106 protein-coding genes, 1 other RNA gene and 2 pseudogenes (2 of these 109 cut by a window edge) are annotated in these 115,343 nt (G+C 40.6%); 73 read left to right on the top strand and 36 right to left on the bottom strand.

Going from position 1 to position 115,343, the window contains the following annotated elements; all coding sequences use genetic code 11:
* The 3 genes from L4F93_RS02910 to L4F93_RS02900 form a co-directional block, all read right to left on the bottom strand.
* Nucleotides 1-791, bottom strand: partial view of a beta-ketoacyl-ACP synthase III gene (locus tag L4F93_RS02910; protein ID WP_250351609.1) — the 5' portion only. It extends 373 nt beyond the left edge of the window; the window shows 791 of its 1,164 coding nt (coding positions 1-791); its start codon is at nucleotides 789-791; its stop codon lies off the left edge, out of view.
* 2 nt (nucleotides 792-793) lie between these two features.
* Nucleotides 794-1,720: a dialkylrecorsinol condensing enzyme gene (locus L4F93_RS02905; RefSeq protein WP_250351048.1), complete on the bottom strand. Its 927-nt coding sequence runs from the start codon at nucleotides 1,718-1,720 to the stop codon at nucleotides 794-796.
* Between the two features lie 137 nt (nucleotides 1,721-1,857).
* Entirely contained in the window at nucleotides 1,858-2,283 is a 426-nt protein-coding gene (locus L4F93_RS02900) for an excinuclease ABC subunit A (RefSeq protein WP_250351047.1), read from the bottom strand.
* Between the two features lie 140 nt (nucleotides 2,284-2,423).
* Here L4F93_RS02900 and L4F93_RS02895 point away from each other — a divergent pair, with 140 nt between their 5' ends.
* The 26 genes and pseudogenes from L4F93_RS02895 to L4F93_RS02770 all read left to right on the top strand — a co-directional run bounded on the left by L4F93_RS02895 (nucleotide 2,424) and on the right by L4F93_RS02770 (nucleotide 29,441).
* Nucleotides 2,424-2,837 carry a hypothetical protein gene (locus tag L4F93_RS02895; RefSeq protein WP_250351046.1) on the top strand — a complete coding sequence of 138 codons (414 nt, stop codon included), beginning with the start codon at nucleotides 2,424-2,426 and terminating at the stop codon, nucleotides 2,835-2,837.
* 6 nt (nucleotides 2,838-2,843) lie between these two features.
* On the top strand, nucleotides 2,844-3,596 hold the full coding sequence (locus L4F93_RS02890; protein ID WP_250351045.1) for a beta-ketoacyl synthase chain length factor: 753 nt from the start codon (nucleotides 2,844-2,846) through the stop codon (nucleotides 3,594-3,596).
* A complete protein-coding gene (locus L4F93_RS02885; RefSeq protein WP_250351044.1) occupies nucleotides 3,581-4,333 on the top strand; it encodes a lysophospholipid acyltransferase family protein in 753 nt (250 codons plus the stop codon). The genes L4F93_RS02890 and L4F93_RS02885 overlap by 16 nt, the downstream gene beginning before the upstream one ends.
* 13 nt (nucleotides 4,334-4,346) lie before the next feature.
* On the top strand, nucleotides 4,347-4,604 hold the full coding sequence (locus tag L4F93_RS02880; protein ID WP_250351043.1) for a phosphopantetheine-binding protein: 258 nt from the start codon (nucleotides 4,347-4,349) through the stop codon (nucleotides 4,602-4,604).
* 8 nt (nucleotides 4,605-4,612) lie between these two features.
* Nucleotides 4,613-4,891 carry an acyl carrier protein gene (locus L4F93_RS02875; protein WP_250351608.1) on the top strand — a complete coding sequence of 93 codons (279 nt, stop codon included), beginning with the start codon at nucleotides 4,613-4,615 and terminating at the stop codon, nucleotides 4,889-4,891.
* Nucleotides 4,884-6,545, top strand: a complete 1,662-nt coding sequence (locus L4F93_RS02870; RefSeq protein WP_250351042.1) for an AMP-binding protein — start codon at nucleotides 4,884-4,886, stop codon at nucleotides 6,543-6,545. The genes L4F93_RS02875 and L4F93_RS02870 overlap by 8 nt, the downstream gene beginning before the upstream one ends.
* Nucleotides 6,546-6,549: 4 nt before the next feature.
* Nucleotides 6,550-7,113 (top strand): hypothetical protein, encoded by a 564-nt coding sequence (locus tag L4F93_RS02865; RefSeq protein WP_250351041.1) that lies wholly within the window; start codon nucleotides 6,550-6,552, stop codon nucleotides 7,111-7,113.
* Nucleotides 7,103-8,428, top strand: a complete 1,326-nt coding sequence (locus L4F93_RS02860) for an AMP-binding protein (protein WP_250351040.1) — start codon at nucleotides 7,103-7,105, stop codon at nucleotides 8,426-8,428. Before L4F93_RS02865 ends, L4F93_RS02860 begins: the two co-directional genes overlap by 11 nt.
* Entirely contained in the window at nucleotides 8,421-9,146 is a 726-nt protein-coding gene (locus L4F93_RS02855) for a glycosyltransferase family 2 protein (RefSeq protein ID WP_250351039.1), read from the top strand. Before L4F93_RS02860 ends, L4F93_RS02855 begins: the two co-directional genes overlap by 8 nt.
* Nucleotides 9,143-10,075 (top strand): LpxL/LpxP family acyltransferase, encoded by a 933-nt coding sequence (locus L4F93_RS02850; RefSeq protein ID WP_250351038.1) that lies wholly within the window; start codon nucleotides 9,143-9,145, stop codon nucleotides 10,073-10,075. The genes L4F93_RS02855 and L4F93_RS02850 overlap by 4 nt, the downstream gene beginning before the upstream one ends.
* Nucleotides 10,072-10,518 (top strand): acyl-CoA thioesterase, encoded by a 447-nt coding sequence (locus L4F93_RS02845; RefSeq protein WP_250351037.1) that lies wholly within the window; start codon nucleotides 10,072-10,074, stop codon nucleotides 10,516-10,518. Before L4F93_RS02850 ends, L4F93_RS02845 begins: the two co-directional genes overlap by 4 nt.
* Before the next feature lie 14 nt (nucleotides 10,519-10,532).
* Entirely contained in the window at nucleotides 10,533-11,117 is a 585-nt protein-coding gene (locus tag L4F93_RS02840) for a LolA family protein (RefSeq protein ID WP_250351036.1), read from the top strand.
* A gap of 18 nt (nucleotides 11,118-11,135) precedes the next feature.
* A complete protein-coding gene (locus L4F93_RS02835) occupies nucleotides 11,136-13,463 on the top strand; it encodes an MMPL family transporter (RefSeq protein WP_250351035.1) in 2,328 nt (775 codons plus the stop codon).
* A gap of 27 nt (nucleotides 13,464-13,490) precedes the next feature.
* Nucleotides 13,491-14,729, top strand: coding sequence for an NAD(P)/FAD-dependent oxidoreductase (locus L4F93_RS02830; RefSeq protein ID WP_250351034.1), 1,239 nt, complete (start codon nucleotides 13,491-13,493; stop codon nucleotides 14,727-14,729).
* Nucleotides 14,730-14,836: 107 nt separating this feature from the next.
* On the top strand, nucleotides 14,837-15,343 hold the full coding sequence (locus L4F93_RS02825) for a DUF3261 domain-containing protein (RefSeq protein ID WP_250351033.1): 507 nt from the start codon (nucleotides 14,837-14,839) through the stop codon (nucleotides 15,341-15,343).
* 8 nt (nucleotides 15,344-15,351) lie between these two features.
* A complete protein-coding gene (locus L4F93_RS02820) occupies nucleotides 15,352-16,572 on the top strand; it encodes a beta-ketoacyl-ACP synthase (protein ID WP_250351032.1) in 1,221 nt (406 codons plus the stop codon).
* Nucleotides 16,565-17,020, top strand: coding sequence for an ApeP family dehydratase (locus L4F93_RS02815; protein WP_250351031.1), 456 nt, complete (start codon nucleotides 16,565-16,567; stop codon nucleotides 17,018-17,020). The genes L4F93_RS02820 and L4F93_RS02815 overlap by 8 nt, the downstream gene beginning before the upstream one ends.
* Nucleotides 17,017-17,745 (top strand): 3-oxoacyl-ACP reductase FabG, encoded by a 729-nt coding sequence (fabG, locus tag L4F93_RS02810; protein WP_250351030.1) that lies wholly within the window; start codon nucleotides 17,017-17,019, stop codon nucleotides 17,743-17,745. Before L4F93_RS02815 ends, fabG begins: the two co-directional genes overlap by 4 nt.
* A 10-nt stretch (nucleotides 17,746-17,755) precedes the next feature.
* Nucleotides 17,756-18,994 carry a beta-ketoacyl-ACP synthase gene (locus L4F93_RS02805; RefSeq protein ID WP_250351029.1) on the top strand — a complete coding sequence of 413 codons (1,239 nt, stop codon included), beginning with the start codon at nucleotides 17,756-17,758 and terminating at the stop codon, nucleotides 18,992-18,994.
* Nucleotides 18,995-19,907: 913 nt separating this feature from the next.
* On the top strand, nucleotides 19,908-20,843 hold the full coding sequence (locus tag L4F93_RS02800) for a substrate-binding domain-containing protein (protein ID WP_250351028.1): 936 nt from the start codon (nucleotides 19,908-19,910) through the stop codon (nucleotides 20,841-20,843).
* A 223-nt stretch (nucleotides 20,844-21,066) separates the two neighbouring features.
* Nucleotides 21,067-21,159 (top strand): annotated as a pseudogene (locus L4F93_RS12425) (ATPase); the annotation flags it as partial.
* A gap of 33 nt (nucleotides 21,160-21,192) precedes the next feature.
* A complete protein-coding gene (locus tag L4F93_RS02790; RefSeq protein WP_250351026.1) occupies nucleotides 21,193-22,701 on the top strand; it encodes a sugar ABC transporter ATP-binding protein in 1,509 nt (502 codons plus the stop codon).
* 69 nt (nucleotides 22,702-22,770) lie between these two features.
* Nucleotides 22,771-23,727, top strand: coding sequence for an ABC transporter permease (locus tag L4F93_RS02785; RefSeq protein WP_250351025.1), 957 nt, complete (start codon nucleotides 22,771-22,773; stop codon nucleotides 23,725-23,727).
* 205 nt (nucleotides 23,728-23,932) lie between these two features.
* Nucleotides 23,933-27,826 (top strand): phosphoribosylformylglycinamidine synthase, encoded by a 3,894-nt coding sequence (gene purL, locus L4F93_RS02780; RefSeq protein WP_250351024.1) that lies wholly within the window; start codon nucleotides 23,933-23,935, stop codon nucleotides 27,824-27,826.
* Nucleotides 27,827-27,975: 149 nt separating this feature from the next.
* A complete protein-coding gene (locus L4F93_RS02775) occupies nucleotides 27,976-28,512 on the top strand; it encodes an NADPH-dependent FMN reductase (protein ID WP_250351023.1) in 537 nt (178 codons plus the stop codon).
* Nucleotides 28,513-28,541: 29 nt separating this feature from the next.
* Nucleotides 28,542-29,441: a pirin family protein gene (locus L4F93_RS02770; protein ID WP_250351022.1), complete on the top strand. Its 900-nt coding sequence runs from the start codon at nucleotides 28,542-28,544 to the stop codon at nucleotides 29,439-29,441.
* Between the two features lie 99 nt (nucleotides 29,442-29,540).
* Here the strand turns inward: L4F93_RS02770 and dusA are convergent, their stop codons facing one another.
* The 5 genes from dusA to L4F93_RS02745 form a co-directional block, all read right to left on the bottom strand.
* Nucleotides 29,541-30,539, bottom strand: coding sequence for a tRNA dihydrouridine(20/20a) synthase DusA (gene dusA, locus L4F93_RS02765; RefSeq protein WP_250351021.1), 999 nt, complete (start codon nucleotides 30,537-30,539; stop codon nucleotides 29,541-29,543).
* Nucleotides 30,539-31,945 (bottom strand): chloride channel protein, encoded by a 1,407-nt coding sequence (locus L4F93_RS02760; protein WP_442778825.1) that lies wholly within the window; start codon nucleotides 31,943-31,945, stop codon nucleotides 30,539-30,541. The genes dusA and L4F93_RS02760 overlap by 1 nt, the downstream gene beginning before the upstream one ends.
* Nucleotides 31,946-32,086: 141 nt before the next feature.
* Nucleotides 32,087-32,803, bottom strand: coding sequence for a purine-nucleoside phosphorylase (gene deoD / locus L4F93_RS02755; protein ID WP_250351019.1), 717 nt, complete (start codon nucleotides 32,801-32,803; stop codon nucleotides 32,087-32,089).
* Between the two features lie 21 nt (nucleotides 32,804-32,824).
* Nucleotides 32,825-34,063 (bottom strand): phosphopentomutase, encoded by a 1,239-nt coding sequence (gene deoB / locus L4F93_RS02750; protein WP_250351018.1) that lies wholly within the window; start codon nucleotides 34,061-34,063, stop codon nucleotides 32,825-32,827.
* Between the two features lie 208 nt (nucleotides 34,064-34,271).
* Nucleotides 34,272-35,534, bottom strand: a complete 1,263-nt coding sequence (locus L4F93_RS02745; protein WP_250351017.1) for a NupC/NupG family nucleoside CNT transporter — start codon at nucleotides 35,532-35,534, stop codon at nucleotides 34,272-34,274.
* Between the two features lie 241 nt (nucleotides 35,535-35,775).
* Here L4F93_RS02745 and yczE point away from each other — a divergent pair, with 241 nt between their 5' ends.
* The 7 genes from yczE (at nucleotide 35,776) to rplS (ending at nucleotide 40,527) form a co-directional block, all read left to right on the top strand.
* On the top strand, nucleotides 35,776-36,426 hold the full coding sequence (gene yczE, locus L4F93_RS02740) for a membrane protein YczE (RefSeq protein WP_250351016.1): 651 nt from the start codon (nucleotides 35,776-35,778) through the stop codon (nucleotides 36,424-36,426).
* An 81-nt stretch (nucleotides 36,427-36,507) separates the two neighbouring features.
* Entirely contained in the window at nucleotides 36,508-37,281 is a 774-nt protein-coding gene (locus L4F93_RS02735; protein ID WP_250351015.1) for a glycosyltransferase family 2 protein, read from the top strand.
* 10 nt (nucleotides 37,282-37,291) lie between these two features.
* Nucleotides 37,292-38,320 (top strand): glycosyltransferase family 4 protein, encoded by a 1,029-nt coding sequence (locus L4F93_RS02730; protein ID WP_250351014.1) that lies wholly within the window; start codon nucleotides 37,292-37,294, stop codon nucleotides 38,318-38,320.
* Nucleotides 38,321-38,476: 156 nt separating this feature from the next.
* Nucleotides 38,477-38,725: a 30S ribosomal protein S16 gene (gene rpsP, locus L4F93_RS02725; protein WP_250351013.1), complete on the top strand. Its 249-nt coding sequence runs from the start codon at nucleotides 38,477-38,479 to the stop codon at nucleotides 38,723-38,725.
* Between the two features lie 36 nt (nucleotides 38,726-38,761).
* Nucleotides 38,762-39,289, top strand: a complete 528-nt coding sequence (rimM, locus tag L4F93_RS02720) for a ribosome maturation factor RimM (protein WP_250351012.1) — start codon at nucleotides 38,762-38,764, stop codon at nucleotides 39,287-39,289.
* Nucleotides 39,290-39,351: 62 nt separating this feature from the next.
* Complete coding sequence (trmD, locus tag L4F93_RS02715) at nucleotides 39,352-40,104, top strand: tRNA (guanosine(37)-N1)-methyltransferase TrmD (RefSeq protein WP_250351011.1); 753 nt, start codon at nucleotides 39,352-39,354, stop codon at nucleotides 40,102-40,104.
* 72 nt (nucleotides 40,105-40,176) lie between these two features.
* On the top strand, nucleotides 40,177-40,527 hold the full coding sequence (gene rplS / locus L4F93_RS02710) for a 50S ribosomal protein L19 (protein WP_250351010.1): 351 nt from the start codon (nucleotides 40,177-40,179) through the stop codon (nucleotides 40,525-40,527).
* A 65-nt stretch (nucleotides 40,528-40,592) separates the two neighbouring features.
* Here the strand turns inward: rplS and L4F93_RS02705 are convergent, their stop codons facing one another.
* Nucleotides 40,593-41,426: a MurR/RpiR family transcriptional regulator gene (locus L4F93_RS02705; RefSeq protein WP_250351009.1), complete on the bottom strand. Its 834-nt coding sequence runs from the start codon at nucleotides 41,424-41,426 to the stop codon at nucleotides 40,593-40,595.
* A gap of 250 nt (nucleotides 41,427-41,676) precedes the next feature.
* Here L4F93_RS02705 and L4F93_RS02700 point away from each other — a divergent pair, with 250 nt between their 5' ends.
* From L4F93_RS02700 to rsmB, 3 genes are all read left to right on the top strand, one after another.
* Nucleotides 41,677-43,590 (top strand): bifunctional 5-dehydro-2-deoxygluconokinase/5-dehydro-2-deoxyphosphogluconate aldolase, encoded by a 1,914-nt coding sequence (locus tag L4F93_RS02700; RefSeq protein ID WP_250351008.1) that lies wholly within the window; start codon nucleotides 41,677-41,679, stop codon nucleotides 43,588-43,590.
* Nucleotides 43,591-43,824: 234 nt separating this feature from the next.
* The gene (fmt, locus tag L4F93_RS02695; RefSeq protein WP_250351007.1) at nucleotides 43,825-44,784 is read left to right on the top strand and encodes a methionyl-tRNA formyltransferase; all 960 of its coding nucleotides are present in this window, start codon (nucleotides 43,825-43,827) and stop codon (nucleotides 44,782-44,784) included.
* Between the two features lie 26 nt (nucleotides 44,785-44,810).
* Nucleotides 44,811-46,154, top strand: coding sequence for a 16S rRNA (cytosine(967)-C(5))-methyltransferase RsmB (rsmB, locus tag L4F93_RS02690; protein WP_250351607.1), 1,344 nt, complete (start codon nucleotides 44,811-44,813; stop codon nucleotides 46,152-46,154).
* 152 nt (nucleotides 46,155-46,306) lie between these two features.
* Here rsmB and L4F93_RS02685 read toward each other — a convergent pair whose 3' ends face one another.
* The 8 genes from L4F93_RS02685 to rapA all read right to left on the bottom strand — a co-directional run bounded on the left by L4F93_RS02685 (nucleotide 46,307) and on the right by rapA (nucleotide 54,764).
* Complete coding sequence (locus tag L4F93_RS02685) at nucleotides 46,307-47,056, bottom strand: amino acid ABC transporter ATP-binding protein (protein ID WP_250351006.1); 750 nt, start codon at nucleotides 47,054-47,056, stop codon at nucleotides 46,307-46,309.
* Between the two features lie 9 nt (nucleotides 47,057-47,065).
* Nucleotides 47,066-47,749: an amino acid ABC transporter permease gene (locus L4F93_RS02680; RefSeq protein ID WP_268738993.1), complete on the bottom strand. Its 684-nt coding sequence runs from the start codon at nucleotides 47,747-47,749 to the stop codon at nucleotides 47,066-47,068.
* Nucleotides 47,750-47,771: 22 nt separating this feature from the next.
* Nucleotides 47,772-48,554, bottom strand: a complete 783-nt coding sequence (locus L4F93_RS02675; RefSeq protein ID WP_250351004.1) for an amino acid ABC transporter substrate-binding protein — start codon at nucleotides 48,552-48,554, stop codon at nucleotides 47,772-47,774.
* A 185-nt stretch (nucleotides 48,555-48,739) separates the two neighbouring features.
* Nucleotides 48,740-50,107 carry an oxygen-independent coproporphyrinogen III oxidase gene (gene hemN / locus L4F93_RS02670; protein ID WP_250351003.1) on the bottom strand — a complete coding sequence of 456 codons (1,368 nt, stop codon included), beginning with the start codon at nucleotides 50,105-50,107 and terminating at the stop codon, nucleotides 48,740-48,742.
* A gap of 10 nt (nucleotides 50,108-50,117) precedes the next feature.
* On the bottom strand, nucleotides 50,118-50,552 hold the full coding sequence (locus tag L4F93_RS02665) for a DUF2489 domain-containing protein (protein WP_250351002.1): 435 nt from the start codon (nucleotides 50,550-50,552) through the stop codon (nucleotides 50,118-50,120).
* Nucleotides 50,553-50,555: 3 nt separating this feature from the next.
* Nucleotides 50,556-51,122, bottom strand: coding sequence for a Der GTPase-activating protein YihI (gene yihI, locus L4F93_RS02660; protein WP_250351001.1), 567 nt, complete (start codon nucleotides 51,120-51,122; stop codon nucleotides 50,556-50,558).
* 88 nt (nucleotides 51,123-51,210) lie between these two features.
* Complete coding sequence (gene rluA / locus L4F93_RS02655) at nucleotides 51,211-51,870, bottom strand: bifunctional tRNA pseudouridine(32) synthase/23S rRNA pseudouridine(746) synthase RluA (protein ID WP_250351000.1); 660 nt, start codon at nucleotides 51,868-51,870, stop codon at nucleotides 51,211-51,213.
* Nucleotides 51,870-54,764: an RNA polymerase-associated protein RapA gene (gene rapA / locus L4F93_RS02650; protein WP_250350999.1), complete on the bottom strand. Its 2,895-nt coding sequence runs from the start codon at nucleotides 54,762-54,764 to the stop codon at nucleotides 51,870-51,872. Before rapA ends, rluA begins: the two co-directional genes overlap by 1 nt.
* Before the next feature lie 248 nt (nucleotides 54,765-55,012).
* Between rapA and pnuC the strand changes: the two genes are divergently transcribed.
* Nucleotides 55,013-55,693: a nicotinamide riboside transporter PnuC gene (pnuC, locus tag L4F93_RS02645; protein WP_250350998.1), complete on the top strand. Its 681-nt coding sequence runs from the start codon at nucleotides 55,013-55,015 to the stop codon at nucleotides 55,691-55,693.
* A gap of 71 nt (nucleotides 55,694-55,764) precedes the next feature.
* Here the strand turns inward: pnuC and L4F93_RS02640 are convergent, their stop codons facing one another.
* Both L4F93_RS02640 and L4F93_RS02635 read right to left on the bottom strand, forming a co-directional pair.
* Nucleotides 55,765-56,901, bottom strand: a complete 1,137-nt coding sequence (locus tag L4F93_RS02640; protein WP_250350997.1) for a Gfo/Idh/MocA family protein — start codon at nucleotides 56,899-56,901, stop codon at nucleotides 55,765-55,767.
* A gap of 62 nt (nucleotides 56,902-56,963) precedes the next feature.
* Nucleotides 56,964-58,472 (bottom strand): CoA-acylating methylmalonate-semialdehyde dehydrogenase, encoded by a 1,509-nt coding sequence (locus tag L4F93_RS02635; protein ID WP_250350996.1) that lies wholly within the window; start codon nucleotides 58,470-58,472, stop codon nucleotides 56,964-56,966.
* 242 nt (nucleotides 58,473-58,714) lie between these two features.
* Between L4F93_RS02635 and iolB the strand changes: the two genes are divergently transcribed.
* Together iolB and L4F93_RS02625 are read left to right on the top strand one after the other, a co-directional pair.
* Complete coding sequence (iolB, locus tag L4F93_RS02630; RefSeq protein ID WP_250350995.1) at nucleotides 58,715-59,548, top strand: 5-deoxy-glucuronate isomerase; 834 nt, start codon at nucleotides 58,715-58,717, stop codon at nucleotides 59,546-59,548.
* Between the two features lie 208 nt (nucleotides 59,549-59,756).
* Complete coding sequence (locus L4F93_RS02625; protein ID WP_250350994.1) at nucleotides 59,757-61,220, top strand: catalase; 1,464 nt, start codon at nucleotides 59,757-59,759, stop codon at nucleotides 61,218-61,220.
* A 335-nt stretch (nucleotides 61,221-61,555) separates the two neighbouring features.
* Here L4F93_RS02625 and L4F93_RS02620 read toward each other — a convergent pair whose 3' ends face one another.
* The 4 genes from L4F93_RS02620 to L4F93_RS02605 are packed head-to-tail and all read right to left on the bottom strand — an operon-like array spanning nucleotide 61,556 to nucleotide 65,822.
* The gene (locus L4F93_RS02620; protein WP_250350993.1) at nucleotides 61,556-62,725 is read right to left on the bottom strand and encodes an FAD-dependent monooxygenase; all 1,170 of its coding nucleotides are present in this window, start codon (nucleotides 62,723-62,725) and stop codon (nucleotides 61,556-61,558) included.
* The gene (ubiH, locus tag L4F93_RS02615) at nucleotides 62,722-63,933 is read right to left on the bottom strand and encodes a 2-octaprenyl-6-methoxyphenyl hydroxylase (RefSeq protein ID WP_250350992.1); all 1,212 of its coding nucleotides are present in this window, start codon (nucleotides 63,931-63,933) and stop codon (nucleotides 62,722-62,724) included. Before ubiH ends, L4F93_RS02620 begins: the two co-directional genes overlap by 4 nt.
* An 18-nt stretch (nucleotides 63,934-63,951) precedes the next feature.
* A complete protein-coding gene (pepP, locus tag L4F93_RS02610; RefSeq protein WP_250350991.1) occupies nucleotides 63,952-65,265 on the bottom strand; it encodes a Xaa-Pro aminopeptidase in 1,314 nt (437 codons plus the stop codon).
* 11 nt (nucleotides 65,266-65,276) lie between these two features.
* Nucleotides 65,277-65,822, bottom strand: a complete 546-nt coding sequence (locus L4F93_RS02605; protein ID WP_250351606.1) for a UPF0149 family protein — start codon at nucleotides 65,820-65,822, stop codon at nucleotides 65,277-65,279.
* Between the two features lie 144 nt (nucleotides 65,823-65,966).
* On the opposite strand from L4F93_RS02605, the gene L4F93_RS02600 reads away from it, so the two are divergent.
* The 3 genes from L4F93_RS02600 to L4F93_RS02590 all read left to right on the top strand — a co-directional run bounded on the left by L4F93_RS02600 (nucleotide 65,967) and on the right by L4F93_RS02590 (nucleotide 67,137).
* Nucleotides 65,967-66,269: a cell division protein ZapA gene (locus L4F93_RS02600; protein ID WP_250350990.1), complete on the top strand. Its 303-nt coding sequence runs from the start codon at nucleotides 65,967-65,969 to the stop codon at nucleotides 66,267-66,269.
* 85 nt (nucleotides 66,270-66,354) lie between these two features.
* Nucleotides 66,355-66,551: non-coding RNA, 6S RNA (ssrS, locus tag L4F93_RS02595), on the top strand.
* Between the two features lie 10 nt (nucleotides 66,552-66,561).
* Nucleotides 66,562-67,137 (top strand): 5-formyltetrahydrofolate cyclo-ligase, encoded by a 576-nt coding sequence (locus L4F93_RS02590; RefSeq protein WP_250350989.1) that lies wholly within the window; start codon nucleotides 66,562-66,564, stop codon nucleotides 67,135-67,137.
* A gap of 37 nt (nucleotides 67,138-67,174) precedes the next feature.
* Here the strand turns inward: L4F93_RS02590 and xerC are convergent, their stop codons facing one another.
* On the bottom strand, nucleotides 67,175-68,065 hold the full coding sequence (xerC, locus tag L4F93_RS02585; RefSeq protein WP_250350988.1) for a tyrosine recombinase XerC: 891 nt from the start codon (nucleotides 68,063-68,065) through the stop codon (nucleotides 67,175-67,177).
* 43 nt (nucleotides 68,066-68,108) lie between these two features.
* Nucleotides 68,109-68,933, bottom strand: a complete 825-nt coding sequence (gene dapF / locus L4F93_RS02580; RefSeq protein ID WP_250350987.1) for a diaminopimelate epimerase — start codon at nucleotides 68,931-68,933, stop codon at nucleotides 68,109-68,111.
* A 283-nt stretch (nucleotides 68,934-69,216) separates the two neighbouring features.
* Here dapF and clpB point away from each other — a divergent pair, with 283 nt between their 5' ends.
* From clpB to prmA, 10 genes are all read left to right on the top strand, one after another.
* Nucleotides 69,217-71,790, top strand: a complete 2,574-nt coding sequence (gene clpB / locus L4F93_RS02575; RefSeq protein ID WP_250350986.1) for an ATP-dependent chaperone ClpB — start codon at nucleotides 69,217-69,219, stop codon at nucleotides 71,788-71,790.
* A 139-nt stretch (nucleotides 71,791-71,929) separates the two neighbouring features.
* Entirely contained in the window at nucleotides 71,930-72,787 is an 858-nt protein-coding gene (menB, locus tag L4F93_RS02570) for a 1,4-dihydroxy-2-naphthoyl-CoA synthase (RefSeq protein ID WP_250350985.1), read from the top strand.
* 64 nt (nucleotides 72,788-72,851) lie between these two features.
* Nucleotides 72,852-73,310, top strand: a complete 459-nt coding sequence (locus L4F93_RS02565) for a hypothetical protein (RefSeq protein ID WP_250350984.1) — start codon at nucleotides 72,852-72,854, stop codon at nucleotides 73,308-73,310.
* Nucleotides 73,311-73,321: 11 nt separating this feature from the next.
* Nucleotides 73,322-74,314: an o-succinylbenzoate synthase gene (menC, locus tag L4F93_RS02560; protein WP_250350983.1), complete on the top strand. Its 993-nt coding sequence runs from the start codon at nucleotides 73,322-73,324 to the stop codon at nucleotides 74,312-74,314.
* Nucleotides 74,315-74,402: 88 nt separating this feature from the next.
* On the top strand, nucleotides 74,403-74,855 hold the full coding sequence (gene aroQ / locus L4F93_RS02555) for a type II 3-dehydroquinate dehydratase (RefSeq protein WP_250350982.1): 453 nt from the start codon (nucleotides 74,403-74,405) through the stop codon (nucleotides 74,853-74,855).
* A gap of 159 nt (nucleotides 74,856-75,014) precedes the next feature.
* Nucleotides 75,015-75,476 carry an acetyl-CoA carboxylase biotin carboxyl carrier protein gene (gene accB / locus L4F93_RS02550; RefSeq protein WP_250350981.1) on the top strand — a complete coding sequence of 154 codons (462 nt, stop codon included), beginning with the start codon at nucleotides 75,015-75,017 and terminating at the stop codon, nucleotides 75,474-75,476.
* A gap of 57 nt (nucleotides 75,477-75,533) precedes the next feature.
* Nucleotides 75,534-76,880 carry an acetyl-CoA carboxylase biotin carboxylase subunit gene (gene accC / locus L4F93_RS02545; protein ID WP_250350980.1) on the top strand — a complete coding sequence of 449 codons (1,347 nt, stop codon included), beginning with the start codon at nucleotides 75,534-75,536 and terminating at the stop codon, nucleotides 76,878-76,880.
* 332 nt (nucleotides 76,881-77,212) lie between these two features.
* A complete protein-coding gene (locus L4F93_RS02540) occupies nucleotides 77,213-77,476 on the top strand; it encodes a YhdT family protein (RefSeq protein ID WP_250350979.1) in 264 nt (87 codons plus the stop codon).
* Nucleotides 77,476-78,900, top strand: coding sequence for a sodium/pantothenate symporter (gene panF, locus L4F93_RS02535; RefSeq protein WP_250350978.1), 1,425 nt, complete (start codon nucleotides 77,476-77,478; stop codon nucleotides 78,898-78,900). Before L4F93_RS02540 ends, panF begins: the two co-directional genes overlap by 1 nt.
* 138 nt (nucleotides 78,901-79,038) lie before the next feature.
* The gene (prmA, locus tag L4F93_RS02530; RefSeq protein WP_250350977.1) at nucleotides 79,039-79,923 is read left to right on the top strand and encodes a 50S ribosomal protein L11 methyltransferase; all 885 of its coding nucleotides are present in this window, start codon (nucleotides 79,039-79,041) and stop codon (nucleotides 79,921-79,923) included.
* A 37-nt stretch (nucleotides 79,924-79,960) separates the two neighbouring features.
* On the opposite strand, the gene L4F93_RS02525 is transcribed toward prmA, so the two are convergent.
* The 3 genes from L4F93_RS02525 to L4F93_RS02515 all read right to left on the bottom strand — a co-directional run bounded on the left by L4F93_RS02525 (nucleotide 79,961) and on the right by L4F93_RS02515 (nucleotide 85,453).
* Nucleotides 79,961-81,418: a surface lipoprotein assembly modifier gene (locus L4F93_RS02525; RefSeq protein WP_250350976.1), complete on the bottom strand. Its 1,458-nt coding sequence runs from the start codon at nucleotides 81,416-81,418 to the stop codon at nucleotides 79,961-79,963.
* Between the two features lie 53 nt (nucleotides 81,419-81,471).
* Nucleotides 81,472-82,266, bottom strand: coding sequence for a Slam-dependent surface lipoprotein (locus L4F93_RS02520; protein WP_250350975.1), 795 nt, complete (start codon nucleotides 82,264-82,266; stop codon nucleotides 81,472-81,474).
* Nucleotides 82,267-82,396: 130 nt separating this feature from the next.
* The gene (locus tag L4F93_RS02515) at nucleotides 82,397-85,453 is read right to left on the bottom strand and encodes a TonB-dependent receptor domain-containing protein (protein WP_250350974.1); all 3,057 of its coding nucleotides are present in this window, start codon (nucleotides 85,451-85,453) and stop codon (nucleotides 82,397-82,399) included.
* Nucleotides 85,454-85,766: 313 nt separating this feature from the next.
* On the opposite strand from L4F93_RS02515, the gene dusB reads away from it, so the two are divergent.
* The 8 genes from dusB to slyD all read left to right on the top strand — a co-directional run bounded on the left by dusB (nucleotide 85,767) and on the right by slyD (nucleotide 91,791).
* On the top strand, nucleotides 85,767-86,765 hold the full coding sequence (dusB, locus tag L4F93_RS02510) for a tRNA dihydrouridine synthase DusB (RefSeq protein WP_250350973.1): 999 nt from the start codon (nucleotides 85,767-85,769) through the stop codon (nucleotides 86,763-86,765).
* Nucleotides 86,746-87,045 carry a DNA-binding transcriptional regulator Fis gene (fis, locus tag L4F93_RS02505; RefSeq protein WP_103855173.1) on the top strand — a complete coding sequence of 100 codons (300 nt, stop codon included), beginning with the start codon at nucleotides 86,746-86,748 and terminating at the stop codon, nucleotides 87,043-87,045. The genes dusB and fis overlap by 20 nt, the downstream gene beginning before the upstream one ends.
* Nucleotides 87,046-87,736: 691 nt before the next feature.
* Nucleotides 87,737-87,952 carry an IS3 family transposase gene (locus L4F93_RS12435; RefSeq protein ID WP_395896871.1) on the top strand — a complete coding sequence of 72 codons (216 nt, stop codon included), beginning with the start codon at nucleotides 87,737-87,739 and terminating at the stop codon, nucleotides 87,950-87,952.
* The gene (trkA, locus tag L4F93_RS02500) at nucleotides 87,888-89,264 is read left to right on the top strand and encodes a Trk system potassium transporter TrkA (RefSeq protein ID WP_250350972.1); all 1,377 of its coding nucleotides are present in this window, start codon (nucleotides 87,888-87,890) and stop codon (nucleotides 89,262-89,264) included. The genes L4F93_RS12435 and trkA overlap by 65 nt, the downstream gene beginning before the upstream one ends.
* An 89-nt stretch (nucleotides 89,265-89,353) precedes the next feature.
* On the top strand, nucleotides 89,354-89,755 hold the full coding sequence (gene mscL, locus L4F93_RS02495) for a large-conductance mechanosensitive channel protein MscL (RefSeq protein ID WP_250350971.1): 402 nt from the start codon (nucleotides 89,354-89,356) through the stop codon (nucleotides 89,753-89,755).
* Between the two features lie 105 nt (nucleotides 89,756-89,860).
* Nucleotides 89,861-90,274 (top strand): ribonuclease E inhibitor RraB, encoded by a 414-nt coding sequence (gene rraB, locus L4F93_RS02490; protein ID WP_250350970.1) that lies wholly within the window; start codon nucleotides 89,861-89,863, stop codon nucleotides 90,272-90,274.
* A 149-nt stretch (nucleotides 90,275-90,423) separates the two neighbouring features.
* Nucleotides 90,424-91,122 (top strand): SIMPL domain-containing protein, encoded by a 699-nt coding sequence (locus tag L4F93_RS02485; protein WP_250350969.1) that lies wholly within the window; start codon nucleotides 90,424-90,426, stop codon nucleotides 91,120-91,122.
* Between the two features lie 60 nt (nucleotides 91,123-91,182).
* Complete coding sequence (slyD, locus tag L4F93_RS02480; RefSeq protein WP_250350968.1) at nucleotides 91,183-91,791, top strand: peptidylprolyl isomerase; 609 nt, start codon at nucleotides 91,183-91,185, stop codon at nucleotides 91,789-91,791.
* A gap of 265 nt (nucleotides 91,792-92,056) precedes the next feature.
* Here slyD and L4F93_RS02475 read toward each other — a convergent pair whose 3' ends face one another.
* From L4F93_RS02475 to L4F93_RS02465, 3 genes are all read right to left on the bottom strand, one after another.
* Complete coding sequence (locus tag L4F93_RS02475) at nucleotides 92,057-92,986, bottom strand: IS256 family transposase, variant Zn-binding type (RefSeq protein ID WP_250350967.1); 930 nt, start codon at nucleotides 92,984-92,986, stop codon at nucleotides 92,057-92,059.
* Nucleotides 92,987-93,187: 201 nt separating this feature from the next.
* Entirely contained in the window at nucleotides 93,188-94,180 is a 993-nt protein-coding gene (locus L4F93_RS02470; RefSeq protein WP_250350966.1) for a DUF4435 domain-containing protein, read from the bottom strand.
* Entirely contained in the window at nucleotides 94,173-95,534 is a 1,362-nt protein-coding gene (locus tag L4F93_RS02465; protein ID WP_250350965.1) for an AAA family ATPase, read from the bottom strand. Before L4F93_RS02465 ends, L4F93_RS02470 begins: the two co-directional genes overlap by 8 nt.
* Nucleotides 95,535-95,790: 256 nt before the next feature.
* Here L4F93_RS02465 and pepE point away from each other — a divergent pair, with 256 nt between their 5' ends.
* The 4 genes and pseudogenes from pepE (at nucleotide 95,791) to L4F93_RS02445 (ending at nucleotide 99,806) form a co-directional block, all read left to right on the top strand.
* On the top strand, nucleotides 95,791-96,510 hold the full coding sequence (pepE, locus tag L4F93_RS02460) for a dipeptidase PepE (RefSeq protein WP_250350964.1): 720 nt from the start codon (nucleotides 95,791-95,793) through the stop codon (nucleotides 96,508-96,510).
* Between the two features lie 10 nt (nucleotides 96,511-96,520).
* Nucleotides 96,521-97,812 (top strand): annotated as a pseudogene (gene dcuC / locus L4F93_RS02455) (C4-dicarboxylate transporter DcuC).
* 186 nt (nucleotides 97,813-97,998) lie between these two features.
* A complete protein-coding gene (gene rimO, locus L4F93_RS02450) occupies nucleotides 97,999-99,330 on the top strand; it encodes a 30S ribosomal protein S12 methylthiotransferase RimO (RefSeq protein WP_250350963.1) in 1,332 nt (443 codons plus the stop codon).
* Between the two features lie 5 nt (nucleotides 99,331-99,335).
* Nucleotides 99,336-99,806, top strand: coding sequence for a low molecular weight protein-tyrosine-phosphatase (locus tag L4F93_RS02445; RefSeq protein WP_250351605.1), 471 nt, complete (start codon nucleotides 99,336-99,338; stop codon nucleotides 99,804-99,806).
* A 56-nt stretch (nucleotides 99,807-99,862) separates the two neighbouring features.
* Here L4F93_RS02445 and L4F93_RS02440 read toward each other — a convergent pair whose 3' ends face one another.
* The 5 genes from L4F93_RS02440 to dnaA all read right to left on the bottom strand — a co-directional run bounded on the left by L4F93_RS02440 (nucleotide 99,863) and on the right by dnaA (nucleotide 105,766).
* Complete coding sequence (locus tag L4F93_RS02440) at nucleotides 99,863-101,167, bottom strand: MFS transporter (RefSeq protein ID WP_250350962.1); 1,305 nt, start codon at nucleotides 101,165-101,167, stop codon at nucleotides 99,863-99,865.
* 36 nt (nucleotides 101,168-101,203) lie between these two features.
* Nucleotides 101,204-101,896, bottom strand: coding sequence for a 7-cyano-7-deazaguanine/7-aminomethyl-7-deazaguanine transporter (locus tag L4F93_RS02435; protein ID WP_250350961.1), 693 nt, complete (start codon nucleotides 101,894-101,896; stop codon nucleotides 101,204-101,206).
* Nucleotides 101,897-102,199: 303 nt separating this feature from the next.
* Entirely contained in the window at nucleotides 102,200-103,291 is a 1,092-nt protein-coding gene (gene recF, locus L4F93_RS02430) for a DNA replication/repair protein RecF (RefSeq protein ID WP_250350960.1), read from the bottom strand.
* 5 nt (nucleotides 103,292-103,296) lie between these two features.
* Entirely contained in the window at nucleotides 103,297-104,397 is a 1,101-nt protein-coding gene (gene dnaN, locus L4F93_RS02425) for a DNA polymerase III subunit beta (protein ID WP_250350959.1), read from the bottom strand.
* Between the two features lie 10 nt (nucleotides 104,398-104,407).
* On the bottom strand, nucleotides 104,408-105,766 hold the full coding sequence (gene dnaA / locus L4F93_RS02420; RefSeq protein ID WP_250350958.1) for a chromosomal replication initiator protein DnaA: 1,359 nt from the start codon (nucleotides 105,764-105,766) through the stop codon (nucleotides 104,408-104,410).
* 355 nt (nucleotides 105,767-106,121) lie between these two features.
* Here dnaA and rpmH point away from each other — a divergent pair, with 355 nt between their 5' ends.
* The 9 genes from rpmH to ispH all read left to right on the top strand — a co-directional run.
* A complete protein-coding gene (rpmH, locus tag L4F93_RS02415) occupies nucleotides 106,122-106,256 on the top strand; it encodes a 50S ribosomal protein L34 (RefSeq protein WP_005539760.1) in 135 nt (44 codons plus the stop codon).
* A 14-nt stretch (nucleotides 106,257-106,270) separates the two neighbouring features.
* Nucleotides 106,271-106,630 (top strand): ribonuclease P protein component, encoded by a 360-nt coding sequence (gene rnpA, locus L4F93_RS02410; RefSeq protein ID WP_250350957.1) that lies wholly within the window; start codon nucleotides 106,271-106,273, stop codon nucleotides 106,628-106,630.
* Complete coding sequence (gene yidD / locus L4F93_RS02405; RefSeq protein WP_250350956.1) at nucleotides 106,594-106,854, top strand: membrane protein insertion efficiency factor YidD; 261 nt, start codon at nucleotides 106,594-106,596, stop codon at nucleotides 106,852-106,854. Before rnpA ends, yidD begins: the two co-directional genes overlap by 37 nt.
* On the top strand, nucleotides 106,854-108,467 hold the full coding sequence (gene yidC, locus L4F93_RS02400) for a membrane protein insertase YidC (RefSeq protein ID WP_250350955.1): 1,614 nt from the start codon (nucleotides 106,854-106,856) through the stop codon (nucleotides 108,465-108,467). Before yidD ends, yidC begins: the two co-directional genes overlap by 1 nt.
* Before the next feature lie 93 nt (nucleotides 108,468-108,560).
* Nucleotides 108,561-109,919, top strand: coding sequence for a tRNA uridine-5-carboxymethylaminomethyl(34) synthesis GTPase MnmE (gene mnmE, locus L4F93_RS02395; RefSeq protein ID WP_250350954.1), 1,359 nt, complete (start codon nucleotides 108,561-108,563; stop codon nucleotides 109,917-109,919).
* A 180-nt stretch (nucleotides 109,920-110,099) separates the two neighbouring features.
* Entirely contained in the window at nucleotides 110,100-111,047 is a 948-nt protein-coding gene (gene ribF, locus L4F93_RS02390; RefSeq protein WP_250350953.1) for a bifunctional riboflavin kinase/FAD synthetase, read from the top strand.
* 172 nt (nucleotides 111,048-111,219) lie between these two features.
* Complete coding sequence (gene ileS / locus L4F93_RS02385; protein WP_250350952.1) at nucleotides 111,220-114,039, top strand: isoleucine--tRNA ligase; 2,820 nt, start codon at nucleotides 111,220-111,222, stop codon at nucleotides 114,037-114,039.
* A 583-nt stretch (nucleotides 114,040-114,622) separates the two neighbouring features.
* Complete coding sequence (gene lspA, locus L4F93_RS02380; RefSeq protein ID WP_250350951.1) at nucleotides 114,623-115,120, top strand: signal peptidase II; 498 nt, start codon at nucleotides 114,623-114,625, stop codon at nucleotides 115,118-115,120.
* Nucleotides 115,117-115,343, top strand: partial view of a 4-hydroxy-3-methylbut-2-enyl diphosphate reductase gene (gene ispH, locus L4F93_RS02375; protein WP_250350950.1) — the 5' end (the start) only. It continues 718 nt past the right edge of the window; 227 of the gene's 945 nt are visible here — the first part of the coding sequence; it begins with the start codon at nucleotides 115,117-115,119; its stop codon lies off the right edge, out of view. Before lspA ends, ispH begins: the two co-directional genes overlap by 4 nt.

Genomic DNA, 115,343 nt, shown 5'->3' with positions numbered 1-115,343 from the left:
TTAATTGCCATTAGGCTGTGTTTGTCGCGATATTGGCTATCTACCGTCTTCCAGCTAACAAACTTGCCATTGTCGATTTCTGCGCCTGCGTACATACACACAGGCATTTCATTGGCGTAAGAGACGAGATCAATCCAATGAATTTTAAAACTAATGCCTGTTGGATTTGGGCGATGGCTTAATTGTGCTGCTCCTGCGCCGTCTGAAAGCATCCAGCGTAAAAAATCTTTTTCAAAACCAATTTCAGGTTTTGCATTATCAAGTTGTTTTTGATTAATCTCAGGACGGAAATTTTCGCTGCGCATTACTGCTGAGGCGGCTTCAGATGCCACCGCAATCGCATTTTGATGTTCCCCTGTGCGAATCCCATTATAGGCGTGTTTCATCGCTGCCATTCCCGCCACGCAAACGCCTGCGGTAGTTAGCACTTCGCAAGCTGGCGCATTGGGAATTAAGCCGTGAACCATTACCCCTTGTCCCGGCATAATTTGATCAGGATAAGAGGTGCCACAGGCTAAACAGTCAAGCTGATTTATATCCACGCCTTGCGCCACTAATTTTTCAATAGCACAGACTGCAAGTTCTGTGCTGCTGTGCGTGGCTTGCCGTGTTTGTGGGTCAATGGCGTAATAACGCGTGCGAATCGCATTTGAGCGTAAAATCATATTGCGAACACGGGAAGGAACATCACCGACCATTCCCAATACGGCTTCCATTTGATGATTGGTAACAGGATTATTTGGCAAAAAACTTGCCACTGAATTAATATAAACCTCAGAAAGTTGCGACATCATTATTCTCCAGATGGGGCAGCAAAATAGCGTTTTTGGCGCTCAAGTTTTTCTTTTAATAAAGGTTTTAGCAAACGCTTAATGAGAGCGGAAATTGGCACGACGGTAATAATTAATAAGACTAAAAAAGCAATATAAACATATAACACAGCTTGGCGCAAACGTGGTGAAATTTGACCGCACTTAAGTAATAGCTTACCCCATAAATAAAAGCTACGGTGTCCGACTTTTTCACTCATCATCAGTTTCTCATCAATTTGCACTGCGCCCATATGTTGAAATAGGGGTTGATTGAGCGAGGCATTTTCCGCTAATTTTTCTGCAAGTTTGCCACCAAATCGCTGCATATCGGCAATATTTTCTTCACTAATGCCTGCGCTAGGTAACCACTCATAAGGACGCTTTTTACCTGTAAACAGCCATAATGGCGTGGTGATAAAACTTGCCCACGCGTTAGATTGATCCGTTTTAACGATATTACCAACCAGTATTGCGCCAGCTTGATTTAATAATGCTTTGACTTTTTCTTGCGCCATTAACCACATATTACGGCAGCCGATTAAGGTAACGACAGGCGTGTTATTCAAGACGTCTCTAGCTTGTTCACTTTGTAAGAACGCGGTAATCGGTTGAGATGGAGAAAGAAACCAAACACTATATGCAATAATGATTAAATCATATTGCCTACGTTGCAGTGCTGGTGTTTCAATGGGCGCAGGTTGTAAGTGAACACTTTCAGGAAAGGTATTAAAAAATGGGGTAAATTTCCACGGAAAAATATAATCCTGTTGCGGTTTCACCTGATATTCTTCAATTGAAATGTCTTGTTGAGTGCGTAGTGGTTGTAGAAAACTTTCCACTAAGTGAGAAAGTTGCCCTGTTTGCGAATAAGAAACGACAAGAATATGTTTAGATGAATGCGTGACCATAAAGTTAAGTACTACAAAGCGTACACCGATAAAATTCGGCGCAAAATTATAAATTTGATAATGTGCTTGTCAAGCCAGATAAAATATCAAGTGCGGTGTAAAATTTCCCAATTTTTGACCGCACTTAATGAAATGAATTAGCGAACAATATCGCCTTTCAAGGCAACACCGCTCATTAGATTTCCTGCGTGACATTCATATTGTGTTGTACTGCGATAAGGGTTTTTCTTATAGAAGCTGATGATATTGCCCACTTTCGTGGCACGATGTTTTTTCGCCGTATCTTGGAATTGTTTCACGACTGTGAGGAACGCCCATTGGCAAGATTTCTCATCACTTTTATTTGCTGCATTTGTTTTACGATTACTGACCATACCTGCTTTTACGGTCGAACCCGGTGCTGGTCTGCCGAAATAGAGTTTAATTTTGGGATCTAATACCTCTTTCGCTTCAGGGGAATTCAACGCTTCCTGAATGGAGTAATAATGGGTGGTATCTCTTGGTGCGCAAGCAGCAAGTAAGAGTGTGGTGAAAGCAATAGCAAATTTTACTGAATGTTTCATAATTTTTCCTTGTTTTTATTAGATAGATTAAATACCTTAATTTGATCTTATGTAAACGGTTGCTTTGTGTTTGGTAATTTAGCGTAAATTAAGGTAAACTTCCACAATATTTTTTATTAATAAATGGTTAGGTTTTTATAATGAAAAAATTATTCTCAATTTGTTTCTGTGCCGTCACTTTAGTAGGGTGTGCAGCAGGGATTAAGGATTCGCAACCTGTGCAATTAGCGAGTCTTAAACAGCCATTATGCGTTACCGCAGATTTGCGAAAAGCACCTGAAGATTTTTCTGACGCAATTTTAGCGAGCTTAAAAAAACGTGGTATTAAAGCACGCTTTGTTAAATTCAATGAGTTAGCAAGTTGTGAATCTATTTTAAAAGCGAATGTTCGTGGTAACCGTGCCATTATTGCCCGTGGGAGTTTAAAAGTTCAACAAGATAAGCAAGTGCTTGGCTTTGTTACTTATAGAAGAGGCGGTGATGAAGCGGAGCGTGTAAAAGAAGTGGGTTTACAAGGTCAAACCGATTTAATGATTAACGAATTATTTCAATAATAATCAATGAACACCGCAATTTGTCAGTTTAATTTTTCGCTAAGAGGATGGAAAGTGGTGACTAACCGTGAGCTTTCCCCCCAAGATTGGCAATTAGGCGAACAACATTGGAGGCAAAATAGCCACTTATGGCAACCTTTTGCTCCTAAGTTAGCCTTTTTACCCCCATTAAAACGGCGACGTTTAAGTGAATTGGCGCGCTTATTTTTTGAAGCAGCGTGGGATCTTATGGAAGAACAGCCTAATATCCCCGTGGTTTATGCTTCTGCGAATAGTGAAATCAATCGCAATTTTGCTCTCTGGCATAGTCTTTTAAGCGAAGGTGATATTTCACCCACATCCTTTAATTTATCTGTGCATAATGCGTTGGTTGGGCAATGGTCAGAAATGCGCCAAGTAAAAGCAGAAACCACGGCAATTATGGCACAACAAGATAATTTAGAAGTCGCATTACTTGAAGCTTACTTATTGTTGCAAGAAGGACAACAACGAGTGCTTGTCGTCGTCGCAGAATCGCCATTGGCGGAACAATATAATGCACAACCTGTGGTTCGTCAGCCTTTTGGTTATGCGTTAGCCTTAGTCGTAGAAAAAGGCGATCAATACCAACTTAGCTTACATCGTGCTGAGGAAGGCGTTGAACCCGCACAAAAGTGTGGTGACAATGCGTTATTTTGGGGGCAGCAACAATATTTAGACCAATCTCAGTGGCAAACGTTAAGCTCCCGTGGAGAGGTTTGGTTATGGCAGAAAAAGTAGATTGGTTACGCCGTTTTCTTGCTACCGCCATAGGTTTCGCTTTTTGGGGCATAGCAGGAACATTATTGCAGTTGATTCTATACCCTTATGCACGTCGCCCACAAAATTTAGCCACACAATTAAAAGTGCGTCGTTTTGTTGGGAAAATTTGGTATTATTTTGTTCGCTTTTGCGTTTGGAGTGGTGTGCTAGAAGTAACCTATCAGGGGTTTGAAAAATTAGGACGCGCGGGACAATTAGTGATCGCTAATCATCCTTCTTTACTTGATGTCGTGCTTACTTTAGCGAAAACGCCGGAGTTAAATTGCATTGTAAAACAAGATTTATTACACAACCCCACAATGCGAAATCAAATTCTGGCTTGTGGATTTTTGCCGAATACGGAATCTCTTGAGCTGTTAGAACAATGTGATAACGTGCTGAAAGAACAAGCAATTTTGCTTTTCCCTGAAGGAACAAGAACCGGTTGGGATGGCGTGGTAAAACTGAACCGAGGTGCGGTATCGATTGGTTTACGCAGTGCGAAAATTATTACGCCGGTGGTGATAAAAATGCGTCCACTGAATTTCAAGAAAGGGCAACCTTGGTATCAACTTCCTAAAACGCGCATTACTTATACGCTTTCTGTGGGCGATGATATCGATCCACAAATTTGGCTTGCTGAAAAGCCTTTACCTTTGGCGGCACGTCGCCTAACACAATATTTAAACGATTATTTTAATTCTCAAACTCAATAAAAGGATAAATAAAATGGAATTAGAGCAACAACTTAAAAATATCATTATCGAAAGTTTAGCATTAGAAGACATCAGCCCAGAAGATATTGAAAATGAAACATTGCTTTTCAGTGATGAGGGCTTAGGTTTAGATTCCGTTGATGCACTTGAACTCGGTTTAGCTGTACAAAAAGCCTTTAATTTACAATTAGATAGTGAACAGCACGCGTTACGCGATCACTTCACGAATGTTAATACTTTAGCCGCCTTTATTCGTTCACAACAAGGTTAATAACGATGATGACAGAACAACAAATTCAGGGCTTACTCTCTGAGGCTTTGGTTTCTCTCTTTGAAATTGATCCAAATAAGATCACACCAGAAACTCATCTTTATGAAGATCTGGAAATTGATAGCATTGATGCCATTGATTTAATTGATTACATCAAACGTAACACGGGATACAAAGTGAAACCTGAAGATTTTCGCAATGTGCGTACCGTAAATGATGTGGTGCAAGCCGTGTTAAAAATGAGCCAACAAACCCAACAAGCCACTGACGATTCACAGAATGCCTAATTATACGGAACACAGCCTTATCGCTACACAACCTGATTGGCGTTATGGCGACTTTGCTTATAAAGCGTTACAAATGGCACAAGCTTTCAAACAGCAAAAAGTGAAATCTATCGCTGTTTGGCTAGAAGACGGTGCCAATCTTGCCTGTACCTTACTTGCCGCGTGGCAGGCTGATGTACGCGTACTTTTTCCGCCTAATTTAACTGAAGAAAGCCTTGAATGGGTTGCTCAGCACGCGCAGTTTTGGTTATGTGATAACGAGGCAACACTGCCTTCAAAAGTATCCTTTGATGCGTTTGGTCAGGATAGGGTTATTCCAAAAGAAGAAAAATTTGCACCGCACTTTGATCGTAATGCACAAACGGAAATTTGGCTGAAAACCTCTGGCAGTACAGGAGAAGCAAAGACCATTGTCAAAACGGCTCAACAAATGTGGCGAAGTGCGCAAGTGTTAGCCGATGCTTTACCGTTTCCTGCAGATAATCAGTGGTGTGCAATTAGCACCGTAAGCATTCAGCACGTTTATGGGTTAACCGTGCATATTATGATGGCTTTAGTGTTAGGGTGGCAAATAGGGCGTAAGCAACTGTTTTATCCTGAATGTATTAAGTCGGCACTTAACCAATCAGAAAATGCGGTGTTAGTGAGCAGTCCTGCGATGTTATCAAGTATTGCTTGGGATAAAATGGCTATGCCAGCAAGTTTGCAAGGTGTGGTTTCTTCAGGCGGTGCATTGGCTGATGACGTATCAACGCAAATTCGTACGGCAATTCACGCCCCTGTGGTGGAAATTTATGGTAGTACGGAAACAGGGCCTATTGCTATCCGTGATGATATTCATCTTTGGCAACGGTTGCCAAAGAGCCAGCTCGGACAAGATGAACAAGATGCCTTGTGGATTGAAGCCGATTGGATTTCTGGGCGTGAGCAAACGGCAGATGTCGTAGAATTTGATGGCTCGGGTTTTCGTTTACTCGGACGCTGTGATCGCATTGTAAAAATCGGCGATAAACGCACATCTTTAGTGAGTATTGAACGTCAGTTATTGCAGCATCCTTTTGTAGAGGATTGTTATATTGCACGTCATCCAGAACAAAATCGTTTAGCCGCTTGGGTAGGATTGACGGAAGTGGGTATTAACGCCTTTCGTGAACAAGGTCGTCGTGCAGTCATTGCACAACTGAAACAAGCCGTAGCAGCAAATCAAGATAAGTCAGCTATTCCACGTTTTTGGCGTTTTACTGATAAATTACCCCGCAATAGTCAATCGAAAATTAATAAATTAGCGTTTAATCAGGTTTGTGTGGAAACTGTGCTTGATCCCATTTGGTCAGCGCCAGCGTGTGATCAGAATCAATATGTAATAAAAGGCAAAGTGCCGTTGGAATTGCGTTTCTTAAAAGATCATTTTGCTGAATTTCCCTTAGTGCCGGGGGTGATCGAATTACAATGGATCAGCGAAAAAATGCAGGATTTTTTAGGGTATTCCCCAACGTTTTCGAGCATTGATCGTTTGAAGTTCCAGCATTTTTTACGTCCAAATGATGAGTTTGAACTTTCGCTTACTTGGCAACCTGAAAAGCGACGAATGGCTTTCCAACTCAAGGTAGCAGAAGAAACTTGCTGTAGTGGTGTAGCAATTTTAACGGAATAATATAATGAAAGCTTTCACTTCCGTTCTTATCACCTTATTCCTTGCAATAAGTGCGGTGGCTTTTCCCATTTTTTTTTGGTGGCAAGGGGCAGATAGCCCCATTTTATATTATCTACCGTGGGTAATGGCACTCTTATGGGCGGTGAAAGGATGGCAACAACCCCCATCAACGCAGCGTTATTTTTCCTTTTGCTTAGCGTTAATTTTAGCAGTGATTGCTGGCACGCGTGCTTTAGTGGGAATGTTTTGGTATCCAGTGATTATTAATGGATTAATGTTGCTATTGTTTGCAAGCAGTTTATGGCAATCGCAGACTTTTGTAGAACGTTTAGCGCGCTTACAAGAGCCAAATTTAACCGATAAAGGTGTGCGTTACACCCGAACCGTAACCCAAGTGTGGTGCATTGTTTTTATTATTAATATTGTGGTGACGACTGCACTCATATTGGGACAATATTATGATTATTGGGCATTATATTCAGGGGTGATTTCCTATGTGTTCATTGGCTTGATTATGGGCATTGAATGGATCATTCGACAACGAGTAAAAAAATATCATGCAAATTAATTTTTCAGCAATCAAGGATATTACCTTAAATCCGCCTTGGTCAAAGCAAGAGTTTACCTTACGAGCTTGGCAAATTAGTCAGCAATTACAACAGCAACAGGTGCATAGCTTAGGCTTATGGCTTGATGATGCCGCACAGATGGCGTGCGTGTTGTTGGCGTGTTTTCAGGCAAAAGTGCGCGTGTTATTGCCACCTAATTTATTAGCAGAAAACCAACAATGGCTTGCACAAGAAAATGCAATGCTGATGGATAATGAGCGTGTTGCGACCTTCGGTTTAGAACAACAGGTAGAAGCAGAAACCCTCGCGCAACCGTTAATTGATCCTGATTGTCAAAGCGAAATTTGGCTTAAAACCTCAGGCAGTAGTGGCGAACCAAAAGTTTTGATCAAAACAGCAAAAAAAATGTGGCAGGAAGCACAAGCTATTGCTGACACTATCAAGTTTTCAGCGGATAGGCCACTTTATGTGGTATCAAGTGTCTCCGCGCAACATCATTATGGTTTATCCTACCGTATTTTCTTACCGCTCTATCTTGGTTGGTCTATCGCTCGTTTGCAATACCATTATCCCGAATATTTGATGAGCGAAAGTTTACAAGCAGAGAATGTATTGTGGGTGAGTAGCCCAGCATTGCTTACTCACCTTAATTTAAAAGATTCCAAACTGGCTCGTTGCGGTATTCGTGCTGTCATTTCAGCAGGTTCTCCTTTGCCTTCAGAGACCGCACAACGTATCCACGATATGCTAGGTTGCCGAATGATCGAATGTTACGGTAGTACTGAAACTGGTGCAATCGCGTTTCGAGAACAAGAGACGTTATGGACACCGACAGTGGTAACAGAGGTGGGATTAACAGAAAATGAAACGCTTTGGGTTAATTCACCTTGGCTTGATGAACCAGAAATTATGGCAGATATGGTACAAATGCACGGCGAGCGCTTTTTACTGTTAGGACGCGCGGACCGCATTGTAAAACTGGGGGACAAACGTATTTCTCTGGTCAATATAGAACAAGCCTTGCAGCAGCATTCTTGGGTCATTGATTGCTTTGTGGCAAAGCACCCAAATCAGGCTCGTCCTGCGGCTTGGGTCGCGTTAACGGAAGAAGGATTGAAAGTTTACCGCACTCAAGGGCGTAACGCGGTGATTCATTCACTGCGCCAACACCTGAGCCAAAATCAAGAAGCGGCAGGCTTACCCCGTTTTTGGCGTTTTATCGACAAATTGCCACGCAATAGTCAATCAAAAATTTTAAACGCTGATTTCGAGCAAGTTTTTCTTAGCCAGCAAGAGGAATTCGCTAATGAATAAACAGGTAATTGTGCTTATCCCTCATTACAATCATTCAACCACGGTTAGCGCTGTTGCAAATCAGCTACGCCAACTTGATTTGCCCGTGTTGATTATTGACGATGGCTCAACCGATTCTCATAAAACCGTACTGCATACGCTTGCTCAGCAAGAGGGTATTCAAGTCCATTTTTGCCCACAAAATGGGGGAAAAGGGGCGGCAATGAAAGTGGGATTTCAATTGGCGTGGGAACAGGGTTTTGCCTATGCCGTACAAGTCGATGCAGACGGACAGCATCAGCTTTCTGATGTGGCAATCTTTTTGCAAAAAAGTGCTGAAAATCCCACCGCACTTATTTGTGGGCGTCCAATCTATGGTGAGGATGCACCTAAGGCTCGTTTATATGGTAGGAAAATTACTGATTTTTGGAATGCTATCCACACCCATTCACGCGATATTTTAGATGGAATGTGTGGTTTTCGGCTCTATCCTGTGGAAGCAATGAGCAATTTATTGAAGCACGAAAAAATTGGCGATCGTATGGATTTCGATATTGAAATTATTGTCAAAGCGCACTGGTATCAAATCCCAATGGTATGGGTGGATACCCCCGTTCGTTATGATAAGAATGGCACATCTCATTTTCGGGCTTTTGCGGATAATTGGAAAATCAGCAAAATGCACACCAAACTTTTTTGGCAGATGGTATGGCGAATGATACAAGGCAAGCCGTTATGAGCCAACCAGATAAACATTGGGCAAAACAGCAGGAGCGTGGAACGCGTTTCTTTCTCAACTTAACACGCTTGATTGTGGCATATCTGCCTTTGTGGGCGATCCGCATTGCTACCTTTGTCGTGGTGAGCTATTTTTTTGTTACATCAAAGAAAGCTCGCCAATATATTGCGGAATATCAGCAACGTTTGTGCCAAACTTTTCCTGACACGAGGTTACCTCGTTGGGCGGTTTTTCGCCAGTTTTTAACCTTTGGTGTCGCGATTACCGATCGCTTTGCGGTGTGGCAAAATAAAATGCATTATCGTGATTTACACATTGATGATGCGGACAATCTTTATCACGATATTGATCATCAAAACCGCGGGCAAATTTTATTGTGTTCCCATTTTGGTAATATTGAAATTTGTCGCGCGTTAGTAGATAGTGGACATCACCCTAATTTTGTGCTGAATGTATTAGTGCATAGTCATCACGCTGAGGCATTCAATCAAGCTTTAGAAAAAGCCGGCGCTAAAGCCCTTCCCGTTATTCAGGTAATGGATTTAGATGCACAAAAAATGTTTGAATTGCACCAACGGTTAGAGCGAGGTGAATGGATTGCCATTGCCGCTGATCGGATTCCGGTGCGTGGTGATAAAACCGAAAAAGTCAATTTTCTTGGTAAGTCAGCCGATTTTCCGCAGGGGGCTTGGTTGCTTTCGGCATTGCTCAAAGCACCACTGAATACGGTGTTTTGTGTGAAGTCGCAAGGGCGTTATCAATTAAAACTTCGCCGATTCAGCTCAGCTATTTCAGGACGAGGTATTGCCCGTCAGCAACACATTCAGCAGGCAATGCAACAATATGCTGATGTCTTGGCGCAAGCGTGCCGAGAACAGCCATTGCAATGGTTCAATTTTTACGATTTTTGGAATGACGAACAAAAATGAAAACAAAAAAACATATTTATTGCCAACATCAATCTGATTACGAGATCCCATTTTTTGATGTGGATTCCGCACATATTATGTGGCACGGGCATTACATCAAATATTTTGAAATGGCACGCTGTGCATTGTTAGAAGAGATTGGTTACACTTACGATCATATTCGTGCTGACGGCTATGGTTGGCCCATTGTGCAACTGAATGTGAAATACGTTCGTCCGGCACTTTTTCGCCAAAAAATTCGTGTTACCCTTTCGGTATTGGAATACGATACTTGCCTACGCATCGATTATGTAATTAGCGATTTACAAACAGGCAAAAAACTCACCGTAGCCAGTACGACACAAGTGGTGGTGGACGCTAAAACGGGCGAGATGCAATTAGAAGCAACGGAAAATTGGCGAAAGGCGTTTGAGGCATATAAAGGCTTTCAACCTCTCGCTTAATTGGAATAGGAAAGATGAAAAAATATTTTGCGTTATTATTATGGATAGTCAGTTTACCTCTTTGGGCGTTTTCTGAGCAAGATCTTATCGCTCAACTTCAGCAAAGTCATACCGTACAAGGAGATTTTGTACAGCAGCGTTTTCTTAAAGCATTGCCGCAACCTATTGAAACGAAAGGAAACTTTACATTAGTAGCAGAAAAAGGCTTGCTGTGGCAAATGACACAGCCTTTTCACACAGAATTACGGATTACCCCACAGGGTATTGCACAATGGAATGGGCAAGGTTGGGTTGCTAACGGAAATATGGCACAATCGCAACAAATTCGTCTGTTTTTAGGCTTGTTATCGGGGGATTTGTCGGGGCTAAAAAGCCATTTTGATTTTGCATTAAGTGGTAATGCCAAACAATGGACATTGCAACTTACGCCAAATTCGCTCTTAATGAAACAGATCTTTATTTCAATTATTGTACAGGGAAATCAGAGCGTAACGGCAATGCAACTGAATGAAGTACAAGGTGATAGCACAAAAATTTACTTTCAGCATATTCAGCTTAATCAGCCATTATCATCCGCGGTGAAACAAGCACTAGAATAGAAAAATGAGTACCTAAAAATGTCGCAGCCAGTCAAAACATCAAAATTTTCCACCGCACTTTTTTCTATGGCAATGCGTATTGCGTATGTAATGAGCTTGGTGTTTTGCACAATTACACTGGTGATGTTTATTTTGCGTGGTAATTGGCTACAAACTGATTTACAAGCATTATTGCCAGAAGATCAGCAATGGCAAACCATACAACAGCAAGTTGATAAACAGCAAGAACAGCGGTTAAATGGGAAAATCATTGCACTGATTGGTGCAAGCTCGCTTGATAATGGGATTCAACTTTCACGGGAAATTGCTCAACGTTGGCGTCAGAGTGGTTTATTTCGTCAGGTGAACAGTGAGTTCCAGCCTGATCTTAATACACTTCGCCAAGCAGTGAAAACCCTCGCTTTTGCCACTTTACCCGCCCATATTCGCACTCAATTAATTCAGCAACCCCATCAATATTTCCAGCAATATGCGCAGCAAATGAGCAATCCTTTTACAGCACAAAGTATATTGCCGTTGGATCAAGATTGGCTCGGTTTTGGACGATTTACGCTTGCACAAGCACAGCCACAGAGTAATGTACAATGGCAATCAGAAAGTGGTGTGCTTAGCGTGAATGGGCAGGGAAAAAGCTGGATATTATTACAAGGGGAATTAACCCCTCAAAACTGGCTTACTCCCCCTTTAGCATTGCTACAACTGATTGAACAAAATCAGCAACTTGCGCACTCACAAGGGGCAGAAATGAATATCACAGGCGCAAGCCTATTTGCCTTGCAAGCCAAGCAAAGTGCAGAGCGAGAAAGCCAATTAATGAGTGGCTTTGGGGTGGGATTAACCTTAACGCTGTTGCTGGTGGTATTTCGCTCGCTACAAGTGTTATGGTTATTTTTACCTATTGTGGCAGGTGTGTTAGTGGGCGTGGTCGCAACCCTTGCTTGGTTTGGGCAAGTGCATATTTTAACCCTCGTCATTGGCACAAGTTTAATTGGCGTATTGATTGACTTTCCATTGCATTGGCTTTCTGGCTCATTGCTTTCTCACCGTTGGCAAGCAAAGCGAGCAATGCAAAAACTACACCTCACCTTTAGTGTGAGTTTATTGGTCACGTTGCTAGGTTATGCGTTGCTTGGTTTTACTTCATTGCCTATATTACAGCAAACCGCCTTATTTTCAGCGGCAGCGTTACTGGCAGCGGTGCTGTTTACGCAACTTTTGTTACCCGATTTTTTTCGCCATTATCAGAATAAACGCCCAACAAGGTTGTTATATGCGTTTTATCAAGTGCGGCGCTTTTTTCAAATGTTTTTGGTTTATCGAAAAGCCTTGATAGGCATATTCGCCCTCTTTGTTGCGGGAGGAATTGTCCAATCTAAGTGGCAAGATGATATTCGTCAGTGGGTGGCATTATCACCGAATTTAGTTAGCCAAGCACAAAAAATTGGTGAATTAACAAGAATGCAATTAAGTGGGCAATATTTTTTAGTTTTAGCGGAAAATGACGAAAAATTACTCGAAAAAATCACCGCACTTGATCGTCAATTAGAACAAGCCAAGCAGCAACAGCAGCTAGAAAGTTATCAATCTTTAAGCCAATGGCTAATGAGTGAAAAACAACAACGTATTTTCGCACAACAATTGCAACACTTATCATCACAGGATTATGCACCACTCAGTGCAATGGGTATTCCTGCTGAAATTGTGCAACAACAACTGAAAGGATTAGTTCATCAGCCAGCACTTTCTTTGCAAGCGGCATTGAATACGCCATTAGGACAGGGGTGGCAAAGTTTGTATTTAGGGCAGATAGCTGGACAAAAAGCCGCGATTATCCCTGTTAATAAAGGCGACCACCAAGCCTTATCACAACTTGCCAATCATCACGATATTTTCTGGCAAGACAAGCGTAGCCACTTAAACCAAGCTTTCCAGCAAACTCGTAATCAAGCCGTGTGGCTAAAATTACTTTCTTTTGTCTTAGCAGGTTTATTGTTGTTGCGTTATTTCGGTGCCAAAGCGAGTGGAAAAATGTTATTTGTCCCCGTTTTTGCGGTGCTTACCACCTTGGGGATTTTCGGTTGGCTTGGTTTACCCATCAGCTTGTTTGCAATGTTTGGAATGTTGTTGGTTTCTGCTATTGCTGTGGATTATGTTGCATATTTGCAAAGTGTTTCTGGGTTAAATGCCCATAAGCAATTTGCGATTGTACTTGCTGCAAGTACGACGCTAATTTCTTTCGGCTTGCTCACCCTAAGCCATACGCCCGCTGTGGCATTGTTTGGGTTGAGCGTGAGTATTGGCGTGATCTGTGCGGTGAGTATAGCATTTATGATGTATCGTAAATAATAACAATGACTTTTTAGGGAGCAAAAAATGAGTCAATATGATGTTGCGATTATTGGTGCAGGCCCTTCAGGTTCCGTGGCGGCTGCATTATTAGCAAAACAAGGGGTATCGGTATGTGTATTAGAGAAGCAATATTTTCCCCGTTTTGTCATTGGTGAAAGCTTACTACCTTATTGTATGGAAATTTTGCGTGAAGCTGAATTGCTTGAGGCAGTAAATCGCGAACCGAGTTTCCAATTTAAAAACGGCGCTGCTTTCACTTGGGGCAATCGTTATACTTATTTTGATTTTACCGATAAATTTACCGCTGGGGCTGGTACAACTTTCCAAGTCAGACGGGGGATTTTTGATAAAATTTTAATTGATGAAGTGGCAACACGTGGCGTTGATGTCCGTTTTGGCAATGAAGTATTAGCTTTTGAAACACAAAATGATGGCGTGCAATTACAGGTGCGTAACGATAAAGGCGAAAGCTACAATTTGAACGCGAAATTTGTTCTTGATGCAAGTGGTTACGGGCGCGTATTACCACGCTTATTAGATTTGGAGTTACCTTCACACTTGCCAGCCCGAGTGGCGCGTTTCACCCATATTGATGACAATATTGATGATCCTGAGTTTGATCGAAACAAAATTCTTATTACGACTCATCCAGAACACCGAGATGTATGGTTATGGCTTATTCCTTTTGCCGATAATCGTTGTTCTATTGGTGTTGTTGGTTTGCCTGAGACCCTTGAGGGCGATGACGAACAGGTGTTAAAAAAATTTGCATTAGAATGCCCAATGCTAAAACGCATATTAAAAAATGCCGTGTGGGACAATGATTTCCCTTATCGTCATATTCAAGGTTATTCTGCGAATGTAAAAGCCTTGCACGGAGAACGCTTTGCTTTATTAGGGAATGCGGCGGAATTTTTAGATCCTGTTTTTTCATCGGGGGTGACGATAGCATTGCATTCCGCACATCTTGCTGTTCCTTTGATCGTGCGACAACTCAACGGTGATATTGTGGACTGGCAAAAAGAATTTGCCGATCCGCTAATGCTTGGTGTAGATGCATTTCGCACTTATGTGAATGGTTGGTATGACGGCTCATTTCAAGATGTGGTGTATGCGAAAGATCCACAGCCCGAAATTCGTCGTATGATTTCTTCCATTTTAGCTGGGTATGCGTGGGATAGTGCGAATCCATTTGTGGCAAAATCTACACAACGTCTTGCCGCGTTGGCTGAGTTTTGTGGCACAGCAAGCCAAGATAAATAAAAAAGAGGAAATAAAGTGCGGTGCGATTTTTGAGAATTTTATCCCTGTTCATTGATCTAAAAAGAAATGCTACAATCGAAAAAAGTAAAAAAACAACCGCACTTAATATGATGATAAAAAGAATAAGTCAATGGCGAGCTTGGTTTATTGCTGTTGTATTCTGTGGCGTGATGGGCTGCCAAAGTTTACCACAAGCGCAAAATTTCCCAACCAATACGCCAAGTAGCCAATTATTTAAGATTGAACGGCAAGACGAGCAACATCGCTCTCAGCAACAAAGTTTACTTGCTTTGCAATATCAACCTAGACAATGGCGTTGGGTGCAAACCGATCCCCTTGGTGCGCCTTTGGCAAGGGTGATTTTAACGCCACAAGGTTGGCAAAATGATGGCTTTGTTATGCCAAACCCGCAGGCAAAATGGTTGTTTTCTGCAATAGCAACGGCGTTATATCCAGATTTCCCGCTTTTTCCATTTAGCAAGGTGGAAATGCAAGGCAAGCGACAAGTTTATTTTGTTAATCACAAGCCTGTTTGGTCGATTGAAGGGCAATCTCCCGTGTGGAAAATTGATTTAACCGACAATAGCCATTGGCGTGTAACTTTACTAAATTAAGGAATAATGTGAGTAAATTGTATTTATCGCAACCTGCGGTGGTCAGTAGTTTAGGTGAAGGGCTGGCTGCCCATATTTCAACGTTATTATCTGCTGCACCTTCTACATTAAGTTTGTGTGATACGCCATTTAGTGAAAATGGATTGCTAGATAATGCACGAATGTATGGCGCGGTGAATGTGCCACTTCGCCCGTTCCCAAAGACTGTTCCAGCAGCGCATCGTAGCCGTAATAATCAATTGTTGTGGCATTGTTTGGCACAGCTAGAAACGCAGATTGAGCAAGCTATTCAGACGTTCGGTAAACATCGTATTGCAGTCGTGGTTGGTACCTCTACCACAGGAGTAGATGAAAATATTGAGCTGTTTAAGCAAGCGGCGGAACATCAAGATTGGTCTCGTATGCTTTTCAAACAGCAGCAACAATATTTCTCTGCTCCCGCAGATTTTGTGGCGTGGCAATATGGTTTGAGTGGATTATGTTATGGCATTTCTACTGCTTGTACTTCCGGTGCGAGAGCCTTGATGAGTGCGGCACGATTATTGAAAAATAATCTGTGTGATGCGGTGATTTGTGGCGGCGTGGATACGTTATCCCCTTTAACGATCAAAGGCTTTCAATCCTTATCGGTATTATCCGATAGCCAGACGAATCCACTTTCTGCAAACCGTAAAGGCATTAATATTGGTGAAGGAGCGGCAATGTTTGTGCTATCTAAACAGCCTTTCGGACAATCAGTAGAATTACTTGGCTATGGGGCAAGCAGTGATGCTTATCATATGTCTTCACCACATCCAGAAGGCGAAGGCGCAATTGCCGCATTTCGTGCGGCTTTAGCAAATAGTCAGCTTGCGGCAGATGAAATCGGTTGGATCAATTTGCACGGTACAGGCACTATTCATAATGATCAAATGGAAATTCTCGCTGTGTATAATGTGTTTGGTGAACATACCCCTTGCACTACAACAAAACCATACACAGGACATACATTAGGCGCAGCAGGTGCTGTGGAGGCAGCCATTTTATGGGGAATGATTCATCCTGATTTCAATCCAGAAGGGAAATTGCCACCCCAATTATGGGACGGTGAGCCAGATCCTACTTTACCTAAGGTTGCAATTACCGACACAAATAGTCGTTGGCAACAGGCAAAACGGATTGGGGCAAGTAGTTCGTTTGCTTTTGGCGGTAATAATACTGTACTCATTTTAGGAGAATGCGATGTTTGATTTAACCTGCCCAATTACCAATATTGCGCCACTGTTACCACATAGTGGCGAAATGGTGCTATTACAACAACTTGATGAAGTTGGGGAAGATTTTCTGGTTGCACAAGCACAAGTGAGTGCGGATCATATTTTGCTAAAAAACGGCAAGTTAGCCAGTTTTGTCGGGGCGGAAATTATGGCGCAGGGCATTGCTGCTTGGGCGGGGTGTAAATGCGTTCGAGCAGGGCAACCTATTGGCTTAGGTTATTGGCTTGGAACAAGAAAATTGCACATTTATCAACAGGCTATTCCTGTTGGTAGTACATTAGAAATTCGTGTTCATCGCTCCCTTGAAGATGATACCGGTTTTGGCGTGTTTGACTGCCAACTGCGAAATAAAAATACAAATGAACTGATTATTGAAGGAACGCTGAATGTATTGCGTCCACCAAAAGAGAGAAAAGTATGACAGATAGCGTATTAATTACAGGTTCTAGTCGTGGTATTGGCAAAGCCATTGCATTACAACTGGCGCAATCGGGGTTTGATATTGTGTTGCATTGCCGTAGCCGACTTACGGAAGCGGAAACCGTTGCCGAACAAATTCGTGCGATGGGACGAAATGCCCGTATTTTGCAATTTGATGTGAGTGATCGTGATAATACCGCACGAAAATTACTGGCAGATGTAGAACAATTTGGTGCTTACTACGGGGTGGTACTGAATGCGGGATTAACCCGAGATAATGCTTTTCCTGCTTTAACGGATGAAGATTGGGATACGGTATTACGCACCAATTTAGATGGCTTTTACAATGTTCTTCACCCTATTATGATGCCAATGATTCGCCGTCGAAAAGCTGGGCGAATTGTATGTATCACGTCTGTTTCTGGTTTAATAGGAAATCGTGGGCAAGTCAATTATAGTGCCTCAAAAGCAGGTATTATTGGTGCGGCAAAAGCGCTTGCGGTGGAATTAGCAAAACGTAAAATCACGGTAAATTGTGTGGCTCCCGGATTAATCAATACAGAAATTTTAGATGAAAATGTGCCTGTTGAAGAGATTCTCAAAGCGATTCCCGCAGCAAGAATGGGGGAACCAGAAGAGGTGGCACACGCCGTTGATTTCTTAATGAACGAAAAAGCAGGCTATATTACTCGTCAAGTTATCGCCGTGAATGGCGGATTATGCTAAGGAAAAAATAATGAAACGCGTTGTGGTAACAGGTATCGGCGGTATTACCGCATTTGGACGTGATTGGGCAAGCATTAAACAGGCTTTTGTGAAACAAAAAAATGCAGTTCAAACAATGGATTGGGGCAAGCTAGATGGGGAAATAGAATCTCGTCTTGGTGCGCCTATTAACCACTATACCCCACCTGAGCATTGGAATCGTAAGCAATTACGCAGTATGGGCAGAGTGGCGCAGCTTTGTGTTGATGCTGCTGAAATGGCGCTAACAAATGCGGGGTTATTGCAAAATGGTGAACTTGATCCTTGCGTCCTCAATGGCAATATGGGTGTGGCAAGTGGCTCATCATCAGGCAGTACCAAAGACATACAAGATCTCGGTTTAATGATGGCAGGTTATCCCAACACCAGTAATGCCAATACTTATGTACGAATGATGCCTCATACTACCGCGGCAAATATCGGTATTTTCTTTGGCTTAAGTGGACGTATTATCCCGACATCAAGCGCCTGTTCATCAGGCAGTCAAGGCATTGGTTATGCGTATGAGGCGATCAAATATGGAATGATCCCAATGATGTTAGCTGGTGGCGGTGAAGAGTTTTGCCCTTCACAAGTCTATGTGTTTGACTCTCTTTATGCCGCAAGTCGCCGGAATAACCAACCACAGCAAACACCACGTCCTTATGATCAAGAGCGCGATGGTTTAGTCATTGGCGAAGGCGCAGGGATCTTAGTATTAGAGGAACTTGAACACGCCAAAGCACGCAACGCAACGATTTTAGCGGAAGTAGTTGGGTATGGCGCAAACAGCGATGGCAGCCATATTACACGTCCACAAAAAGAAACAATGCAACGCTGTATGGAATTAGCTTTACAAGATGCGGGATTACGCCCTGAGCAAATTGGTTATGTGAATGGACACGGCACAGCCACAGAGCAAGGTGATATTGCAGAAACCCTTGCCACCGCCGCATTATTTGGCAATGTTCCCCTCAGTTCACAAAAAAGCTATCTCGGACACACGCTCGGCGCGTGCGGTGCATTAGAATCTTGGTTTTCCATTGAAATGATGCGCGATAATTGGTTTGCACCAACGCTCAACCTAGATAATATCGATCCACGTTGTGGCAAGCTCGATTACATTCGTCAAGCCCCAAGAGAAATTCACACAGATTATGTAATGAATAACAACTTCGCCTTTGGTGGGGTAAATACATCGCTCATTTTTAGGCGCTGGACGGAAGACTAAGTATATAGTGGATATTTAGAAATAGAATTTTCTGTAGCACAACAAAAAATTCAATGATTTTCAACCGCACTTTATTTTTATACAAAAGAATAAGTGCGGTTGAATTTTTGCGAATTTTTTTCTCTATGAATAAAAGATTAAGCAACGGTTTAACGCTTTTTATGCTTAGGAAAAACCTGCGTTTCTCATCGTGGTTATTAGTCAAACATTACCATTTTGCCAGCAATAGTCGTTAAATTTCCTGCTTTTACTCATTGAAGAAAACTCACACTATATTGCGAGAGGGAATAGCCATTATGTTCATTAGAACGATGATTCAACATCATTGAATCAGAGATGAACGCGTTGGTTAATCAAGTCCTGAAAAATAATAATCTTCGAGTTACCCAGACCATCTTCTTTAGTGTGGTATCGAACTAACATAGCAACTAATGCTATAAAAATCGTATAGAGGACATAAATACTCACATCATTCTTTTTCATTTCTTTTTAAATAAGTTGATGGCATCTAAACAACGCTTTCATTGAAAATTAAATTTCAAAAAATTCTATTTTAGTTTGTGAAATTTCATTTTATTGCGAAGATCAAATTTTAGGTTAGAAACCAGATTTTGGCGATTAAAATTATGTAAATAACAGAAAAATGCTTAGATTTCTATTTTTTATAAGTAAGGCAGAAAAAAATGTGAGTTTTTATGCATTTTCTTTATTTCTAAATACGAAAATACGATCTAATTCACAATTTTTTAACTTGATGATTGCGACATTTTTCCCTTAATGCTATATATAAAAATAGATGATTTATTTCATAATTGTCTAAATTTGAAATTTATATTCACAAAATGGAACCTTGTGCAATATAGTGGTATTTCAGCTTTGTGATCAATCTAACCTTTAAAATAGGAGTAGAAGAATGAAAAAAACACTATTAGCAATGCTGTGCGGCGGATTGTTATTGACATCTCAAGTTGTAATGAGTAAGCAGCTTATGATTGGTGCCCCAATGAATTCTTTCGCGGATAAATGGCAGACATATTTACAAGATTCAATTCGTGATTTTGATGCGAAACACGATGATGTGGAAATTAAATTATCCGATGCAAATGGCGATCCAGCTCGTTTGCTAAATGATGTGGAAACGTTTATCGATCAAAATGTTGATGCTTTGCTTGTTGTACCAACAGATCCAAATATTGTTAAGGTCATTGGACGTAAAGCACAAAAAGCAAAAATTCCACTCATTATTGTTAATCGTAAACCTAATGATGAAGATATGAAATATGTTACAAGTTACGTCGGTTCTGATGAGATTGAGGGGGGACGTATCCAAGCAGATTTTATTGTGAATACGTTAGGTGGCAAATCAGGCAATGCATTAATTTTATTAGGGCCTTTAGGGCAAGATGCAGTAACTAAGCGAACTCAAGGTAATAAAGATATTTTTGCACAACATAAAAATATTAACATCGCGACAGAGCAAGAAGGAAAGTGGGAACGTGATAGAGGTTTGAGCATTGCTGAAAACGTATTGGCAGCAAATAAAGATATTAATGTTGTGGTGAGCAACAATGATGAAATGGCAATCGGTGCATTACTTGCTGCGCGTAAACTGGGGCTAAAAGATGAAGATATTCTTATTGTGGGTTTGGATGCCACGCCTGATGCATTGGAATATTTAGGTAAAGGGCTAGATGCTACGGTTTATCAATCAGCTAAAGGGCAAGGGGCAGCTGGAGCAGAAGTTGCGTATTTAGCAGCAAAAGGCGAAAAAGTCCCTGCAATAAAATGGATTCCATTTGAATTAGTTACCCCTGATAAAAAAGAGGAATATCAAGCCAAATATAAATAACACTCATACAGAAGGGCAGAGCTTTGGCTTTGTCCTTCGACTAATAAATGAGATAACTCAAAGTGCGGTTCATTTTTTCGTTATTTTTGGAGTATAAGTGATGTTCAAAAAACTATTCTTCCTATTTATTGGCCTTTTCTTTATTCCGACATTATTTGCCAAATCCTTCACTATCGGCGTTTCGATGTATAGCTTGTCTGATACCCCACTTATTAAAGTGACCAAAGGAGAAAAAGTTCCCGCGATAAAATGGATTCCATTTGAATTAGTTACACCTGATAAAAAAACACAATATCTCAATAAATATAAAGAATAGCTCTGATAAATAGTTGATATGAAGGAGTAAAGTATGAGTACAGCAACAAAATCTCCCTATATTTTAGAAATGCGTAACGTTTCTAAAACATTTCCTGGGGTAAAAGCGTTAGATGGAATTAATTTAAAAGTAAAAAGAGGATCTATTCACGCCTTAATGGGGGAAAATGGCGCTGGTAAATCGACATTGATGAAAGTGCTTTATGGCATTTACACCCCCGATGTGGGCAGCGAGTTAATTTTTGATGATAAACCCTTTAAACCTACCCGACCGATTGATGCGATTAGACGTGGTTTAACAATGGTGCCGCAAGAAATTTCACCTGCTGCGAATTTGACCATTGCCGATAACTTCTATCTTGGGCGAGAAATTACGAAAGGGCGTTTTTTGCTTAATCAAAAAGAGATGAATGCAAGAGCGGTAGAAATTCTTAATAATCTTGGTGTCCCGATGGATGTTACAGTCAAAATGTCTGAAGTTTCTGTTGCGAAAGCACAACTTGTTGCAATTGCAACAGCCGTATCTAATGATGCCAAAGTCATTATTATGGATGAACCCACAACAGCATTAACTGAAACTGAGGTAGAACAACTTTATCGTATTATTGATATTGTAAAAAAACGTGGTATCGCCATTATTTTTATTTCACATAAATTAGACGAAGTATTTAAAGTTTCTGACGAAATCACCGTAATTCGCGACGGGCAATACGTTGGTACAAAAGCGACTTCAGAGATCACTAAAGATCAACTTATCTCAATGATGGTCGGACGAGATATGTCTGAAATGTTCCAACGTGAACGTTTTGAGATTTCAGATGAAATTGTTGTTGAGGTGAAACACTTTACTCGTGTAGGAAAATATCAAGATATTAATTTCAAAGTGCGTAAAGGGGAAATTTTTGGTATTGCTGGTTTAGTGGGGGCTGGTCGTTCTGAAATAGTCGAGGGGTTGTTTGGTTATAAACCTGCGGATAGCGGCGAAATTTATATTCATGGTGAAAAAGCTGAAATTCATAATCCCTTAGATGCGATGAAATACAAAATTGGTTTTGTAACAGAAGATCGTAAATTGACAGGATTATTTCTTAATTTAAGCATAACTGACAATATGATTATGCCGAAAATGTCCCCTTATTTGGAAAATTTTTTGGTATCAGTAACGCGAGCGCAAAAGACGGCGTATGAACAAAAAGATAAGCTCAAAATTAAGGCACCAAATGTCGAAGTCATTACTAATAATCTATCAGGAGGAAACCAGCAAAAAGTGTTACTTGCCCGTTGGCTTTTACTTGAGCCTGATATTTTAATCCTTGATGAACCAACAAAAGGTATTGATGTGGGGGCTAAAGCAGAACTCTATAAATTAATGGTTGAGTTATCCAAACAAGGAAAAACAATCATTATGATTACATCAGATATGCTAGAGCTACTTTCAATGAGCGATCGTGTTATGGTAATGCACGAAGGACATCAAGTTGGGATTATCCCACATCAAGAACTAACGCAAGAACGGGTTTTAGAATTAGCATCTGGTGCATAACAACATTTATAAACCAGACTAACATTCATTCAAACTAGTAAAATGGTAAACACAGATGAGGTATATATTATGTCAAATGTGACTTTCAAAAAAATCATAAATGCTTATGGAATGGTTTTTATCTTAATTGGACTATTTTTAGCCCTTTCTCTCTCAATTGATGGTTTTTTCTCTGCTCGTACGGTTTGGAGTATTATCGAACAGGTTTCAATGTTTGGAATCATTGCTATTGGAGTAACTTTTGCAATTATCACAACAGGGATTGATTTATCCTCTGGTTCTGTCGTAGCGCTTACCGCAGTGGTTTCAGCTTCAGTAGTGACTGGCGGTGATTCTGTAAGTGCTGCAATGCTCGCTTTCGCTATTTCATTAGCATTAGGCGCATTCCTCGGAGCAATTAATGGAACATTAACCGCAGTAGGCGCAATTCCTCCCTTCATCGCCACCTTAGGTATGATGATTATTGCTCGTGGTGCGGCACAATTATATTCAGATGGACGCCCAATTGATGCCTCTTCTGAAGCCTTTACTTGGATTGCTGATGTAAATGTATTTGGCTTACCTGGGTTAGTTATTTTATATATTTTGATTGTAATTGGATCACATATTTTACTCAGTCGTTCTACTTTTGGACGCCACGTTTATGCTGTGGGCGGAAATCTTAATGCGGCAAAAATTTGTGGAATCAACACCACTAAAACCTTAATTTGGGTTTATACCTTAGCGGGCGCATTATCTGGTTTAGCGGGGGCATTACTCGCAGCACGAACCTATGCGGGTAACCCTTCTTACGGATTAGCTTGGGAACTTGATGCAATCGCCGCAGCAGTGATTGGCGGCGTATCATTAAGTGGTGGCTTTGGCAGCATTCCAATGTGTGTAATTGGAGCATTGATTATTGGTACAACCAACAAAGGTTTAAATATGCTGGGAGTCGATCCTTACTGGCAACAAATTGTAAAAGGATTAATCATTGTTTTTGCTGTATTACTCGATACTTTAAAACGTCGCAAAAAAGCGAGCTAAATTTCTCGCTTGCCTTAGCTAATTAACAACCGCCTTTTGCCTAAATCAAAAGTGCGGTCGTTTTTTTCTCTTTTTTTATCCATAACACCACGTTTTTAATGAATTCGTCTTTTATCCATTACCATACTTACGCAAACGTTTTCGTTTTGCTAAAAATTCCTCTATAATAGCCAAGTTTTTCATTAATCTAACCAATGGTAAGTCTATGTTGCAGATTTTTCGTGGCTCTCCAGCCCTTTCGCCTTTCCGTTTAAATCAACTCGTCCAACGCTTTCAACAAGCACAACTTCCAGTGAAATCTTGCTATGCAGAATATCAACATTTTGCAGAACTCAGTGAAGCATTGAATACGCTTGAAGAGCAAGAATTAACCCAATTATTACATTATGGTCCAAACTTGGCACAGCACGAACCACAAGGGGAATGTTTTATTGTTATCCCTCGTGTTGGCACGATTTCTTCTTGGTCGTCAAAGGCCACTGATATTGCACACAACTGCGGTTTAAATAAAGTAGTGCGTTTAGAGCGTGGGTTGGCGTTTTATTTTGAGTTAGAACGTGCATTAAATGAGCAAGAACAGGCTGAACTCATTAGCCATATTTACGATCGAATGATGGAAACAGTGATCCGCACACCACAAGAAGCGGAAGTGCTATTCCAACAACAGCCGCCAAAAGCCTTTACCCGAGTGGATATTTTAAACGGCGGTCGCCAAGCCCTAGAACAAGCCAATGTGGAATTGGGCTTAGCATTGGCAGAAGATGAAATTGATTATTTAGTGGAAAATTTCACCGCACTTGGACGCAATCCAACAGATGTGGAACTTTATATGTTCGCACAAGCCAATTCAGAGCATTGCCGCCACAAAATTTTTAATGCAGATTGGATCATTGACGGCGAAAAACAAGAAAAATCCCTGTTCAAAATGATCAAAAATACCTTTGAGAAAACCCCAGATTATGTGCTTTCTGCTTATAAAGATAACGCGGCGGTAATGGAAGGCTCGAAAGTTGGACGCTTTTTCCCTGATCAAGATAGACAATATCGCTATCATAACGAAGATGCGCATATTCTAATGAAAGTGGAAACTCACAACCACCCAACGGCAATTTCCCCGTTCCCAGGTGCGGCAACAGGATCGGGCGGTGAGATTCGTGATGAAGGGGCGACAGGTCGCGGCGCAAAACCCAAAGCAGGATTGGTGGGCTTTTCCGTGTCTAACTTGCTGATTCCTGATTTTGAGCAACCTTGGGAAAATCCATTATCTAAGCCGAACCGTATCGCTTCCGCCCTAGATATTATGCTGGAAGGGCCTTTAGGCGGTGCGGCATTTAACAATGAATTTGGTCGTCCTGCTTTGCTTGGTTATTTCCGTACTTATGAAGAAAAAGTAAACAGCTTTAACGGCGAAGAAGTGCGCGGCTATCACAAGCCAATTATGCTCGCAGGCGGTATCGGGAATATCCGTGCAGAACACGTGCAAAAAGGTGAAATCCCTGTGGGGGCGAAATTGATCGTGCTTGGCGGCCCTGCGATGAATATCGGCTTAGGCGGTGGTGCGGCTTCTTCAATGGCATCAGGCAAATCGAAAGAAGATTTGGATTTTGCTTCTGTACAGCGTGATAACCCTGAGATGGAACGCCGTTGTCAAGAAGTGATCGACCGCTGTTGGCAAATGGGCGAGGACAATCCAATTCTGTTTATCCACGATGTGGGCGCAGGTGGTTTGTCTAATGCAATGCCAGAGTTAGTTCACGATGGCGGACGTGGCGGACGCTTTGAATTGCGTGATATTTTATGTGATGAAAAAGGAATGTCGCCGTTAGAAATTTGGTGTAACGAATCGCAAGAACGCTATGTGCTGGCTGTTGCACCAGATAAATTAGCCTTATTTGAGCAACTTTGTCAGCGTGAACGTGCGCCATTTGCCGTAATCGGTGAAGCCACAGAACAAGAACATCTCACCTTGCACGATGATCATTTCCATAATGATCCCATTGATTTACCAATGAACGTGTTGCTCGGCAAAACGCCAAAAATGACGCGCGATGTGGTGTCTAAACAAGTGCATAATCCACCGCTTGATCAATCAACTATTGAATTAAAAGAAGCGCTACACCGCGTATTACGTTTGCCGGTGGTGGCAGAGAAAACGTTCCTGATTACCATTGGTGATCGCTCCGTAACAGGTATGGTGGCACGGGATCAAATGGTCGGCCCGTGGCAAATCCCTGTAGCGGATTGTGCGGTTACCACCACCTCTTTAGACAGCTATCACGGCGAAGCAATGGCAATGGGCGAACGCGCCCCTGTGGCATTGTTAGATTTCGCTGCTTCTGCCCGTTTAGCCGTGGCAGAAAGCTTAACCAATATTGCCGCAACAGATATTGGAGATATTAAACGTATTAAACTTTCTGCTAACTGGATGTCTGCCGCAGGGCATACGGGCGAAGATGCTGGGCTTTATGAAGCCGTGAAAGCCGTGGGGGAAGAACTTTGCCCGCAATTAGGCTTAACCATTCCAGTGGGGAAAGACTCAATGTCTATGAAAACCACTTGGCAGGAAAATGGCGAACAAAAATCCGTTACCGCACCGCTTTCCTTAGTTATCAGTGCCTTTGCGCGCGTGGAAGATGTGCGCAAAACCGTTACGCCACAATTACGCACAGATAAAGGCAGCAGCCGTTTATTATTGATTGATTTAGGTGAGGGCAAAAATCGCTTAGGTGCAACGGCATTGGCGCAGGTTTATAAACAATTAGGTGATAAACCTGCAGATGTGGTGAATGTGGAAAGCCTGAAAGGCTTCTTCAATGCAATGCAACAACTTGTGAATGAACAAAAATTGCTGGCTTACCACGATCGTTCAGACGGCGGCTTGATCATCACCCTTGCTGAAATGGCCTTTGCAGGGCATTGTGGTGTTTCTGTGGATATTAGTGCGTTGGGCGATAATGATCTAGCAGTGCTGTTTAATGAAGAATTGGGTGCGGTAATCCAAGTGAAAGATAGTGTTCTGACCGCTGTTCGTCAGGCTTTCGAGCAAAATGGCGTACTGCATTTACTGAAAGAACTTGGCACGGTAACCACAGACAATCAAGTTGAAATTACGCGTGGCACGAAAGTGCTATTGAAAGAAACTCGTTCTGAATTGCGTGGTATTTGGGCGGAATTGACCCACAAAATGCAGGCATTGCGCGATAATCCAGAATGTGCCGATCAAGAATTTGCCGCGAAGAAAAATCCGAATGATAAAGGCTTCTCCGTGTCTTTAACTTATGATGTCAATGAAGACATTGCCGCCCCTTATATTGCTACAGGTGTGCGTCCACGCATTGCCATTTTACGCGAGCAAGGGGTGAACAGCCATTATGAAATGGCAGCGGCGTTCGACCGTGCAGGCTTTGATGCCATTGATGTGCATATGAGCGATTTACAACAGCAACGTCATCACTTAACAGACTTCCAAGCCCTTGTTGCTTGTGGTGGTTTCTCTTATGGTGATGTGCTAGGTGCTGGTGGCGGTTGGGCAAAATCTATCCTATTTAACACCGCACTTCGCGATCAATTTGCCACTTTCTTTGAGCGTGAAAACACCCTTGCTTTAGGGGTATGTAATGGTTGTCAAATGTTAGCGAATTTGGCTGAAATTATCCCGGGAACAGAAGCCTGGCCACGTTTTGTGCGTAACCAATCGGAACGTTTTGAAGCGCGCGTCGCAATGGTTCGCATCAATGAGACGGCTTCACTGTGGTTTAACGGAATGGCTGGCTCTCATATGCCAATCGCGGTTTCTCACGGTGAAGGACGTGTAGAGTTCAAAAATGATCAGCAACTTGCTATGTTGCGTGAACAAAATTTGATTATTGCACAATATATTGATAATGATCTCAACCCAACCACCCAATACCCCGCCAACCCAAATGGTTCCGTGGATGGTATTACCGCACTCACCAACTGCAATGGACGTGTCGCCATTATGATGCCACACCCAGAACGGGTTTACCGCGCTGTTTCCAATTCGTGGTATCCTGAAGATTGGACAGAAGACGGCGCGTGGATGCGATTATTCAGAAACGCAAGAGCCGCGTTAAAATAAGAAAGCATAGGAAAAAACAAAGTGCGGTGATTTTTCACCGCACTTTTTCTTATCAGGAAAAAGATCATTTCTAAAATGCCGATTGTTTGGGAGGAGGGGGGAGATTTATAATTGGCGAAAATTTCCCCTAATGTATTGAGGTTATAATAATGAACATTTCGCTGATTATTGGCAGTTTAAGCAAACAATCTATTAATCGAAGTATTGCAAATTACATCGTTGCTCAGTTTCCTGCTGAGGTAAAGGTGCAGGAAGTACGCATTGATGATTTGCCTCTTTACACACAAGATCGCGATAAGGAAAGCGTGGCAGAATATGATCGCGTGCGTGAGCAAATTAAAATGGCTGATGCAGTACTCATTGTTAGCCCTGAACATAATCGCGCAATACCTGCAGCCACGAAAAATATCATTGATATTGCTTCTCGACCTTATGGACAAAATTTATGGCAAGGTAAGAAAGTGGCTATTGTTACTGCCTCACCGGGCGCTTATGGCGGGATTAATGCGGGTCTGCAAATTCGTCAAAGTTTACAAAGTATTGGTGCGAACGTGCTGATTTCTCCAGAAGTTTTTCTTAGCCGTGTGACGCAAGCGCTTAATGAACAAGGGGAAGTAGCAGATGAACGCACCGCGGTTTTTTTAAGTAAGTTTGCACAAACTTTTATTCAATGGGCGAAAGCATAAGGCAATAAACTAAAGCATAAGGAACGAAAATGAGCGTAGATAAATTAAATGCAATAACCAAAGATGTCGGTGGCATTCCTGTAGCGCGTTTGTTACCACAAGCGGGTAAGCGTACCATTGGGGCGTGGTGTTTTCTTGATCACGCAGGGCCATCAGAATTTACCGATGATAATGCGGGCTTGCAAGTCGGTGCGCATCCACATACCAATTTACAGACGTTTACGTGGATGCTTGAAGGGGAAGTTTGGCATCAAGATAGCCTTGGTTATCGTCAATTAATTAAGCCCAAACAAGTGAATTTAATGACTGCTGGCACTGGTAGCCAGCGTGGCATTAGCCATACGGAACAAACCCCTGAAGGCGTGCATCAGCTTCACGCGGTACAGCTTTGGATTGCGCTCCCAATGGATCAAGAGATTGAGCCAAATTTTCAACATTATCCTCAATTGCCTGAATGGCAGGAAAATGGCGTAAATTATATTTTAACCACCGGTAGCTATCAAGGCAGAACCGCACCAACACAGCAATATAGCCCATTAGTTGGCGTAGATATTCAATTTCAACAGTCCCAAACACTGCGTATAGAACAGCAACCAAACTTTGAATATGGCGTACTGGTACTGAAAGGCAACGTAGAGATTGAGGGGCATATTTACCAACAAGATCAACTGGTTAGTTTAACGGATTGCCAAACCCACGAATTTAACATCAAAGGGGAAGCGGGCAGCCATATTATGTTGCTCGGGGGAGAACCGCTCACACATAAAACCTTAGTGTGGTGGAATTTTGTCGCAGATAGTCAAGCGGCTTTGCGTCAAGCTGTGGAGGATTGGAATAATGGGCATTCGCGTTTTGGACATATTGATCTAGAAGGTACGCGCTTACGTCGCTTAATTGCACCTGAAATGCCTGCCAAATTAGTGGAATAAATGAACGTTACGCTTAAGCCCTTTGTAAAAAGGGCTTTCTTTTACAATAAAAAGTTGTGAAAAAAACACCGCACTTTTCTATTTTAGTTTCTCCCACAATTAGGCTTCCACAAAAGCCAAAGCCTGTTCCACGATTTCAATGCCTGCCCCCGTTTTATGGGCGTTTTCGCTGAGATGTCTGCGCCATTGACGAGCGCCTTTGCAATGTTGGAATGCGCCAAGCATATGGCGGGTGATGTGATTAAGATGAACGCCTTGCGCAAGTTGTTGTTCGATATAGGGGAACATTTTTTCCACTGCCTCTTTTGGATGAACAATAGGGCATTGTGGATCAAACAAGGCGTGGTCAATATAGCCTAATAAACTCGGGTTTTGATAAGCTTCACGCCCAACCATTACGCCATCCACATAACGCAGATGTTGTTGCATTTCTTCAATGGTTTTAATCCCGCCGTTAATGCTGATTAAAAGTTGTGGAAAATCCCGTTTTAGCTGATAAACACGCTCATAATCAAGGGGGGGAATTTCACGATTTTCCTTCGGGCTTAATCCACTGAGCCACGCTTTGCGTGCGTGGACGATCAATTCTTGACAGCTTGCTTGTGTCACTTTCTGCACGAAATCACAGAGAAATTCATAGCTATCAAGATCATCAATGCCAATACGGGTTTTTACCGTGACAGGAATATCCACCACAGACTGCATACGCTGCACACAATCTGCAACTAAATTCGCTTTCGCCATCAGGCAAGCACCAAACATTCCGTTTTGCACGCGATCAGACGGGCAACCCACGTTTAAATTAATTTCTTGATAACCACGCTCTGCGGCAAGTTTTGCACAATGTTGTAATTGTTCGGGATCACTCCCGCCAAGTTGAAGTGCCACAGGGTTTTCTGCCAGATCAAATTCCAAATGATCGTACTTGGCGTGAATAATTGCACCTGTGGTGATCATTTCCGTATAAAGCAATGCGTGCTGACTGAATTGGCGATGGAAATAACGGCAATGGCGCGTTGTCCAATCAAGCATTGGAGCAACAGAAAATCGCCCACGATAAAAGTGCGGTGTGTTTTTTGTTGATTTTTGTTGGGTCATTATTTGTTTTCTTCTTGTACGGCTTTTGGCTGTTCTTGTTGCTTTAACTCAGCTTGTTTTGCCTGCTCTTGAATACGCTGGCGGAAACGCCCTGCGGCAAAATGATAGAACGGTTTCGCATTAAACTGGCGTGAAATGATAGAAGCGATAAGACTACAAATCAAGAGCCAAAATAGCACGGGTTCACTGGATGTCATTTCCATTACTACCACGCTTGCTGTAACAGGGGATTGTGTTGCTCCAGCTAAGAACGCCGCCATACATAATAAAACCAGTAAACGTTGATCTACAATGCCCCCTGTAAGCGACCAGATTTGTACACCAATGCCCGCTCCCGTGGTTAATGATGGGGTGAAAATCCCCCCAGCCGTGCCTGTCCAATAAGTTGCAACGGTGGCGAATAGTTTACTTATGCCTACTTCACTCCCTATTTCGACACCACTCAATGCTTGGGTAACCACTTCATAGCCTGTGCCATAAGTTTGTCCGTGGGTGAACGTGCCAAGCCCCGCAAGGATTAAGCCTAAAATAAAGGCGGTATAAATAGGGTGACGGCGAATCCACCCGCGAATTTTAGCCGGTGCAGTGCCAGCCACCCCTTTAGCTAATAAGCGAGCAAAAATACCGCCTAAAATGCCACTTACTATGCCACATAATGCAGCCCATAAGAACATATAAGGCACGGAAGTTTCCCCTTGATAATTCGGAAAATAGGGGTTATTGCCCTCAATGGCGACCAAAATAAACCCTGCGGTGAGTACCCCGAGTAGCACACGGCGTTCCCAACGGAGCAAAATGCCACGCCCTAATTCTTCAATCGCAAAAATCACCCCAGCCAGAGGGGCATTAAATGCTGCTGCCAGTCCACCTGCTGCACCCGTTGCCATTAATTCATTGGCATTTAAGCCTTTAAATGCCAAACCGTGGCGACGACACACGTTGCCCCACGCATACATTACCGCTGCACCCACTTGTACAGAAGGCCCTTCGCGCCCCACTGATGCACCAAATAACATCGCTAAAAAGGTGAGTGGGATTTTCCACAGCGTTTGTCCAAAGGCAATGAGCTTACTTTTATTGGCGCTATACGGCATATCAATTGAGGCGATAACTTGTGGAATGCCACTGCCCGAAACATAAGGGGTGTATTTAGCGGTAAACCACGCCAAAAAAGCCAGTCCTAAAGGCAGCACAATCCATACTGCATAAGGATATTTGGCACTCCAATGGGCATTCCAATGTAAGGCTAAATCGGCAAATTTGGCAAAGCCAAGGGAGAATAAGGATACTAACGCTGCACCGATTAACAGACAGGAAAATTCAATGGTTTTACGCGAAATGCGATAGCTTTGGCGTAATTTTCGATGAATAAAATGACGAATTTTTTGGGTAAATCGCATTAACATTTTAGCTAGCAGAGATGAAAATGAATTGAGGGAAATTATAGCAATATTTTCTTATGCAAAATATGCCAAGGATCAATAAGATGAAAAATTGCTAAAAAAACACCGCACTTAGTTTCCCGTACGGTGTGATTTCATTAGGGATTAAGCCTGATCACCAAGCAATACACTTTCTAACGCAATTTCAATCATTTCATTGAAAGTCAGTTGGCGTTCTTCCGCGCTCGTTTGCTCGTGGGTACGGATATGGTCTGATACCGTACAAATGGTTAAGGCTTTTGCGCCAAATTCTGCTGCAACACCGTAGATGCCCGCTGCTTCCATTTCTACGCCTAAAATGCCGTATTTTTCCATCACATCAAACATTTCAACATCAGGGGTATAGAAAAGATCGGCTGAATAAAGGTTACCCACACGCACGTTGATGCCTTTATTTTTTGCTGCTTGTACGGCAGCTTGAGTCATTTCAAAGTCGGCAATGGCAGCAAAGTCATTATCTTTAAAACGAATACGATTGACTTTTGAATCGGTACAAGCACCTAATCCAATAATCACATCGCGTAGTTTCACATCAGCACGTACTGCACCGCACGACCCGACGCGGATAATTTTTTTCACACCATAATCGGTAATTAATTCTTTGGCGTAAATGGAGCAAGAGGGAATCCCCATTCCGTGTCCCATTACCGAAATTTTTCGCCCTTTGTAAGTGCCTGTGTAGCCTAACATATTACGCACATTGGTAACTTCTTTGGCATCTTCCAAGAAGGTTTCCGCAATGTATTTGGCACGCAATGGATCGCCGGGCATTAATACTACATCAGCAAAAGCACCTGCTGGGGCGTTGATATGTGGAGTCATAATAAAGTCCTCTTCTATTGATTAATCTTGGTTGTTGAAATTAAGGATTGATTTACCGTAATCCATTGGAGATAAGCCAAAATAGTCGGCAATAGTTTGCCCTACATCAGCAAAGGTTTCACGTTTGCCTAAAAAGGCTTTTGGTACTTGTGAGCCATAAAGCAATACGGGAATATGCTCACGAGTATGATCCGTGCCGTGCCAAGTTGGATCGCAACCGTGGTCGGCAGTGAAAATAAGCAAATCACCTTCATTCATTAAGGCTAATAGTTCTGGGATACGGCTGTCGAAATATTCTAATGCAGCGGCATAACCTGCGACATCACGGCGGTGGCCAAAATCAGAATCAAAGTTTACAAAGTTAGTGAAAACGATGGCATTTTCGCCCGCTCTTTTGACTTCTACAAGGGTTTTATCAAATAATTCTGCCAAGCCTGTGGCTTTGACTTTTTCGGTAATGCCCGTATGAGCGTAAATATCAGCGATTTTGCCGATAGAAATCACATCCCCTTGTTTTTCTTCGACTAATTTCTGTAATACGGTTTTGGCGGGTGGCTCAATGGCGTAGTCTTTACGGTTACCAGTACGAGAAAATTCGCCGGCTTTGTTGCCAACAAACGGACGAGCAATGACACGCCCAATGTTGTAATCGGCTAATTCTTCACGCACAATTTCGCATAATTCGTACAGCTTGTCTAAGCCGTAGGTTTCTTCGTGGCAGGCAATTTGGAAGACGGAATCTGCCGAGGTGTAGAAAATAGGTTTACCTGTTTTCATATGTTCTTCGCCCAGTTGATCTAAAATCACGGTACCGGATGAATGGCAGTTGCCAAGGTAACCTTCTAAGCCCGCACGTTCGACAATACGATCTAATAAAACCTGTGGAAAGCTGTTTTCGTGATCGGGGAAATAGCCCCAATCGAATAATACTGGCACACCTGCGATTTCCCAATGCCCTGACGGGGTGTCTTTACCTGATGAAATTTCTTTCGCATAAGCATACCCGCCAATCAATGCGGGGCTTGGATTAAAACCGGCTGGCAATTCGCCGCAAGATTCTTTGGCGGCTAAGCCTAAGCCCAGTTTTTCAAAATTAGGCAAATGAAGTGAACCTTTTCGCCCGTTTTTGTCTTCCAGCCCTTCGGCGCAGCGTTGTGCAATATGACCTAAGGTATTTGCGCTTTTATCGCCAAATTTTTCCGCATCTTCACTTGAACCGATACCGAAAGAGTCTAACATCATTATAAATACGCGTTTCATTTTAAGCTCCTTAATTATTGAACTCTGTGTTTGGGCTACAGAATGTTTGCTTTATTTGGAAGTGGAAAATGCTCATTGCTTCCTTATTGGAGAAATCCTAATCTCCTTGTAACATAATGATAGCAAACGTTTTCTTTGCCTTAATATGACAACACCACGAACAATGTCGTGGCGTTATCGAAAAAATGTGATGAAATTTTACCGCACTTTACAGCGCCGCACCACTTAAACCGATAAATAAACCGGCTATGGTTGCACTCATCAGATTAGCTAATGAACCTGCAATTACCGCTTTAATACCAAGACGTGCAATATCACCACGGCGACTTGGTGCCATTCCACCTAAGCCTCCAATTAAGATCGCGATAGAACTGAAATTTGCAAAACCACAAAGGGCGAAGGTAATAATTGCTTTTGTTTTATCGCTTAATTGTACCGCTGCATCCGCTGCAAGGTAAGGGGCAAATTCTAAGTAGCCAACAAATTCGTTCACCGCTAATTTAATCCCGATCATTTGACCTGCAATGCCCGCTTCGTTCCAAGGTACACCGATCACCCAAGCTAATGGGCGGAAAATCCAACCTAAAATTAAGCCAAGAGAAAGTTCTGGCATACCGAACCATCCGCCAATGCCACCTAATAAGCCATTTACTAAGGCAATTAATGCAACGAATGCAATTAACATCGCGCCCACATTCATTGCTAATTGCATACCAGATGACGCCCCTGCTGCGGCAGCATCAAGGATATTTGATGGCTGTTCTAAATCAACTTTTTCAATGTCATCATTGAATTTTTCTGTTTGAGGCACGATTAATTTTGCAAACAATAAGCCAGCAGGTGCTGCCATAAAGGATGCAGCAATTAAGTATGGCAATGGCACGCCTAAGCCAGCATAACCAGCTAATACTGAACCTGCGATAGAAGCCAATCCACCACACATCACGGCAAATAATTCTGATTCAGTCATTTTACTGACATAAGGTTTGACGACGAGTGGCGCTTCCGTTTGTCCAACAAAGATGTTTGCGGCAGCAGACATTGATTCCGCTTTGGAAGTGCCTAATGCTTTTTGTAAGCCACCACCAATAATTTTAATAATCCACTGCATTACGCCAATGTAATAAAGTAAGGAAATCAACGCAGAGAAGAACACAATAATCGGTAACACACGAATAGCAAAAATAAATCCGTCATTACCAAAAGCTTTAAATGACGCATCAGTTGCTAAACCACCGAAGACAAATTTAACCCCTTCATTCCCGTAATTTATCACTTTGCTTACGCCATTGGATAAGGCAAGCAAAATATCACGTCCAACTGGCACATAAAGAATAAATGCACCAATCAGAATTTGAATTAACAACGCCCCACCGACAGTACGCAAACTAATTGCACGGCGATTACTTGATAACAGAACGGCAATAGCAAGAAGTACAACAATGCCCAGCACACTTATTAAGCTACTCATATTAGAATTTCCTTAAATGTAAAATTGAGATAAAAACGCAAACGCATTTTACTGTTTTTTGTAACGAAATGCTTGCAAAAATGTACAAAAATGTGAAGGCAAGCGATTGCTTTGCGGTAAAAATGCACAATTTCTTAAACGTTTTAGCTATATGTTATAGAGATTAAGCAGTTGGGATTTAGGTAAATTTCCTTTATCATCATATCTCAAAGTGCGGTGCAAATTTACGATCAATTTATCTATGAAAAATCAATTTAACGTGCTTCCTCACACACCTTGGACAGCAAAAAAACATTGGTCAATTGAGTATCATTCCCTAGTAATGTTGATTATTTCTTTAACCATTTTAGGTATGGGGGAAGGCTTACTTTTACTGGCAAATTTAGGTTCAGCTCCTTGGACTGTGCTTTCGCAAGGGGTGGCATTACAAGCGGGCTTTAATGTTGGTTGGGCATCACTTATTATCAGTGCCATTGTTATGCTAATGTGGTTTCCACTTAAACTTCGCGCAGGTTTAGGAACGGTGTTAAATACCTTATTGGTTGCCTTGTCTTTAGGTATCACGGTAGACTTTATTTCCGTTCCTCATTCTATGCTGCTTCGCTTTACTTATGCCTTACTAGGTATTTTCTTATTTGGCGTAGCTTCCGCATTTTATCTCACTTGTCATCAAGGGGCAGGCCCTCGTGATGGGCTAATGGTTGGCTTATGTCAGCGATGGCATTGCAAAGTAGGTATAGTAAGAACCCTAATAGAGATTACTGTTTGTGCTATCGGCTTTTGTCTTGGGGGAACGGTGGGAATTGGAACGTTACTCTTTGCATTTAGTATTGGCTGGATTGTGCAATTAACATTAAATACCATTGGTTATTGTCTTAGGTTAAAAAAATAGTGCGGTACTTTTTGAATACTTTTTCTTTTGTGAGAAGATCTATTACACTTAGCAAAAAAGTAATTGAATAAGGATGAAATTATGCCAACAATCAGCGTTGCAATGATTATAAAAAATGAACAGCAAGATCTTGCACAATGTTTAGAAAGCGTGAAAGATTGGGTGGATGAGATTGTCATTTTAGACTCAGGTAGTACCGATAAGAGCAAAGAAATCGCGCTACAATATGGGGCTAAATTCTATGAGAATCGCGATTGGCAAGGCTTCGGCAAACAACGCCAACTGGCACAGCAATACGTAACCTCTGATTATGTGTTATGGTTAGATGCTGATGAGCGTGTTACAGATGAGCTGAAACAACAAATTCAGCAAGCTGTGGCGAAAAATTTGCCTAATGTGGTGTACGATATTCCACGTATCAGCGAAGTTTTCGGGCGTTTAATTCGTCATTCAGGCTGGTATCCCGATTATGTTGTGCGATTGTATCAAACCCAGTATGCTGGTTATAACGATGCCTTGGTTCATGAAAAAGTGATCTACCCAGAAAATACGATAGTGCAAAAACTAACGGGAAATTTGTTTCATTATCCTTATAAAAATTTACATCATTATCTGGTTAAATCAGCCAATTATGCCAGCGCGTGGGCAGAACAACGGGCAAAACAAGGAAAAAAAGCCACATTATTTCAAGGTATTACCCACGCAATCGGGTGTTTTGTCAAAATGTATTTCGTAAAAGCCGGTTTTTTAGACGGCAAACAGGGATTTTTATTGGCAGTGCTTTCTGCATTTTCTGTTTTTTCCAAATATGCTCAACTATGGTCAAAAAATATCTCTTCCCTAAATAATGATTAAAGGTGATTATATGAATAATGTTAAACCGGCGATTTTATTTATTAATATGGCAAAAGGCTTTGGCGGCGGGGAATTCCAAACCGAGCAATTAATGTTAATGTTACCTGACTATCAAGTTTACTTTTTTGGAAAAAAGAAGGGTAAATTTATCCAGAAATTAAAAGCATACAAAAATATTACTATTTTGAATTTTTTTCAGCTTATTAAACTTGTACTTAGTAAAAAAGCACTGATTATTCATGCTCAAGATGGTAGAGGTGCGCACATTGCAGGTTTCCTTAAATTGATTTCAGGTAAGCCTGTTGTAATAACAAGACATGTTGCATTTCCATTTAAACATAAATCGTCCACAAGATCTTATAAAAATGCTGATGTTTTAGTCGGTGTTAGCGAACAAGTCAGCCATAACTTAAAGGCGTTGAACAGTAATGTTAAAACAATTTATGGCTGTATAAAGCCTTTATTAGAGAATAATGAATTTGAGCAAACGTTTTTTTCAGAGAAAAAAGGGAAATTATCTATCGCTCATATTGGTAATTTACAAAAAGTGAAAAATTTTGAATTAACGATTGAGCTAGCAAAAAGCTTGCCTGAAATATTATTTTATATCGTTGGTTCAGGTGAATTAGAACAAGCCTTAAAAGAACAAGCAAAAGATTCAAATAACATTATTTTTATCCCTTTTACACCTTATATTGGTTCTGTATTTAAGCATATCAATTTGCAAATTATTCCTTCTCATTCTGAAGGTTTGGGGGCAGTAATATTAGAAGGGTACCAATATGGCGTTCCTGCACTAGCAAATTCTGTTGGTGGCATACCTGATATCATTGCAAATAACAAGACAGGCTATTTAATCAAACATAATACAATAGAATCTTATCAGTACGTTTTAACAGAATTACTTAATGCTCCAGAAAAACTTATTGAGCTAAAAGAGAATATCAAGATGTATATGCAACATAATGATTTTTCAGCACAAAATATGGCAAGACAGTATGTTGAAATTTATCGCGTTCTCTTAAAAGAGAAATCCTAGTCATTGCCGGTTATACAACAGCGAATATTTGTTGCCTTTTTAGCGAGAAAGAGTATAATCCACAGGCTTTTTGTCTATATATACAGAGAAAAAAGTAAGCATTCCCACTCCTTCGATGTGGGTTTTCTTTTTGTTTATTAAAATTAGAGGAAGGTTATGGTAACCATTCGTTTATCTCGTGGCGGAGCTAAAAAACGCCCATTTTATCAAATTGTTGTCGCTGACAGCCGTTGCCCTCGTGATGGTCGTTTTATTGAGCGTGTTGGCTTTTTTAACCCATTAGCAGCAGGTAAAGCTGAACGTTTACGCATTAATTTAGAGCGCGTAAATGCTTGGGTTGAAAAAGGGGCGACATTATCTGATCGCGTTAGCTCTTTAGTAAAAGAAGCGCAAAAAGCTGCTTAATTGCAGATTTTTCAGATTAATTAATAGGTGAATAAAATGACACAACAAAGAATCGAAGTAGTTGGGAAATTAGGTTCAACATACGGAATTCGTGGTTGGTTACGTATTTATTCATCAACAGAACAAGCTGAAAGCATTTTTGATTATCAGCCTTGGTTTTTAAAAATTAAAGGTCAATGGCAAGCAACAGAATTAGAGAGCTGGAAACATCATAATCACGAGCTTATTGTTAAATTAAAAGGTATCAATGATCGTGAAATGGCGCAAACCCTCGCAAATATTGAAATCGGTGTTGATTTAAGTGTATTCCCTCAGTTAGAAGAAGGGGATTATTATTGGCACGATTTAATTGGCTGTGATGTTGTAAATTTACAAGGTTACAAAATGGGTAAAGTGGCAGAAATGATGGAAACTGGCTCAAATGATGTCTTAGTTGTGCGAGCAAATAGCAAAGATGCTTTTGGTAAACAAGAACGGTTAATTCCGTTTTTGTATGGACAAGTAGTTAAAAGAGTAGATCTCACTACCAAGACTATTGACGTGGAGTGGGACGCTGGTTTCTAAACTCAGGCATACAGTGAGCTTTAGGTTGTAGCATTTCGAGCCTACAAATTAGGAAAATAACAATGTGGATTGGTCTTGTATCATTGTTCCCCGAAATGTTTAAAGCGATTACTGAGTATGGGGTAACGGGACGAGCCGTAAAACAAAATCTCTTGCAAGTACAGTGTTGGAATCCACGGGATTTTACCACGGATAAACATCAAACCGTTGATGACCGCCCTTACGGCGGTGGGCCTGGAATGTTGATGATGGTGCAACCATTACGAGATGCAATCCACGCCGCTAAAACGGTCGCAGGAGAGGGGGTAAAGGTAATTTATCTTTCACCACAAGGTCGTAAGCTCGATCAAAATGGTGTAACAGAATTGGCGCAAAATCAAAAATTGATTTTAGTCTGTGGTCGTTACGAAGGCATTGATGAACGAGTGATTGAAACTGAGATTGACGAAGAATGGTCAATCGGTGATTACGTTTTAACGGGTGGTGAATTACCCGCAATGACATTAATTGATGCCGTTGCACGCTTTATTCCCGGTGTATTAGGCAAACAAGCCTCCGCACAAGAAGATTCTTTTGCGGAAGGATTGCTTGACTGTCCCCACTATACTCGCCCAGAGGTACTCGATGGAATGTCAGTACCTACGGTGTTGATGTCAGGTAACCACGCAGAAATTCGCAAATGGCGATTAAAACAATCGTTATTACGAACGTGGTTAAGACGCCCTGAGCTATTGGAAAGCCTAGCTCTGACTGACGAACAACGGAAATTGCTGGCGCAAGTAAAACTTGAACAGCAAGCAAATAAAGTTGATTAGTTGAGCGCGAAATGGCTTTGTCCAGTTTCGTGAAATCATCAGTTAATACTAGGATCTTAGAAGGATTACACAATGAGTAACATCATTAAACAAATTGAACAAGAACAATTAAAACAAAACGTACCTAGCTTTCGTCCGGGTGATACTTTAGAAGTTAAAGTATGGGTTGTTGAAGGGAGCAAACGTCGTCTGCAAGCATTCGAAGGCGTGGTTATTGCAATTCGTAACCGTGGCTTGCACAGCGCATTCACTTTACGTAAAGTGTCTAACGGTGTAGGTGTTGAGCGTGTATTCCAAACTCACTCACCTGTTGTAGAAAGCATCGCCGTTAAACGTAAAGGTGCGGTTCGTAAAGCGAAACTTTACTACTTACGTGAGCGTTCAGGTAAATCTGCACGTATTAAAGAGCGTCTTGGCGATTAATTTTCCAAGCAGAAATAAGAAAGGCTTGAGAGGCATTCTCAAGCCTTTTTGTTTATTATTTGTTTTTAAAGAGGTAATTCTTTCTTCAATGCCAGTGTAATTGCTAAGGTTTGCACTAAAGTCATTGTTGCACATTGTGAGCGAAAGCCACGCACTTGGGCTTCTTTAATTACAAAAGAGACATCACTAAAAGCGATTAGAGGACTAATTTGGCTATCCGTGATTGCGATCTGCTTTACACCTTTATTTGCTGTGGTATGCATAATATCTACGGTTTCTTTCGCGTAAGGAGAGAAACTGATTGCAATGACAACATCACCCTCTTTAACTAAATTCAGTTGTTCATCAAACATTCCCCCTAAGCCATTAATTAAAAATGAACGGCAATCTAAGTGATGTAGGGCATAATCGAAATAGCTTGCTATGCTAAAGGAGCGTTTTAAGCCAATAATGAAAATATTATTCGCATTGTTTAGAATTTCCACTGCGCGTTGTATTTCTTGTTCAGAAGTTTGGTTAGCTAGTTGCTGTAAAGCTTGATGATTTGCTTGAGTAAAAATATTTAAAATATCCACCCCACTTTCCCGATTGGCCTGTTCTGGTTCAAGCTGACGAAAAAGTTGTAAGCGCTCAGTGTAATTTGCTGTTTCTTCCATTAGGTTTTCACGGAAGATTTGTTTCATTTCATTAAACCCACTGAATCCAAAAGCATTAGCAAAGCGAATTAGAGTGGAAGGCGGTACATTGGCTCGTTCAGAAATGGTGGCTACTGTATCAAAGACCACACTATTACTATTGTCTAGTACATATTGTGCCACTTGCTTTAAGCGCTTACTTAAGTTGTCATAACGCGCACGGATTTCATTTTGTAATTGGACTAATTGAGAGTTATTTTGCATTCTACTTTCCTAACGAAATAAACATTTTATAACTTAATTAATGATAGCAAAAATTTCATCTGAACAGAAAATGTTCTTTGATAAATTTTAAGGTTTTGTTGCAGTTTTATCATAAATAGAGAAAATCTTTGTGATCTACTTCTCAAATATTAATTTCATAAAATGACATTTTTGAAATATATGTTTTAATTTGACTATGATTTTATGAGTTAAGTATTTTGTGATTTCATCATCACTAAGGAAAAGCACAATGAAAACGACTGAAAAAACCTTAGATCTTATTTGTCTTGGACGTGTGGCAGTAGATTTGTATGCTCAACAAATTGGCTGTCGTTTGGAAGACGTTACTTCTTTTGCGAAATATTTAGGCGGATCGTCAGGAAATGTTGCTTATGGTACAGCGGTACAAGGTATTAAATCCTCAATGCTGGCTCGTGTAGGTGATGAACATATGGGACGTTTCTTACGTGAAGAATTACAACGAGTTGGGGTAGATACGAGTCATCTTATTACTGACAAAGCACGCTTAACTGCCTTAGTCATTTTAGGTATCAAAGATCAAGATACTTTCCCACTTATTTTTTATCGCGATAATTGTGCGGATATGGCAATTGATGCGAAGGATTTTGATGAAGCTTATATTGCTTCAGCAAAAGCGCTTGCGATTACAGGAACACATTTATCTCATCCTAACACACGCCAAGCAGTATTGACTGCCTTAGAGTATGCTGGGCGTAACGGCACAAAACGCTTGCTTGATATTGATTATCGTCCTGTTTTGTGGGGATTAACCTCTCTTGGTGATGGTGAAACTCGCTTTATTGATTCTGAAGCCGTGACTAAATCCCTGCAAGAAGTGTTACACCATTTTGACGTGTTAGTTGGCACTGAAGAAGAATTCCATATTGCCGGCGGCTCAACAGATACACTGACTGCATTAAAAAATGTGCGTAAGGTGAGTGATGCTACTCTTGTATGTAAACGTGGTGCATTAGGTTGCTCCGTGTTTGAAGGTGATATTCCTAATGATTTAGATGGGGGTATTAATGTTTACGGGGTTCGGGTTGAGGTATTGAATGTTTTAGGTGCAGGTGATGCCTTTATGTCAGGCTTATTACGTGGTTATATCAATGGAGAAAGCTGGGAGCAATGCTGCCGTTATGCTAATGCTTGCGGTGCATTAGTGGTTTCACGTCATGGCTGTGCGCCAGCAATGCCAACTAAAACAGAACTTGATGATTATCTTGCTCGAGCAGAAAGCGTGCCACGTCCTGACCTAGATTTACAACTAAATCATTTACATCGTGTCACCTCACGTAAAAAACAATGGAATGATCTCTGCATTTTTGCTTTTGATCATCGCAAACAACTTGTTGATATGGCACAAAAGTGTGGGGCTAATTTAGATAAAATTCCTGTTCTAAAAAAACTTCTCGTGCAAGCTGCTGAACAAACAGCTCAACAAGAAGGTATTTCCAACGGATATGCAGGGGTCCTCGCAGACACAACCTTTGGGCAAGCTGCACTCAATGAAATCACAGGGAAAGGCTGGTGGATAGGGCGACCAATTGAATTACCCTCTTCTCGCCCGCTACGTTTAGAGTACGGTGATCTCGGTAGCCAACTAATCAATTGGCCAGCGGAACACGTTGTTAAATGTCTTGTTTTCTATCATCCCGCAGATAATGCAGATTTACGCATAGAGCAAGACGAAATGCTCAAACAAGTTTATCAAACTTGTTGCCGTACAGGGCATGAGTTGTTGTTAGAAATTATTTTGCCTGTAGATATGGAACAAAACGAACATTATTATGCAGAAATGATTAAGCACTTCTATGCCATTGGCATTAAGCCAGATTGGTGGAAATTACCCGGTGTATCCTCACTGGCTTGGCAAGAGATCAGCAATATCATTGAACAAAGTGATCCTTATTGCCGTGGTATTCTTATTTTAGGATTGGATGCACCAGAAGAAACATTTGGACAGGTCTTTAAAGCCTCTGCTAATACACCATTAGTCAAAGGTTTTGCTGTGGGGCGTACGATTTTTGGTCAGCCATCTTACCAATGGCTATCAGGAGAGCTTTCGGATGCGCAATTGGTTGAAGCTGTATCTGAACGTTATAGACGATTAATTCGATTATGGAAAAATCGTAAAAATTAACGACACTAGGTTTGCTTTCATAAACATTGTGAGCAAGTCAAACGGCTTGCTCATTTGTTTTAGACATTGGCTAAGTGCGGTTGTTTTTTACAAATTTTCCACCGCACTTTATTTTTAGTTTCTTTAATAGACCTTTCTTTCAGCATTTTTTTCACCCCAAGTTAAAAATACATTATACTTAACGCTAAGAATTACCTTGCATCTATAACTATTTGCATAATGAAGAGAAATGCGATGACAAAACCTTTAAATATCATTTTTGCAGGTACGCCAGAATTTGCGGCACAACATTTGGCGGCCTTGTTGAATTCAGAACATAATGTAATTGCGGTTTACACCCAGCCAGATAAGCCCGCAGGACGTGGTAAGAAACTACAAGCCAGTGCGGTGAAACAGTTAGCAGAGCAGCATCAGATTCCTGTTTATCAACCTAAATCCTTACGCAAAGAAGAGGCGCAACACGCGCTCGCTGCGTTAAATGCCGATGTGATGGTCGTGGTGGCGTATGGGTTAATTTTGCCAAAAGCGGTTTTGGACGCACCAAGATTAGGCTGTTTGAATGTACACGGTTCCATTTTACCTCGTTGGCGTGGCGCTGCCCCCATTCAACGTGCCATTTGGGCAGGCGATGCTCAGACTGGGATCACCATTATGCAAATGAACGAAGGCTTGGATACGGGGGATATGCTGCATAAAGTGTATTGCGATATCAGCGCTGAAGAAACCTCTTTGAGCCTTTATCATAAGCTGGAAAAAATTGCCCCAAATGCGTTGCTTGAGGTATTAAATGGTTTAGAGGCGGGACAATTTCAGCCGGAAGTGCAAGATGATGCCTTGGCTAACTACGCCGATAAACTGTCTAAACAAGAGGCTAAATTAGATTGGCAATGTTCCGCAGTACAGCTTGAGCGTTGTATTCGAGCCTTTAATCCTTGGCCGATCAGTTATTTTGTTACGACCGATAGTGATGGCAATGAACAGGCCTTAAAGGTCTATCAAGCAACGGTGTTACCTCATCAGGATCAACTTGCGGGGACGATTTTACAGGCAGATAAAAATGGCATTCAAATTGCCACAGTCGATGGCGTGTTAAATCTTACTCAGCTTCAACCAGCGGGTAAAAAGCCAATGTCGGCACAAGATTTACTTAATGGCAGAGCAGATTGGTTCCCCATAGGTAAGGTATTAGCATAATGAAGCAAACAAAACCTCAAGCAAAAATGCCTAAAAAAAGTACCGCACTTGCTGCGAAATCCCTTTCTGTGCGAGCCGTGTCGGCACAATATCTTTTGCAAGTGTTAGATAAAGGACAATCGCTTTCTACCTTACTTGCTGAAAAAAATCCTGCGCTGAAAGAACAGGATCTTCCCTTATTACAAGAAATTTGCTTTGGTGTATGCCGTGTGTTGCCCCGTCTAACGCAAATTATTCAGCAATTAGTGGATAAGCCGTTGAAAGGCAAAACTCGCCTTGTGCATTGTTTATTGCTAGTGGGCTTGTATCAACTTTTATATTTACGCACTCCCGATCACGCGGTAGTTGATGAAATGGTAAAGGCGACGCAAAGCCTGAAATTAGACAGTTTCAAAGGCTTGGTGAATGGCGTGCTACGCCGTTTCTTACGCGAACAGGCGAATATTCTAGAGAAAGTAGATAAACATTGGCAAACCTTGCACCCAGAATGGTTAGTGAATAAGCTGAAAAAAGCCTATCCAAATTGGCGAGAAATTATTGAAGCGAATAATCAAAAACCGCCAATGTGGTTAAGAGTGAATGTGCAACATAGCAATGTTGATGATTATCTCGCTTTATTACAAAAAGTAGGCATTGACGCAGTGGCGGGAGAGCATCCACAGTCCATTCGTTTAATACAGGCAAAAAATGTGGCGCAATTACCACACTTTATGGAAGGTTGGCTCACTGTGCAAGATTTGCACGCTCAATGGTCAGCGCGATTACTTGCCCCACAAAATGAGGAAGTGATTTTAGATGCGTGTGCCGCACCGGGAGGAAAAACCACCCACATTTTAGAACTTGCCCCGCAAGCCAATGTGATCGCATTAGATGTAGAACGGCATCGCTTACAACGGGTGGAAGAAAATTTAGCACGAATGGGACAAAAAGCGTTAGTGATTTGCGGTGATGCAAGCCAGCCAGAACAGTGGCTCAGTCAGATTCAGCAACAATTCGGAGAAAGTTCGGTGCAATTTGACCGGATTTTGCTTGATGCCCCTTGCTCTGCAACAGGGGTTATTCGCCGCCACCCTGATATAAAATGGTTACGTAAAGAAAGTGATATCGCCCCTTTGGTCGCCTTACAAAAAGCCATTTTAACTGCCTTATGGCAACGTTTGAAACCTAACGGTGTGTTGCTTTATGCCACTTGTTCATTATTGCCAGAGGAAAACGGCGCGCAAATTACTGACTTTTTACAACAGCACCCTGAGGCGGAATTAATGCCACTGCCATTCCCTGAGCAAACACAAGCTGGTCATCAATTTTTTCCACAAGAAAATGGTGGTGATGGCTTTTATTACGCAAAATTAGTGAAAAAAGCGGATTAAATTTTACAATGTGGTTATGATACGAAAATAAGAAGTGCGGTGTTTTTTACGCCATTTTTTCTCCTCACAGCGCCGACTTTTAGCTGATAAAACGGTAAGAAAAAACCGATGATTTCTCATCGGTTTCGTTTTTTTATCACGCTTTATTGTTGTCATTCTGCCTTTAAACGATGTAAAAAGGCTTTTGTGCGTTCGTGTTTTGGATTGGCAAATAATGCTTGTGGCGAACCTTGTTCAACAATGACGCCACCGTCCATTACCACAACCACATCCGCCACATCTAGGGCAAATTTGATTTCGTGCGTTACCACAACCATTGTCCAACCTTCGTTAGCGAGTGCTTTCATTGTGTTTAGCACATCTTGTACTAATTCCGGATCGAGTGCGGAAGTGGGTTCATCAAAGAGCATTAATTCAGGTTGAATCGCCAGTGCGCGAGCAATCCCAACACGTTGTTGCTGACCGCCTGAAAGTTGGTAAGGATAAAGATCTTTTTTGTCTAATAATCCCACTTTTTCCAATAAGGTTTCAGCTTCTTGACGGACGATTTTGGCATCGCGTTTTTGCACTTGCACAGGGCCTTCCATAATGTTTTCCAAGGCGGTTTTGTGCGGAAATAGGTTATATTGTTGGAACACCATTCCTGATTTACGGCGCAAAGGTAAAATCTGCTTATTGATATTGTTACTTGCAAAATCGACGGTGAGTGGATTTTCTTGGGTAAATTCAATCGTGCCTTGCTCTGGTAATTCTAAGGCATTCAAACAACGTAAGAAAGTCGTTTTGCCTGAACCTGAAGGCCCAAGAATAACCACCACTTCGCCTTTGTGAATATCAAGATCAATCCCTTTTAGTACAGGATTATGACCAAAGGTTTTATGAATATTGCGTACTTTAATCATTGCCTTCCCCTATCTTGCCACATAGCGATCTAAACGTTTTTCTACCCGCGCTTGAATGATGAACAGCACAAAACAGAAACACCAATATACCAACCCTGCCTCAATATACACCGGTAAGAAATCGTAAGAGGAATTAGCGATTTGCTGAGCTACACGGAACATTTCTGTTACAGTAACAACCGAAGCAAGCGATGTATCTTTAAACAAGCCAATAAAACTGTTACTCAACGGCGGAACGGCAACACGAAACGCTTGTGGTGCAATAATTCGACGGAAAGTCTGCATATAGGTCATACCAATAGTATAGCCTGCTTCCCATTGTCCTTTCGGCACGGATTGAATTGCTGCACGCACAGTTTCTGAACCATAAGCGCCCACATTAAGGGAAAACCCAATAATTGCCGCGGGAATCGGATCGATAAACACTCCCAATGCAGGTAAGCCATAAAATACGACTGAAATTTGCACCAACATTGGCGTACCGCGAATAATTGAAATATACACTTTGGCAATGGCGAGTAGAATACGATGTAAACACCCATTAACCGGTGTTACTCGTAGCAATGCCACGCCAATTGCAATGATCATTCCCAAAAAGAAAGAAACGACAGCAAGCGGTATTGAAACCAATACCGCTGCTTTAACCATTGGGAGAAACCCATTTATCACCAGCTCAGCACGCGCATCGGTCATAAAGGGTAAGGAAGCTAAGAAATTATTTAACACTGATATCCTTTCCAAAGAATTGTTCACCTAATTTTTTCAATGTGCCGTCATTGCGTAACTCAACAATTGCGGCATTGATTTTATCTAGGGCATCATTATTGCCTTTATTAGCCACAAACCCAGCACCCACTTTATCTTCTGATTCCCAGAATGGTTTTAAACCTGAATTTGGATTTTTCTTTAAATAATCCAATAGGGCTAAGGAATCATTAAAGGTAACATCTGCGCGTTTTTGCTGAATTAATAATAGTCCTTGTGCCATACCATCAATAGGTACAATTTGCGCACCATATTTCACCGCTAGCTCACCATAGTTTGAGCTAAGTGTTTGTGCCGCTTTTAAGCCTTTTACATCTTCAACTTTTTGAAGACGATTTTCATCTTGACGCGCTAATAGCATCGCCCCAGACCAGCTATAAGGTTCTGATTTATCAAAGGTTGCCTGACGTTCTGGTGTGGTTAATGCTACTTGGTTTGCCACTAAATCAAAGCGTCCACCTTTTAGGCCTGCAAGCATTGCGTCCCATTGGGTTTCTTTAAATTCTACGGTTACCCCCAATTTTTCTGCCACAGCACGGGTAACTTCCACATCATAGCCGGTTAATTTTCCGCTCGCATCGTGATAAGTGAAAGGGGCATAAGTGCCTTCTGTACCAACCGTAATGGTTCCTTTATTATTGATACGTTCAATCAAACTTTCTGCTGCAACAGCTTGAGTTGCCGTTGTGATAGCGAAAAGTGCGGTAGAAAAAAAGGCTAATTTTTTCAACATAATAGTCTCCTTTGAGTAGATTTCGTTAAGTGCTAGGCATTGTAAAAGAAACCGCGTGATTTACAAATAACTTAAAGGAATATGTTATAAAAAAGTTAAATATACTGAATTTCTTTAACTCGCTTCGTACTTCTAAGCTCACAGTTTACCCGCTCAATGCAATCGCTTTGAGCGGATCATTGAGATTAAATAATTCGTGAGAACTGCTGACGTCTGGCTTGTTGTCGTGAATAGGTATCAAAACATAAGCAAATATTGCGGATGAGCAAATGTCCCACTGGTGAAACCTGTAAGCCTTGATTGCCTATTTCAATGAGTCCATCTTCCGCCAGAGGGGCAAGCAATTCCAGATCTTCTGCAAAATGAGTTTTGAAATCAATGCCATATTGCTGTTCAAAAGGGGCATAATCCAGTTTGAAATTACAAATAAGTTGTTTGATCACATCACGGCGTAAGCAATCTTCTTGGCTCATAACAAAGCCTTTGTGAAGTGCGGTGCTTTTTTGTTCAATATCTGCGTAATAGTGTTTTAGCTCTTTTTGGTTTTGTGCATAAGTATCACCCAGCAAGCTAATTGCAGAAACGCCAAGCCCAAGCAAATCACATTCTTCTTGTGTGGTGTAACCTTGGAAATTTCGGTGTAGCACGCCATTTTGTTGGGCAATCGCTAGCTCATCATCCGGTTTGGCAAAATGATCCATTCCAATAAAGCGGTAACCCGCCTGACCTAAGGTTTCAATGGTCTTTTGCAAAATAGTGAGTTTGGTCTCTGGTGCAGGTAGTTGATCCTCTTTGATTTTTGCCTGCCCCGCAAAGCGACTTGGTAAGTGCGCATAGTTAAACACGCTCAAACGATCGGGATTCAGTTCGATCACTTTTTGCAAGGTAAACATAAAACTTTCAACGTTTTGCAATGGCAGGCCATAAATCAAATCTAGATTGGTGGACTGAAAGCCTAAAGTGCGTGCGCGTTCTAACAAAGCGTGAATAAAGTCTTCATCTTGCTCACGGTTTACTGCTTTTTGCACTGCTTTATTGAAATCCTGTACACCCATACTAATTCGGTTAAAACCGATTTTGCGTAAGTGATCAAGGGTTTCCAATTCAATTTTGCGTGGATCCATTTCGATACTAATTTCTGCGTTATCACAAATCTCGAAATGCTCTCGCAACATTGCCATTAAACGGCTGGATTGTTGCTCAGTGAGATAGGTTGGTGTGCCACCACCCCAATGGACTTGGGTAACCTTGCGGTTGCGAAAAAGTGCGGCACGATTTTTAATTTCTTTTTCTAAATAATCGAGATAAATATCCGCTTTGTGCTGATGACGCGTAATGATTTTGTTACAAGCACAGAAATAGCATAATTTATGGCAAAACGGGATATGCACATAAAGGGAAAGCGGACGATCTGGGTAACGCCCTGCTGCCGCTTGAAAATCCTGTTCATTATAATGTTCATTAAATTCTAGCGCCGTTGGGTAAGAGGTGTAACGTGGCCCAGAATAGTTATATTTTTGAATTAACGCGGAATCCCACATAGTTCCAGACATTAATTTCCCCCTAAATATTTTCAATATCAAGCAATAATTGATTTAATTCCAACAAAATTTTTGGCTCTAACTTTGCCTCAGCACTTTCACGTGTGAGATCTAAACGCATACGCTCGTTCTTTTTTAACGCTTTCCGTGCTTGATGCGTTGGCATTTCCTTCACCACCTCATAAAGTTCTGCCATAGCAGGGTAAGCGGTGATTTTTAGCCCCAAAGGATCGAGTAACATTTTTAGCCGAATCGCCCCTTCAGACAAATTGCAATCACCATTTTGCATTGCCCGAGCGATAATCTCAATACTCTCTTTGAGGCGTTTTACACGAGCCAAACGCGCATTCTCTAACTGCTGTTTTTGTTGCTTTAAGGCACGCAACAATTTCACCGCATAAGCGGTTAATCCCACAATAATCAAAAGCCCGAGGGCAACTAAAAGGTAAATCCACATAAATTATTTAAACTGATTAATATCAATGGTTTCAAAAGTGCGGTATAAATTTTCCGCATTTTCTTCATCGTCGCGGATGCCAAGTTGATCCATAAGCTGTGCAATGCGATCTAAACATTCATCCACAAAGGCCTGATCTTGACGGCTTAAGGTTTTACCTGCTTCAAGCTCATCTAATAAGTCATTCAAGCATTCATTATTTTCAAGCTGTTCAAGTTCCACCATTGGATCAAGGGCTTTCTGTTTTTCTACCGCAACGGGCGGAATGGTCATCCCTTTTTCAGGTTTATTGACGAACTCTACCACGAGTGGAATTTTCTTGCGGCTGCCTACACGAGGATCTAACTTCACTTGTTGTTGCAAGGCGTTATTTTCTTCTTGGCGGCTATGGCGAGAACCTGCGGCTAAGCCTTTATGTTTTTTCTTTCTTTTTTCCTCACGCGCTTTGGCATCTAATTCATAACGTGTTAGTTTGCGTCCACGTCCAGTTGGGACGTTTTGTGTTGGTTTATCCGCCTTGCGTGTTGGCATAATATCCGTAATACGGCGTGTTTTCTTTTGACGGGACATAATTTATCTCAAATAAAAATGAATAAGGGAGAATTGTAGCATTAAATCACCAATTCTCCGCATTATTTCTGTGATTGGTCATAATCAATTAAAATGGTACTTCTGCGGTAAAATTCATTATTTCGCCCGTTAAAGGATGGCGAATCTGTAAAGATTGCGCGTGCAAGCATAAACGTGGCGACATTGCTTTCGCTTGTGGATGCGCATAAAATTTATCACCTAAAATGGGATGACCAAGAGCGAGCATATGTAACCTTAATTGGTGCGAACGCCCTGTAATGGGGGTAAGTTGCACCCTTGTACTGTTATTGGGTAAGCGTGCTAAAACCTCAAAATTTGTTACCGCACTTTTACCTAGCTCAAAACAAATCTTCTGTCTTGGACGATTTTCCCAATCGCAAATCAGTGGCAAATTCACCGTGCCACTTTCCTGCTGTAAATGTCCCCATACTAAGGCTTGGTAAGATTTCTTCGGCTCACGCTCACGAAACTGGCGTTTGAGTTCTTTGTCCGCAAGTTTACTCATCGCAAACAACAAAATCCCACTGGTTGCCATATCAAGACGATGCGCTGGCTCGCAAAAACCATATTTTTCTTTCACTCGCGACATTGCACTGTCGTAATATTGCGGTTGATTTCCCGGTACGGAAAGCAAACCGCTCGGCTTATTGAGCAATAAAATATGGTTATCGTGATAAATCACCTCTAACCAAGGTTCACGTGGGGGACGGTAGTCAATTAATGCCATTATTTACTCTTATTACTGATAATCACACGCAGGCTATCCAAGCGCCAAGTTGCTTTTTGCAAATACTGCACAATTTGCTCTCGCTCTGCGCTGAGTGCGTCAATTTCATTTTGGCGAATCGTTTTATTCACTTGCTTTAACGCTTGCAAACGGGTTAATTCGCTATCCAAACGTTGTGTGGCTTTCTGCTCAGCTTGCTGAATAAATTCCTCAGCTTGTTGAGCCATTTTCCGATCGCCTGCTTTCAATAATTGTTCAATATTGGCGCGCAACATTTTGATCACCTTGCTCGCCATTTGTTTTGCCATAGGTTTAAGTTGTTTTTGTAACAACTCAAAGCCCACTTTTTCCGCGAGATTATTTCCTTTACCATCAATTAATAAGCGTACTGGCGTTGGTGGCAAGAAACGTGTGAGCTGTAATCCTCTTGGGGCTTGTGCTTCCACAATATAGATAAGTTCCAACCACATCGATCCCACTGGCAATTCATTATTGATGAACAATGATACGGCAGTTTTACCAATCTCGCCATCAGTAATCAAATCTATGCCATTGCGAATCATCGGGTGATCCCACGTGAGAAATTCAACCTCTTCGCGTGCTACTGCTAAATGACGATCAAAGGTAATAGTTACCCCCTCTTCTTTTAAGCCCGGAAAATCTGGTACGAGCATTGTGCCTGTTGGATGAATGACAATGCTTTTTTCACCTAAATCTTCCTGTTCCACGCCAATAATATCGAACAAATTCAAGGTGAAATTAATTAATTCGCTTGATCCATCTTGCGCGCCAATGGCATCTGCCAAGGCTTGGGCGTGTTCGCCCCCATTAGAGTTGATTTCCAATAGGCGATCGCGTCCTTGATCAAGCTGGCCTTTCAGTGCATCACGTTCAAGGCGAGTTTGTGCAATAAATTCATCAAAGTCCGTATTTTGTTCATTATGCTGTAAAAAATCTTGTAATTTTACACCGCACTTTTCAAATAACGTTGCCCCCATTGGGCAGGTTTCTTCAAACGCATTTAGCCCTTGATGATACCATTTCGCCAGTAGAACCTGTGGGCTATCGGCAAAACAAGGCGCATAAATCTCAATGTCTTGAGTTTGTCCGATACGATCTAAGCGTCCAATGCACTGTTCCAATAAATCAGGATTATCCGGCAAATTAAACAGCACGAGATGATGGGCAAACTGGAAATTTCGCCCTTCTGATCCAATGCTGGAAGTCAGCAACACTTGCGCTCCTTCTTCTTGCTGAGCAAAATAGGCGGCAGCTTTATCCCGTTCCACAATCGACATATTTTGATGAAATACCGCACTGCGAATTGCCTCTTTTTCGCGTAATGCTTTTTCTAACTGAATAGCTGTATTGGCTTGATGACAAATCACCAACACTTTTTCTTCACGATAAGATTGTAAAAAATCAATCAACCATTCCACACGAGGATCAAAATCCCACCACGCGGCATCTGGATTCATTTTTTGGAAGATCTGCTCAGGATAAAATAAATCACTGGTTTTTACCTCACCTAGCATTTTCAACACACCAATCGCATTACGATATTGTTTTGGCATTGGCAAGGTGATTTCGTGATAATGACGCAATGGGAAGCCTTTCACCCCTTGACGCGTATTACGAAATAACACACGGCTTGTACCGTGGCGATCGAGTAAATTTTCTATCAGCGTTTGGCGTGCTTGCCCTTTTTTCTCGCAATGTTGAAGATCTGCCAATAACGGGTCTATATCCTGATCGGAAAGCAATTCGGCTAAATGTTTTTCTTCTTGCGTGCTTAATGGCTGTTCACTCAGTAATCCTTTCACCGCTTCAGCCACCGGTTGATAACGCTGTTGTTCTTGCACAAAGGCGTCATAATCATAAAAGCGATCAGAATCGAGCAGTTTTAAGCGTGCAAAATGACTTGCTTGCCCTAGCTGTTCAGGCGTTGCGGTCAGCAATAACACGGCTGGAATATGGTTTGCCAGCTGTTCCACCATTTGATACGCCAAACTAGGTGCGTGTTCCGACCATTCAAGATGATGGGCTTCATCCACAATGAGCAAATCAAATTCTGCCTTCACAAGCTGCTCAGCACGTCTGGGCTTTTGAATGAGCCAATCTAGCGCACAAATAATCAAGGATTCTGTTTTAAACGGATTGGCGGCCACACCACCGTCAAGCCCATCAAAATCCGCACAACGTTCTTCATCAAAAAGTGAAAAATGTAAGTTAAAACGGCGTAGCATTTCTACTAGCCATTGATGTTGCAAGGTTTCTGGCACAATGATAAGTACTCTTTCTGCTCTTTCCGCAAAAAGTTGCTGTTGTAAAATCATTCCTGCTTCAATGGTTTTCCCTAACCCCACTTCATCAGCAAGTAATACGCGTGGCGCAATACGTTGCCCGACTTCTTGCGCAATATGAAGTTGATGTGGAATTAATCCACCACGAATCCCTCGCAAACCACGCAATGGCGATTGATATTGTGCTTGACGTTGTTGCAAGGCACGATAACGCAACACAAAATGCGAAACACGATCAATCTGCCCAGCAAATAAACGTTCTTGAGGCTTGCTAAAGGTAATTTGCGCACTGAGATCAGCTTCTTGCAATAGCGTTTCTTGCCCGTCTTCTTTTTGTACCAAATAAAATGCCAGTCCATTATGATCTAACACTTCAAGTACTTTTCCCTGCCAACCCTCTTTATGGCGAATTTCATCGCCTACGCTAAAAACCACTCGTACTAATGGGGCATTATCTAAGGCATAAATGCGAATTTCTTCGGCAGCAGGAAAATTGACCGTTACGGTACGATGATTAACTTCTGCAACCACCCCCAAGCCCAGATCATTTTCACTTTCACTAATCCAACGCTGACCAACTACAAAGGACATAAAATTTTCTCTTATTATTACTCTTACTTAATTGCTAACGTTTTATAGGTAAAGCATTTCGCGAATACTCAACCATCAAAAAGGGCGGCTATTTTAACGATCTTGCCACAAAAAAGAAATGAAAATATATACAACAAAAATGTGATTAAAATCACGTAAAGTAAATAAAAATGTAGCTTATCCTTGACTTTTAAAAAGTGCGGTGTAAAAATCGCAAGGTTTTTATTTCACTTATTGAGGATAATACAATGCGCTTATCTCAGACGCTTAAAAATGAATTTTTTGGTGGCTGGAAACCCTTTGAAGTTGTCTGGCTTTTCTTGTTTATTGCGGCACAGGTTTATGCCTATGTGCAATCCCCCGTTTCGTGGTTAGAAGCGCTCGCGGGTATTTCAGGGATTTTATGCGTGGTCTTTGTTGGGAAAGGGAAAATCAGTAACTATTTCTTCGGTTTGATTTTTGCTTATAGCTATTTCTATGTGTCTTTAGACAATAAGTTTTATGGCGAAATGACCACCACGCTTTATGTTTATATCCCTGCGCAATTTATCGGTTATTTCTTATGGAAAGAAAATATGCGTAATAACGCAGAACAAAGTGAAACGGTAATTGCTAAATTTCTCACCTTAAAAGGCTGGACAACCCTCATCACCCTTGTGGTACTAGGTTCTGCTACCTTTATTAGTATTTTAAAAACCACTGATGGTAATTCAGTTGGCTTAGATGGTGTTACCACGGTACTTGTTATTGCCGCACAATTATTGATGATTTTGCGTTATAGCGAACAGTGGATTTTATGGATTATTATCAACATTCTGTCTGTCATACTATGGGCAGAAACCCCCGCTATGTATTTAATGTACGGTGCTTACTTGCTTAATTCATTATACGGCTATTACAACTGGTCGAAACTTGCAAAAAATGCCTAAAAAAGACCGCACTTAACTTAAAAACGAAAAACTTGGCATAATAGCCAAGTTTTTTTATGTATTTAAGATGGTTAGGCAATTTCTTCTACATTAACCCAACGTTTTTCACGATAAGACACTGCTATTGCATCAAGAACACGAGAAACCTTAAAGCCTTCTTCAAAATCAGGATACATTGGCTTATTATTTGCTATACCATTGATAAGATCTCGAATTTCCACTGTTTTTTGATCATTAAAACCAATACCATGCCCAGCACTTACACAGAAATGCTTATAATCAGGGTGAAGTGGGCCGGTAAGTAAAGTTTTAAAACCTTGTCGTGCTGGATCATCTGAGTGAAGATATAATTTTAGTTCAGCCATTCTTTCTTGCGTGTAGCTGATAGTCCCCTTAGTTCCGGTTATAACATAACTTAGTCCCATTTTACGTCCACAAGCAATGCGAGAAGTTTCAATCGTTCCCATACAACCGTTAGCAAAACGTACGATTGCTGCCGCTTGATCTTCATTTTCTACTGGAAGCTGTTCATTCAAATTTTGTGGATTTGGACGCATTTTGATTACAGTATCCATATCTCCAACTACACGTTGAATTTGGCTACCTACAAGATACTGTGACATTTGTATAATATGTGCCGCGAGATCACCTAGCGCACCCAGTCCTGCTTTTTCTCGAATACAATGCCAATCTCTTGGTGTATTGGGATCGGCGAGATAATCTTCATTATGTGTTCCATAAAAATGAATAATGTCCCCAATTTCTCCTCGCGCTATGATTTCTTTCGCAAGCTGAGTGGTTGGATTCTTAATATAATTAAATCCTACAAGGGTTTTTACCCCTGCTTTTTTTGCAGCTTGATACATTAATTTGGCATCTTCCGCAGTTAACGCAAGAGGTTTTTCTGAATAAATATGTTTACCTTGCTCAATTGCTGCTAAGGCAATTTCTTTATGTAGAAAGTTGGGGGTACAAATATCTACCACATCAATATCAGGATCTTGTACCACATCACGCCAATTTCCTGTAGATCGTTTAAAGCCAAAGGCTTTGGCTTTTTCGGCGGCTAACTCAGGCGTTATTTCAGCTAGATAATCACATTCTAACTCGGCATCTAGCGGGAAAACCGTTGGCGCTTGCGCATAAGCAATCGCATGACAACGCCCAATATATCCTGTACCAATTAATCCAATTCTTACTTTTTTCATTTCTTTTTCCTTATGCAAGAAAAAAAGAGATTTCCATCACAGAAATCTCTTTTATGTTTTTATTATAAGGTTGGCATACTAAATGCTGCTTGAGAGTCCATATTTTGTTCTGGCCAACGTGTCGTCACAGTTTTCATCTTAGTATAGAAACGCACGCCATCTGGACCATATACATTTAATGCGCCAAAAGCTGAACCTTTCCAACCACCAAAACAATGGAACGCCATCGGAACTGGAATTGGGATATTCACTCCAATCATTCCAGCTTGAACACGATATGAGAATTCTCGAGCCGCTGCACCGCTATTGGTGAAAATAGCAGCGCCATTACCAAACTGGTGATCATTGATTAAACGCATTGCATCTTCAAAGTTTTTCGCTCGAACAATACCTAGCACAGGGCCAAAAATTTCTTCTTTGTAAATAACCATATTCTCAGTAACGTGATCGAATAATGTACCTCCAATAAAGAAACCATCTTCATAACCTGCTGGTTTTTTATTACGTCCATCTACGACTAAAGTAGCACCTTCTTCCACACCTTTATCAATGTATTTCGTTACATTGTTGAGATGTTGCTGTGTAATAAGGGGGCCAAAATCCATTTCTTTTTCGCCCTCTGTTGGAATACCTGGTCCATAGCGTAAGGCTTCTACTTTTGGTTTGAGTGCTGCCACTAATTTATCCGCAGTGTCATCGTCAATGGTTACTGCAATTGGTAGTGCCATACAGCGTTCACCAGCCGCACCAAAAGCGGCGCCTAGTAAGGCATCTGCAGTAGCATTAATATCCACATCAGGCATCACTAAACCGTGATTTTTCGCAGCGCCAAGTGCTTGTACACGTTTACCGTGTTCAGAACCCACTTTATGGACATATTCTGCCGCTGTTGTCGAGCCAACAAAACTCACTGCTTTAACACGTGGATCTCGCAATAAAATTTCATTATCGTGGCGATCCCCGTGAACGACATTAAACACACCATCTGGTAAACCTGCTTCTTTTAATAATTCAGCAAGACGAATAGAAAGTGAAGGATCAGTTTTTGCAGGTTTCAAAATAAAGGTATTACCACAAGCTAATGCCACGGGAAACATCCACATTGGCACCATTGCAGGAAAGTTAAATGGGGTAATACCAATACAAACGCCTAAAGGTTGCATTGTGGAATGAATATCAATACCTCGTCCTGCTTGCTCTGAAAACTCACCTTTTAGTAAATGTGGGATACCACAGGCAAATTCGACGACTTCTAAACCACGAGTTAATTCACCACAAGAATCAGAATAAACTTTACCATGCTCTTCAGTAATTAAACGAGCTAGAGAATCCCAATCACGCTGTAATAGTTCTTTAAACTTAAATAACACTCTCGCTCGACGTAGTGGCGAAGTCGCTGCCCATTCAGGGAAAGCTTTTTGTGCCACCTCAACAGCCTCCAATACTTCTGCTTCCGTACTCATATGCACTTGTCGAATTTGTTTTCCTGTTGCAGGGTTAAAAATTGGCCATACTTTTTCGCCCTTACTTTCAACCTGTTTTCCATTAATAAAGTTTAAAACGGTTTCCATTCTTTGCTCCTTAATCTAAAAGTGAAATGAATGATTCATCTGATTATGCTTGGCACAAAGTCAAGTGAGAATTAGATTAGAATAATGAAACAAATTTTTCAATTCATCTTGCGTAAAAATGAAATAATTATTTCATTTTTGTGATCTACGTTGGATATTTGACAATTTTTTCTAACAGTATTTCACCATCTGATCTATGATTTGGGCAAAATCTACCTAATAGTCTAAGATGAGAGGTTAATATGAGCTATCTATTATCAAAATCAGCCAAACAAAATCCTGCGCCTAATGGTCTAGTACAAAAAATAACACCTAAGAGTGCTAATTGGGAATATGTTGGGTTTGAATGTTATCACCTGCAATCTAATCAAAGTTTGAGCTTTGATACAGAAAATACTGAAGTATGTTTTGTAGTTTTAGCGGGGAAATGCACGATTTCGACAGCGGGACAAGTCTTTAAACATATTGGTAAGCGCCAATCCCCTTTCGAGCGTATTCCACCTTATTCTCTTTATGTCCCTCATCATCATCAAGTTGAAATCGAAGCTGAAAGTTATTTAGAATTAGCCGTTTGCCGCGCACCAAGTGAAGGTAATTTATCTGTACGTTTAATCACACCTGAAGATGTTGGTGTTGAGCAACGAGGATTTGGTAATAATAAACGCCTTGTGCATAATATTCTGCCAGAAACGGAATCCGCTGATGCCTTATTAGTTGTAGAAGTATTTACCGACGAAGGAAACACGAGTTCATTTCCGAGCCATAAACACGATCAAAAAGATAGTGAAGCTGAAACTTACCTAGAAGAAACCTATTACCACCGTTTTGAACCAGCTCAAGGATTTTGTTTGCAACGAGTTTATACTGATGATCGTAGCTTAGATGAATGTATGGCTGTTTATGATGGCGATGTTGTGCAAGTTCCAAAAGGTTATCATCCTGTTGCGACCATTGCGGGTTATAACAATTATTATCTCAATGTTATGGCAGGCCCTGTTCGTAAATGGCGGTTTACTTGGGAAACAGATCACCAATGGATCAATAGCCAGGAATATGCAGATAAATTTTCTAAATAGAAAAGATATCTTCTTGAAACTAAGTGTAGTGTAAATTTGGGAAGCAGATCAAAATTCACCATTTTTACACCGCACTTTTGTTTAGCTCTATTTTTAACACCTCTTTATCCCTATTAAATCAATAAAAATTATCGTTTAGCCAAATTTGCCTCAATACTGCTATGATTTGGGGAAATTAATCTCCTATATCACTCACTAAGGAAAAAAAATGACTGACAATTCAATCAAAAAATGCCCAGTTACCCATTTAACGACAGACTTTGGGGCGCCAGTGGTGGATAACCAAAATAGTTTAACGGCAGGACCACGTGGTCCACTTTTAGCTCAAGATATATGGTTACAAGAAAAATTAGCGAACTTCGTACGTGAAGTGATCCCAGAACGTCGTATGCACGCCAAAGGTTCTGGCGCATTCGGTACATTCACGGTCACCCACGATATTACTCAATATACCCGTGCAAAAATTTTTAGTGAAATTGGTAAGAAAACTGAAATGTTTGCACGCTTCACAACCGTAGCGGGTGAGCGTGGGGCGGCTGATGCAGAACGTGATATTCGTGGTTTTGCACTGAAATTTTATACCGAAGAAGGAAATTGGGATATGGTAGGCAACAATACGCCTGTCTTCTTCTTACGCGATCCGCGCAAATTCCCAGATCTGAATAAAGCAGTAAAACGCGATCCTCGTACTAATATGCGTTCAGCAACGTATAACTGGGATTTCTGGACATTGTTACCAGAAGCACTTCATCAAGTCACCATTGTTATGAGCGATCGAGGTATCCCTGCCAGCTATCGCCATATGCACGGTTATGGTTCACACACTTATAGCTTTATTAATGCTGAAAATGAGCGCTTTTGGGTGAAATTTCACTTCCGTACACAGCAGGGTATTAAAAATCTTACTGATGCCGAAGCGGAAGCTATTATCGGTAAAGATCGAGAAAGCCACCAACGTGATTTATATGAAGCGATTGAGCGTGGTGATTTTCCAAAATGGACAATGTTTGTACAAATTATGCCAGAACAAGATGCGGAAAAAGTGCCTTATCACCCTTTTGATCTTACCAAAGTATGGCCCAAAAAAGATTATCCATTAATTGAGGTGGGGGAATTTGAACTTAATCGTAATCCAGAAAACTTCTTTTTAGATGTAGAACAATCGGCGTTTGCACCAAGCAATTTAGTGCCGGGAATTAGTGTATCACCAGACCGTATGCTACAAGCGCGTTTATTCAACTATGCCGATGCACAACGTTATCGTTTAGGGGTAAACTATCAGCAAATCCCTGTTAATCGTGCGCGTTGTCCAGTACATAGCAACCATCGTGATGGGCAAGGACGTGTAGATGCAAACTATGGTAGTTTGCCACATTATGAACCAAATAGTTTCAGTCAATGGCAAGAGCAACCACAATACAAAGAACCGCCGTTGAAAATCACAGGGGATGCAGACTTTTGGAATTATCGTGAAGATGATGCAGATTACTTCAGCCAACCACGTGCATTGTTCCAATTAATGACTGCCGAACAAAAACAAGTGCTATTTGAAAACACTGCACGTGCCTTAGGTGATGCGCCAGATTTCATCAAACAGCGTCATATCGACAACTGCACCAAGTGTGATCCAGCCTATGGCGCAGGCATTAAGAAAGCATTAGGTTGGGCATAATCCCTCATCAATAAAAGTAGCCTTGCTCACTCTGCTCCTAGAAGTTGAAAAAATAATCAATGCTAGGAGCAGTGATCTGATCCCAAAAAGTTCCCATTCTTCTTGAAAGAATGGGATTTTCAGTTTAACTTTTAGACAGCAAAAGACCAACTTAAAACGTTGTGGAAATGGCGTAGGATTTAGGGCTTATCTGATATAGCCCCTAACGTTTTGTATGTTTGCTTATATTTTCTATAACGTTGGTACTTATTTCTTCCACTTATTAATCATCATTCTCTTAAAGGAAGAATCTAGTGGTCATATTGGAAAAGAAACAAGAATGAACATTTTTGAAATCAAATCCCTAATCCTTGACGAATAAGCTGTTCTTTTAACAATCCAAACTGATTTGTGGCGCGAAGTCCGATACCGCGGGCGAGTTTTTTTAGTGGATTGTTGCCGGCAAAGAGATCTTTTAAGCCTTGCATTGCGATGAGCATTTTTACTGCTTCTGTTTTACGCGTACGTTCGTAGTAACGCAGATTGCGATATTCGCCGATGTCTAAGCCTAATGCAACGTGTTTTTCAATTTCTTGGGCAAGCAGTAACGCATCTTGCAAGCCTAGGTTTACCCCTTGTCCTGCCAGTGGATGAATGGTGTGAGCCGCATCGCCAATTAAAGCGATACGCGGCTGCGCGAAGTTGCGTGCATAGCGCGCGGTGAGTGGAATCGCTTGACGTTCGCTTTGACATTCGCATAGCCCAAGCTGATTATCAAAAGCAATGCTTAGCTGTTTGTTGAATTGTGCAAGATTGCAATCACGAAGTTGTTTAGCCTGTTCTGGCGGAAGGGACCACACAATAGAACAGAGATTTTCTTGATGTAACGGTAAGAATGCCAAAATGCTGTCGGGGGCAAAAATTTGTCTTGCGCAATGTTGGTGTGGCTCTGCGGTTTTGACGTTGCAGACCAACGCATATTGCCCGTAATCACGGAAAATAAGCGGAATATTGGCTTTTTGCCGCAGCCAAGAATTTGCTCCATCTGCGCCCACAACTAATTTTCCCACTAATATTTGCCCATCAGTTAAGGTAAGAATCGCGCTGCTTTCGTTAATACCGATATTCTGAGCCGTCTCGGTGAAAATCTCGATATTCTCTTGTGCGTCCACTTGTTGCCAAAGGCTATGCTGAATGATCGGATTTTCCACAATATGCCCAAGGTGAGAAATACCTAACCCTTTGGTATCAAATTCAATTTTGGCAAAGCTATCTTTTTCCCACACAGACATTTTATCGTAAGCCGTTGCGCGCGTAGTTTGAATGGTTTGCCACGCATTGAGTTCTTGCAGAAAATGCTCACTGGCAAGGTTCAAGGCGCTCACACGATAAGCGATATGCGTGGAAGAAAAATGCGGCGGATGAGATTCGATTAGGGCGATGCGTATTGCGGTATGTTTTAATTTGGCGGCAAGTGCCAGCCCCACCATTCCACCACCGATAATAATGAGATCAAAATTTTTCATTGTGCTAACCACCCTAATGTCGGTTTGATAAAGTGTTGTTTGAGTAAATGAGATTGCGCCATTGCCATTAGCCCCAAATTTCGTCCAATTTGTAATGGCAATAATGTATTGGCAAAGAGCGAAACCAAGCCGTCCGTTAAGTTGATTAACTGCGTTTGATCCGCTTGGCGTGCTTTTTCATATTGCTTTAATAAGGCGTATGTGCCGAGATCTTGCCCTTGCATAAAGGCTTGGCTTAATAACTTGGCAAGGCAAATGACATCACGCATCCCCAGATTAAAGCCTTGTCCCGCAATGGGATGTAAGGTTTGTGCAGCGTTACCGACCAGCGCAGTGCGGTGATGAATATGCTGGCTGGCTTGATATAACGCCAAAGGATACGCAAAACGCTTGCCGCATTGCTGCAATTTGCCGAGCCGCCAGCCGAAGTGTTGTTGCAAACGAGCAAGAAAGGCGTCGTCTGTTAGCCCCATTAAATATTGAGGATCTTTCACGCACCAGACTAAGGACATCAAATGATCCGTCATCGGTAATAATGCGAGCGGACCTTCCGCAGTGAAACGTTCAAACGCACGCTGTTGATGAGGCTGTTGCACTTGAAGATTGGTGATAATCGCCGTTTGTTGATAATCACGCACCTTGTTGATGGCGATGTTGGCTGATTTTGCCACCAAAGATTGGGTGCCATCCGCGCCGATAATAAGCTGACAAGATAAAGTGCGGTGGTTTTTTAGCGAAATTTTCACCCGCTCTTTATCAAACTGAATTTGTGCAATGTTCATCGGGGAAAAATAATCAATGTTGTCATAGTGTTTGATTGCCGCAAGCAATATTTCGCCCATCGGCTGCAATGCAACCACTGCACCCAGTTGTTTTAACTGAAATTCATCGGCGTGAAATTCCACTAAGCCACTATGACCTTTATCAGACACGTGAATATGCTCAATAGGGCAGGCAAGGGGAGACATTTGTTGCCATAATGATTGCGTATTAGGTAAAGTGAGCCGAGCAAGTTGTTGGCAAGTTCCCGCCGAAAGGGCAATGCAACGCGCATCAAAACCGCTTTGCTGATGCTGTTGCGGCGCTTGTTTTTCTAGTAACGCAATGCGCATTGTGCCTTGTGTTTGCGCACTTAAGGCTAAAGCGAGGGTGCAACCTGCCATTGCGCCGCCTACGATAATCACATCATAATGCTCAATTTGTTCCATTTCTGCCCCATTTTAATTTTACGCGTTCTGTGCCATCACTTGTTCGATTTCATCAATTTCTTTTGGTACGGCACTGGTTAGCACTTTGTTGCCATATTCTGTGATCACAATATCATCTTCAATACGAACGCCAATGCCTTTATATTGCTCAGGCACATCCGCATTGGTTGGAATATACAAACCGGGTTCCACCGTTAGCACCATACCTACTTCTAATGGTCGATCGCGTAATTTGCTGTCTGTTTTAAGGCTATAACGCCCCACATCGTGGACATCAATGCCAAGCCAATGACCTAAACCGTGCATATAAAAGGCTTTGTAGGCTTCCTCTGCAATCAGTTGTTCCACCTCGCCTTGCAAAATACCCAAACGTACCAAGCCTTCCACTTTAATGCGGATAACGTCTTGATTCACTTGCTGAATATTATTGCCTGCCACCAAAGATTTTATGGCGTGTTTTTGTGCATTTAGCACGATTTCATAAATATCTCGCTGGGCTTGGCTGAATTTGCCATTAACGGGATAAGTACGCGTAATATCGCCAGCATAGTAGGCAAATTCACAGCCTGCATCGACTAGCACTAATTCGCCCTCTTTCAAAGGCTGATCATTTTCATTGTAATGCAGAATACAAGCGTTATCGCCTCCTGCAACAATACAGTTAAAAGAAGGGAAACGTGCGCCAAAACGGTTAAATTCGTGCAGCAATTCTCCTTCAATTTCAAATTCTAAGCGGTTTGGACGCGTTTGTTTCATTGCGTGTAAATGCCCAAGGGCGGTAATTTGCCCTGCTTGTTGTAATAAGGCAATTTCATTCGCTGATTTGATTAAACGCATTTCATCTACATAGTCTGCCCAATTAAAAACTTGCGAAAATTGCACCGCACTTTCTTTAAGCCGCTGATTACCCCAAGGCTGAGAGACGGGGTTATGGTAAAGTGCGGTGAAATTTTTGCTGATTTTTTGCCATTGTGGCACAAAATCTTCAATACAATAGGCTTCGTCTAGGTTTAATTTAGCCGCGGCACTTTCCACGCCCAAGCGACGTCCGTTCCACGTTTCCATTAGAGGATCAGAAGGACGTAAAAACAATAGGGTGCGAGCGTGTTGTGCCGTTTTGGCTAATACCAAAATCGCATCAGGTTCATTAAAGCCGGTGAAATACCAAAAATAGCTGTCTTGGCGGAAGGGATAATGGTTGTCGTTGTTACGCACCTGTTCTTGTGCCGAGAAAATAATGGCTAAGGAATTATCCGCCATTTGTGCCAGCAATTTTTCACGCCGTTGGACAAATTCGTCAGCAGGGATTTGGGCTAAATAAGCAAGATCCATCGTCTTTCTCCTTAGTGTAATACGGTTTTTTGTTGAGCCTGATAAGGGCGATAATGGGCATAAAGCACCGCCACCAAGGTGCGGACATATTCCACCACTTGTTCTAAGGATTCCGCCAGTTCTTCAGGATCGTCATCTTCTTCATAAGCTAATACCGCAATATGTTGCAGATCATCTAACGCTTCACCAATTTCACCCGTTTCTTTATCCATTTGAGCTTGCACTAGCCCTAAACCGAGCAAAAAGTGGCTTGTCCATTCTGAAAGGGCATCAATTTCGTTAAACACATCGCCGTTTTCTGGCAAGAAAAGTTGAAAATTGAAGCTATCAATATCTTCTAGGTGATGCTGAATATCGTGGTAAAGTGCCGATATGTCTTTTAATAAAGCGGTAGGGTAGGCCTCACCATTATTGGTAAATTCATTCATAAAAATGGGCCATTTTTGCTCACTTGCCGCGCCACAAATTAAGCCAGTAAGCAAGCCGTGTAATTCGGCAGCAGTAACAGGAATGGTGGCTTGACGGAGTTTTTGGGCTAATTCGTCATAAGAGAGAATATCAGACATAATTTTTTCCTTTTGCTAAAGATAGGCGTAGTTTAGCACTGTTAGATTAAGCTAACCACAATCAGGCGGATTTTTATGACGAAAAATATTTGCTATGGCATAATAGCAAAAAATTTATTTTCACTGAGGATAAGTATGTCATCGCAAAGCATTGAATTATCTGTATTAGGACAGGTGTTACGTTTAAATTGTCAAGAAGATCAACACGATGCCTTACGCCAAGCTGCTCGCGCATTAGATCAACGAGTATCTGAAATGAAGGAACGCACAGGGATATTGCAATTAGAGAAAGTGCTTTCTATCGTGGCATTAAACCTAAGTTATGAACTTATCCAACAGCAGCAAGTTACGCAGAAAATTGAACAAGTCGTTAGCACACAAATCAGACAACTGGATAATTCTTTAGAAGGCATTTTGGCACAAAAAACCAATACTTGATGAAATAATATGATCTTAACCAAGAATTGGAAAAATTAAGCTAGTCAATACGACTAAATTGCGTTAGTATTACCACAAATTTAAAGATTACCTGAGATGTTCGCCAGTGGGTTACGTCCCTGAGCCGATACTTAACATCTTATGAATTGGTTTCCTATTGTTGGTGTGCAAGCTTACCTTGGCGCAAGCCCTGATGTAAGAAGCCTAAAAACGATAATGACTGATTCCCTTGAACCGTAGGGTTCAAGGACCGACCATCCACAACGGCATCTCGGGTTCTTCTGTCAATGCAATGAACCTTACAACCTGCAATCAACAGCGTCAAATTATTCGCCAACACATTCGTCAATTAAGACAATCTCTTAGCCCTACTCAACAAAGCCTTGCTGAACAAAATATTACCCAACAAGCGCTTGATTTTATCACGCAAAAACAGGCTAAACATATTGGATTATACCTTTCTTTTGACGGAGAAATCTCAACCACACTGCTTATTCAGAAATTGTGGCAACAAAACCTCTCTGTTTATCTTCCCGTATTACATCCTTTTGCAGCGAATCATTTGTTATTTCTCCGCTATCAATCAGATAGTCCATTACAAAAAAACAAATTTGGTATTTTAGAACCTAAATTAGATGTACGAAATGTGCTTCCAACCAATGCACTTGATATTCTTTTCACCCCACTTGTTGCCTTTGATAAACAAGGCAACCGTCTTGGAATGGGCGGTGGCTTTTATGACAGAACATTACAAAACTGGCAACAAAAAAATTTCCTTCCTATCGGTTTAGCTCACCAATGCCAACAAGTGGACGCATTACCCATAGAAAGTTGGGATATCCCCTTGTTTGGGGTGTTTGTGGGGTGATAAGTGGATAGGGTTCCCCCTAAAAACGGTGCAATTTTTACGATTTTTTTCGTTTCGCTCTTGGGTGTGCGGAATCGTAAACCTGTGCTAAATGTTGGAAATCAAGGTGAGTATAGATTTGCGTGGTAGAGAGATTACTGTGTCCAAGCAATTCTTGTACCACGCGTAAATTGGAACTACTTTCAAGCATATGTGTGGCAAAAGAATGGCGCAATTTATGAGGGTTCAAATGGCTAGATAATCCTTGCTTAATTCCCCATACTTCCATTCGCTTTTGAATAGAACGATGACTCATTCGATTACCTAATTGACTCACAAATAAAGCATCATCTTTTGGATTAAATAACAACCGCACTTTTAACCATTGTTGTAAGGCGTGAGAGGCATAACGACCGAAAGGCAAAATACGTTCTTTATTCCCTTTCCCAATGACACGTACCTCCCGCGCACGCGTGTTAATGCTATTTAGATTCAATCCTTGCAATTCGGATAAACGTAACCCTGAGCTATACATTAATTCCAACATCGCTTTATCGCGTAAATCTATTGGCTCTTTACTGTCGTTAGCTAATAATTGCTGAACCTGTTCATTATCCAAATTTTTTGGTAAATGTTTTCCTTGTTTAGGCGCAGAAACGCCAACCGCAGGATTGACAGCAAGCACGCCTTGCTGAACTAAATAACTCAAAAACTGACGTAATGCAGATAATCGTAAAGCCAAACTTTTTTCGTGTAAGCCTGCCTTTTTACTCTGAGCCAAGACAAACCGCACTATACTTGGTGTAATATCTTGCCATTGTGTTATTCCATTTTCCTGCAACATCGCCACCACCGCCTCAAGCTGACGCTGGTAATTACTCAATGTATGTGGACTCACCTGCCGTTCAATACGCAGGTAGTTCCAGTAGGTGTTGAGGTGTTGTTGCATTAACTTTGTCCTATCATAAAGTGCGGTGTAAAATAACGAAAAATTACAACCTAATCACCCCATCATAAATATGCGTTGCATCGCCTGTCATATAAAGTGGGTGGCCTTCACCTTGCCATTCAATGGTGAGGCTACCTCCGGGCAGATCAACTTGTACTTTATTATCAAGTAAACCTTGCATTATGCCTACTGCTGCTGCTGCACAGGCACCGCTTCCACAGGCTTGTGTTTCTCCTGCGCCCCGTTCGTAAACACGTAATTTAATATGATTACGGTTGATGATTTGCATAAACCCTGCGTTTACTCGTTCAGGAAAGCGTTCGTGGCTTTCAAGTAAAGGGCCTAGTTGGGCAACATTGGCGCTGGCAATATCTTCCACTTGTACAACGCAATGAGGATTTCCCATTGACACTGCACCACATAATACCGTTTGAATTTCCGTACGTAGAATGTAATTTTTCTCAAATTTATTGGCGATAAATGGAATTTTGCTTGGTTCCCAAATCGGTTCACCCATATTCACACGGATCATTCCATCATCTTGTACGCTTAAGATCATTTTGCCTTTTGCCGTGCTGACCGCAATGTCTTTTTTATTGGTTAGCCCTTTCATTGTAACAAAACGGGCAAAACAACGTGCGCCATTGCCACATTGAGCCACTTCACTGCCATCTGCATTAAAGATACGATAGTGAAAATCTAGCTCGGGATCATAAGGCGGTTCAACGACAAGGAGTTGATCAAAGCCAATGCCAGTATGGCGATCGGCCAGTTTTTTTATCATTTCAGTGGGAAAATAAGCATTTTGCGTTACCGCATCAACCACAACAAAATCATTGCCTAATCCGTGCATTTTGGAAAATTGCATTTTTCCATCCTTATTGAAAATCATTAATTAAGCACAATTATAAAGGTGAAGAACAATTGAGTAAACTACTCATTTATGCAACCTATTGTTCTAACGGTATTAATAGATTTTGCTTAAATTTTTTTTATTTTATGCTTGAAATTTACAAATTAGTCCTTACTTACTTGAACAAGAGAAACTCGCCAAAATGCGAGATAGCATAATGATCATTGCTTGATTTTGAAATACGATGGCATTGCCTTGCTTTTCAAACTTAAGCAACAAAAGATAGGAAGAAGAGAGAATGAATATAGAAAAATTTACCACTAAATTTCAACAAGCCTTGGCTGAAGCCCAATCTTTAGCCTTAGGAAAAGATAACCAATTTATTGAACCCGTACATTTAATGACAGCCTTGTTAAACCAAGAAGGCGGATCGGTTGCCCCAATTTTAACCGCAAGTGGGGTGAATGTTGCAATGTTACGTAATGAATTAAATGCAGAACTTAATCGCTTACCACAGGTTTCAGGGAATGGCGGTGATGTGCAAATTTCACGTAACTTGGTTAATTTATTAAATCTATGCGATAAGCTCGCACAACAAAAACAAGATAAATATATTTCATCAGAACTTTTTCTGTTAGCCGCATTAGAAGAAAAAAGTAGCCTAAGTGAGTTATTACATAAGTGCGGTGCAAAAAAAGATCGTTTACAACAAGCAATAGAACAAATTAGAGGAGGTCAATCCGTGAATGACCAAAATGCAGAAGAAAGCCGTCAGGCCTTAGAAAAATATACGATTGATTTAACCGCACGTGCGGAAAGCGGTAAGTTAGATCCCGTCATTGGGCGAGATGAAGAAATTCGTCGCACAATCCAAGTGTTACAACGCCGAACTAAGAATAACCCTGTCCTGATTGGTGAACCGGGTGTGGGAAAAACCGCCATTGTGGAAGGATTGGCACAACGTATCGTTAATGGTGAAGTGCCAGAAGGATTAAAAAATAAACGTGTTCTTTCCCTTGATATGGGCGCATTAATTGCGGGCGCAAAATACCGTGGTGAATTTGAAGAACGCTTAAAAGCCGTACTGAATGAAATTGCAAAAGAAGAAGGCCGTGTGATTTTATTTATTGATGAAATTCACACTATGGTTGGTGCAGGTAAAACCGATGGGGCAATGGATGCAGGAAATTTATTAAAACCGTCTCTTGCTCGTGGTGAATTGCACTGTGTCGGCGCAACAACCTTAGATGAATATCGTCAATATATTGAAAAAGATGCCGCACTTGAGCGTCGTTTCCAAAAAGTTTTTGTCGATGAGCCAACGGTTGAAGATACCATTGCCATTTTACGTGGTTTGAAAGAGCGTTATGAAATTCATCATCACGTTCAAATTACAGACCCAGCGATTGTCGCGGCGGCAACACTTTCACATCGTTATATCTCCGATCGCCAATTACCTGATAAAGCGATCGATTTAATTGATGAAGCTGCCTCTAGTATTCGTATGGAAATTGATTCTAAACCGGAACAACTTGATCGCTTGGAACGCCGTATTATCCAGCTCAAGTTAGAACAACAGGCATTACAAAAAGAAGACGATAGCGCAAGCCGTAAACGTTTAGAAATGCTTGAAAAAGAACTGGCAGAAAAAGAACGTGAATATGCGGAATTAGAAGACGTTTGGAAAAGCGAAAAAGCAGCCCTATCTGGCGCGCAACATATTAAAGCCGAATTAGAAAATGCCCGTACGCAAATGGAACAAGCGCGCCGTGTCGGTGATTTGAGTAAAATGTCTGAATTACAATATGGACGTATCCCTGAATTAGAGCGCCAACTTGCCCAAGCTGAAAGTGCAGAGGGTAAAGAAATGCACTTATTACGCTATCGTGTAACTGATGAAGAAATTGCCGAAGTGCTTTCCCGTGCCACAGGTATCCCAGTATCCAAAATGATGGAAGGGGAAAAAGAAAAATTATTACGAATGGAAAATGTACTTCATAAACGCGTTGTTGGACAAAATGAAGCCGTTGTGGCAGTTGCCAATGCAATTCGCCGTAGCCGTGCCGGATTATCCGATCCAAATCGCCCGATTGGCTCATTCTTATTCTTAGGGCCAACAGGTGTGGGTAAAACGGAATTGTGCAAAACATTGGCGAGTTTCTTATTTGATGATGAAAATGCGATGGTTCGTATTGATATGTCAGAATTTATGGAAAAACACAGTGTCTCGCGTTTAGTCGGCGCCCCACCGGGATATGTGGGCTATGAAGAAGGGGGCTATTTAACCGAAGCGGTACGCCGTCGCCCTTATTCTGTGGTGTTATTAGATGAAGTAGAAAAAGCGCACCCTGATGTTTTCAATATCTTATTACAAGTGCTTGATGATGGACGCTTAACTGATGGACAAGGTCGCACGGTTGATTTCCGTAACACCGTTGTGATTATGACCTCAAACCTCGGTTCTGATCTGATTCAAGGTAACCAAGATCTTGATTATGCAGGTATGAAAGAGGTCGTGATGTCGGTGGTAAGCCAACACTTCCGTCCAGAATTTATCAATCGGATTGACGAAACGGTGGTCTTCCACCCATTGGATAAAGCCAATATTCGCACGATTGCGAAAATTCAATTACAACGTTTAGAAAAACGGATGGAATCACATGGTTATCATCTAAGTTTTACCGATGCGGCATTAGATTTCATTGGGGAAATTGGTTATGACCCAATTTATGGTGCAAGACCACTGAAACGTGCAATCCAGCAAGAAGTGGAAAATCCGCTTGCCCAACAAATTCTTTCTGGTGAGCTTTTACCGGGAAAAACCGTTACGATTGATTATGTCGATGGTAACGTGATTGCAACCCAATCCTAATTGTTGATAAAAAAAACACCGCACTTTTGCGGTAAACCAAGCCTCGCAAATGCGGGGCTTTTTTGATCATTCGCTGGCTTTTCGTCATTTCTAGATTAAGCTATAATGCTCACCGATTTATTTAGCAAAGGAATTAATTATGCAAAATCCAAAAGATGATGTACTTTACGCCCCCGTAGAATGGGCAGACCACAGCGAAGGGTATAGTGATATTTTGTATCATAAATCCACTGACGGGATCGCCAAAATTACAATTAATCGCCCCGAAGTTCGCAATGCCTTTCGTCCTCAAACGGTAAAAGAAATGATCCACGCTTTTTCTGATGCACGCTTTGATGAAAATGTTGGGGTAATCGTGCTAACAGGACAAGGAGAAAAAGCCTTTTGCTCTGGCGGAGATCAAAAAGTCCGTGGTGATTACGGTGGTTATAAAGACGACGCAGGCGTGCATCATCTTAATGTTCTGGATTTTCAACGTGATATTCGCAGCTGTCCGAAACCCGTTGTAGCAATGGTGGCAGGCTATGCGATTGGTGGTGGACACGTGTTACATATGCTTTGCGATCTTACCATCGCTGCCGAAAACGCAATTTTTGGTCAAACAGGCCCGAAAGTCGGATCCTTTGATGGTGGCTGGGGTGCAAGTTATATGGCACGAATTGTCGGACAGAAAAAAGCCCGTGAAATTTGGTTCTTATGCCGTCAATACAATGCGCAAGAAGCCTTAGAAATGGGCTTGGTCAATACCGTTGTGCCATACGCTGATTTAGAAAAAGAAACCGTGCGCTGGTGTCGCGAAATGCTTCGCAATAGCCCAATTGCATTACGTTGTCTAAAAGCCGCATTAAACGCAGATTGTGATGGTCAAGCGGGTTTACAAGAATTGGCGGGGAACGCAACGATGTTATTTTATATGACTGAAGAAGGGCAAGAAGGGCGTAACGCATTCAATGAGAAACGCGCGCCTGATTTCAGCAAATTTAAGCGTAACCCATAATTGCCTAGTGCGGTAAAAATTTTCATTATTTTTTACCGCACTTTTATTTTATCCCGAATACAGAATGATGACCTCAATCTCACTTAAAAAACTGCTTTTCTTTTGGACTGCCGTTGTGTTATTTAACACCGCTGTGTGTTTTTTCTTTGGCTTGCTGATCTCTTCCCACCCGATGTCTATACTAGGAATGTGTATCGGTGTTCTCTGCTTTATTGCTTTTTATACCTTTGTCGATTACCACTTACTGATTAAGCAAAAATTACGTTGGCATAAAGCATTACGAAGAAGTGCTTTGATCAGGGGGGGCTTGCAAATTGCCGTTTTATTACACGTTTCCATTGAGTTTTGGTGTGGCTTTCTCGCATTAGCGTTATTGGAAGTGTTATTTGGCCGTTCCTTACCATTATTTTTACATAGTTTCCTTGCCACCTTACTCACAGGGTTATTTCTGTCCATCATTCTTGCTATCCTCTGCGTCATTTGCTTTTTTCTGGCTAAGCCAACAAAACAGATCAATCAATAAAAGGAGAAAATATGCGTTCCTATCAACTCTATCGTTATCAAATCCCGATGGATTCCCAAGTGGTATTACGCAACCGTTTTTTAAAATTACGCGAAGGGTTGCTTGTAAAAATTCGCTGCGGTGAACACGAAGGGTGGGGAGAAATCGCACCTTTACCCGAATTTAGCCAAGAAACCTTAGCACAGGCGGAAGCGCAAGCGATTCAATGGTTGAAAGACTGGGATAAGGCACGGAGTCAAAATCAGAAATTGTCCTTAGAAGGATTATTTCCTTCCGTGGCATTTGGGCTAAGTTGTGCCTTAGCCGAAATGAAAGGGGAATTACCGACAGAGGGGAATTATCGCACTGCCCCGCTTTGTTATGGTGATCCCGATGAACTTTATGCTGAATTAATGCAACTTGAAGGGGAAAAAGTCGCAAAAATCAAAGTGGGCTTATATGAAGCGAATCGTGATGGATTAATTGCCGATATGTTTTTAGAAGCCATTCCTGAATTGCAATTACGTTTAGATGCAAACCGCGCTTGGACACCTGCTAAAGCACAACTTTTCGCAAAATATATTAAGCCAGCACACCGCTCTCGTATTCAATTTTTAGAAGAACCTTGTCGCTCTCGTGAAGAAAGCCGTCAATTTGCCCAACAAACAGGCATTGCGATTGCGTGGGATGAAAGTGTACGAGAAGCCAATTTTGTGGTAGAAAAAGAACCGCACTTAGCTGCCATTATTATCAAACCAACCCTTGTTGGCAGTTTAGAGCGCTGTATTAGGTTAATTCAACAAGCCCATCAACAAGGCATTATGGCGGTAATCAGTTCCGCATTAGAAAGTAGTTTTGGTTTAACCCAATTAGCCCGTATCGCACAGCGTTATACGCCCAATACAACACCGGGCTTAGATACATTAGATCTAATGCAATACCAATTAATTCGCCAATGGCAAGGTTCAACCTTACCGGTCTTAGATCTCAATAGTGAACATATCACACCAATAACGATACAATAAGCCCTTATTGGTTAGACCACCGAGAAGGCTACTGCGATTTTTATAAAAATCATTATAATGCAACAAGTTAAGGGAAAAAGGATTAATTATGTCAACATCTGCACGAATTTTGTTACTTAATGGCCCAAATCTAAATATGTTAGGCAAGCGAGAACCTAAACATTATGGCACGCTTTCTTTATCTGCCATTGAGCAACAAATGCAACAGCTTGCACAACAGCACGGCTTAACATTAACCTGCTTTCAAGCAAATAGTGAAGAAAAACTGATAGATAAAATTCATCAAAGTTTTCAACAAATTGATTTTATTATTATTAATCCTGCTGCTTATACCCACACCAGTGTCGCACTACGCGATGCCTTATTAGCCGTCGCCATTCCGTTTGTTGAAGTCCATTTATCGAATATTCATAAACGCGAACCATTCCGCCATCATTCTTATTTTAGTGATGTGGCTGAAGGGGTGATTTGTGGTTTAGGGGCAAAAGGCTATGAATTTGCCTTCCATTATGCGTTGCAATATTTGCAAAATAAAGCATAAATTACGGAAATTTTAACGAAATTAACAGAATTTTATCGCCAAAAAGATTATTTTAAGGTAATCTTTGTGGCGGCAATTTAAGTTAAAAAAACACCGCACTTTGTTTTTCATAACGTCATTAAAGTGCGGTGAAAAATATTAACATTTTAGGAAAAAATTATGGATATTCGTAAAATTAAAAAACTTATCGAATTAGTTGAAGAATCAGGCATTATGGAGCTTGAGATTTCAGAAGGTGAAGAGTCTGTTCGTATTAATCGTGGCTCTCCTTCCTCAACAGCAGTGCAATATACGCTTCCTGCTACAGCGCCTCAAGTTGCACCAGCGCCTGCGCCTGTCGCAGCGCCAACAGCTACCGTTGAGCCTCAGGCAAGCACCGAGGTTTCAGGTCATCAAGTTCGTTCACCAATGGTTGGAACCTTTTACCGTAGCCCAAGCCCTGATGCGAAACCGTTTGTAGAAGTGGGACAAAGCGTGAAAGTCGGTGATGCATTGTGTATTGTTGAAGCTATGAAAATGATGAACCGTATTGAAGCAGATAAAGCCGGTGTGGTAAAAGCGATCCTGATTAATGACGGTGAACCGGTTGAATTTGATGAACCATTAATTGTTATCGAATAAATCATTTCTATTTAGGCGGAACAAGGTTCTGCCTAACAATTCTAAGAGATCATTCTTATGTTAGAAAAAGTTGTAATAGCCAACCGTGGAGAAATTGCCCTACGCATTTTACGTGCTTGTAAAGAGCTAGGTATCCGCACCGTTGCGGTTCACTCCACCGCAGATCGTGAATTAAAACACGTCTTATTAGCAGATGAAACCGTCTGCATCGGGCCTGCGCCTTCAACCAAAAGTTATTTAAATATCCCAGCGCTGATTGCGGCTGCAGAAGTTACGGGCGCAGATGCTATTCACCCGGGATATGGTTTTTTATCTGAAAATGCCGATTTTGCTGAACAAGTAGAACGTTCGGGGTTCACCTTTATTGGCCCAACTGCCGATGTCATTCGTCTAATGGGGGATAAAGTTTCTGCCATTAACGCAATGAAAAAAGCTGGCGTGCCTTGCGTACCGGGTTCTGATGGACCTGTTGGCAGTGATATGAAGAAAAACAAAGAAATTGCCAAACGCATTGGTTATCCTGTGATTATTAAAGCCTCTGGTGGCGGTGGTGGTCGTGGTATGCGTGTGGTGCGTGATGAACATTCTTTGGAAGAATCTATTGCAATGACTAAAGCCGAAGCAAAAGCCGCGTTCAACAACGATATGGTATATATGGAGAAATATTTAGAAAATCCACGCCATATTGAAATTCAAGTGCTGGCAGATACGCACGGCAATGCGGTTTATTTAGCAGAACGTGATTGCTCAATGCAACGTCGCCACCAAAAAGTGGTGGAAGAAGCGCCAGCGCCAGGGATTACTGAAGAAATGCGCCGTGATATTGGTTCACGTTGTGCAAAAGCCTGTGTAGAAATTGGCTACCGTGGTGCGGGGACGTTTGAATTCTTATATGAAAATGGCGAATTCTATTTCATCGAAATGAACACTCGTATTCAAGTTGAACACCCCGTTACAGAAATGATTACGGGCGTGGATTTGGTCAAAGAGCAATTATTAATTGCCTCAGGCTTACCACTTTCTATCAAACAAGAAGAGATTAAAGTACGTGGCCACGCCATTGAATGCCGTATCAATGCCGAAGATCCAAAAAGCTTCTTACCTTCTCCGGGGAAAATTAGCCATTTACACGCTCCCGGTGGTTTAGGGGTACGTTGGGATTCGCATATTTATACGGGCTATACCGTTCCGCCACATTATGATTCAATGATCGCAAAATTGATCACTTATGGCGATAACCGAGAAGTGGCCATCCGTCGTATGCAAAATGCCTTAGGTGAAACAATCATTAATGGCATTAAAACCAATATTCCACTCCACGATCTGATTTTATCGGATGAAAACTTCCAAAAAGGTGGTACAAATATCCACTATCTAGAGAAGAAATTAGGAATGCACGATTAATTCCATCATTCAATCCACAAGGCGTTTTAAATAACGCCTTTTTTATTACAGAATTTTGGGGGAGTAATCCCTTTCTTTATGATTACGCGTAAAAAAAGTGCGGAGCAAAATTTACAAAATTTTGTTGTTTAATTTGAAATAACACAACATTGCCTTGCCTGATTTCAATCATTGAATCGACAATTTTCACGCTATTTAACGTGATTTTTGTCAATATATTTTGCTAAGATTAGGCACTGAGCAAATAACTCAATTCGTCTGAAATTTTGCTCGTGTGTTGCCGTATGAAAATTTAGCGATGAATATAACAAATTAGGAGAACAACAAAAGCGATGAAACAACATTCTCGTTATCAGCAAGCCACAAAAGAAGCGCGTTGGGCGTTTGGGCTGACCTTGCTTTATGTCGTGGGTTGGTGTTTATGTGCTTATTTACCCAAAGATTCTCAAGGACCACTCGGTTTTCCACTCTGGTTTGAATTGGCTTGTATTTATTTGCCGGTGCTATTTATCGTGGTGGCTTATTGGGTGATAAAAATTGTGTATCAAGAGATTGATTTAGAAAATATTAAACTCGAAAACAAGGATGTTGAATAATGAATCTCGGTATTATTTTCCCTTTAGGTATTTACCTTGCTTTTGTGTTTGGTGCAGCAATTTATGCTTATACGAAACGTTCTAAAGGCGATTTCTTAACTGAATATTATGTCGGCAACCGCTCTATGACAGGCTTTGTACTTGCGATGACCACCGCATCCACCTATGCCAGTGCGAGTTCTTTTGTCGGAGGGCCGGGCGCGGCGTATAAATTTGGTCTAGGTTGGGTATTACTGGCAATGATTCAAGTACCCGCAGTATGGCTGGCGCTTGGTGCGTTGGGGAAAAAGTTCGCCTTACTTTCTCGTGAAAGTAAAGCCTTAACAATCAATGACTTATTACTTTATCGTTATAAAAATAAATATTTAGTCTGGATTTCTTGTATTGCATTATTAATTGCTTTCTTTGCCGCAATGACCGTGCAATTTATTGGCGGTGCGCGATTGCTGGAAACCACTATTGGCATTAGTTATACCAATGCGTTACTGATTTTTGCCGTTACAGTGGGGCTTTATACCTTTATTGGTGGATTTCGTGCGGTGGTACTGACGGATACCATTCAAGGAACGGTAATGATTCTCGGCACGATTATTTTACTTGGGGCAACGACCTATGCCGCTGGGGGAATTGAAAGTGCGGTGCAAAAACTCAATGAAATTGACCCGCACTTAACCAGTCCTTATGGGCCAAATGAGATGTTAGGCTTTCAATTTATGGCCTCTTTCTGGGTTTTGGTATGTTTTGGCGTAGTCGGCTTGCCTCATACGGCGGTGCGTTGTATGGCGTTTAAAGACAGTAAAGCTTTGCACAATGGAATGTTAATTGGCACGATTGTTTTAGCGTTAGTGATGTTGGGTATGCACCTTTCTGGCGCCTTAGGGCGCGCAATTTTACCCGCGTTAGACGTGCCAGATCAGGTGATCCCAACGTTAATGTTACAAGTGCTTCCGCCAATTGTCGCGGGTATTTTCCTTGCTGCACCAATGTCTGCCATTATGTCCACGATTGATGCGCAGCTCATTCAATCCTCATCTATTTTTGTTAAGGATTTATATCTCAGCACTAAGCCTGAAATGGCACAAAATCAAAAAAAGATTAGCTGGTTTTCTTCAATTATTACGTTAATTTTAACCGCACTTTTGATCTTGGCGGCGTTAAATCCGCCAAAAATGATTATTTGGTTAAACCTTTTCGCCTTTGGTGGTTTGGAAGCCGCTTTTTTATGGGTGATCGTGTTGGGATTATATTGGCAGAAAGCCAATGCCGTTGGTGCAATTTGCTCAATGGTAGTGGGCTTAACCAGTTATGTAGGCTTAACCGCCGCAAGTATTAAACTATTTGATTTTCACGCCATTGTGCCGTCTTTATTATTTGGCTTAATCGCTTTTCTGGTCGGTAACAAGTTGGGTGAAAAATCTCAATAATATCGTCGTTTGAGTTGGCAATAATACCGCATAGGCTCGCCGCATACGCACTGAATAGTACGCCGCGAGCTATCTTATTTTATTTCCAATTTAAACGGCTCTTATTTATTAACCTTTTTATTTTAGTAAGGAAAAATTATGGCTTGGGTTCAAATCCGCATTAATAGTACCAATCAACAAGCGGAAACAATTAGTGATTATTTAGAAGAAATTGGCTCAGTTTCAGTAACCTTTATGGATAGCCAAGATACCCCGATTTTTGAACCACTTCCTGGTGAAACGCGTCTGTGGGGTAACACCGATGTGATCGCCTTATTTGATGCCGAAACCGATATGCAACAGATTGTTGCTTTACTCAAAAGTGCGGGGCATTTAAGTAAAGAAACTGCCTATAAAATCGAACAAATTGAAGATAAAGATTGGGAACGTGAATGGATGGACAATTTCCACCCAATGCAGTTTGGTAAACGTTTATGGATTTGCCCAAGCTGGCGAGACGTTCCCGATCAAAATGCGGTAAATGTTATGCTTGATCCGGGATTAGCCTTTGGAACAGGCACGCACCCAACGACGGCGCTTTGCTTAGAATGGCTAGATAGCTTAGATTTAAGCAATAAAACGGTCATTGATTTTGGCTGCGGTTCCGGGATTTTAGCCATTGCCGCCTTAAAATTAGGGGCGAAAAATGCGATTGGTATTGATATTGACCCACAAGCGATTTTAGCCAGTCGTAATAATGCAGAACAAAATGGCGTGAGCGACCGCCTACAACTCTTTTTGGCTAAAGATGCGCCAGCGGATTTGCAAGCTGATGTTGTTGTCGCTAACATTTTGGCGGGTCCATTAAAAGAACTTGCGCCGACTATCACTCAATTAGTCAAACCACAAGGTTTACTTGGTTTATCGGGCATTTTAGAAACGCAAGCCCAATCAGTTTGCCAAGCTTACGAAAATCAATTTATCCTAGAGCCAGTGGCAATCCGTGAAGAATGGTGCAGAATTACGGGGAAGGCTGGTAAGTAAGATGTAAGTGCTGAAATTTATTTTCAGCACTATAAATTTAAAAAATGAAATGCAAATTAAATTGTAATTCAGTTTGTTTATAAGAATAAAGCCAATCTACATTACTACGATTAATTGTTCTTTTTATGATTAAATTTGGTGTGAGTTTTTCATAAAAGATGTTAGGGAACGCTAAGATAGCTTGATAAATTAATTCGTTATCTTTTCTTTTGGTTTCTAAAATGGCATTGTATCGTAAATAATTAGTTCGCTTTATTGAAGCCAGTAATGTCAGGTTTAGTTTTTCATTAAATTGGTGATAAAGACCAAATCTTGTGCCAAGCATTTTATAGGCATTTGTTTTGTCTGTAACATTGCGGTATTTCCCATCACCTCCTATAAAGAGCGTGGTATTATAATGAGGCGTGTAATACCAAGTGGTATATAAAGATGAAATACCTGCATTTTCTACCGCACTATAATTTGAATTATAAGATAAATGTTTGTACTCAAGTTGTACATTGAGAAAATGTTTTTTTAAAAGAGATTGCATCCATTCTAAATGTCCTCCAAAAGCGTGGTAATAACGCTTATTAGCAAACAATTCATATTCAAAAAGAGGGGAAATAATAAGCTCTCTTTTCGCATCTTGAAAAGTATATCCAATATGTGTTTTAAATGTGGTATCATTATATTCTTGAGCCATTGGATAATATTGTCCTTCGCTATTGAAATAAATATTTATTCCGTGATTCCCTATTAAATTAAAATGTCTATTTAGGTTAAGCTCATATCCCCAACCTTTTGCGTTAATTGCTTTAGGGGTGGCTCGTTGAACGATGCAAGTGGAGCCAGAAAATAATAGACAGCGATAATGTTCTGGGGATTGATTGATATTTTTTTGATAGCGATAACCAACACGTAATTCACCGTGCCATTGCTCCCGTTCTTTTAAAACTTGTAAATATTCCTTTAATAATGCGTTTACTTCATTAGGTAAGGGCATTTGAACGAGCTGAGAAAACAGCTTACTGGCTTCTTTATTCTTTTTATTTTCAAATAGAATGCGTGCTAAATCTAATTGCCCCCGTAAAAAAGTAGGTTCAGATTCTAATAATTTTTGATATTCTGCTTCCGCTTTAATTAATTCACCCCGCTGGCGGGCGAGCGCCCCTTGGGCGAACCATACCAGTTCTTTTCTATGCTGGGGAAATTGGCGATATTGCTGTAAAAATTTTTCTGCATAATGCCAAAGTTGTTGATTTACCGCAATATAAAGAGCTTGCCCTACATCGGCTTCAGTATTCGCTACAGAAAAAGATTGTCCATCTAAGGTGATTTCATTTTCTTTCTGGTTATTTGGAACTGTGAATAACGCTGCTTCTTTTTGTTGTTGATTGATTTTTTGTTGCAAGTCCTGCCATAGTTGCAGACCTTGTTCTGTATTTTCATTTGCATAGCTTGGCAAAGCCCTGAGCAAGGCAACGCCCAACAAAATTAAAAAATAGTTTTTCATAGGCTTTAACATCTAATAAAAATAGGAAAAGGGGGAAGGCTCCCCCTATGAATTTATTTATTTTTGCTACCACCAAAGGCAGTGTCATATTGGTTATCGGCAAATTTAGCGTACCCCGCTAATGCAGCGGCGTCTTTACCAAAGAATTGTCCGCTGGTCGTACCATCGACTACACCATTTGCAAAGGCATCTCCCTTGAAACTTGCATTTTGCTTATTAATTTTTGCATCAATTTCAATTTCAAGATCTCTTCTTGCCATAGTTCCTTCTAGCGTACCTTTCTCAAAGTCAGCATTAAATTGCCCTTTCAATACCCCTTTATTAAGATCATTGTTGTTATTGATACCTGTTACAGTATAAGTGGCTTTACCGCCTTTTGGTAAGGCGACGGTTTTCTCATTTCCTGCATAATACACCACGCGCTCTTTTGTCGAATCGGCATCACGCGCTATCCATTCGCCATAATACAGCTCTTGCGCCCCCACTTTTTTGAACGCAAAGTTGCCGAGTTTATTATGGAATCCAGGTACCCAGCTTGGCATATTGTTCATTTTAAGTACGACCACATTATCATTATCGACACCACCAAAAACACGCATCCATTGAGTGTTTTTGGTAATTTTCGTTAAGGATTTAAAGCTCGTCACTTTAGAGGTGACGCCTTTAACTTTTACACCGGGTAAACCACCTTCATCAGAATGAAACCAACCATTATGTGCTACGGATGGATTTGCTACAGATAAATTAGCACTGCCGTTAGAAATACCTGAAGTAACAGCCCCTTGAGCGGAGAGGCAAGCAAATAGGGTTACACTAAGTGCGGTCATTTTTAAAGAAATATTTTTCATACTCTTTTCCTTTTTGAGAATGGGGATGTTCCCCGTTTTATTGGCATCATTCCGATGCGTTTTGGTCATTTCCCTGTTGTGTGAGAGCGAAGGGAAATGACCGCTTTTTTAACCCCAGCCAAAGCTGAAATTAAAATTTCGCAGTTAATCCCAATTTAAATGTTCTCCCTGGTGCGGGGATCATTGAACGTGTCATTGGATCAAGATAATAGCGATCAGTTAAATTAGTACCGGTGAACTCAACGGTTAGATTTGGTGAAAATTGATATTTAATATAAGCATCGACCACTAACACAGGTTGCCAATACATTGGTCTATTCCAACCTAAGTCAATTTTTTCATTTGTAGAGAGGTTTTCATTGAGTTCAAATAATCTTGCTTCTTCTTTATTGACAGCTTTGCTGTGATAAAGCCAGCGGCTACCAATTTCTAATTTACGATCAAAGAAACGTCCACCTAGATTCGCCGTAATGGAATATTTTGGTTGTAATTGGGTGCGTAAATACCCCCAAGGGAAGCCGCCCGTCATACAATGTGGTACGCGCATTGCAACGGGATCCATTTCCACTGCCATATCCGCATCACAAACTTTATTTTTAAGGTTATAAGACACGCCAAAATCAGCAAAATAGTCGCCGTTATCATAGCGGGCTTGAAGTTCTATGCCATCAACAACCCGTTTATCTAATTGAACAAAACGGAAATCTGTATTACGGTCGATGACATTTTTAGTGACATTGTGGTAATAGCTGAATTTTACATCTGCTTTGGTAGGTGTGCTAAATAAGGAACTAAAATCATAGGCATAGCCTACCTCAATATTTTTAGCACGTTCAGGCTTTAAGCGGGCATCTTTGAAACGCGCATTAGTATCTGCACTGGCGGAAAAGCCAACGGTATCTTCAAAAATACTTGGCATACGGGCATATTGTGTATAACGAAGATATACCCTGGAATTATCCGTTAAAAATGCCGTTGCCGAAAATGCAGGTGCAAAAGCGTGAGCACGATGTTTTTCCACTTTTTTTAATTTATCGCTTTCTTTTAAAGGTTGATAATGCTCTCCTAAAGAGCTGTTAACATATTTGTCAGTTACTTTTCCTGTGACTGGATTAATCACTGTTTCATTTTTTAGTGTGCCATTATAAAAAGGATTATCTTCTTTATGTAAACGACCATCACTATGGAAATCTATATCTACAGAATGTTTTCTAATAATGCCATCCTCTTTTAAAGTGGTCCAATCTCCGCCTTCCCCTAAAAGTGCATCAAGTTTATCAACGATTTCTCTATCTTTCTTTCTGTACTCTGGATCTCTACGATATCTGTTACCTAATCTGTTTTTATACTCATCTCTTAAGTTATCTTTTTCTGTCATTAATTGTTGGTATTGATTCCAAATATCTTGTGAAACAATTTCATCAAAAGATAGTGTTTTACCAATAGAAATTTGTCTAGGGCGAGTTGGATTATCTTCATAAGGTTTATAAAGTACCCCTGATTTAACCAATCTATCTAAATAATCATCATAAGACCAATATTCATTATAACGAGCCCCAGCAGTCAGCATTAACCAATTAGTTGGGCGATAGTTAAAATTAAAAGCAATATCCCACTCTTGGCGACGTCCCATTCTTGCAGGGCTTTCATAGGTGCTATTTGGGTTCGGTTGTGATTTTAGGTGATCACTGGTTAGACGCTCTTTTTGAAATGAGCCAGAAAGGGTTAAATCCAATTTATCTGTCAAATGCATTTGATTGCTGAGGTGAAATCCTTTTCGGGTGTTATAAGCATTAGATTGTGCAGCATTAACAAAATTATATTTGCCATTGGTATTCGGGTGCGTTTTGCTCCATTCTGCATGTTCTGCTTTCATACAATTTAAATCAAATTGATTCATAAACTCATCTGGCGTGGAGTTAGCAAGATCCTCCTCATTCATTGGTCTATAGCATTTTTGCATTGCAATCCCCATAAATTCATTATCTAGCTCATTTGGCTCTCGAGGATTACCGCCAGAGGTATTGGTATCGCTAATAGTGCGTGTGTACCATATCCCCGCTTTTAAATTAATCAATGGGTTATCGGGGTTATAATGATAATCAGCGTTAAAAGCGTGCTGAGTTACCGTGGCTAAAGGCCATTGAGGCACGCGATCATAAAATTTTGAAAAATCTAGACGAGAAGGCATAATTTCGCCATAAGTCATTTTAGTATGACGATACCCAAGTTTGAGTTCTTGTTTATCAGTGAATCGCCAAGTATTCTTTAATAAATAGGACTCCATTGTACTCGAGGTATTCGGGATTTCGGTATGGGGGCGATAAATCGAGGCAGCAAAAGGTAAATTCGGCTCCATTTGTTTTAACTCACGTCCCGATTTTTCATCAAGGCTCCCTTCGTAACGATGAGAACTACCTTGCCCGGATAGATAATTGCCCTTACTGCGATAACTATAAGCGGCTAGCAGATCAAATTTTTCTTCACGCAATCCAACGGCTAAACGCATTGCATTATCTTTGCCCCATTCTCCTTTAGTTTTAGGCTTAACCAAGGTAGTAGGAAGGAAATCACCTGGGAAAGGATCATACATACGAGAATCTTCACCTAAGTGCAGGTTATTAGGATGTTCTTTGACTGAGTTATTGCTGGTTTCAAGTTTTAATTCAACACCGATTTTTTGATTGGGAGCCACAATATCATCAACATCAATGGTACGCATTTTAACTGTCCCACCAATGCCACTTGCCGTTCCTGCCGCTAACGCTGGCCCTTTTTCAATGGTAATGCCACCAATTAAATTCGGATCAAGATAATTTCGATTATTTGCCCCGTTGTAACCGCGCCAAGTTGTAATTGCCTGCTCTGTACCATCAATTGTTACAGGAATACGCCCCTGTCCTTGCACGCTACGAATATTTGGATCTACGGCACCACTATTGCGCGCATCACCACTGTACACTCCATTAAAGGCTTGAAACAGATCCGCAGGGGCTGCCCCTTTATAGCGTTCCACGGTTTCTTTATCAGAATACATATTGGTGATATTACGTAAATAGATTTCGTCTTTTTTCTGCTCTGTTTGAGTTTCCGCTTTACTTTTGATTATAATCGTTTCTAATTCCTCTGCATTTACTATAGTATTTAAACAAAATATGAATGATAAATAACACTTTTTAAATTTCATTACTAATCCCCTTTTATTAAAATGATAATCATTATCAATTTAATGATAAAAAATAATTCTCGAAAATACAACTGAATACTTATAAATGAGTATAACTCTGCTAGTTATGATTAATGGTTATTACCGGAGGGGATGTTTTTTCATTTTTCTGAGCAATTAATAGACCTAAATCAAATCAATTGAAAAAAATGAATTTTGTATAAAAATTATGCTTTGCAAATGGGGCAAAAGTGCGTATCATAGCACGCCTTGCCCGTAGGGGCGGGCGATGAGTTGTATGTCAAAGGTAGTAATGTGTTAAAGGAAGGCAACAATGCGAATTGGTCATTATCAATTAAAAAACCGTATTTTGCTTGCACCGATGGCAGGTATTACTGACCAACCTTTTAGACGCCTTTGTGCGAATTATGGGGCAGGATTAACGTTTTCAGAAATGATGGCAAGTAATCCTCGTGTCTGGCATACAGAAAAATCGAAACAACGTCTTGCGTATCATCAAGATGTCGGCATCAACGCCGTGCAAATTGCGGGATCCGATCCGCAGGAAATGGCACAAGCTGCACAAGTGAATGTGGGCTATGGGGCAGAAATTATTGACATCAATATGGGCTGTCCAGCAAAGAAGGTGAATCGTAAATTGGCAGGTTCTGCGCTTTTGCAATATCCTGATTTAGTCCAACAGATTCTTGAAGCCGTGGTTCGTGCTGTGGATGTGCCTGTAACACTAAAAATTAGAACAGGCTGGGATCGACAAAATCGAAACTGTGTGGAAATCGCTAAAATTGCCGAACAAGCTGGCATTCAAGCACTGACTATTCACGGGCGTACGCGTGAATGTTTATTTGAGGGCGAAGCGGAATACGACAATATTAAAGCGGTGAAACAACAGGTTTCCATCCCCGTGATTGCCAATGGCGATATTACATCAGCACAAAAAGCCCAAGATGTACTCAATTACACAGGCGCTGATGCAATAATGATTGGGCGTGGTGCATTAGGTCAGCCTTGGCTATTTCAGTCTGTGGCAGATTTAATAGAAAACAGCTCAATAACTTCAGAACCAAGCTTAGAAGAAAAGTGCGGTGTTATTTTGCGACATATTCAGGCACTTCATCAGTTTTATGGTGAAGAAAAGGGGTATCGCATTGCACGCAAGCACGTAGCTTGGTATTTACAGGGAATTCAACCTAATTCCAGTTTTAGACAGACTTTTAATGCCATTACGAATGCAAAAGAGCAAATAACAGCATTGAAAGAATTTTTTAATTTGATTTTATTGGATAAGAACAACAATGTTAGAACAACAACGTAATCCAGCCGAAGCACTCACTGTTTCAGTATTAAACTCACAATCACAAGTAACAAATAAGCCACTTCGTGATTCTGTGAAACAAGCAATTAGAAATTATTTAGCACAATTAGATGGTCAAGATGTGGACGATCTTTATGAGTTAGTGTTGTCAGAGGTTGAACACCCTATGCTTGATATGATTATGCAATATACCCGTGGTAATCAAACTCGTGCCGCCACAATGTTAGGTATCAACCGTGGTACATTACGTAAAAAATTAAAAAAATACGGTATGGGCTGATAATTTCAGGTTTTAAATAAAATGACACTGATCTGCTCCCCAAAAGTTGGACCACATCCAATAATTAAGGAGCAGATTTTTTATGGCAAAACATTATTCAACAGCATTTGCATTACGCGCGATTTCGTTAGTCTCTGTTCAAGGTATGAATCTGAATCAGACGACAAACTATTACGGTCTCTCTTACTTTCGCTAAATTATGGTTTAGTTGTAACGCATTAGAAAAGTGATATTGATTGGCTTATTCGCTAGCCTAATCGGAGAAATAAGATGTGATTCCTCAAACCAAACCGCCTGTCAAAGCCGATAAAAAACCTTTTTTACAAGAGATTGAATACTCTTACCAGAAGAATATCTATTTAAAAAAGTTCTTTGAACTCAGAAGTATCAAGCTCAAGCGGAAAAATATACCATCGTTCGAGAACGAAGGAAGCAATCTCTCTTTTCCATATTACTGAAGATGACAAATCTGTCTCACCATACCTTTTAACTATTTGGGGTTTCGTATTGAAGATATTCAAGGAAGCGTTATAAATTCGTTTCTCTTGCACACTGATTCATAGCGACTAAGGTTGGCGCTATCAGGTGGCAGTGTGGCACGAAATACTCGTAGTGAAAAATACCTTAAAGTCAGTTCATAGCATAAGCCATAAGGGGAATTGGTATAATAAGATGGTAGAGAGTTTTTAGTATGGTGAAGTTCGAATGTTTTTACCTGAATTGCTTTGCCAATGTGTCAGAGATGGAGGTAGCGCTACACGAGTATATTCGCTATTATAACAAGCAATGGATTAAATCCGCATTAAATAACTTGAACTTAGTGCAATACAGAGATCACAACAATGAAAATCATTATTTTAGGCGCAGGGCAGGTAGGGACAACATTGGCAGCCAATTTGGTCAGTGAAGATAACGATATTACGCTTGTCGATAATGAAGCAGAACGTCTACTTGCGTTACAAGATAAGCACGACTTGCGTGTCGTGAATGGGATTGCCTCATCCCCGAGAGTCTTGCGTGAAGCAGGCGCAGCGGATGCAGATTTAGTCGTGGCAGTAACTAATTCAGACGAAACCAATATGATTGCGTGCCAAGTGGCTTATACTTTGTTTAATACACCAACGAAAATTGCACGTATTCGGAGTACAGACTATTTACGTGAAAAAAATAAATTATTTCAATCAGATGTTATCCCGATCGATCATATTATTTCTCCTGAAAAATTAGTGACTGATGAAATCGTTCGCTTGATTGACTATCCGGGGGCGCTACAAGTTTCTCATTTTGCCGAAGGGCGAATTAGTATCGTGGTGGTGAAAGCCTATTATGGGGGGCCATTGGTAGGATATGCCCTATCAATGTTAAAAGAGCATTTGCCACATATTGATTGCCGTGTCGTATCTATTTTGCGACAGGATAAAGTGATTCGCCCACAAGGCTCAACCATTATTGAAGCGGGGGATGAAGTAACGTTTATTTGCGATACGATTCATATTAAAGCCATTATGAGTGAATTACAGCGTCTAGAAAAACCTTATAAACGCATTATGATTATTGGTGGGGGGAATGTTGGAAGTGGTGTTGCAAAACGTTTGGAAGAACAATGTTCCGTTAAATTGATTGAACGTAATCCTGAGCGAGCTACTGCTTTAGCTGAGCGTTTATCAAAAACCTTGGTTTTTTGCGGTGATGCCTCAGATCAATCCTTGCTATTTGAAGAACATATTGAAAATATTGATGTTTTCCTTTCGCTCACCAGTGATGATGAGGCAAATATTATGGCAGCCTTACTTGCCAAGCGCTTGGGGGCGAAAAAGGCAATGGTGTTGATTCAGCGAATGGCATACATTAACTTATTGCAGGGAGGCACGTTAGATATTGTCGTTTCTCCTCAGCAAGCCACGATTTCTGCGCTGTTAGGGCATATTCGTAAAGGCGATGTGGGTAATGTTGTATCTTTGCGACACGGTATTGCCGAGGCTTTAGAAATTGTTGTTCATGGCGAAGCAAATTCTTCTCACATAATAGGACGAAAAATATCTGAAATTAAACTTCCTACAGGCGTGATTATTGGCGCAATATTACGTGGTGAAGATGTAATGGTTGCGAGAAAAGGATTAGTGATTGAAGAAAATGATCGCATTGTGGTATATGTGAGTGATAAAAAATATATTCCAGAGGTAGAAAAATTATTCCAACCTAGTGCATTTTTTATCTAAAAATGAAAAAAAGTGCTGTACTTATTGTTTTTAGTTCATATAATAGCCGCCGCTGATTAATCCTTTCAGTCTTTATTTAGGAGTATTTTATGAGTTTTATGAAAGAGTTCCGCGAATTTGCAATGCGTGGAAATGTGGTGGATATGGCAGTCGGTGTGGTTATCGGTGGCGCATTTGGTAAAATTGTAAGTTCATTTGTGGGCGATGTGATTATGCCAGTATTAGGCTTATTCACTGGTGGCGTAGATTTCAAAAATTTACACCTTGTACTAAAAGAAGCTGTGGGCGATGTGCCAGCAGTAACATTAAATTACGGTGCATTTATCCAAAATGTTGTTGATTTCGTTATTATTGCATTTGCCATTTTCTTGGTTATCAAAGGCATCAACAAAATGAAGAAACCAGTAGAAGAAGCGCCAGCAGCACCTGCTGAACCTTCAAATGAAGAAAAATTACTTACTCAAATTCGTGATTTATTAGAAAAAAAATAGTGTGATAAAAATCTTCCGAAAGTGGAAGATTTTTTTTATCTTAAATTTGGATAACGTAGTAAAATAAGGACATATATTTACCTTACATATAAAAGGAGAAATCCAATGACTACCATTCCGCATATTGAAGATGCGCAAACAGAAACGCGTGAAATTATTCAGAATTTACTCAATGACGGTAGCGATCCGGAAGCACTTTATATTATTGAGCATCATATTTCTCATAATAATTTTGAACAATTAGAAAAAATTGCTGTTGATGTATTTAAGGCTGGCTATGAAGTGTCTGATGCAGAAGAGTGGGAAGAGGAAGAAACTGGCAAGATCTTTTATTCCTTCGATGCTATTAGCGAAATTGAATTAAAGGCTGAATTAATTGATGCACAACAAAAAGAATTATTTCCACTTATCGCTAAATTCAATGGCATTTATGACGGCTGGGGAACATATTTTGAAGATCCTAATGCTGAAGACGATGAATATGGCGAAGATGGTGAATTTTTTGATGATGAAGAATAAGATTACGTAAAATTGTTAAAAATCACACCGCACTTTATTTTCAGCAAAATATAAGTGCGGTGCTTTTTTATAGATTTTTTTATCTTCGGAACTATTTTCATTTTTTTCTGTCGATATAGCAATAAATCAATTAATTTATAAGGAATTTTATGCGTTTAAAACAACTTACTTTTGCCTTAATGGCATTACCATTATCGTTATCTACCTATGCTGCAGAGAATACTCATAATATAGTGAGTTTTTCTGTTGATGTTGAAAAAGAACTTTCGCATGATTTACTCCAAGCCACCTTGTTTACCCAAGCGGAAAACAAAGATCTTGCGTTGGCGAATAAAGAAGTGAGCAATAAAATTAATCAAGCCTTTGAGATATTAAAATCCTATCCAGACGTTGAATTAAGTGATAATTCACGTAGTACACAAGTCCGTTATAACAGTGATGGCAAGCAAAATGGCTGGATTGCGCGCGCCCAGTTAGTGTTGCAAAGTAAAAATAATGAAGCCTTATCTAATGCAATGACGAAACTTAATGGTATTTTGGCAATTGAATATGTAAACTCTCAAGTGTCTTCTGCTGCAATTAATCGAGTTGAAGACGAAATGACAAAACAGGCGCTTGAACAATTAAACCGCAAGGCAAACTTAATTCAACAATCACTTGGTGCAAAAGGCTATAAAATTGTGGAATTAAATATCCGCACTCCAATGGAAAGCGGACGCTTTGTGGCTCGCCCTTATGCTATGGCGAAAATGGCAAGTTCAATGTCGAATGATGAGGTGCAATTAGGCAATGGCAAAGCTAACGTAAGAGCAAGCATTGAGGCAAAAATTCAGCTAGTTCAGGAATAATGACAGCCAGCCCCATTTCTTATACAATGAGGCAATTTTAACAAGCCAACGAGGTTATCAATGAAAGTTGCAAAAAATGTGGTGGTGAGCATTGCTTACCAAGTTCGTACTGAAGATGGAGTATTAGTTGATGAAGCTCCAGTCAATCAGCCTTTAGAATATTTACAAGGGCATAATAATTTAGTCATTGGCTTAGAGAAAGCCCTAGAAGGTAAATCTGTTGGTGATAAATTTGAAGTTCGCGTAAAACCAGAGGAAGGTTACGGGGAATATAATGAAAATCTTGTTCAACGTGTACCAAAAGATGTGTTTGTTGGTGTCGATGAGCTTGTCGCAGGAATGCGCTTTATCGCCGATACCGATGTAGGGCCATTACCTGTTGTGATCACGGAAGTGGGTGAAAATGATGTGGTTGTCGATGGTAATCATATGCTAGCAGGACAAGAATTATTATTTGATGTAGAAGTTGTTGCAACACGTGAAGCAACCTTAGAGGAAATCGCTCATGGTCATATCCATCAAGAGGGCGGTTGCTGTGGTGGACATGGTGATAGCGATGAAGAAGGACACGGCTGTGGTTGTGGCGGTCATCACCATCATCATAACCACGATCACCACCATCATCACGATGGTGAAGGTTGCTGCGGAAACGGTGGTTGCAAACACTAATTAAATTTTGTCAAAAAACGACCGCAGTTCAATCCACACCGCACTTAGTCGAAGATTAAATGGGTGTGGTATAGTAGAAATATATTATTAAAAGAGCCTAGGACCTGCAGTCTAAAGTTTCAGACTATGTGTTTTAAAGATGGAAAATGATGCTAAAAATACACGGATTGCTATGAATTTTTTCTTTCTGGGGGGGATCTTAGTCCAATTGGTATAATGTGGTGTAGTAGACAAAATGGTTGCTAATAATTATTTTCTAAGATTATTAGCAACTCTTTTTATTTAAAAAATCCTGTATAAACATAATGTTACGTTTTTTCGTTAATCCGTTGTGATTATTTAATTTCCGCTTCAGTTCGCTAAATAATCCTTCTATCCTATTTGTTGTTTTTTCTATATTTAATTCCGGATATTTCTCATAAGTAAATAAATACTTTTCATAATGTTTTAAACTCGCATAAGCTCCTCGAATATGTTGATGTTTATAAGGAAAATAACCTCGTTCATTTGCCTTTTCTGAACGCTCATTTAAAAATGCTTGATGTGCTAAATACCAATAATGTAATCGCCGATAAAATTCCGCTTTGTGACTACTCTTTAAGGTTTTCACTATCACTTTTAATGCTTTTCCTGCCTCGGATTGATGATTTTTCCTTAACTTTCTCATCACCATCGCTACCATATGAAATTGACACATCTGCGTTGGCGTATTGAGAAAATCTTTCAGTAACCCTCTTCGCCCATCACAGGTAATCACTTGAATTTTATTGCCTTTTGCTCTTAATTTATTCATTGCGATTTTGTAATAGTCGTCTTTTTCTGTTTTAACCATTTGATGGTACACCACTTTACCTGATAATGAGTCCATCAGCACTAACACACCAAAATCTCGCCCAAAGAATGTCACATCCATAATCAGATTTAACATAGTTTTTTCTGGCGTTTTTAGTTTGGCTTTAGGGACTTTATCAATATATCGATGAATCGTTCTTCCGGAACAATGATATTTTATAGCAAGGGCTTTATAAGTCTGTTTTCCCTTTGAATAATCTGACCAAACAGCGGCTAAATTTAATTTAGGTTGGAAGGTAAAAGTTTTATTACAGCTATTACATTTATAGCGTTGGATGGTATTTCTTATACCATGTTTCTTAATATTTTGATTTTGGCAGAAAGGGCAGGTTTTTTTATTCATTTTCAAAAAGTGGTTTAAAGCCTTTTACTATAAGGCTTCAACCACTTTTTTAGCAAGCATTTTGTCTACTATACCTATAATGTACAACTTAAAAGACAGAACTATCATTAGTTTACAGAAGTATGCCATTATTATGTTAGAACTATTCAACAGCATATTGATTTTCTTAATTCTACTTTAGTTCCCTCTTGGTTTTTTAAACTATACTTTAAATTCTTTTAGTCGTGAAATTAAATTTTTAGGTATTTCAATATATTGAGATTTCTTCAGTTTGTTTAATATTTCACCAAAATTAGCCTTATTTATCTCTTTTTTATAGAAGCACTCAGTTATATTGCCAACTTTACAGGAATCACATTGTTCAATAAGTCCCTTTCTACATTTTTCATGAACATTATCATCGTTAATTAGTTTTTGAATTAATTGTGAATATACATTTAACAGCCATTTACCTCTACAAATATGGATCAGAGTATCGAAATCCTGATTTAACCCCAATGCATGAGCATATGACAATAATGAATCTTGCTTTTGCTTTAGTATTTGCATTTTGGAGGCATTTTCAAGGTAATGACTAGGATCATCCTTCATACAATCAATAATATTTCTATAATTTCTATCTTTTTGTTTTTTTAAGTATTCAATACAAAGAAAAAATAATTTATCAACTAATTTTTCTGTAAGAGTATGAAATTCTTCATCAACCCAAGGGGTATTTAAAGATAGCTCTCCACATTTTAAATAAATTCCTAAGCATTCTCTAAAAGTTTCTTGGTTTACTAGGTAATTCTCGATAGAATATCTATCTAGCATGAATATAAATTCATTTTCAGAAAATTTGCTTGTTAAACCCCTATTGTCGTTATCTATAATGCCAAGCAGATATTTTTTTATAATCGTCATATCTGTCTCTTGTTGTATAATTAATTCTTTTTCAATTATTTTGAAAAACTCTATAACACCTTCGCAGCCAACTATTTTTTTATCGTCTCTAGTAATTAGTATATTTGAAGTTGTTTTAATATCAATATCAAAATCTAATTCACTTTTTTTTACAATCAGGCTATAAATTGGTACATCATCAATACCCTCAACGATCAAAATAGGTATTTTTGACATAACTGCTGTTGCATATATTTCTTGGGGGGTTGGTATCGGCTTTACTAGATTAGAGCTCATATTTATCTCAATCATAATTTATAATTTCTTTAAGAGAACTAGTAAAATCTGTAGCAATACTAGGACTGTGCGAAGCAACAATAATTTGAGTAGCAGGTAAAAGTTTAGTTAATAAGGAAAGCAAACTTCGTTTCCACCTAACATTTAAAGAAATTTCAGGCTCATCAATAATTAAAAAATTTTTGGATGTTCCTAATAGATTGACCATTGCAAGTAAAGTAAATATATGTTTTTCTCCACTTGATAATACTCCTAAGTCATACTCCTTATTTCTTATTTTTATGGAAATTTTATCAAAACTTAACTTTAACTCCTTCTCTCCAGATAAATGTTCATTGAAAATCTTAACAAATAAATTCATTGGAGAAAGTGATTTTTCTTCCTTTTTTAACTCATTAACCATATTATGAATTAGAGTTTGAATAATTCCATTATCTTGCATTCTTTCTTCATCATTTAGTAGACTAATTACTTTCCTCTTCAATGGATTGTCAGATATACTTGATAAGGCATCAATTATTCTTTCTTTATATTGAGTGTTGGATATTTCCTCTATATCATCAGAATATTTTTTGACTTCCTTTTTCTCTCCGTCAATTAAGGTTGATAATGTTTCAAAAAGTGCATTTTGAATTCGGATAGTGGTTTCGTTTTTAGCTAATCTGTATTTTTCTAACAGTAAGTTTTCAATTTGTCCTAATTCAATTTTAGGTAAATAGATATGGTTTCTCTCAAAATCAATTTCTGTAGATTTTCGATTTAATTTGGCTCTGCTATTTATGTATTGATTAAATTCTTCAGAAAAATTATCGATATTTATACTATTAAAAGCTTCTCTATAGCGTCTATGTCTTAGAATAAAATCTTTTAGATATAAACTATTAAATGATTTAGAATTTACCCAATTACTTCCCCTATCTATTCCGATGGATAAGGAGGTTGAATCTTGTAATTTAGATTCTGAAAACTCTTTCCAATCATAATCATTTAGTGAAGCAGACCGAGCTTCTGCATTGAGGAAATATTCAAATATATCCCTTATGTCTTTACTATCTTTTCTTTTTATATAACTGTCAAATATCATTTTTTCTTTATTTTTCAGCTCTTCCTCTTTATTGACTTTAGCTATACATATAGTTTTAGTTGAATTATTATGATGATAAGTTATTTCAACCTTTTCAATATTATTTTCTAGTAAAACCTTATCATCTCGCCTTAAAATAGCATTTAATAATTTTAAAAAAGTTGTTTTACCACAGCCATTATCACCGAAAATAATAGTCACATTACTATCTAATGAAAAGTTTAATGCGATATTCCTCGTGGAGTCTTGGAATCCATAAAATTTTATTTCTTTTAACTTCATCATAATTAACTCTTTCCTTTAATAAAGTATACATCTGATTTAATATTAATTTAAAATTCTCTCAATACAACTATATTCTACATATCGGTTAGAGAAAGTCTACATTTGAGGTTATTATATGGATTTTTTTGTGATACACATCAAGAAATTCACCTTTTTATTGTAAATCTCGTGCCTTTTTTATTATTCCTACGCATAATGTTCCTTGTAATCACTTAACCCTAACAGGTTATTCTTTCGCATTCACAAGGAGGCAAGAATGAAAAATATGCTTTTAATGAGCGGTTCCAAATACCAAAATACGGGTTATCTCGTGCATTGTATGCCGTGGCTGAAAACTTTTCTTTCTGAATACCGAGGAAAAACCATTGGATTTGTCCCTTATGCTGGTGTCAGCCGTAGCTATGATGAATATGAAAATGGAGTAAAACAAGCATTTGCTGAATTAGAGATGGATATTATTTCTGTTCATCGAGGAAAAACACACCTCGATATTATCGAACAAGCTGATGTGATCGCAATTGGTGGCGGTAACACGTTCTGCCTGCTTAATGGGTTGTATGAACATCATTTATTAGATGCCATTCGTCAAAAAGTACAACAAGGCACGCCTTATTTTGGTTGGAGCGCTGGTGCCAATGTGGCTGGTAAAAGTATTATGACAACCAATGATATGCCAATTCTTTATCCCCCTTCCTTTGATGCTTTAAATCTATTTCCTCACCAAATTAATCCACATTTTATTTCAGGTAAAATAGCAGGACATAATGGTGAAAGTCGTGAAGAGCGTTTAGCGGAGTTTTTAATGATTAATCCTGAATCACAGGTTTACGCATTACCTGAAGGCACGGCATTGCATATTCAGGGGCAACAAGCAAGTGTACTAGATATTAGCCAAGCACAGCAAAGTGCGGTGTTAAAATTGAGCAAAAATGGGGCTTGTCAGTCTTACCTCGCTGGATCGATTTTTAATTATTAAGGAGAATAATATGCTTGAACTTAAATCTTTCGTGGCAATTTTGGGCGTTGTTGTTGCAGTTTATTTATTGGTAAAAAAATATGAAACGCGTACCGTATTAATTGGTTTAGGCTTATTAATGTCTTTATTAACGCTCAACCCAATGGGGGCGTTCGATGCCTTTGCTAAATCAATGACCAGCAGTGGATTAATTATGGCAATCTGTTCCAGTATGGGCTTTGCTTATGTGATGAAATACACAAAATGTGATACACATCTTGTGCATTTAATGACTCGGCCCTTATCAGGACTAAGATTTTTCTTAATTCCTTTTGCCACAATGATTACTTTTTTTATTAATATTGCGATTCCTTCAGCAGCCGGTTGCGCTGCCGCCGTTGGCGCAACATTAATCCCGTGTTAAAAAGTGCAGGTGTGCGACCTGCTACGGCTGGGGCAGCCATTTTGGCTGGTACATTTGGTTCAATGATGAGTCCCGGCTCTTCTCATTCTGCAATGATTGCCGAAATGTCAAATTTAACGATTACGCAAGTCAATTTATCTCATGCACCTTATACGATTATCGCTGGTGCGATTGCAGCGGTTTCGCTAACTTTAGTCGCATTAATGCTAAAAGATTATGGCGAAGAACATCGCCAAGCCTATTTAGCAGAAGCTAAAGAATCTGAACAATCTTTCCAAAAATCAAACATTTTCTTTGCCATTGCACCTTTATTACCATTAGTGATTTTAGTAATTGGTGGAACCGCTTTACAAGAAATCCCGGCACTTGCTTGGACGAAAATGGGGGTACCGCAAGCAATGTTAATTGGGGCAATTTATGCCATTTTCGTTACACGTATTTCTCCGGCTAAAATTACAGAAGAATTTTTTAATGGAATGGGGAGCGCTTATGCAAATGTGTTAGGCATTATTATTTCAGCGAGTGTTTTTGTGGCAGGGCTAAAATCGACTGGTGCCATTGACAGCGCCATTGAATTTCTTAAGCATTCAAACGAATTTGTCCGTTGGGGAGCAACGATTGGTCCATTCTTAATGGGCTTGCTCACAGGTTCTGGCGATGCGGCAGCAATCGCTTTTAACACAGCAGTAACACCACACGCAGTCGAATTAGGCTACACACACTTAAACCTTGGTATGGCAGCCGCTATTGCAGGGGCTATTGGACGTACTGCCTCGCCAATCGCAGGTGTAACGATTGTTTGTGCAGGATTAGCGATGGTTAGCCCAGTGGATATTGTTAAACGTACAGGTTTAGGAATGGTGCTTGCTGTACTATTCTTGGCATTATTTATGCTTTAATTTTTTCACGGTGGGAAAATTTAACATATTCCCACCGCACTTTATTATTCCTTCTGTCTAAAAAAGCCATCTGACTTTCTTCGCATAAAGTGCGGTGCTTTTTTCTGTAAATTTCCCCTCACTTATCGCCTTTTGCATACGAATTTTGTACAATGCACCGTTTTGAGTGATTATTGAGATTATTTTATGAGTTCAGCATCAAATATTGGTTTTATTAGTTTAGGTTGTCCTAAAAATTTAGTGGATTCAGAACGTATTTTGACGGAGCTGCGTTCTGATGGGTATAACATTATCCCAAGTTATGAAAATGCCGATTTAGTGATCGTCAACACTTGTGGCTTTATTGATAGCGCAGTGCAAGAGTCGTTAGAAGCCATTGGTGAAGCGTTAGAAGAAAATGGTAAAGTGATTGTTACAGGCTGTTTGGGGGCAAAAGAAGATCGTATCCGTGAAGTACATCCAAAGGTATTAGAAGTAACTGGCCCACATAGTTACGAAGCGGTGATGACACAAGTGCATAAATATGTACCAAAACCCGCACACAACCCTTATATCAGTCTTGTGCCAGCGCAAGGGGTAAAATTAACCCCAAAACATTATGCCTATTTGAAAATTTCAGAAGGCTGCGATCATCGTTGTACTTTCTGTATTATTCCTTCAATGCGCGGTGATTTAGATAGCCGTCCGATTACGCAAGTCTTAGATGAAGCCAAACGCCTTGCTGATGCTGGGGTGAAAGAGCTACTTATCGTGTCGCAAGATACTTCAGCGTATGCCTTAGATCAAGGTAAAGAAAATCAAAATAAAACGGTTTTCTGGAACGGTAAGCCAATCAAAAATAATCTGATCAGCCTGTGCGAGCAGTTGGCGACCTTAGGTATTTGGGTGCGTTTGCACTATGTATATCCTTACCCGCACGTGGATAATTTAATTCCACTTATGGCGCAAGGCAAAATCTTGCCTTATTTAGATATTCCATTACAACACGCAAGCCCAAAAATTTTGAAAGCAATGAAGCGTCCGGGGTCTATTGATCGCACGTTAGAACGTATAAAAAAATGGCGTGAAATTTGCCCTGAATTAACCTTACGTTCCACTTTTATTGTTGGCTTCCCGGGTGAAACGGAGGAAGATTTTCAACAACTATTAGATTTCTTACAGGAAGCCCAGCTTGATCGAGTTGGCTGTTTCAAATTTAGCCCTGTTGAAGGTGCGCCAGCCACAGATATGCCAGATCAAGTACCAGAAGACGTGAAAGAAGCGCGTTTCCACCGTTTTATGCAAGTGCAACAAGCTATTTCAGCACAACGCTTACAGCAAAAAATTGGCAAAACCCTGCCTGTTATTGTGGACGAAATAGATGAAGAAGGGATTATCGGACGCTCAATGGCGGATGCCCCAGAAATTGATGGCGTGGTGTATGTAGATAACTTATCTCACCAAGCTGTGAGCGTAGGACAAGTGATTAACGTAACGATCACACAAGCCGATGAATATGATTTATGGGGAACCTGCTAATGGCAGTGCCAGTGAACGTGTTATTTGTCTGTTTAGGGAACATTTGCCGTTCCCCAATGGCGGAATATCTTTTCCGTGAAAAAGTGAAACAAGCAGGCTTAGCCAATAAAATGATGAGTGATAGTGCTGGCACATCTGGCTGGCACGATGGCGAGGATATGCATTGCGGCACAGCTGAAACCCTTGAATTACATCATATTGATAATAAAGGTTTTACTAGCCGAAAAGTGCGGTTAAAAGATTGGCAAGATTTTGATTATATTATTGCTATGGATAACCAAAATTTAGCCGATTTAGAAAAATTATTTGGACATCACCCTGAAAAATTATTTCAAATCACTCAGCTTTGTCCTGATTTAGGTATCGATCATATCCCTGATCCTTGGTATACCAAGAATTTTACCCAAACTTACGAATTATTAGATCAATGTTGTGATGCCTTGTTAGCACACATTCGTAAAGAAAAATCTTGTTAAAAACTACCGCACTTTTGTTGATAAAAGCTGATAGGTTATGGCTATCAGCTTTTTTGCTATAACTTGCTTATTGTATTATTCTGCTTCAGCAAGAGTAAAGCAAAGGTTGAGATTAATAGCACGAATGCTGTGCCGATATAAAGATTTTGTTTTTCCCATCCGTTATCTAATAAAATACCTGCGATTATTGGAGCAAGGATTGCGCCAATGCGTCCTATGCCGATTGACCAGCCAGCACCTGTACTTCGTATATCACTAGGGTAAATACTCGGATTTAGGGTATAAAGCCCACTGATACAGCCGTTAATTAATGCCCCTACCATTATCCCAAGTACCATTGCAAGCCATAGAATAGTTGAAGAAAGAATAAAAGCAATGACGGCAATTGCTGCAATAATCGTAAATAAAATCAAGACATTGCGTGCAGACCAGTAGCTTGCCAATAAGCCATAGAATAATGCTCCGCAAGTACCGCCTAAAGAAATCATCATACCAATGGTAACACTTTGCTCTGTGGTCATTCCTGCGTCTTTTAACAGGGCGGGCGTCCAAGAGCTGATGAAATAAAAACTAAACATTATTGTGAAGAAAGCCAACCAAATAGCTAAAGTTGAACTACGATATTGTGGATTAAAGAGCTGGGTAATTGGCGCAGTTTTAGCTTTGTGTTCTGTGAGTTCTGGTAAGATAAACGAAGCAATACCGATTTTTTTGAGAATTCTATTTAATCGAGCTTGCGCATTGTTTGGTTGTTTATTAACTAAATAATCAATGGATTCTGGCAACCACAATATTAAGCAGAGCAAACATAGCCCTGTTAAAATTGCACCAGCAAGGAAAACGGAGCGCCAGCCATGTTCTGCTTGTAACGCGACGGCAAAAAGCCCACCTAAAATCGCACCAATACCAAATCCGGCGGCATAAATGCTGATAGCAAGGCTACGCCATTTTTTTGAGGAATATTCACTCGTTAGCACGTTGGTGCCAACTAAAATCCCGCCAACGCCTAAGCCCGTTACGATTCGCCAAATTCCAAGAGTAGAGGAATCTATGGCAAAAAATGATCCTAACATTCCCGCAGCAGAAAGGGATACACTGATTAATAATAATGGACGGCGCCCAATTTTATCTGCAAGGGGAGCAAGGAAGAGTGATCCGGCTGCCATCCCGAATAATCCTGCACTGAGTAGCGAGCCAAGTTCTGCGCCAGTTAAACCAAATTCGTGACGGATACCCGTGGCAGTAAAGGCGAGTGCAAGGACATCAAAACCATCTAAAAGATTCATTATGGTTGCCATAACGACAACCGCCCATTGGTAAGGCGTCATAGGATGTTGGTCGATAAGCTGTCGTATATTCATTGTGTTTCCTTATGATATGTTGATGAATAAATCCTTTTATTCTCTTGTGAGTTGTTGAAGCTTACGCAAAATAATATTCAGTGCGACGCCATAGGCAGGAACAAATAGCACGATGCCGACAAAAAGTTTGAAAAGATAATCTACAAAACCAAGTTCAAACCAATGTTCCGCCATAAAAGGATCACTGCTTGCGAAAAATGCGACGGAAAAGAATAAGAAGGTATCTGCCATTGAGCCGAAAATCATTGAGCTACTCGGCGCAATCCACCAGGTTTTTAACTGGCGTAATCGATTAAATACAAGTACATCAAGTAATTGACCGAAAACATAGGCGACAAAACTGGCAATGGCAATGCGAAAAACGAATAAGTTGAAATCAAATAAGGCTTCGATCCCTTGATATTGCGTGTCCAAAAAGAGCGTGGAAATCACATAACTGATAATTAATGCGGGAAACATCACGGCAAAGATGATCCATCTTGCGGCGGTTGCCCCAAAAATTCGCACAGTTAGATCCGTTGCAAGGAAAATAAATGGGAAAGTAAGCGTTCCCCAAGTGCTGTGGAACGAGAAATCTGCTAGTCCGAGTAGATGAAATGGCAAGTGTATCTCAAACGGGATTTGTACTAAATAGTTACTTGCGGCAATAATAAAAATGTGGAAAAAACTTAAAATAATTAATGCGTTACGTTTTTGGTGAACATTAAAGATCGGAGAAGTTACTTTCATCTTTTATACCTTTTTGTTGAAAATATTGGGGTGAGGGAACCCAAATTAAGTGAAAAAATCGTGTAATCCTTGAACCGCTGATGATCGACATACAGGTTACTCAAAGGATCGCTGATAATACGTATTTTTGTTGATATTTCAAGGAATATTTCGATTTATTTTGAGGAATAAGTGTAGAAAATTCTCTATTATAAAGTGCGGTGCTTTTTTGTTGATTTTTGTTTTGAGGGAATGGGGAATGATTTGTGTATATCCGCCATTTGCAGAGAGAACATAAGAGGTTTCTTGTTTTAGCAGGAGAGGTTAGGAAGAGCAAAACGCGTTTTCACTGAGTTTACCGTTATTGACACTAAAAGTACGGTGTTTTTCTGGTTGCATTTCTTTTAGTTGGTTGTGTGTAATGGCGGTAACAAACACTTGTGAGCCGCTTTGTTGTAGGCGTTCAGCTAATAATGCACGTTTTGTTTGATCTAATTCAGAAGCGAAATCATCAATTAAAAAAATACAATGGCGATTTTTTTGTTGCATCAAATGTTCACCTTGAGCTAGGCGCAAGGCACACATTAATAATTTTAATTGTCCACGAGAAAGCACATCTTCTACCGGCAATCCATTCGCCTTAAAGCGAAAATCGGCCTTTTGCGGGCCAGATACGGTGTAACCAATGGCACGATCCCGTTCAAAATTTTGACATAACAATTCGGCGTAATCGCTGTTTTTATCCCAGCCTTGATGAAAACTGACACTGATTTCTAATTCAGGCAGAAATAGCTGACAGGTGCGTTCAATTTCAGGGCGTAAGGCTTCGGCATAATCGGCACGCCATTGGCTGACTTGGTTAGCAAGATTGACCAGCGCTTTATCCCAAATCTGAATATGTTCATAGTGCAAGGCTTGTTGTAAAGCCGCATTGCGTTGCTTCAATAAGCGGTTAAGTTGGCTCCAAACAGGGTGAAAATCATTATGATGATGGAATAGTCCCCAATCTAAAAAAGCACGGCGATAGCTTGGCCCACCGTTGAGCAAGGTCAATCCTTCTGGGGTAATCATTTGCATTGGTAATAAATGGGCAAGATCGGCAATTTTTTTTGCTTCTTCACCGTTAATTTTTACCTGTGTGTTGCCTTGGCGGTGTTTTTGCAACCCCACTGACCACTGATGTTGTTGTTCTTGAATTTTGCCATAAAGGGTGAAGTGAGGCTGTTCGTAAGAAATAATGCGATTTGCTACCGCACTTTTAAAAGAACGTCCGTGAGCAAGATAAAAAATGGCTTCAAGTAGGCTGGTTTTACCGCTGCCGTTATTGCCCACTAAAAAGTTAAAGCCGTGGTCAAATTCTAGATCCACGGCGTTTAAATTACGAAAATTTTCAACCGTTAAGCGTGAAATTGCCATATCAATTATAAACGCATTGGCATAATCACATATTCTGCGCTATTGTCATCCACATCTTCAATTAAGCAGCTTGAAGAAGCATCTGTCAATCGCATACGCACTTGTTTGCATTTGAGGGCATTGAGTACATCAAGCAAATAGCTGACATTAAAGCCGACTTCCATTTCTTCGCCGTTGTAGTCGATGTCAATGATTTCTTCGGCTTGCTCTTGCTCCGTATTTGTCGCGGTGATTGTGAGCTGGTTTTCTGCAAGCTGTAAACGTACTGTTCTTACTTTATCATTGGATAAAATCGCGGCACGGGCAAAGGCTTGTTTTAAACTTTCCCATTCGCCTGTCATAATACGTTGCGCATTGCGTGGTAATACGCGACGATAATCTGGGAAACGTCCATCAATTAATTTAGAGGTAAAAATAATGTGTCCTAAATCAATGCGTAAATTATTTGTACCAATTTGTACACGAGCTGGCTGATCATTACTTTCTAATAAACGGGCTAATTCTAGCACGCCTTTACGTGGCACAATGACAGAATGAAGCTGTAAATCTTGTTCTAGGGGAATTGTACAAACCGCAAGGCGATGTCCATCTGTTGCAACAGTACGCAATAAGTTACCTTCGGTTTCAAATTTCATTCCATTTAAGAAATAACGCGCATCTTGGTTTGCCATAGAAAATTGAGTGGCGTCAATGAGGCGACGTAAGGTGGCTTGTGTGGTGGTAAAATCTACCTCCGCTTGCCAATCAGCTAAATTTGGATATTCCTCAGCAGGAAGGGTTGTTAGATTAAATTTACTTCTACCGCAATGCACTAAGGCACGTTCTTCTTCAAAACTTACCGTAATATCTGATCCATCAGGAAAACTACGGCAAATATCAAGGAATTTTTTAGCGGGTATGGTAAAATGCCCATCTTGTTCAGCACTATTTAACTGTGCTTGGGTGGAAAGTTCCACTTCTAAATCTGTTCCTGTAATGGTTAAAGATTGCTCTCTAATTTGTAATAATACGTTATTTAATACGGGGATATTTGGGCGACTGCTTAATACACCACAAACTTGTTGTAAAGGCTTTAATAAATTTTCTCTTGATACGGTAAATTGCATAGTTTCGTCCTTAAGCTGATAAGGTTCGGATTAAATTAGACCAGTCTTCCTGAATATTATTATCTTGTTCACGTAATTTGGCAATCGTACGGCAGGCATGCAATACGGTAGTATGATCACGATCCCCAAACCCTCTACCAATTTCAGGCAAACTTCGGTTAGTCAATTCTTTGGCCAATGCCATTGCTAATTGACGTGGGCGTGCTACAGACCGAGAGCGATTTTTTGATTTAAGATCGGCTACTTTAATACGATAATATTCCGCCACAACTTTTTGAATATTTTCTACTGTTACGAGCTTATCTTGCAAAGCAAGCATATCTTTCAGGGTCTCACGCACAAAATCAATGGTAATCGGTTTGCCCGTAAATTCTGCATTAGCGTGAACACGGTTGAGCGCGCCTTCTAATTCACGCACGTTCGTGCGTAATTTTTCGCCGATAAATAACGCCACTTCTTCGGGTAAGCGCATATTTTTTTCTTCTGCTTTTTTCAATAAAATGGCGACACGAGTTTCAAGTTCTGGGGGTTCAATGGCTACGCTTAATCCCCAACCAAAACGAGATTTTAAGCGATCTTCAATTTTCTCTATCTCTTTTGGATAGCGGTCAGAGGTTAAAATAATTTGCCGACTACTTTCAAATAACGAGTTAAAAATATGGAAAAATTCTTCTTGCGTACCGTCTTTGCCCGCAAAGAATTGAATATCATCAATCAGCAAGGCATCTAAAGTGCGGTAGAATTTTTTGAAGTTTTCCATTTTGTCTTCTTGCAGCGCCCGGACATATTCTTGCATAAAGCGTTCTGCGTGGATATAAATTACGCGTGCTTCTGGTTTTGTGGTTAAAATGCCATTACCTACGGCGTGTAATAAGTGGGTTTTACCAAGCCCGGTACCTCCGTAAAGAAACAGGGGATTGGCGCTTTGTTCCCCCGGATTAATTGCCACTTTTTGTGCCACTGCGCGGGCAAGTTGGTTTGATTTCCCTTCGACAAAATTTTCAAAAATATGCTTAGTATTTAAGTTAGAACGATAATTGGCCTTTTGTTCATTCGATGGTGTGGGTGTAGTGTTTGGTGCGATAACAGGCGCAGATGTGCTTCGCGTCGCAGGTTTTGAGCCTTCCTGCACTTTTACACTAAAATCTGCATTGCCAGAAAATTGTTGGGCTAAGCGGCTAATTAGTTCAAGATAATGGGTCTCCACCCAGTTTTTAACAAAAACATTGGAAGCATATAACACCATATTGTTTTCACCTACAATATCAGCTTGCAATGGACGTAACCAAGTGCTGAAATCCGTTGGTGAAACTTGATCTTGTAATTGTGAAAGGCAATCCTGCCAAAGCGATGCGAGCGTGGTTTTCATTGTTATTATGTCTTGGTTTATCTGTTAAACATCTGAATAGTCCGCTGAAAAGTGCGGTGAGAATTTGGCTAATTCTACAATAAAGTTGAGAAAAGATCTTTATAAAAGGATCAAAAAAATCGAAAAAGGCTGCTTGAGATTTCTGCCAAAAAAAGTATAATTCTCCCCGCTTTTATGCTTTCAAATAAGAAAAATACAGATTATGTTATGATTTTTCTTATTCTTATTTGACGAACGGTTCATTTGTGATTACAATTCCGTTCCTTATTTTAGTAACCCTTGTTTCAATTCGTTTTTGGCTATCTAAATGTCAAAGGCAATAATTAAACAATGTTGATTTAGGTAGATTATAATTATGAAACGTACATTTCAACCATCTGTATTAAAACGTAGTCGTACTCACGGTTTCCGTGCGCGTATGGCAACTAAAAACGGCCGTCAAGTTTTAGCTCGTCGTCGTGCTAAAGGTCGTAAGAGTTTATCTGCATAATCCAGCCTTTTGCTGTGATTAAGCTAAACTTTTCTAGGGAGTTACGTCTGCTAACTCCCGCTCAATTCAAATACGTTTTCCAAGATCCACAACGTGCCAGTTCAGCGCAAATTACCATACTTGCTCGCATTAATCAGGAAAATCACCCCCGTCTTGGGCTTGCTGTTGCTAAGAAGCATTTAAAACGCGCCCACGATCGTAATCGCATTAAACGTCTATGCCGTGAACGCTTTCGCTTATTGCAACACCAACTGCCAAATTATGATTTTGTGATTGTTGTTAAACAAGGCATTGGTCAGTTAGATAATCAACAACTATTCAATTTATTGGATAAATTATGGCAACGCCACATTCGCTTGGCTCAAAAATCTTAATTGCGCTTATTCGCTTTTATCAGCTCGTTATTAGTCCTTTAATTGGCCCACGTTGCCGATTCACGCCAACTTGTTCTTGCTACGGCATTGAAGCATTAAAAACGCACGGTGCGTTAAAAGGTGGTTGGCTTACGTTAAAACGTATATTAAAATGTCATCCTTTACACGCTGGTGGATACGATCCTGTTCCGCCGAAGATCAATAACAACAAAGAGAACAAATAATGGATTCAAGACGTAGCCTGTTAGTGCTAGCACTACTCTTTATTTCTTTTCTTGTTTATCAGCAATGGCAAGTGGATTACCATTCACCAAAGCCTGTTGCCACTGAACAAGCGCAAACTTCTAATTCTCAAGGCGAATTAACCGCAAATTCAGACCTTGCTAACCTTGCTCAAGGTAAAGTGATTACCTTAGAAAATGATGTATTCCGTTTAAAAGTGAATACATTAGGTGGGGACGTAGTGCGTTCTGAATTATTAAAATATGATGCAGAATTAGATTCCCATACACCATTTGTTTTATTGAACGATACACCAGAGCATATTTATATTGCGCAAAGTGGTTTAGTTGGCAAAAACGGGATTGACACCAAAGCAGGCCGTGCAAATTACCAAGTAGAAGGGGATACTTTCAAACTGGCTGATGGACAAAATGAGCTTGTTGTACCATTAGTATTTGAAAAAGATGGCGTAACGTACCGCAAAATTTTCGTCTTAAAACGTGGCGAATATGATGTGGCAGTGAACTTTGAAATAGCCAACCAAAGCGGTCAAGCCATTGAAGTCGAGCCTTATGCAAAATTAACCCATACTTTGGTAGAAAGCTCAGGCAGTATGGCGATGCCAACTTATACTGGTGGCGCGTATTCTTCTTCTGAAACGAATTATAAAAAATACAGCTTCCAAGATATGGAAGAAAAAGATCTTTCTATCCAAACCAAAGCAGGTTGGGTAGCAGTATTGCAGCATTATTTCGTGTCTGCGTGGATTCCAAATCAAGACAGCACACATCTTTTATATACTTCTACGGACAAAGCGCGTAATTTAGGGGCAATTGGTTATCGTGGGCCAGTGGTGGATATTCCAGCAGGTGCAACAGAAACCATCACCAGCAAATTATGGACAGGGCCGAAATTACAAAATGAAATGGCAGAAGTGGCAAACCACTTAGATTTAACCGTGGATTACGGTTGGGCGTGGTTTATTGCGAAACCGTTATTCTGGCTACTTACCCACATTCACGATTTAGTGAAAAACTGGGGGCTTGCGATTATTGGTGTAACCCTTGTGGTGAAAGGCTTGCTTTACCCACTAACAAAAGCACAATATACCTCAATGGCGAAAATGCGTATGCTGCAACCGAAAATCCAAGAAATGCGTGAGCGTTATGGTGAAGATCGTCAGCGTATGAGCCAAGAAATGATGAAATTGTATAAAGAAGAAAAAGTGAATCCACTAGGTGGCTGTTTACCAATTCTCTTACAAATGCCAATTTTCATCGCCTTATATTGGACATTTATGGAAGCCGTTGAACTACGCCACGCGCCATTCTTCGGTTGGATTCAAGATTTATCGGCACAAGATCCGTATTTCATCTTGCCAATTTTAATGGGCGGATCAATGTTCTTATTACAAAAAATGTCGCCAACACCAGTTGCTGATCCAATGCAACAAAAAATTATGACATTTATGCCGTTGATCTTTATGGTATTCTTCCTATTCTTCCCAGCAGGTTTGGTACTCTACTGGTTAGTTTCCAACCTTATCACCATTGCTCAACAACAATGGATTTACCGTGGGTTAGAGAAAAAAGGATTACATTCCCGTAAAAAATAAAATGGGATAAAGCAATAAAAGGTATCTCAGGATACCTTTTATTTTATGAATTCAAATTAGCATTCAAAATTAAGTAAAGGTTCAAAAATAGCAATGTCAAAAGAAACCATAGTCGCCCAAGCTACGCCGATTGGACGTGGCGGTGTCGGTATTTTACGGGTATCAGGGCCGCTTGCCCAACAAGTAGCAGAAGCAGTGCTAGGCAAAAGCCTTAAGCCACGCGTAGCGAATTATTTACCGTTTAAAGATAGCGATGGCACAGTGTTAGACCAAGGGATCGCGCTATTTTTCAAAGCCCCAAATTCTTTCACTGGTGAAGATGTATTAGAGCTACAAGGCCACGGCGGACAGATTATTTTAGATCTCTTACTCAAACGCATTTTGCAAGTCAAAGGCGTGCGTTTGGCTCGCCCAGGGGAATTTTCTGAACAGGCGTTTTTGAATGATAAATTGGATCTCGCTCAAGCGGAAGCCATTGCCGATCTTATTGACGCGACCTCTGAACAAGCGGCGCGTTCTGCATTGAAATCCTTACAAGGGGAATTTTCTAATAAAATCAATCAGCTTGTTGATGATGTCATTTATCTACGCACCTATGTGGAAGCGGCGATAGATTTTCCTGATGAAGAAATTGATTTCTTGGCGGACGGAAAAATTGAAGCCAAATTGCGTGAAATTATTGCTCAACTTGCAGCTGTGCGAGCAGAAGCCAAGCAAGGGGCGATTTTGCGTGAAGGAATGAAAGTGGTGATCGCAGGGCGACCAAATGCAGGAAAATCTAGCCTACTCAATGCCCTTGCAGGACGTGAAGCGGCGATTGTTACCGACATTGCAGGCACAACTCGCGATGTGCTGCGTGAGCATATTCATATTGACGGAATGCCATTGCATATTATTGATACCGCCGGTTTGCGTGATGCCACCGATGAAGTGGAGCGTATTGGGATTCGTCGTGCGTGGGACGAAATTGAGCAAGCCGATCGCATTATTCTGATGTTAGACAGCACGGATAGCGAAGAAAATCTCGCCCAAGTGCGGTCAGAATTTTTAGCAAAATTGCCGAACAATATCCCTTTGACCATTGTGCGTAATAAAGCGGATTTAAGTGGGGAAGCGGAAACCATTCGCGAACAAAATGGACAAACCTCAATCAGCCTTTCGGCGAAAACACAAGTTGGGGTGGACTTACTGCGTGAACATCTCAAACAATCAATGGGCTATAACACCAGTACAGAAGGTGGTTTTCTTGCACGCCGTCGCCATTTAGAGGCTTTAGAACAAGCGGATGTTCACTTGCAAGCAGGACTCATTCAGCTGACCGAGTTTTATGCCGGTGAACTGCTCGCCGAAGAATTGCGAATGGTACAAAATCACCTGAGCGAAATCACAGGACAGTTTACCTCTGATGATCTGCTTGGCAATATTTTCAGTTCATTTTGTATTGGTAAATAAGTGAGTGAAAATCAAAGTGCGGTGTGATTTTGCCAATTTTTTAGCTGAAGTAACTTAGTGACAAAATGATAGCTAACACAAATTGGGTGAGCATTTCCTCACAGATAAGCCACAGAGGGCTTGAATAAATCAGCGCCATACGGTGTGTATGGCGAAAAATGAAAGAGTACGGAATTTTTAATGCAATTAATTCAAGGGTTAAAACAACTACCAGCCACTTTGCGACAGCAAGGCTGTGCCTTAACGATTGGTAATTTTGATGGGGTGCATTTAGGGCATCAGGCGGTGTTACGCCACTTGCGTGAAAAAGCCACCAGCCTTTCTTTACCAATGGTGGTGATGCTTTTTGAACCACAACCAAGCGAATATTTTATGGCAGATAACGCCCCGCCACGTTTGATGCGGTTGCGTGATAAATTGAGTGCATTGGCTGAATTAGGCGTAGATTATGTGATTCGCATAAAATTTGACCGCACTTTTGCCCAGCTTTCTGCTGAACAATTTATTCAACAATACTTGGTACAGAAACTCAATGTGAAATTTTTAAGTATTGGTGATGATTTCCGTTTTGGGGTTGGGCGTACAGGGGATTTTGCTCTGTTACAACAAGCGGGGGAGCAATACGGCTTCCGTGTAGAAGATAATTGCAGTTTTCGTTTAAATGAACAACGTATCAGTAGCACGGCGATTCGACAAGCCCTTGCCGATGATCATTTAGCCCTTGCCAAGCAGCTTTTGGGCAAGCCTTATTGCATTTATGGGCGTGTTGTACAAGGCAATAAACTAGGGCGAACTATTGGCTTTCCAACAGCAAATATTCGCTTACAACGCCAAGTTAATCCCGTGAAAGGGGTATATGCGGTAAGAGCTAAATTGCCTAATGGTACAGAATATGAAGGGGTGGCAAATATTGGACGTCGCCCGACCATTAATGGGATTAAACAATTGTTAGAGGTTCATCTGTTTGATTTTAAACAAGATATTTATGGACAGCCGCTTAAGGTGGAACTGTGTCATAAAATTCGTGATGAAGTCAAATTTCCCTCTTTTGAGGATCTTAAAGCACAAATTGTAAAAGATGTGGACGTGGCGAAGGCGTATTTTCGCCAAGCTAAAAGAACGAGCTAAAGGGCTTAATGTGCGGTAAAAAAGTTATCAAAAAATCACCGCACTTTCATTAGGGATTGAATCATAATTCCGCCATTCCTATTCTTTAATATTGTGTTATTTATGCGTATAATGCCAAAGTTATTGTGCATTTAATGCAAGATTTTATTTTATACAACGTGGAAAAAACAAAATGTCGAATGAAAACGTAGATTACAAAAATACGCTAAACCTGCCAGCAACAGGTTTTCCGATGCGTGGTGATCTGGCAAAACGTGAGCCAGCAATGCTAAAAAATTGGTATGAGAAAAAACTTTACGAAAAAATCAGACAATCTGCTCAAGGAAAAAAATCCTTTATTTTGCACGATGGGCCTCCTTATGCTAACGGCTCAATTCATATCGGGCACGCTGTAAATAAAATTCTGAAAGACATTATTGTAAAATCCAAAACCGCCGCAGGTTTTGACAGTCCTTATATCCCGGGATGGGATTGCCACGGCTTGCCGATTGAATTGAAAGTAGAAGGTTTGGTAGGGAAACCGGGCGAAAAAATTTCTGCTGCACAATTCCGCCAAGAATGCCGTAACTATGCCCGTGAACAAGTGGAAGGGCAAAAGAAAGATTTTATCCGTCTAGGCGTCTTGGGCGATTGGGATAATCCTTATTTAACAATGAATTATGACACTGAGGCCAATATCATTCGCACGCTGGCTAAGGTGGTCGAAAACGGGCATCTTTACAAAGGCTATAAACCTGTGCATTGGTGTTTGGATTGTGCTTCTTCTTTGGCAGAAGCCGAAGTGGAATATGAAGATAAGACTTCCCCGTCTATCTATGTAACATTCCCTGCAACGGATGAAAGTGCGGTGCTAAATAAATTTAATTTAATCCAAGCAGGTAGCGGTGAAGTAGCGGCAGTGATTTGGACAACCACCCCTTGGACATTGCCATCAAACCGTGCCATTGCAGTGAATGCAGAGCTGGTTTATCAATTATTACAATTTGGCAATAAGCGTTTAATTTTAGCGAAAGCATTGGTCGAAAGCGTGCAAAAAGCCTTAGGTGAAGAAAACGTGAAGGTGCTAGGTGAAGCAAAAGGGGCTGACTTAGAACTTCTCCGTTTTAACCACCCGTTCTATGAGTATAGTGTGCCAGTGATTTTAGGCGATCACGTTACCACCGATGGCGGTACAGGTTTAGTGCATACCGCACCAGATCACGGTCAAGACGACTATTTGGTTGGCTTGAAATATGGTTTAGAAATGGCGGCATTAATTAATGATGCAGGCGTATTTAAAGCTGAAACGCCATTTTTTGCGGGTAAAGGCGTGTTTGAAAGCAATGATTTGGTTATTGAAAAACTTACAGAAACAGGTAACTTATTGAAATTAGAAAAAATTCGTCATAGTTATCCGCATTGCTGGCGACACAAAACGCCAATTATTTTCCGTGCGACACCGCAATGGTTTATTGGAATGGAAACAAATGGCTTACGTCCGCAAGCGTTAAGCGAAATCAAAAAAGTACGTTGGATTCCAGATTGGGGGCAAGCGCGTATCGAAACAATGGTGGAAAACCGCCCAGATTGGTGTATCTCTCGTCAGCGTACTTGGGGTGTGCCAATGGCGTTATTTATCCATAAAACCACAGAAGAATTGCACCCTCGCACACTTGAACTTATTGAGCAAGTTGCGCAACTCGTGGAACAATCAGGCATTCAAGCGTGGTGGGATCTGGATCCAAAAGATTTGCTTGGTGAAGATGCTGAACATTATAAAAAAGTGCCAGATACCCTTGATGTTTGGTTTGATTCAGGAGCAACGTATTCTTCGGTTGTGAAAGCACGTCCAGAATTTAATGGGCAGGAAGCCGATATGTATTTAGAAGGCTCGGATCAGCACCGTGGCTGGTTTATGTCATCATTAATGCTTTCAACGGCAACGGATAACAAAGCCCCTTATAAGCAGGTACTAACCCACGGTTTCACCGTTGATGGCAAAGGGCGTAAAATGTCTAAATCTATCGGTAACATTGTTACCCCACAAGAAGTGATGGATAAATTTGGTGGCGATATTTTACGTTTATGGGTGGCTTCAACGGATTATACAGGGGAAATGTCTGTTTCAGACGAAATCTTAAAACGTGCAGCCGATAGTTATCGCCGTATTCGTAATACCGCACGTTTCCTTTTGGCGAACTTAAATGGTTTTGATCCGAAACGTGATTTAGTGAAACCAGAGGAAATGATCGTGCTAGATCGTTGGGCGGTGGATTGTGCTTTAAATGCACAAAAAGAAATCCAAGAAGCGTATGATAATTATCAATTCCACGCTGTTGTTCAGCGTTTAATGAAATTCTGTTCCATTGAAATGGGATCGTTTTATTTAGATATTATCAAAGATCGTCAATACACCACCAAAGCGGACAGCCTTGCACGTCGTAGCTGTCAAACAGCCTTATGGCATATTGCCGAGGCGTTGGTTCGTTGGATTGCGCCAATTTTATCTTTCACTGCCGATGAAATCTGGCAATATATCCCGGGTGAACGTGCGGAATTTGTGTTTACAGAGGAATTCTATAACGGCTTATTCCCATTAAACGCAGAAGAAACAATGAATGATGCCTATTGGCAACAAGTGTTGAAATTGCGTGATGAAGTAAACCGTGTGTTAGAGCAAGCCCGTGCAGATAAAACCATTGGTGCCGCATTGGAAGCGGAAGTAACCCTTTATGCCAACGATGAATACGCGAAGATCTTATCGCAACTTGAAAATGAATTGCGTTTCGTCTTAATCACGTCAAAAGCTCAAGTCAAACCATTGGCTGAAGCCGATGTTGAAGGGGGCGAGGTAGAAGGCTTTAAGGTGAAAGTGGTGCGTTCTGCAAATGAAAAATGCCCACGCTGTTGGCACTATTCTGATACCATTGGTACAAACCCAGCACACCCGACGCTGTGTTCGCGATGTGTTGAAAATGTCGATGGCAAAGGCGAAGTCAGACGTTTTGCGTAAAAATTCATAAAAATTCCACCGCACTTTGATTTGCTGAAATCATAAAGTGCGGTGATTTTTTCGCAAATTTTTATTTAACATAATTGAATTTGTAGGGCGAGTTGATCCGTCCGCCCTGTTGCTATTCAAATCGGGCGCACACATAGGTGCGCCTCTACATTTGGAAACTACGATTTATATTAAATTTGTAGGGGCGGACCGATGTGTCAGCCGGTGTCGATATCCAAATTGGGCGCACACATAGGTGCATCCCTACATTTGGAAACTACGATTTATATTAAATTTGTAGGGGCGGACCAATGTGTCCGCCGGTGTCGATATCCAAATTGGGCGCACACATAGGTGTGCCCCTACATTTGGAAACTATGATTTATATTAAATTTGTAGGGGCGGATCGATGTGTCCGCCGGTGTCGATATTCAAATTGGGTGCACACATAGGTGCATCCCTACATTTGGAAACTACGATTTATATTAAATTTGTAGGGGCGGACCAATGTGTCCGCCCGTGTCGATAGCCCAGCTGAACGCACGTATAGGTGCGTTCCTACATTTGTAAACAATCTACATTTTGGAGCAAATAGATGTCAAAATCTAAATCAGGTTTATTATTTCTCTGGCTAAGTGCAGTGGCGTTTTGTTTAGATTTATTGACTAAATATTTCGTGGTCAGTCATTTTGAGCTATATGAAAGTATCCACATTTTGCCTATTTTTAACCTGACCTATGTGCGAAATTATGGTGCGGCATTTAGTTTTTTAGCGGATCATTCAGGTTGGCAGAAAAGTTTTTTTATCTTACTTGCCATTGGGATTTCCGTAATACTCACGGTTTTCTTAGCAAAAAATAAAGCGAGCCAACGCTTACAAAATACCGCCTATGCGTTAATTATTGGTGGGGCATTAGCCAATATGACTGATCGGGCTTATCACGGCTTTGTGGTGGATTTTTTTGATTTCTACTGGCAACAATGGCATTATCCCGTGTTTAATGTAGCGGATATTGCTATTTGTATTGGCGCGGCATTGCTTGCTATTGATGCGATTAAAAATAATGAGAAAAAAACGGAGAAAGCCAAGTGAAAATTATTTTAGCCAATCCACGTGGTTTTTGTGCTGGGGTAGATCGTGCAATTAGCATTGTCGAATTAGCCTTAGAAATTCACGGTGCGCCGATTTATGTGCGCCACGAAGTGGTACATAACCGCTTTGTGGTTAATGGATTGCGTGAACGTGGCGCCGTGTTTGTAGAAGAATTAGATGAAGTGCCAGATGGTGCTATCGTCATTTTTTCTGCCCACGGCGT

The organism is Avibacterium sp. 20-132, assembly GCF_023611925.1.
In the GTDB taxonomy this organism is placed as follows: domain Bacteria; phylum Pseudomonadota; class Gammaproteobacteria; order Enterobacterales; family Pasteurellaceae; genus Avibacterium.
The sequence above is the reverse complement of the archived record's forward strand: the minus strand, read 5'-3'. Positions and strand labels throughout refer to the sequence as shown.

What these genes read in the sequence shown, in the direction of transcription:
- L4F93_RS02525 (WP_250350976.1), bottom strand. Translation starts at nt 81,418, where the DNA reads ATGAAAAACTATTTTTTAATTTTGTTGGGCGTTGCCTTGCTCAGGGCT.
- L4F93_RS02745 (WP_250351017.1), bottom strand. Translation starts at nt 35,534, where the DNA reads ATGAGTAGCTTAATAAGTGTGCTGGGCATTGTTGTACTTCTTGCTATT.
- L4F93_RS02700 (WP_250351008.1), top strand. Translation starts at nt 41,677, where the DNA reads ATGAAAACGACTGAAAAAACCTTAGATCTTATTTGTCTTGGACGTGTG.
- hemN (WP_250351003.1), bottom strand. Translation starts at nt 50,107, where the DNA reads ATGTCTGGAACTATGTGGGATTCCGCGTTAATTCAAAAATATAACTAT.
- fis (WP_103855173.1), top strand. Translation starts at nt 86,746, where the DNA reads ATGTTAGAACAACAACGTAATCCAGCCGAAGCACTCACTGTTTCAGTA.
- L4F93_RS02600 (WP_250350990.1), top strand. Translation starts at nt 65,967, where the DNA reads ATGTCATCGCAAAGCATTGAATTATCTGTATTAGGACAGGTGTTACGT.
- L4F93_RS02880 (WP_250351043.1), top strand. Translation starts at nt 4,347, where the DNA reads ATGGAATTAGAGCAACAACTTAAAAATATCATTATCGAAAGTTTAGCA.
- L4F93_RS02885 (WP_250351044.1), top strand. Translation starts at nt 3,581, where the DNA reads ATGGCAGAAAAAGTAGATTGGTTACGCCGTTTTCTTGCTACCGCCATA.
- yczE (WP_250351016.1), top strand. Translation starts at nt 35,776, where the DNA reads ATGAAAAATCAATTTAACGTGCTTCCTCACACACCTTGGACAGCAAAA.
- L4F93_RS02485 (WP_250350969.1), top strand. Translation starts at nt 90,424, where the DNA reads ATGCGTTTAAAACAACTTACTTTTGCCTTAATGGCATTACCATTATCG.
- L4F93_RS02845 (WP_250351037.1), top strand. Translation starts at nt 10,072, where the DNA reads ATGAAAACAAAAAAACATATTTATTGCCAACATCAATCTGATTACGAG.
- ileS (WP_250350952.1), top strand. Translation starts at nt 111,220, where the DNA reads ATGTCGAATGAAAACGTAGATTACAAAAATACGCTAAACCTGCCAGCA.
- dnaA (WP_250350958.1), bottom strand. Translation starts at nt 105,766, where the DNA reads ATGAAAACCACGCTCGCATCGCTTTGGCAGGATTGCCTTTCACAATTA.
- purL (WP_250351024.1), top strand. Translation starts at nt 23,933, where the DNA reads ATGTTGCAGATTTTTCGTGGCTCTCCAGCCCTTTCGCCTTTCCGTTTA.
- L4F93_RS02835 (WP_250351035.1), top strand. Translation starts at nt 11,136, where the DNA reads ATGTCGCAGCCAGTCAAAACATCAAAATTTTCCACCGCACTTTTTTCT.
- rpsP (WP_250351013.1), top strand. Translation starts at nt 38,477, where the DNA reads ATGGTAACCATTCGTTTATCTCGTGGCGGAGCTAAAAAACGCCCATTT.
- dnaN (WP_250350959.1), bottom strand. Translation starts at nt 104,397, where the DNA reads ATGCAATTTACCGTATCAAGAGAAAATTTATTAAAGCCTTTACAACAA.
- L4F93_RS02865 (WP_250351041.1), top strand. Translation starts at nt 6,550, where the DNA reads ATGAAAGCTTTCACTTCCGTTCTTATCACCTTATTCCTTGCAATAAGT.
- L4F93_RS02620 (WP_250350993.1), bottom strand. Translation starts at nt 62,725, where the DNA reads ATGAAAAATTTTGATCTCATTATTATCGGTGGTGGAATGGTGGGGCTG.
- rimO (WP_250350963.1), top strand. Translation starts at nt 97,999, where the DNA reads ATGAGTTCAGCATCAAATATTGGTTTTATTAGTTTAGGTTGTCCTAAA.
- L4F93_RS02840 (WP_250351036.1), top strand. Translation starts at nt 10,533, where the DNA reads ATGAAAAAATATTTTGCGTTATTATTATGGATAGTCAGTTTACCTCTT.
- L4F93_RS02895 (WP_250351046.1), top strand. Translation starts at nt 2,424, where the DNA reads ATGAAAAAATTATTCTCAATTTGTTTCTGTGCCGTCACTTTAGTAGGG.
- trmD (WP_250351011.1), top strand. Translation starts at nt 39,352, where the DNA reads ATGTGGATTGGTCTTGTATCATTGTTCCCCGAAATGTTTAAAGCGATT.
- mscL (WP_250350971.1), top strand. Translation starts at nt 89,354, where the DNA reads ATGAGTTTTATGAAAGAGTTCCGCGAATTTGCAATGCGTGGAAATGTG.
- L4F93_RS02760 (WP_442778825.1), bottom strand. Translation starts at nt 31,945, where the DNA reads ATGTTAATGCGATTTACCCAAAAAATTCGTCATTTTATTCATCGAAAA.
- L4F93_RS02465 (WP_250350965.1), bottom strand. Translation starts at nt 95,534, where the DNA reads ATGATGAAGTTAAAAGAAATAAAATTTTATGGATTCCAAGACTCCACG.
- rpmH (WP_005539760.1), top strand. Translation starts at nt 106,122, where the DNA reads ATGAAACGTACATTTCAACCATCTGTATTAAAACGTAGTCGTACTCAC.
- rsmB (WP_250351607.1), top strand. Translation starts at nt 44,811, where the DNA reads ATGCCTAAAAAAAGTACCGCACTTGCTGCGAAATCCCTTTCTGTGCGA.
- rimM (WP_250351012.1), top strand. Translation starts at nt 38,762, where the DNA reads ATGACACAACAAAGAATCGAAGTAGTTGGGAAATTAGGTTCAACATAC.
- L4F93_RS02680 (WP_268738993.1), bottom strand. Translation starts at nt 47,749, where the DNA reads ATGACCGATGCGCGTGCTGAGCTGGTGATAAATGGGTTTCTCCCAATG.
- L4F93_RS12435 (WP_395896871.1), top strand. Translation starts at nt 87,737, where the DNA reads ATGGTGAAGTTCGAATGTTTTTACCTGAATTGCTTTGCCAATGTGTCA.
- trkA (WP_250350972.1), top strand. Translation starts at nt 87,888, where the DNA reads ATGAAAATCATTATTTTAGGCGCAGGGCAGGTAGGGACAACATTGGCA.
- L4F93_RS02665 (WP_250351002.1), bottom strand. Translation starts at nt 50,552, where the DNA reads ATGTGGATTTACCTTTTAGTTGCCCTCGGGCTTTTGATTATTGTGGGA.
- dapF (WP_250350987.1), bottom strand. Translation starts at nt 68,933, where the DNA reads ATGCAATTTTCCAAAATGCACGGATTAGGCAATGATTTTGTTGTGGTT.
- yidD (WP_250350956.1), top strand. Translation starts at nt 106,594, where the DNA reads ATGGCAACGCCACATTCGCTTGGCTCAAAAATCTTAATTGCGCTTATT.
- L4F93_RS02785 (WP_250351025.1), top strand. Translation starts at nt 22,771, where the DNA reads ATGTCAAATGTGACTTTCAAAAAAATCATAAATGCTTATGGAATGGTT.
- deoD (WP_250351019.1), bottom strand. Translation starts at nt 32,803, where the DNA reads ATGACTCCACATATCAACGCCCCAGCAGGTGCTTTTGCTGATGTAGTA.
- L4F93_RS02640 (WP_250350997.1), bottom strand. Translation starts at nt 56,901, where the DNA reads ATGAAAAAAGTAAGAATTGGATTAATTGGTACAGGATATATTGGGCGT.
- L4F93_RS02590 (WP_250350989.1), top strand. Translation starts at nt 66,562, where the DNA reads ATGAACCTTACAACCTGCAATCAACAGCGTCAAATTATTCGCCAACAC.
- menC (WP_250350983.1), top strand. Translation starts at nt 73,322, where the DNA reads ATGCGTTCCTATCAACTCTATCGTTATCAAATCCCGATGGATTCCCAA.
- L4F93_RS02850 (WP_250351038.1), top strand. Translation starts at nt 9,143, where the DNA reads ATGAGCCAACCAGATAAACATTGGGCAAAACAGCAGGAGCGTGGAACG.
- L4F93_RS02685 (WP_250351006.1), bottom strand. Translation starts at nt 47,056, where the DNA reads ATGATTAAAGTACGCAATATTCATAAAACCTTTGGTCATAATCCTGTA.
- rapA (WP_250350999.1), bottom strand. Translation starts at nt 54,764, where the DNA reads ATGTCCTTTGTAGTTGGTCAGCGTTGGATTAGTGAAAGTGAAAATGAT.
- prmA (WP_250350977.1), top strand. Translation starts at nt 79,039, where the DNA reads ATGGCTTGGGTTCAAATCCGCATTAATAGTACCAATCAACAAGCGGAA.
- L4F93_RS02860 (WP_250351040.1), top strand. Translation starts at nt 7,103, where the DNA reads ATGCAAATTAATTTTTCAGCAATCAAGGATATTACCTTAAATCCGCCT.
- xerC (WP_250350988.1), bottom strand. Translation starts at nt 68,065, where the DNA reads ATGCAACAACACCTCAACACCTACTGGAACTACCTGCGTATTGAACGG.
- L4F93_RS02565 (WP_250350984.1), top strand. Translation starts at nt 72,852, where the DNA reads ATGATGACCTCAATCTCACTTAAAAAACTGCTTTTCTTTTGGACTGCC.
- L4F93_RS02805 (WP_250351029.1), top strand. Translation starts at nt 17,756, where the DNA reads ATGAAACGCGTTGTGGTAACAGGTATCGGCGGTATTACCGCATTTGGA.
- fmt (WP_250351007.1), top strand. Translation starts at nt 43,825, where the DNA reads ATGACAAAACCTTTAAATATCATTTTTGCAGGTACGCCAGAATTTGCG.
- aroQ (WP_250350982.1), top strand. Translation starts at nt 74,403, where the DNA reads ATGTCAACATCTGCACGAATTTTGTTACTTAATGGCCCAAATCTAAAT.
- recF (WP_250350960.1), bottom strand. Translation starts at nt 103,291, where the DNA reads ATGGCAATTTCACGCTTAACGGTTGAAAATTTTCGTAATTTAAACGCC.
- L4F93_RS02790 (WP_250351026.1), top strand. Translation starts at nt 21,193, where the DNA reads ATGAGTACAGCAACAAAATCTCCCTATATTTTAGAAATGCGTAACGTT.
- yidC (WP_250350955.1), top strand. Translation starts at nt 106,854, where the DNA reads ATGGATTCAAGACGTAGCCTGTTAGTGCTAGCACTACTCTTTATTTCT.
- ubiH (WP_250350992.1), bottom strand. Translation starts at nt 63,933, where the DNA reads ATGGAACAAATTGAGCATTATGATGTGATTATCGTAGGCGGCGCAATG.
- L4F93_RS02770 (WP_250351022.1), top strand. Translation starts at nt 28,542, where the DNA reads ATGAGCGTAGATAAATTAAATGCAATAACCAAAGATGTCGGTGGCATT.
- pepP (WP_250350991.1), bottom strand. Translation starts at nt 65,265, where the DNA reads ATGGATCTTGCTTATTTAGCCCAAATCCCTGCTGACGAATTTGTCCAA.
- L4F93_RS02905 (WP_250351048.1), bottom strand. Translation starts at nt 1,720, where the DNA reads ATGGTCACGCATTCATCTAAACATATTCTTGTCGTTTCTTATTCGCAA.
- dusB (WP_250350973.1), top strand. Translation starts at nt 85,767, where the DNA reads ATGCGAATTGGTCATTATCAATTAAAAAACCGTATTTTGCTTGCACCG.
- panF (WP_250350978.1), top strand. Translation starts at nt 77,476, where the DNA reads ATGAATCTCGGTATTATTTTCCCTTTAGGTATTTACCTTGCTTTTGTG.
- L4F93_RS02475 (WP_250350967.1), bottom strand. Translation starts at nt 92,986, where the DNA reads ATGAATAAAAAAACCTGCCCTTTCTGCCAAAATCAAAATATTAAGAAA.
- L4F93_RS02870 (WP_250351042.1), top strand. Translation starts at nt 4,884, where the DNA reads ATGCCTAATTATACGGAACACAGCCTTATCGCTACACAACCTGATTGG.
- clpB (WP_250350986.1), top strand. Translation starts at nt 69,217, where the DNA reads ATGAATATAGAAAAATTTACCACTAAATTTCAACAAGCCTTGGCTGAA.
- L4F93_RS02855 (WP_250351039.1), top strand. Translation starts at nt 8,421, where the DNA reads ATGAATAAACAGGTAATTGTGCTTATCCCTCATTACAATCATTCAACC.
- L4F93_RS02515 (WP_250350974.1), bottom strand. Translation starts at nt 85,453, where the DNA reads ATGAAATTTAAAAAGTGTTATTTATCATTCATATTTTGTTTAAATACT.
- L4F93_RS02735 (WP_250351015.1), top strand. Translation starts at nt 36,508, where the DNA reads ATGCCAACAATCAGCGTTGCAATGATTATAAAAAATGAACAGCAAGAT.
- L4F93_RS02830 (WP_250351034.1), top strand. Translation starts at nt 13,491, where the DNA reads ATGAGTCAATATGATGTTGCGATTATTGGTGCAGGCCCTTCAGGTTCC.
- L4F93_RS02705 (WP_250351009.1), bottom strand. Translation starts at nt 41,426, where the DNA reads ATGCAAAATAACTCTCAATTAGTCCAATTACAAAATGAAATCCGTGCG.
- L4F93_RS02540 (WP_250350979.1), top strand. Translation starts at nt 77,213, where the DNA reads ATGAAACAACATTCTCGTTATCAGCAAGCCACAAAAGAAGCGCGTTGG.
- mnmE (WP_250350954.1), top strand. Translation starts at nt 108,561, where the DNA reads ATGTCAAAAGAAACCATAGTCGCCCAAGCTACGCCGATTGGACGTGGC.
- L4F93_RS02825 (WP_250351033.1), top strand. Translation starts at nt 14,837, where the DNA reads ATGATGATAAAAAGAATAAGTCAATGGCGAGCTTGGTTTATTGCTGTT.
- lspA (WP_250350951.1), top strand. Translation starts at nt 114,623, where the DNA reads ATGTCAAAATCTAAATCAGGTTTATTATTTCTCTGGCTAAGTGCAGTG.
- accB (WP_250350981.1), top strand. Translation starts at nt 75,015, where the DNA reads ATGGATATTCGTAAAATTAAAAAACTTATCGAATTAGTTGAAGAATCA.
- iolB (WP_250350995.1), top strand. Translation starts at nt 58,715, where the DNA reads ATGAGCTATCTATTATCAAAATCAGCCAAACAAAATCCTGCGCCTAAT.
- L4F93_RS02470 (WP_250350966.1), bottom strand. Translation starts at nt 94,180, where the DNA reads ATGATTGAGATAAATATGAGCTCTAATCTAGTAAAGCCGATACCAACC.
- L4F93_RS02730 (WP_250351014.1), top strand. Translation starts at nt 37,292, where the DNA reads ATGAATAATGTTAAACCGGCGATTTTATTTATTAATATGGCAAAAGGC.
- yihI (WP_250351001.1), bottom strand. Translation starts at nt 51,122, where the DNA reads ATGTCCCGTCAAAAGAAAACACGCCGTATTACGGATATTATGCCAACA.
- menB (WP_250350985.1), top strand. Translation starts at nt 71,930, where the DNA reads ATGCAAAATCCAAAAGATGATGTACTTTACGCCCCCGTAGAATGGGCA.
- rraB (WP_250350970.1), top strand. Translation starts at nt 89,861, where the DNA reads ATGACTACCATTCCGCATATTGAAGATGCGCAAACAGAAACGCGTGAA.
- rluA (WP_250351000.1), bottom strand. Translation starts at nt 51,870, where the DNA reads ATGGCATTAATTGACTACCGTCCCCCACGTGAACCTTGGTTAGAGGTG.
- ribF (WP_250350953.1), top strand. Translation starts at nt 110,100, where the DNA reads ATGCAATTAATTCAAGGGTTAAAACAACTACCAGCCACTTTGCGACAG.
- L4F93_RS02800 (WP_250351028.1), top strand. Translation starts at nt 19,908, where the DNA reads ATGAAAAAAACACTATTAGCAATGCTGTGCGGCGGATTGTTATTGACA.
- pnuC (WP_250350998.1), top strand. Translation starts at nt 55,013, where the DNA reads ATGCGCTTATCTCAGACGCTTAAAAATGAATTTTTTGGTGGCTGGAAA.
- L4F93_RS02440 (WP_250350962.1), bottom strand. Translation starts at nt 101,167, where the DNA reads ATGAATATACGACAGCTTATCGACCAACATCCTATGACGCCTTACCAA.
- L4F93_RS02625 (WP_250350994.1), top strand. Translation starts at nt 59,757, where the DNA reads ATGACTGACAATTCAATCAAAAAATGCCCAGTTACCCATTTAACGACA.
- pepE (WP_250350964.1), top strand. Translation starts at nt 95,791, where the DNA reads ATGAAAAATATGCTTTTAATGAGCGGTTCCAAATACCAAAATACGGGT.
- deoB (WP_250351018.1), bottom strand. Translation starts at nt 34,063, where the DNA reads ATGAAACGCGTATTTATAATGATGTTAGACTCTTTCGGTATCGGTTCA.
- L4F93_RS02890 (WP_250351045.1), top strand. Translation starts at nt 2,844, where the DNA reads ATGAACACCGCAATTTGTCAGTTTAATTTTTCGCTAAGAGGATGGAAA.
- L4F93_RS02875 (WP_250351608.1), top strand. Translation starts at nt 4,613, where the DNA reads ATGACAGAACAACAAATTCAGGGCTTACTCTCTGAGGCTTTGGTTTCT.
- L4F93_RS02675 (WP_250351004.1), bottom strand. Translation starts at nt 48,554, where the DNA reads ATGTTGAAAAAATTAGCCTTTTTTTCTACCGCACTTTTCGCTATCACA.
- L4F93_RS02520 (WP_250350975.1), bottom strand. Translation starts at nt 82,266, where the DNA reads ATGAAAAATATTTCTTTAAAAATGACCGCACTTAGTGTAACCCTATTT.
- slyD (WP_250350968.1), top strand. Translation starts at nt 91,183, where the DNA reads ATGAAAGTTGCAAAAAATGTGGTGGTGAGCATTGCTTACCAAGTTCGT.
- L4F93_RS02635 (WP_250350996.1), bottom strand. Translation starts at nt 58,472, where the DNA reads ATGGAAACCGTTTTAAACTTTATTAATGGAAAACAGGTTGAAAGTAAG.
- L4F93_RS02900 (WP_250351047.1), bottom strand. Translation starts at nt 2,283, where the DNA reads ATGAAACATTCAGTAAAATTTGCTATTGCTTTCACCACACTCTTACTT.
- L4F93_RS02815 (WP_250351031.1), top strand. Translation starts at nt 16,565, where the DNA reads ATGTTTGATTTAACCTGCCCAATTACCAATATTGCGCCACTGTTACCA.
- rplS (WP_250351010.1), top strand. Translation starts at nt 40,177, where the DNA reads ATGAGTAACATCATTAAACAAATTGAACAAGAACAATTAAAACAAAAC.
- L4F93_RS02775 (WP_250351023.1), top strand. Translation starts at nt 27,976, where the DNA reads ATGAACATTTCGCTGATTATTGGCAGTTTAAGCAAACAATCTATTAAT.
- L4F93_RS02435 (WP_250350961.1), bottom strand. Translation starts at nt 101,896, where the DNA reads ATGAAAGTAACTTCTCCGATCTTTAATGTTCACCAAAAACGTAACGCA.
- dusA (WP_250351021.1), bottom strand. Translation starts at nt 30,539, where the DNA reads ATGACCCAACAAAAATCAACAAAAAACACACCGCACTTTTATCGTGGG.
- accC (WP_250350980.1), top strand. Translation starts at nt 75,534, where the DNA reads ATGTTAGAAAAAGTTGTAATAGCCAACCGTGGAGAAATTGCCCTACGC.
- fabG (WP_250351030.1), top strand. Translation starts at nt 17,017, where the DNA reads ATGACAGATAGCGTATTAATTACAGGTTCTAGTCGTGGTATTGGCAAA.